Below are 112,586 nucleotides of genomic sequence, written 5' to 3'. Positions count from 1 at the left end.
CGGAGTAACGAAGGTCCGGGGCTGTGGCGCAGCTGGTAGCGCACCTGCATGGCATGCAGGGGGTCAGGGGTTCGAGTCCCCTCAGCTCCACCGGATAATCCGCCGGAATCGAAAGATTCCGGCGGATTTTTTTGTGTACGCCCAGCATGGGCATTGGTGTGAGAGGTGGGTCGGGAAACCCGACCCACCAACTCGATTGCGCCGGACACTCCATTTGCCGGATAGCGGTGGTCGGAATCCCTTGCGTCAGGCACATGCGCCCGCACGCATGCGAACTGTGCTTACATCCTGGGCTTGTTCGCGGATCCTGGCCTTGAAGGTTCGGATCCGCGAACAAGCCTATGACTTGCGGGCCGACGTTCCCGATTGGCGCAGCGCGCAGATTTCTATTAAGCTGATCAGGTTGCTTCGGGCGGTCGGAACCGCGGAGGAGCACAAGTTTGGGGCTGTGGCGCAGCTGGTAGCGCACCTGCATGGCATGCAGGGGGTCAGGGGTTCGAGTCCCCTCAGCTCCACCAAACAGGACCCAAGGTCCACAAAAAAGATGAGCCACCCGGTTGGGTGGCTCATCTTTTCTCTCCCAAACAGGAGCTCGGAGAAGTGGGTGCCTAGTAGTGAGCCCTTAGATCCAGTCACTCCGGCGCAGCGGCGGCCCGTCCCCGCCGGCACGCTGGACGAGGATCTGGTTGACGCCCGTGATCCCGGTTTCAAAGCCCAGGGCACTTGAGGCCATGTACAGCCGCCAGATACGCGCCCGGCCCAGGCTGGTGAGCCGGACGGCTTCGTCCCAGTTCTCTTCGAGCCTGCGCACCCACGCCCGCAGGGTCAGGGCGTAGTGCCGGCGCAGGGCCTCCACGTCCAGTACTTCGAACCTGCCGGATTCCAGCGCGCTGACCATCTCGCCCAGGCTGATCATCTCGCCGTCCGGAAACACGTAGCGCGGAATGAAGGAGTCCGGGTCCGGCTTGGTGGGGCCTGCGTTCCAGGAGATGGCGTGGTTGAGCAGCCGGCCGCCGGGACGGAGCAAGCCGTGCAGCACGTCGACATAAAAGGGTGTCTGTTCCCGGCCCACGTGTTCGGACATGCCGATGGAGCTGATGGCGTCGAACGGACCGTCGGCGATATCGCGGTAATCCTGGACCCGGATGTCGATGTTTTCGGTCAGGCCGGCGTCGGCCGCACGTTTGCGTGCCAGCATGGCCTGTTCCGTGGAGAGCGTCACCCCCACCACTGTGACGCCGTAATGCTGCGCAGCGTGCAACGCGAAGCTGCCCCAGCCGCAGCCTACGTCCAGGACCCGCATCCCGGGCTGCAGGCCAAGCTTCCGGCAGACGAGATCCACCTTGGCCTTCTGCGCGTCTTCCAGTCCGGCCGGAAGGCCGCGGCCGGCAGGGGTGCCGCCGCCGTCGGGTCCATCCGCCCACACCGCGCACGAGTAAACCATTGAGGGTCCCAGCACGAGGGCGTAAAAGTCGTTGCCGACGTCGTAATGGTGCGAGATGGCCGCGGCGTCGCGCTGCCGGGTGTGGAGCCGGCGCTTCCGCGTGACCTTGGCCTCCTCCGGCGGCGGAGCAGGGTTGGGACCCAGCGCGCCCAGCCGGACCGCCGTGCTGACCAGCGTGGCCAGTTCACGCGGAGTCAGGGGCCGGAAGGGGCCGGGCTCGGAAAACTTGCCCGCCGAGCTGAGCGCCGTGAAGGCTGCAAAGATGTCGCCGGGGGCATCGATGTCCCCGGCGACGTAGGCGCGGCTGAGCCCGAGCTGCCCCGGCGACCACAGGATCCGGCGCAGGGCGCGGCGTGACCTGAATTCGAGGACCGGGGCGTCGGGCGGCCCCGCCTCGGACCCGTCCCACGCCCGCAGTCTCAGCGGTATCTCCGTCGTCCCCAGGACGATGCCCAGTGCGTTCGCCAGCAGCGACGCTGCCCCTTTTTCTGTTTTCATGGTCCTCGCCTTTCGTCCGCCTAGGCCCAACAGTACGACGCCGGCGCGCACCTGTCAGCGCAGTGGCGCGATTATCATGGGGGAGTGAATGAGACGTTGCCACCGTGCCCCGAATGCTCCAGCGCCTACACCTACGAGATGGGTGCGCTACTGGTCTGCCCGGAATGCGGCCACGAGTGGTCCGCCCAGGTGGCGGAGGCCACGGCAGAGGCCGGGCCGAGGGTCATCAAGGATGCAGTGGGCAACATCCTCGCCGACGGCGACACGGTCACGGTGATCAAGGACCTGAAAATCAAGGGCAGCTCCGGTGTCATCAAGGTTGGCACCAAAGTCCGCGGGATCCGGCTGATGGACGGTGTGGGCGATCACGACATCGACTGCAAGGTGGACGGCGTGGGGCCGATGCAGCTCAAATCCTCCGTGGTGAAGAAGGTCTAGCCGGAACCGGTCAGGGGCATGGACTACGGAACCACCGACGTTGTGGTCATCGGCGCGGGTCAGGCGGGACTCTCCGCCGCCTACCACCTGCAGCGCCGAGGGGTTGAATACAGGGTCCTCGACGCCGAGGAAGGCCCGGGCGGCGCCTGGCGCCACCGCTGGAAAAGCCTGGTCATGGCGACGGTCAACGGCATCAGTGACCTTCCCGGCATCGCGAAGCCCGACGTGGATCCCACGGAACCCAGCTCGGAGTTCCTGAGCCGGTACTTCGCCGGCTACGAGCGGGACCTCGGAATTGAGGTCCTGCGCCCGGTCAAGGTCACCTCGGTCGCCAGGGAAGACGCCGATCCGGCGGGGCGCCTGCGGATCAGCACCGACAGCGGCGACTGGTCAGCGAAGGCGGTCATCAACGCAACCGGTACGTGGACCCGGCCGTTCTGGCCCATCTACTCGGGCCGGGCCACGTTCCGGGGCCGGCAACTGCACGTGGCCGATTACGTCTCCGCCGAGGAGTTCCGCGGCCTGCACGTCATCGTCGTGGGAGGCGGCATTTCCGCCGTCGGGCTGCTGGAGGAGGTCTCGCAGGTGACCAGCACCAGCTGGTTCACCCGGCGGAAACCCGACTGGCGTGACGCCGCGTTCGACGCCCAGGCCGGACACAACGCCGTCGCACTCGTGGAGGAGCGCGTGCGGCAGGGCCTGCCGCCGCAAAGCGTGGTGGCCGTGACCGGCCTCATCTGGACCCCGGCGCTGAGGGCGGCAGCACAACGGGGTGCGCTGGACCGTCGCCCCATGTTCACCGCGATAGAGCCCGACGGCGTCCGGCTCGCCGACGGGAGCCTGCTCCGTGCCGACGTCATTCTGTGGGCCACCGGATTCCGTGCCGAGCTCGAACACCTGGCGCCGCTGCATCTCCGGGGACCCGGCGGCGGCATCGCCATGGAAGGGACCCAGGTGGCAGCTGAACCGCGCGTCCATCTGGTGGGGTACGGGCCGTCGTCGTCCACCATCGGCGCCAACAGGGCGGGCCGGGCGGCCGTCACCGCCATCCTCAAACTGCCCGCGCTTGCACCAACCGCATCAACAACCAGTACATGACCAGACGGCAGGAACCAGTGGCACAGAACACTCTTGAGGACATCCTCGGCACGCTCCGGCGCCACCCGGATGTCGAAGCCCCGAACCTCCAGGCCTGGGACGCCACGGACCGGCTGCTGCTCGAAGCCGCCGCAGCGCGCACGGAACCGGGTACCCGGCTGGCAGTGATCGGCGACCGCTACGGTGCTCTCACCCTCGGTGCGCTGGGCACTCTGGGGGTCCGCCGCGTCCGTGTGCACGAGGATCTCATCACTGGGGAGCGCGCCCTGCGGAACAACGCTGCGGCTGTGGGGCTCGCAGCGGCGGATCCCGGAGCCATTGACGCCACCGGGTTCGAACAATTGCCGCTGGCGGAGGAGCTGCTGTCCGGCGCGGAGCTGGTGCTGCTTCAACTGCCGCGGACGCTGGCGGAGCTTGAAGAAATCGCAGCCGCCGTGGCGCGTTATGCCGCCCCTGACGTGGTGCTGCTCGCCGGCGGGCGGATCAAACACATGTCCCTGGGAATGAACGCGGTCCTGGAGCGCCACTTCGAGACGGTCCAGCCGCAGCTGGCACGGCAGAAGTCCCGGATCATCCTCGCCAGCGGCGCCCGGCAAACTGAGACGCACGAGTGGAGTCCCGCCGTCGAACGCCTTGCCGAGCTGGACCTGGACGTTGCTGCGCACGGTGCCGTCTTTGCTGGAGCGAAACTGGACATCGGGACCAGGTTTCTCCTGACCTTCCTGCCGGAGATGCCTGAAGCCGGGCACGCCATCGATCTGGGCTGTGGCACCGGCATCCTCGCCGCCATGTACGCCCGCCAGAACCCGGTCTCAAGGGTCACGGCCACGGACCGGTCCGCCGCCGCCGTCGCGTCCGCCCGGGCCACGGCGCAGGCCAACGGCCTCGAGGAACGGATTACCGCCCTCCAGGATGACGCCATGAGCACCCTCCCGGCCGGAAGCGCCGACCTGGTCCTCCTGAATCCGCCCTTCCACCTGGGCGCCAGTGTGCATGCCGGAGCGGGCATCAAACTGTTCGAGGCGGCAGCCAGGGTCCTGGCGCCGGGCGGTGAGCTATGGACGGTGTTCAACCGGCACCTGCAGTACCTCCCTGCGCTGGAGCGGCTGGTGGGTCCCACCACTGTGAGGGGCGGCAATCAAAAGTTCACGGTGGCGGTCAGCACCCGGCGGCCATAGGCGCGCCAGCACGGCAAGGTGGCGCCCCGGCCGCGGCGCGGCCCCACCTCCGGCTCTGGGCGTTGATCAGGAGGTAACGTACCATTCAGACATCATCATGAATACGCGGCCGAAAACCTAGGGGAGACCGTGCCAGAAATCCGCCAGTCCTCGGCGCCACGGCGCGGGACTAATCTTCCGCGCATGGGGGACTTCAACCTCACGGTCATCCTGGATGCCATCCGCCGGTCATCCGGGGGGCTCAGCCGCGTGGAGCTCGCCCAGATTGTGGGCCTTTCGCCGCAGACTATCTCCAACATCTCCCGCCGCCTGCTGGACCAGCACCTGATCGTCGAAGCCGGCAAAGAAGGCAGTGGCCCCGGCAAGCCGCGCACCATGCTTCGTCTCAACCCGGGCGGCATGTATGCCATCGGCGTCCACCTGGACCCCGCCGTCACCACGTTCGTGGTCCTCGATCTTGTGGGCGCCGTTGTACAGCATTCACGGATTAGAACACCCGGCGGGAATGATCCTGCCGCCGTTATGTCCACCATGGCCACCGAGATCGAGCAGCTCGTTGCCGAGTCCGGCGTGGACACCAGCCGGATCGCCGGCCTGGGCCTGGCCGCTCCGGGACCCATCGACCTGGACAACGGCACCGTGGTGGAGCCGCCGCTGCTGCCGGGCTGGGACCGCGTGGAGCTTCGGGACGCCCTGGCCAAGGCCACCGGCTATTCCGTCCTGGTGGATAAGGACGTCACCAGCGCCGCCGTCGCCGAGACATGGGCCGGCGGGCCCAGCGGCTCGGGCAGTTTCATTTTTATGTACATGGGCACCGGTATCGGCTGCGGCATCGTCCTCAACGATGAGGTGGTCCGTGGAACGTCAGGAAACGCCGGCGAGATCGGCCACATCGTGGTGGACCCCGATGGCCCGGTCTGCGACTGCGGACTGCGCGGCTGCGTGAAGTCCTCAGCCATCCCGCAGGTGCTCGTGGCGGAGGCCGTCGCCGCCGGCATCCTGAACGGGTCCGGAAAGCACACCAGCGGAGCCGAAGTGCAGCAGAGCTTCTCCCAGCTGTGCGACCTTGCCGATGCCGGCGACGCCAAGGCCCTGGCGATCATCGACAAGTCAGCCGTGCTGGTGGCCCGGGCCGTCTCCGTGGTCACCAACACGCTGGATGTGGAGCGGGTTGTGTTCGGCGGGCCCTTCTGGAGCCGGATCGCCGACCGCTACCTGGAGAAGATCCCGGCCCTGGTGGACGCCAACAGCGCGGCCCGCCTGATCCACACCATCGAGGTTGTCGGCACGGGAGTCGGTGAGGACGTGGGCGCCGTTGGAGCTGCCTGCCTGGTCCTGGAGCATACACTGGCGCCCCGGGCGCAGCGGCTTCTCCTGGAAGTCTGACCGGACGTCTTAACGGGGCCTCCTTGCCACTGGCCGGAGCCCCATCTAGCATGTGGATATCGCCGCGGCTGGGGCCCGCAGATACAGGGGACGGCAGCCATTGACTGAATGGAGCACCAATGCGCCGGGCCCTTAAAATCACTTCACTCATCGCTGCAGCGGGCTTCGTGCTGACGGCGTGTTCCCCCTCCGCCCCCGAAGCGGAGACCAAAACGCTGAAGGTGGTCTACCAAAAGACCGATTCCTTCACTGCCCTTGACACGCTCTTCCAGGCGGCCAAGCAGGAGTTTGAGGCCGCCAACCAGGGCGTGACGATTGCCCTGGAGCCCATCCAGGCGAACGACGACGACTACGGCACCAAGCTTGCCCTCGCTCTCCGTTCGCCCTCCACCGCCCCGGATGTCTTCTATGAGGACACCTTCAAGGTGCGTTCCGACGTTGACGCCGGGTACCTCCTGAAGCTGGACAGCCACCTTGAGGGGTGGAAGGACTGGGATACCTTCGACGCTGGCGCCAAAGCGGCCGGTCTGGGGGACGACGGCGGCACCTACGCGGTTCCGCTGGGCACCGACACCCGAGCTATCTGGTACAACAAAAAGGTGCTCGCCGCCGCGGGCGTCAGCGTCCCGTGGGAGCCCCGCACCTGGCAGGACATCCTGGACACCGCCCGGAAAATCAAGGCCAGTGACGCCTCCGTGGTGCCGTTCAACATGTACGCCGGCAAGGCCACCGGCGAAGGCACCGTGATGCAGAGCTTCTACGAGCTGTTCTACGGAACGGATTCCGAACTCTACGACGCCGACGCCAAAAAGTGGGTAGTCGGTTCCCCGGGGTTCACCGACTCGTTGGCGTTCCTCAAGACCCTCTACGACGAAAAACTGGCCGTCTCCCCGGCGGAGGCCCTCGACGCGAATGTGTGGAAGAAGGTCTTCGGCGAATGGCTGCCGCAGGGCAAGATGGGCGCAACCGTGGAAGGTTCGTATACGCCGTCGTTCTGGCAGAAGGGCGGCAGCTACGAGTGGGCCGAGTACGGGCAGGACATGGGCGTCACAGCGTTCCCGACCCAGAACGGCCAGGCACCCGGCGGCGTCAGCATGTCCGGCGGTTGGACCGTGGCGGTAGGAGCGGAGACCAAAAATCCTGACCTCGCGTTTGAGTTCCTCGCCACGGCACTGAACCAGAAGAACTCCCTGGCCTTTAACATCGCCAGCTCCCAGATCGCCGTGCGGAAGGACGTCGCCGCCGACGCCGGCTACCAGGCGGCCAACCCGTTTGTGAAGGACGTGTCCGAGCTTGTGGCCGTCACGCATTACCGTCCCGCAACTGCCGACTACCCCCGGATCTCCGCGGCCGTCCAGGAGGCCACGGAAGCCGTGATTACCGGGGCGAAATCCCCGGAGCAGGCAGCCGCCGACTATGACACGGCGGTGAAGGGCATCGTGGGTGAGGCCAAGACCGTCGCCAAGTAGCCTGTGGCAGTTTTCCTAACGCGTGACCAGACCGGCCACCGGCGGCGTCGCCCCGGACTCAGGCGCCAGGCACGGCTGCTCCCCGTACTGCCGGCAGTGGTTCTCCTGCTGGTGTTTTTGGCCGGTCCCGTGCTGTGGGCCTTCCACGCGTCATTCACTAATGCAGCCCTGACCGGCCGCAATGCCCGCAGTCCCGGTTGGATCGGGTTCGACAACTACGCCAGGCTCCTGTCGGACCCGATGCTGCCGCTCTCGCTGGGCCTGACTGTCCTGTTCGTGGGCGGGTCTGCCATCCTGGGCCAGAACCTGCTGGGGCTCACCCTCGCGGTGCTGATGCGGCGGGCGCGCCGAACGCTGGCCGCCGTCGTCGGTACGGCGGTGGTGGCCGCATGGGTGCTCCCCGAGATCGTGGCCGCCTTCGCCGCCTACGCGTATTTCAGCCGGGACGGGACCCTGAACCAGCTGCTGGGCGGGCTGGGGCTCGGGCAGACCGACTGGCTGTATTCGTTCCCGATGGTCGCCATCCTGCTTGCCAACATCTGGCGTGGCACGGCGTTCTCCATGCTGGTGTACCGCGCCGCGCTCAATGACATCCCCGGCGAGGTCACGGAGGCCGCGCTGATGGACGGTGCCGGCGGCTGGCAGCGGCTGGCCTTCATCACCATCCCCATGATCCGCGGCAGCATCGCCACCAACCTCATGCTCATCACCCTGCAGACGCTGGCGGTGTTCACCCTGATCTGGGTGATGACAGCGGGCGGCCCCGCCAACGCCAGCACCACGCTGCCTGTGCTGGCGTACCTGGAGGCCTTCAAGTTCGGCGACATCGGCTACGGCACCGCGGTGGCGTCAGTGCTGATCCTCATTGGCGTGGTGTTCGGTGCCGCCTACGTCCGGCTCCTGCGGGAGAGCAAACCATGACGACGACGGCGGGGACCTCCGCGCGGGGGAAGCTGCGGTCCGGGACGGGCGCAGTTTCCCGCGCCCAGCAGCGTGCCCGGATGCCGGCGGACGTGTCCCTGATCCTGATCGGTGCCTGCTTTGTCCTGCCGCTGCTCTGGCTGGTGTTTGCGTCCCTTGATGCCTCCGCCGGGCATGAGGCAAGGCTCCCGGGTCGGTTCTCCTTGGATAACTTTGCCGCCATCATGACACCGGGGCTGCTGTTCCAGCCGCTTTGGAACAGCATGGTGCTGTCCGCCGGCACAGCCGCCGTGAACCTCGTGGCAGCAGTCCTGGCTGCCTACCCGCTGTCCCGCTACCAGTCCAGGTTCAACAAGCCGTTTATGTACACCGTCCTGTTTGGAACCTGCCTTCCCATCACGGCGATCATGGTGCCGGTGTACGGGTTGTTTGTGCAGCTTCAACTGCTGGATTCGATGCCCGCCACGATCTTCTTTATGGCCACTACCACGTTGCCCATGGCCATCTGGATGACGAAGAGCTTTATGGACGCAGTCCCGGTGTCGTTGGAGGAAGCGGCCTGGGTGGACGGTGCGTCAGGATTAACGGCGCTGCGGACCATCGTCCTGCCCCTGATGCGGCAGGGGCTGGGCGTGGTGTTCATTTTTGTGTTCATCCAGGCCTGGGGGAACTTCTTCGTCCCGTTCGTCCTGCTCCTGTCCGAAGCCCGGCAACCAGCAGCGGTGTCGATCTTCAGCTTCTTCGGACAGCACGGCGCAGTGGCGTACGGCCAGCTGGCCGCCTTCTCCATCCTGTATTCGGTCCCGGTGCTGGCCCTGTACGTGATTGTGGCCAAGGGCGCAGGAAGCTCATTCGCGCTCTCGGGTGCGGTCAAGGGCTAGTGACGCGGGGCTAGCGATGCCGATCGGATCCCTCAGTCGATGTCCTCGACCACCACGCCGAAGGGGATGCTGTCATCGAGGTGGGCCTGGTGGCCGGTGGGACCCGCGTTGTAGGTAACCCGGACACCATGGGACTTGTCGGCAGCGGACTGCTGCAGGACAGGCTTGACGGCAAGGATGAACCGCTCGCTCTTGTCGGCGAGAAACTCTTTGTAACTGGCTGGAAGCTCACTCATGGCAAAAGAATAGACCTGCAGAGCCGCGATGGGGAGGGGTCCCCATTGCGGCCGGACCCGCAGGTGGCTTGGATAGGATGGCGGACGGAGTGCAGCCGCCGGCGGCACACCCGGGCTAACATCCGTAAACCACCAGCCATCAGGGGGAAATCCATTGCTTCAGACCAGTGCGCCCGCACGTATCGATCCGGCGGAACTGGCCCGTGCACAGCAGGTGGTGGCGAACATTTCCCGCAGCTTCGATGCCAAAGTGGTGGGCCAGGCACGGCTGCGTGAATCCCTGCTGGTGGGCCTGATGACCGGTGGGCACATCCTGCTGGAAAGCGTTCCGGGCCTGGCGAAGACCACCGCCGCGCAGACGGTGGCCGATGCGGTGAGCGCAGAGTTCCGCCGGATCCAGTGCACGCCGGACCTGCTGCCCAGCGATATCGTGGGCACGCAGATCTACGACGCCGCCAAGGGCACCTTCATCACGCAGCTGGGGCCGGTGCACGCCAACATCGTCCTGCTTGATGAGATCAACCGTTCCAGCGCCAAGACCCAAAGCGCCATGCTGGAGGCCATGCAGGAGCGGCAGACCTCCATCGGGGGAGAGGAGTACCGGCTGCCGTCCCCGTTTATGGTGCTGGCCACGCAGAACCCGATCGAGCAGGAAGGCACGTACCAGCTGCCGGAGGCTCAGATGGACCGCTTTATGCTCAAGGACGTGCTGGACTACCCCACGCCGGCCGAGGAAACGGAAATCATCCGCCGGATCGACGCAGGGGTCTTCACTGAGGCGCAGAAGCCTGCGGCCGCCGCCTCTTTGGACGCCGTCATTAGTGTGCAGGAGCTGGTGAAGCGGATCTATATCGACCCGGCCATCATCAACTACATTGTGGGCCTGGTGTTCGTCACCCGGAACGCCGGGCAGTACATCGACCAGCGGCTCGCCGGCTTCATCGAGTTCGGCGCCAGCCCGCGCGCCAGCATTGCCTTCAGCCAGGCCGCCCGGGCAGTGGCACTTCTCAACGGCAGGGACCACGTGATCCCGGAAGACGTGAAGTCCCTCGCCCACCGTGTGCTCCGGCACCGCCTCATCCTGGGGTTCGACGCCGTTGCCGAGCAGGTGCCGGTGGAGACGATCATCGACGCGGTCGTAGCCTCCGTCCAGACTCCCTGAGGCTGCGGTGACCAGCCTCCTGCAGCGCGTGAAGGCGAAGATGGCCATCTTCGCCCACCGGAAAGCCCGCGGCATGCTCGACGGCGAATACGGTTCCGTCTTCCGCGGCCGCAGCCTCGACTTTGATGACCTGCGCGCCTATATCCCCGGGGACGATGTCCGCGACATCGATTGGAAGGCTTCCGCCCGGTTCGGATCGCCGCTCATCAAGCGGTATGTCGCCGTGCGGCGCCAGACCGTCCTGCTTATTGCCGATACAGGACGGGGCATGGCTGCCGAGTCCCGCGACGGCGAAACCAAGAAGGACATCGCCGTGATGGCACTCGGCGTGGTGGGCTACCTGGCGCACCGGCACGGCGACGTAGTGGGCCTGGTCTGCGGCGACGGCAACGGGACACGCTCCATCCAGGCCAAAGCCGGTGAGCCGCATCTGGAACGGCTCCTGCGCGAGGTTGACTCGTCCACTTCCCTGGACTCTGGCCCCAGCAGGATCGAGGACCAGCTGGAGTACGTGGCCCGCAACGTCAAGGGCAGGTTCCTGCTGTTTGTGGTGTCCGACGAACATGCCGCCGGCGCCGACACCGAACAGCTGCTGCGCCGGCTGCGTGCCCAGCATGAGGTCCTTTGGCTCACCATCCGGGACGCTGACTTGGCCGGGGAAGGAAACACCGGCCAGGACGCCTTCAGCGTGGCAGACTCGTCGATGCTGCCAGCACACCTGGCAGCATCCCCGGCAATCGCGGCGGCCTATGCCAAGGCAACAGGGGAACGGGACGCGGCCCGGCAGGCCATGCTCCGCCGCGCCGGCATTACCCAAGGCCACGTGACCGGCAGCAGTGCGGTCATGACGGAACTCTTCGCCCTCCTGGAAAGGCACCGGCGTGCAGGCTGACCCGGGCATCTACGAACCCCTCCAGTACAGCCAGGCGTGGCTGTGGACCGGACTCGCCCTACTGGCAGCGGTCCTGGGCTGGTACGCGTTCGTTTTCCTGAGCACGCGCAAACCGAAGGTGACGGAGCAGGCGCCCCGGTTCACTCCGCCGTCGGACCTTGCGGGCCTCAAGGAGGCCTACCTGCAAAGGATCGACGCCGTCACGGCAGACGCCGCCGCCGGGCTGCTGACCGCACGGGAGTCCCACCAGGAACTTAGCCTGCTGGTCCGCCGGTTCGCCCGCGACGTCACCGGTATCGACGCCCCCAGGATGACCCTTGCGGAGCTGCACGGGCACCCACTGCCCCCAGTGGCCGAGGCCGTCCGCAAGATCTACCCGGGCGAGTTCGGCCTGGAACCCCTTCCGCCGGTCGCGCAATCGGCCGAGACTGCCCGCCAGGCGGTGCGGCAATGGAACTGATGTTCTGGTGGCTGATCCCGCCTGCGCTGGTCATCGCGGCCCTGGCCGGTTGGCGCGCCTTCCGCCCGGACCGACACGCAAACGCTCAACGGCGGCCGGTGGCCAATGCGGACCGCCTTACCGCGCTGCCCGAATACCAGGCGGCCCTCCGCCAGCACCGCCGATGGCTGGCCGTAGCCGCTCTCGCGGCCACAACCCTGCTGGTCTCCGCGGTGGCCGCGGCGGCGCGTCCGGTGGAACTGACTACCATCCAGCCGTTGCAGCGCAACCGGGACATCATGCTGTGCCTGGACACATCGGGCTCCATGAGCAGCGCCGACGCGGCTGTGGTGCAGGTGTTTGCCGAACTGGCGAAGGAGTTCGACGGCGAACGGATCGGCCTCACTGTCTTCGACAGCAGCGCCGTCCAGGTCTTCCCCCTCACCGACGACTACGGGTATGTACAGGAACAACTCCAGCTGGCCCAACGCGCGTTCGAGGGAAGCCCCGGGAGCGCGGGGTTCCTGGACGGCACCTGGAACGGCCGCGGATCGTCACTGATCGGCGACGGCCTGGCATCCTGCGTCAACGGGTTCCCGGACACCGGCGCCGCGGATGCACGCAGAGCGGAGACCGGCACACCTGACGCCGGTCAGCGGCGCTCGCGGTCCATCGTCCTGGCAACGGACAACTACCTGTCCGGCGATCCCATCTTCACCCTGGAACAGGCGGCCGCCCTGGCCAAGGAGCGCGATGTGCGCATTTACGCCCTGAACCCCGGCGACTTTGACTACGGAACCGGCCCAGGCCAGCCCGGAGCGAGGCTGCGCACAGCGGCCGAAGCCAGCGGTGGGGCGTACCACCAACTGGACAGCCCGGAGGCTGTGGCGGACATCGTCCGATCCGTGCAGGAAACCGAAGCCACGGCCATGAAGGGAGCACCCCGGGCGGTTGTCTCGGACCGGCCCGATCTGCCCCTCGCGCTGGCACTCCTGTCCGCCCTGGTTCTGGCGGGCGCATCGTGGAGGCTCCGGCCATGACTCTGCAACCGATCCTGCCCTGGTGGGTTATGGCCCCGCTCATCGCCGCGACCGTGCTGTTTCTGGTCTGGCGACTCGTCCACGCGGCGCGCCAGAGCTCGGCCGGTATGCGCCGCGACTGGCTGTTCAGGAGCGCCCTGGTGCTGCTGCTCCTGGCTGCGGCGCTCCGGCCGGGTGTCCCCGGCGGGAGTTCCCAAGCCGAGGCGGCGGATGTCAACGTTTTCTTCGTGGTGGACACCAGCAGCAGCATCGCTGCCGAAGACTACGGCGACGGCTCGCCCCGGCTGGACGGGGTGCGGCAGGACATCATGGCCATCGCAGGTGAACTGGCCGGAGCCCGCTTTTCGTTCCTGACGTTCGACAGCAACGCCATTGTCAGGATGCCCCTCACCACCGACACCACCGCCCTGGACACCAGCGTGTCCGTCCTGCGGCCCCAGGTCACCGCATTCTCCAAGGGCAGCAGCGTCACAGCCGCCGGAACCTTGCTGGCGGAGCGGCTGCGCGCCGCGCGGGACAGCCATCCCGAACGGCCGCGCCTGGTCTACTACCTGGGAGACGGTGAACAGACCAGCGCCAAGGCACCGGAAGCGATCAGGCTCGACGGCGGCCTGGTGGACGGGGGCGCGGTGCTCGGCTACGGCACGGCGGACGGCGGCCGGATGAAGGAAAACACGGGCCAGGGGTCGGGGCAGGACGCTGGCGCCGGCTACATCCAAGACCGGTCGTCCGGAACCGGCAAGGATGCTTTATCGGTCATCGACGAAGGCCGGCTGCGGGGCATTGCCGGTCAGCTGGGGATTCCGTATGTCCACCGTTCGGCCGGAGACCCGGTGGCGCCGATGATGCAGGCCGCTGATCCAGGGGAACTCCAACGGGTGCCGGCGGACGGCGTCGGGGGCGGGCGGACGGAGCTGTACTGGCTCCTCGCCGCCGGGGCGTTCCTGCTGGCACTCCGCGAAACCGTCCTGGTGCTGCGCCAGTGGCGGCAGCTCCGGCCCGGACCGGGAACTCGAACATGATGCGGCCAGCGCCCAAACCGGCACCGCAGGAACCGGCACCCCAGGAACCGGCACCGCCGGTGACCTCACGGGACCGGCGGGAGCGCCGCCGTCGGCTGTTGTGGTGGTCTATGCTGCCCGCACTCCTGGTCCTGTGCCTGTCCGCTAAGTTGCTCAGCGTGGGCATTCTCGCCGACACTGCTGCCCGGTCCTTCGCGGCCGGGGACTCCGGCGGCGTGGCGGATGCTGCGGGCGGACTGAGGACCGCCAATTTCATCGAACCGCACAAGGCGCCGTTCGCCGAGGGTGACGGCCTGTTCCTCGCCGGGGACTTCGCTGCCGCCCGCCAACGCTTCGAGGAAGCACTGTCCCTGGCGGGCACGGCCGACGAGTGCGTTGTCCGGGTCAACCTGGCCCTCACCATCGAACGCCTCGGTGACGCCGAGGCCAAAACAGAAGATCCGACGGCGGCGGCCCGGCTGTTCGCCGAAGGCGTTGCGGTAGTGGAGGCTGCTCCGGAGGGCTGCTTTGACGCCCGAGCAGCCAGTGCGGATTCAGGCACGGACGCCGATGCGGCGGAGAAACTGGAACAGGCGGCGGAGCGGCTGCAGCAAAAGGCCGATGCAGCGGCTGCGGACAACACCACCCCGCAACCGCCGGAAGAGCTTGGGCAGGACGAGCCTCCGGCGGATCCGGGCCGGCAGAGCCAGCTTGAGCAGCTCAGGGACAGCGCCAGGGAAGCCCAAAGCGAGCGGAATTCCGGGCAGGAGCGGGACGAGTACCTCCGGGACGATGGCTTCGGGCCGGGTGTTGACCGGCCCTGGTAACAGGCCAAGGCAGCGGCGGGTCTGCAGTATGCCCCATGAATTCGTTGACCAATATGGCGAAGAAAATTCTGCACCAATGCGAAACACGCCGTAAAGCTGCGTCTTAATTCGGCAGTGGACTTGAAGGGTGCCCCGCGGGCTCCTAGAGTTCTATACAAGTTACCGAGGTAACGTGTCAGCGATCCTCCGATTGTGGAGGGTGTGGGTGCCCCCATGTGGGCCTGACATTTGCTCACGGACAACTTCATTACAGGCGTAACAGTCGCGGCTGCGTCCCTGTGGAGTCTTCCGTGTTCCCAAACTCAAATTCATTCTCGGCTTCACCGTCACATTTGCTGACCGGTAGCCGGCAATGGCCCAAAGCCAAGGACGCAAATGTCACCGCCAAGCCTTATTGAAACGCATCCGAACCTCACCGAGACTGCCCCCGTGGCGCTCTCGTACGAGCTCTTCCCGCCCCGCTCGCCGGCCGCGGCCGAGTCGCTCTGGACCACCATCCGGGAACTGGAAACCACCGAGCCGGACTATGTCTCCGTCACTTACGGTGCCAGTGGCTCGAACCGGGACACCGCCGTCGAACTCATCAACAGGCTCCTCCTGGAAACCACGCTCCGGCCCCTCGCCCACCTCACCTGCGTGGGCAACACGCCGGAGGAACTGGCGGAGATTATCGGCGACCTCCTGGACACCGGCGTCCGGGGCATCCTGGCCCTCCGGGGCGACCAGCCGAAGGACGGTGCACCGCTCGCCGCAGGGTCACTGCGGTATGCGCAGGACCTGATCGAACTTATCCGGCGGGTTGAACAGCGGCGGTCGGCCCTGCTGTGTGCAGGCAAGATCGCCGTGGGCGTCGCCGCGTACCCCACCCGGCACCCGGAATCACCCAGTGAAGCCCACGACGTCGAGGTGCTGCTCGCCAAGCAGCGCTCCGGCGCCGACTTTGCCATCACCCAGGTCTTCTTCCATACCGAGCAATACGCGAACCTCGTCAGCCGCGCACGCCGGGCAGGGGTCACCATCCCCATCATCCCGGGCGTTATGCCGCTCACCAGCCTGCGCCGGGTCACACGGCTCGGGGAACTGACCGGCGTTGAACCGGCACCGGAACTCCTCGCCCGCCTGGCCGCCGCGGACAGCGACGGCGAACGACTCCGGATCGGTGTCCGGGCCACGGTGGACCTGGCCAACGCGGCCCTCGAGGCCGGAGCGCCGGGCATCCACATCTACACCTTCAACGAACACCAGAGCGCGCTGGAGGTGCTGGACAAACTGGCACTTCCGCGCCAGTCCCGTTCAGTTGGCCGCCGCAGCGCCGCTGTCCGTGCCGACGCCTCAGCCCAGCGCCAGCTCGCCAGCTGACCTTCCAACATCCGCCAGACCATTCACAGTTTCCACTAACACTCAAGGAATCTCCCATGACTGAACAGAACACCACCCCGTTCCCGGCCGCGTCACTCCTCGGCTACCCGCGCATCGGCCGCCGCCGCGAGCTCAAGAAGGCCATCGAAGCCTACTGGGCCGGCAAGATCGACGCTGATGCCCTGGACGCCGCCGCCAAGGGCATCCAGCTGACCATCGCCAAGCGCCTGCAGGAACTGGGCCTCACCGAAGCCGCCGCTGTTCCGGGCACGTTCTCCTACTACGACCAGGTCCTGGACGCCACCGCCCACCTCGGCGCTGTCCCGGCCCGCTTCGGCAAGCTCCTCAACGCCGAAGGCCAGCTCGACATCGACGGCTACTTCACCCTGGCCCGTGGCAACAAGGACCAGCAGCCGCTGGAAATGACCAAGTGGTTCGACACGAACTACCACTACCTCGTTCCGGAGATTGGCCCGGAGACCGAGTTCACCCTCGCCTCCAACCGCATCGTTGAGGAATTCGAGTTCGCCCTGGCCAACGGCATCGAGACCCGCCCGTACATCGTTGGCCCGGTCACCTACTTGCTGCTCTCCAAGGCTTCGGATGAAGCCCAGGCAGGCTTCGCTCCGCTGTCCCGCCTCGAAGACGTCCTGCCGGTCTACGTGCAGCTGCTCGATAAGCTCGCCGCCGCAGGCGCCAGCTGGATCCAGCTGGACGAGCCCGCCCTGGTTGTTGACCAGGACACCCCGGCCGCCGAAATCGAAGCAGCCGTTGCCCGCGCTTACGAAGTCCTCTCCGGTGCGGCCAACCGCCCGCAGATCCTCGTCTCCACCCCGTACGGCGCCCTCGATGGCCAGCTGGGCACACTTGCCGCCACCAACATCGACGCCCTGCACATCGACGCCTTCAAGGGCGCGGTCCCGTCCGCAGCGGCCCTGGCCGGCCTCGGCAACAAGACCCTGGTTGCCGGCGTCGTTGACGGCCACAACATCTGGCGCAACGACCTGGCCGTCGCCGCCGCCAAGCTGGACGAACTGAAGGCTGCCGCCGGCCGGATCGCCGTCAGCACCTCCACCTCCACCCAGCACGTCCCGCACGACGTCACCGAAGAAGGCCAGCTCTCCGAGGACCTGCGCAGCTGGCTCGCGTTCGCCGACCAGAAGGCCGTGGAAGTCAAGACCCTCGCGTCCTACCTGGCCGACCCGGCCTCCGCCAAGGCTGCCATCGACGAGGCATCCGCCGTCATCGCAGCCCGCGCCATCGCCGAAGGCGTCCGCCGCGACGACGTCAGGGCCCGCACCGAGGCCCTGACCGCAGCGGACTTCAGCCGCTCCGCCTACGCAGTACGGGAAGCCGCCCAGGAAGAGGCCCTGCACCTCCCGCCGCTGCCCACCACCACCATCGGCTCCTTCCCGCAGACGTCCGAGATCCGCTCGGCGCGAGCCCGCAACAACAAGGGTGACCTTACCAACGAGCAGTACGAGCAGCTCATGAAGGACGAGATCAAGCGCGTTGTTGAGCTGCAGGAAGAGCTCGGCTACGATGTCCTGGTGCATGGCGAGCCTGAGCGCAACGACATGGTCCAGTACTTCGCCGAGAACCTCGAAGGCTTCGACGTCACGGTCCATGGCTGGGTCCAGTCCTACGGCTCACGCTGCACCCGCCCGTCCATCCTCTGGGGCGACGTCACCCGCAGCGCCCCCATCACGGTGGCCTGGGCCGAGTACGCCCAGTCGCTGACCAGCAAGCCGATGAAGGGCATGCTCACGGGTCCGGTCACCATCCTGGCCTGGTCCTTCGTCCGCGATGACCAGCCACTGGGCGAGACCGCCAACCAGGTTGGCCTGGCCCTCCGCGACGAAATCGCGGACCTCGAGGCTGCCGGCATCAAGGTCATCCAGGTGGACGAGCCCGCGCTGCGCGAGCTCCTGCCGCTGCGCAAGGCAGACCACGCCACCTACCTGAAGTGGTCAGTGGATTCCTTCCGCCTGGCCACCGCCGGTGCGGCCGACGCCACGCAGATCCACACCCACCTCTGCTACTCGGAGTTCGGCGTGATCATCGACGCCATTGACGGCCTCGACGCAGACGTCACGTCCATCGAAGCGGCACGGTCGCGCATGGAGGTTGTCCACGACCTCGAGTCCCACGGCTTCGGCCGCGGCGTTGGTCCGGGCGTCTACGACATCCACTCGCCGCGTGTTCCGGGCGAAGCCGAGGTCACCGAACTCCTGGCCACCGCCGTCAAGCACGTCCCGTCCCGCCAGCTCTGGGTCAACCCGGACTGCGGCCTGAAGACCCGCGGCTACGCCGAGACCGAAGAGTCCCTGCGCAACCTGGTCAAGGCCACCAAGACGGTCCGCGCCGGCCTGCTGGAGTCCGCGAAGTAGCCCACCCGCATTAACGACGGCGGCCGGTCACCGAAAGGTGACCGGCCGCCGTCGTACTTTAACCATCGATTGCTGCGTAACTGCCCTTTTCAGGGCTCAATAGGGCCCTTGTGGAGCAATCGATTCAGGACTCCCAGAGGATTTCGTCGTCCACCACGCCGTCTTCGTCGGCGGCTACCACCAGGACCTCGTCCGTGAAGTGTGAGCCCAGGGTGAAGTCCATAACAAAGTAGCGCTCGGGCTGGCCGGGGAAAATGCCCACGTGGCCGAGTTTGAGGGCTTTGAGGAAGACGTCGTTGGTGAGCTGGCTGCGTTCCTCCACGCCGAAGACTTTCTGCAGGTGCTCGTCCTTGAGGGCGCTGCAGTGGAAGTGAAGGTATTCCTGGGGGCTGGTGCCTTCCTGCTCCAGTTCGTCGGCGATCATCTGCCTGACCTCATCCACCAGCTCGGGGAGGAACCGCAGCCGGTAGTCCACCTTGTGCATGGCCGCTTCGTCAAAGTGGTCGTGTGCGTTGATGTTCAGGTCGAGTTCCAGTACCTGGCCACCCAGCTCATGTTTGGCGGCGATGTTGTGATCCCTGCCGTGGTTGAGCTCGATTTCTCCAAAGTGCTGGCTCGCTACCCTGTTCATACCTTCAACATAGACCCCAAGTGCTGCGCTTTCCAGCATTCCGGGCTAATTGCCTGAGGACCCCGCAGCGGCCATCGTCTCGGCGAGCAGGTCCACAAACAGCTGCACCCGGGCGGTCTTCTTCTCGTTGATGAGCAGGGCAAACACGTTCCGGGCCAGCCGGATCTCGGGAACGTCCAGCACTACAACGCCGGCTGGCCGGTTCCGCAATGCGAGCTCGGGCACCAGCGCAGCGCCCAGTCCGGCGGCCGCCATTTCGAGGCTGGCATGGAAATCGTCGCTGTGGGCCACCACGCGCGGATGCAGGTTGCAGCTGGCAAAGAGCCGTTCGATCACCACGGCATCGGGGCTCCCGGGGTGGTGCATGATCCAGGGCAGCTCGGACAGATGGTCCGCCGCCACCTTGGCGTCCGTGCGGAATCCCCAGCCCGCGGGCAGCACCACACGGAAGTTGTCGTCGCCGATCCACTGCCGGTTGATGGTGTGCGGCCAGGCGAGCCCGGACTGGCCCACCTGGAAGACCAACGCCACATCGAGCTCTCCGCCGGTGCGTAGTCCCTGGATGGTCTGGGCCGGCTCGGCCACCGACACTTTGAGGTCGATCCCCAGGTCCTTCCACGCCGGATTCTTCAGGATGCGCGGGAGGACGTAGGTGGCCAGGCTGGGAAAGATTCCCAGCCGCAGTTCCTGGCTGGTGCTGCTGTGTGTTTTGGAGGCTGCCGCCATCAGGGCTTCGATGTCCGTCAGCACCTTCGCGGCGTGCCGGGTCATCACCACCGCCGCTTCCGTGGGGACCACGCTGCGGGCCGAGCGCTGGAACAGGACCACGCCCGTTTCCCGTTCCAGGGCGGACATCTGCTGCGAGACCGCCGACGCCGTGTACCCCAGGCGTGCCGCTGCGGCCGCGAAGGATCCCAGCCGGGTAACTTCGAGGAGAGTCTTCAGATGAACGGGATTTACCAACGCTGTCCTTCGGTCAGGGCCGCCTGGGTACCGCGTTGCGCCGGTTCTGGGAGGCCCGCTTCATTGTGGCACAAAGATTTACGGCAAACTCAGTCATCCACCGGCCCCACGGCGTCGAACTGCCCCTATAGAGTTTGCACCGAGCAAGCGCACATGCAGTCCGAGCAGGGGAGCAGAACAGTGTCTTTGGCAGGGAACTCGACCTTCAAGCCGCAGGGACGGCGCATCGCGGTCGTGGGCAGCGGAGTGGCCGGCCTGACGGCCGCTTATGTCCTGAACCGGCAAGACAACGTCACCCTTTTCGAGGCGGACAGCAGGCTGGGCGGCCATGCCCACACCCACAATGTCACGCAGCCCGATGGATCCGTCCTCGGCATCGACACCGGCTTCATCGTCCACAACGAGCGGACCTATCCCACCCTGCTGCGGTTGTTCGCCGAGCTGGGCGTGGAGACGCAGGACTCCGAAATGAGTATGTCCGTCCGCTGTGACGGCTGTGGCCTGGAATACGCCGGGGCCCGTGGGGGCGGTCGCGGGATCATCGCCCGCCCGTCCAGCCTGCTGCGCGGACGCTACCTGCTGATGCTGCTGGAGGTCATGCGGTTCTACCGCAGGGCCCGGGCGCTGATTGAGACGGCTCCCGCGTCCGACGCCGGCCCTGGTGCGGGCGGCGCGGAGCTCACCCTCGGTGAATTCCTGGCAAAGGAACGCTTCAGCCAGTACTTCATCTCCCATTTCATGACGCCGGTGGTCAGCGCAGTCTGGTCATGCGATCCCACCACTGCGCTGTCCTATCCGGCGCGCTACCTCTTCACGTTCCTGGGCCACCACGGAATGCTGGGCGTCAAGGGTTCGCCGCAGTGGCGGACCGTCACCGGCGGTTCGGGGAGGTACGTGGAGAAACTCGCCGCGACGCTCCCTGACATCCGGCTCGGCACCCCCGTCAGGGCCATCAGGCGCCACGCCCTGGGTGTCGAAGTGGACACCGATCAGGGAGTCGATGACTTCGAGGCCGTGGTCATTGCCACGCACCCGGCCCAGGCCCTGGGCTTCCTCGCGGACGCCACGCCGGCCGAAAAGGAAGCCCTCGGCCAGATGCCGTACTCCGTCAACCACACCGTTTTCCACCGCGACCCGGCCGTCCTGCCCGCCGCGGACAATGCCAGGGCGTCCTGGAACTACCGGCTCCCGGACTGCGAAGCCCGCCCGGATAAGGTGCTGGTCAGCTACGACCTCACCCGGCTGCAGCGCCTGGAGCCAGCCGATGGCCAGCCGTACCTGGTGAGCCTGGGGGAGTCCGAGCTCATCGCGGAGGCACGGGTCCTGGAACATTTGGTCTACGAACACCCCCAGTACACCCCCGAATCACTGCGGGCACAGCAGCGCATTGCGGCACTGAGCGATGACCGCATCGCCTACGCCGGCGCCTACCTGGGCTGGGGGTTCCATGAGGACGGCGCCCTGGCAGGTGTCCGTGCCGCCGCGAGCCTGGGACGCACCTGGGACGGGCCCTCGACTCAGGCGCCCGAGCCCGAACTGCTCCCAGCCTCGGAGCGCGCATGAGCTCAACCGCAGCCATCTACCGCACGTCCATTTCCCACGTGCGCCAGAGCCCGCTGAAGAATGCTTTCACCTACCGGAGCTACAGCTGGTTTGTGGACGTGGACCGGCTCCCCGTTCTGCCCCGGCTCATGCGGCCGCTGGCTGTCTTCCGGGCCGCCGACCACCTGGGCGATCCCGACGCCACCATCCGCAGCAACGTGGAACGGTTCCTGCGGACCCGGGGGATAGAGCCCGACGGCGGGACCATCCGGATGCTGACCAGCGCCCGGGTCTTCGGCCACGTCTTCAACCCGCTCACCCTCTTCTGGTGCTACCGGATGTCCGGGGAGCTGCAGTGTGTCATCGCCGAGGTCCACAACACCTACGGCGAACGCCACTGCTACCTCCTGGAAACGGATCCTTCCGGCCGGGCCAGCGTGCCCAAGGCCTTCTACGTGTCACCGTTCAATGACGTTGACGGGCACTACCGGATGAAGCTGCCCGCACCGGAGCAACGGCTGTCCGTCTCCATCGTCCTGGAGCGGGAAGGGCAGCGGCCGTTCGCCGCAACTATGGACGGGGAACGGCGCCCCGGCACCGTCAGGAACATCCTGGCAGCGGCCGTTGCCGTCCCGGCCGCGCCGCTGCTGGTATCGGCACTGATCCGGATCCAGGGCATCAAACTCTGGGCGCGACGCCTGCCAGTCATCAAGAAACCACATCACCCCTCACAGGAGGCAGTCCAATGACCATGACCGATGAAAACGGAACAGCCGCGACTGCGGAGGTCTCCGCCGCGAAGTCAGCCGCACGGCACCCGGTGACGGAAAGGACCGCTGCCGGGGTACCGGCGTCGCCGGCCACCATCGATCCGGAAGTGTGGCCCGGCGTTGCCCACGCGCCGTCGGGCACTAAGGCGCGGGTGGCGGGCAAGGCCGCCGGCCTGTTGTTCAAGGCGGCCGTACGTCGGCTGCCCCTGCGCATTGCCTACCCGGACGGTTCGGTGCTGGGCGCCGGCGGCCCGGACGCGCCGGTGATGACCATGCTCAGGCCGGCAGCGTTCGAAGTGCGGATCGGTGACAACGGCCTGATCGGGCTGGGCGAGTCTTTTATGGCGGGGGACTGGGAAGCGTCAGACCTCGCCGGTGTGCTGGAGGTCTTCGCCGCGTCCGTGGACACGCTGATCCCTGCGCCGCTGCAGAGGCTGCGGACCCTGTACCTGCCGCGGACGCCGCGGCAGGAACGCAATGAAGAGCACAACACCCGCAGCAACATCTCGCGGCACTACGACCTCTCCAACGAGCTCTTCTCCAACTTCCTGGACACCACCATGAGCTACTCCTCGGCGCTTTTCCCGCTGAGCGACGGTGCACTGGATTCGGTCCCGTGGGATGCCTTGGCGAAAGCCCAGCAAGCCAAGATCGACAGGCTGCTGGACAAGGCCGGCGTCGGATCCGGCACGCGGCTGCTGGAGATCGGCACCGGCTGGGGTGAGCTGGCCCTCCGGGCAGCAGCCCGGGGTGCCACTGTCTACAGCGTGACGCTCTCCAGCGAGCAGCGGGCGCTGGCGCAGGAAAGGATTGCGGCCGCCGGCTACGCAGACCGGGTGACCGTGGCGCTGCAGGACTACCGGGCAGTGGAGGGCGAATTCGACGCTGTTGTGTCAGTGGAAATGGTCGAGGCGGTTGGTTATGAGTACTGGCCCATCTACTTCCAGACCATCGACCGCGTGCTGGCCCCGGGTGGGAAGGTGGCCATCCAAGCCATCACCATGCCGCACGGCCGCATGCTGGCTACCCGCAACGCGTACACCTGGGTGCACAAGTACATTTTCCCCGGTGGCTTCCTTCCCTCAGTGCGGGCCATCGAAAGCGTGACCCAGCAGCACACCACACTCCGCGTGCGGGAACGGATGGGCCTGGGCGATCACTACGCCGCGACCCTGCGCCTCTGGGAGGGGCGGTTCATGGACCGCTCACTGGAGGTGGGCGGGCTGGGGTTCGACGCCGTGTTCCAGCGGATGTGGCTGTTCTACCTGTGCTATTCACGGGCGGGTTTCCAGTCCGGCTACCTGGACGTGCAGCAGATTGTGCTGGACCGCAGGGAGGCTCAGCTTTAATTTTCTGGTGGTCACACGCACGGTCACACGCCGGCGCTGGAAACTCCAGTTATGGAAACTAATTGGAACACCACAGCAGAACTGAATACCTTCATCACCCTCACAGCCGACCGTATCGTGGCTGAGGGCACCCAGAGGGATCGCCGGACCCTGGAGATGATGGCATCCGCGGTCCAGCCGTTTGCGCCGGGCGCGGCGGCCGCGCTCAATGACTGGGACGGTTCGGAGGTAGCCCGGCTGCGGGCATTTGGCATCGTTCACGGTGTGTTGGTGCGTGAGTTGGGTGCGCCCGCCCAGGCTGAACTCCTGGCGCAGCTCAATCCGGCACCCGCTCTGGTGCTGGCTGCCTGAGCGTTGCTACATTGTGCTTGTGCTGCGCCTTCGGTTGATCGGCAGATTGGGTCTTGAACGCGACGGCCAGCCGATTCCCGGGCCCAGAGGCCACAAGAGCTGGGCCGTATTGGGGAGGCTGGTCCGGTCATCGGGGCCGGTTTCCCGCCAGGTTCTCGTGGATGAGCTGTTTTCTGACGCCGACGATCCCATGGGGGCACTGCGGTGGACGCTGGCTGAACTGCGTCGGAAAACGGGCCTGGCCGAAGCTTTCCGGGGCAACCCTGTCTCGCACGGGCTCGGTCCGGATACAGCTGTGGACGTGGCCGAACTCTCGCGGGGCGTGCTGGAAACGGAGATTCCCGAAGGGCACTTCCTGGAAGGGATCGACGTCAAGGGATCGCCAGGGTTTGAGTCCTGGCTCCTGGTGGAGCGCCAGAGGGTGGACAGTGAGGTGCTCAGCGCCCTGAGGCAGGCCGCTCTTCGGGCGCTTTCTGCCCGGCAGTCCGCCCGGGCCGTGGAACTTTCCCGGGCCATGGTGGCACGGGCGCCCTTCGAAGAAGGGCCGCACATCCTGCTGGTCAAGGCGCTGGCCTCATCCGGTGATGTGGACGCTGCCCTCCGGCAGGCCGACGCCAGCGAAGCAATGTTCGCCGCCGAGCTCGGAACAAGGCCCACCGCGGCCCTCCGCGCGGCCGCACGGCCCGCCGTCGCGGCGCCGGTACCCGGTGTTTCAGCCCGCGCGTCCGCCCAGTCCCTGTGCGAGGCCGGGCTTGCCGCCCTGTCAGCCGGCGCTGCCGACGCCGGGATCGAATGCCTGCGCGGAGCGTCCGCCGCAGCCGAGTTATCCGGCGACAAGGAACTGCTGAGCCGCTGCCTGACCGAGCTCGGCGCGGCGCTCGTCCACTCAATTCGAGGCTACGACGACGAAGGCTCCATCATTCTTGCCGCCGCCGTAGACCTGGCGTCTGCCGCCGGCGCGGAGCCGGTAGCGGCAAAGGCGCTGTCGGAGCTGGCATATGTTGACATCCTCGCCGGACGGCGGGCCAGTGCCGCCGGATACCTGGAAACTGCCCGCGGGCTGGCAACCGGGGATCCGTCCCTCGACGCGGCGATCGCCGGGTTTGAAGCCATGAACCTCAGCGACTGGGGCAAGCTTGAAGCAGGTGCCGACCAGTTCGCTGCCGCCGTCGAGCTGAGCCGGAGTGCCGGTTCCGTCAGACGTGAAGCCTGGAACCTGGGACTGGGGGCACGAAGCCTGTTTCTCCTGGGCCGCGTGGACGAGGCCGGAGAATGGGCCCGGCAATCCTGCGAACTGGCCCGCCGCGAACGCTGGACGGCATTCCGGCCCTGGCCGGAAGCGTGGCTGGCCCATGCCCGTCTGTCCGATGGAGAACGGCCCGGGGTGGTCCGGGAGCAGGCGGAGGCAACCTTCGCGCTCGCACGCCAGCTGCAGGACCCCTGCTGGGAAGGCCTTGCTGCGAAGACCATCGGGCTCACGCATTTGCTGGAAGGCAACGCCGATACTGCACTGGAGTGGATGAAGAACGCGGGGATCCTCTGCAGCCGGGTCACTGATTCGTACGCCTGGGTACAGGTTGAGATCCTCCTGGCAGAGGCCAGCGCGGCGCTGGAGTCCGGGGACACGGTCCGTGCGGATGCCGTGGCGAGGCAGGCTGTGGCCGGAGCGGCCCGGGGAAGCATGGATGACCTGCTCGACCGCGCCATGGGCCTCTTGGCGTCGCTGCCCACGGTACGGAGCTAAGACTCCGGTTTGGCCTGTTCGAGCCACGCGCGACACGCCGCCAAACACGCGACACGCTGGGGGGTTAATTGTGGCTAAGTACTCCACAGGGTGTGGATTACGTCCGCAAAAATGGCGGGATTCCGGACATTTTGAGGGCGCTTGCCTGTGGATTAAAAGTGCATTAAATGACATACTTGTAATACATCATCTTGGGGTTCCGAAGAGCCGTCTGCACTACATGTAGTATCGACGTACTAGCTTGGGCGGGACAAAGACGAGCGAAGATTTCGATAAAAGGGGACAGGACCATGACCGTTACGGTTTACACCAAACCTGCGTGTGTGCAGTGCAACGCAACCTACCGTGCGCTGGACAAAAAGGGCATCACTTACCAGAGCGTTGACATCTCCCAGGACGCCGATGCCCTCGAGCGCCTGAAGGCGCTGGGCTACATGCAGGCACCTGTTGTAGTCACGGACCAGGACCACTGGTCAGGCTTCCGCCCGGACAAGATCGAGGAACTGGCGCTGTCTGCCGTTTCCTCCGTGGCCTAAGGCCCTTCATTTCCCGCCAGCCGGCAAAGTTTCGACAAACACATGAGGTGACTCCCGTGGCAGTACTGACAGCGGCCGGGACCCAACAAGTGGCCCGGTTGCAGCCTGTCACCACGCAGAGTCAGCTCATCTATTTTTCCTCCACTTCCGAGAACACCAGCCGCTTCGTCGCGAAACTCGGACGCGAGCGGGCACGGATCCCGCTCCATGCAAAGGATGCACCCCTTCTCGCCACCCGGCCATACGTGCTGGTAGTGCCGACCTATGGGGGCACCGGGGGAGAGGGCTCCGTGCCCAAGCAGGTGATCCGCTTTCTGAATGACCCGCAGAACAGGCAACTGATCCGCGGGGTTATCGGTGCAGGCAACACAAACTTCGGGGACAACTACTGCATGGCCGCGGACATCATTGCCGCCAAATGCAAGGTCCCCAGGCTTTACAGATTTGAACTTATGGGCACGCCAGAAGACGTTGCCCGCGTACACAATGGATTGGACACGTTTTGGACACGACTGTCGCAGAAACAGAAGTAACCAGGGCCGAAGGCCAGGGCACCGCCGCTGCCGAAAAGCGGAGTGCCGCCGTCGAAAAGCCCGAGATGCCGGCCGCCTATAAGGGGCTGGGCTATCACGAGCTCAACGCCATGCTGAACCTGTACGGCCCCAACGGAGAGATTCAGTTCGAGGCCGACCGCGAGGCTGCGCACCAGTACTTCCTGCAGCACGTGAACAACAACACCGTCTTTTTCCATGACCTGGAAGAGAAGCTCGACTACCTGGTGAAGAACCAGTACTACGAGCGCGAAACCCTTGACCAGTACACGATGAACTTCATCCGCGAGCTCTACAACCGCGCGTACAAGAAGAAGTTCCGTTTCGAAACCTTCCTGGGCGCGTTCAAGTTCTACACGTCCTACACGCTGAAGACGTTCGACGGCAATCGATTCCTGGAGCGCTACGAGGACCGCGTCTGCATGGTGGCCCTGCACCTGGCCCGCGGTGACGAGAAGCTCGCCCTGCAGATGGTGGACGAGATCATCGAAGGCCGCTTCCAGCCGGCCACGCCCACGTTCCTGAACGCCGGCAAGAAGCAGCGCGGCGAGCTGGTCTCCTGCTTCCTGCTCCGCATCGAAGACAACATGGAATCGATCGGCCGGTCCATCAACTCGGCGCTGCAGCTGTCCAAGCGCGGCGGCGGTGTGGCGTTCGCGCTGACCAACATCCGCGAAGTCGGCGCCCCGATCAAGCAGATCGAGAACCAGTCCTCCGGCGTTATCCCCGTGATGAAGCTCCTCGAGGACAGCTTCTCCTACGCCAACCAGCTCGGTGCCCGCCAGGGTGCCGGCGCCGTGTACCTGCATGCGCACCACCCGGACATCTACCGCTTCCTGGACACCAAGCGCGAGAACGCGGATGAGAAGATCCGCATCAAGACCCTCTCGCTGGGCGTTGTCATCCCGGACATCACGTTCGAGCTGGCCAAAAAGGACGAGGACATGTACCTGTTCTCCCCGTACGACGTCGAACGCGTCTACGGCATGCCGTTCTCCGACGTCTCGGTCACCGAGAAGTACTACGAGATGGTGGACGATTCCCGGATCAAGAAGACCAAGATCAAGGCGCGCGAGTTCTTCCAGACCCTCGCCGAGATCCAGTTCGAATCCGGCTACCCGTACATCATGTTCGAGGACACCGTGAACCGGGAAAACCCGATCGACGGCAAAATCATCATGTCCAACCTGTGCTCGGAGATTCTCCAGGTTTCGCAGCCCACCACGTACCACGATGACCTGTCCTACGATGAGACCGGCAAGGACATTTCCTGCAACCTGGGTTCGCTGAACATCGCCAAGGCGATGGACAGCCCGGACTTCGGCCTGACCATCGAGACGGCCATCCGGTCCCTCTCGGCGGTCTCGGACATGTCCAACATCACCTCGGTGCCCTCGATCGCCCGCGGCAACGACCAGTCCCACGCCATCGGCCTGGGCCAGATGAACCTGCACGGCTACCTGGCCCGCGAGCGGGTCCACTACGGTTCCGAAGAGGGCCTGGACTTTACCAATATCTACTTCTACTCGGTGGTGTACCACGCGGTCCGCGCCTCCAACCTGCTGTCCATCGAGACCGGACAGACCTTCGGCGGCTTCGAGAAGTCCAAGTACGCCTCGGGCGAGTTCTTCGACAAGTACACGGAGCAGGAGTGGGTGCCGCAGACCGAGAAGGTTGCGGAGCTGTTCAAGAACATCCACATCCCCACCCAGGATGACTGGCGGGAGCTGAAGGCCTCCGTTATGGAGCACGGCATCTACAACCAGAACCTGCAGGCCGTCCCGCCGACGGGCTCGATCTCCTACATCAACAACTCCACCTCCTCGATCCACCCGGTGGCGTCCAAGATCGAGATCCGCAAGGAAGGCAAGCTGGGCCGCGTGTACTACCCGGCGCCGTACCTGACGAACGACAACCTGGAGTACTACCAGGACGCGTACGAGCTCGGCTACGAGAAGGTCATCGACACCTACGCCGCCGCCACCCAGCACGTGGACCAGGGCCTGTCCCTGACGCTGTTCTTCAAGGACACTGCCACCACGCGCGATATCAACCGGGCCCAGATCTACGCCTGGAAGAAGGGCATCAAGACCATCTACTATATCCGTCTCCGCCAGCTCGCACTGGAGGGAACTGAGGTGGACAACTGCGTCAGCTGCATGCTTTAATCTTCAACTAAATCTGGACGGTACGACGGCGGGCGCCCGCCCGCCATCGTACGCTTAACTTCAAAGAATAACCCAACTTTTAGGGGATGACATGACCGAGAAGGTCAAGCTGCTTAGCCACGTCGAAGCGATCAACTGGAACCGCATCCAGGACGATAAGGACGTAGACGTCTGGAACCGTCTGGTCAACAACTTCTGGCTGCCGGAGAAGATCCCGCTGTCCAACGACGTCCAGTCGTGGGCCACGCTGACCCCCGACGAGCAGCAGCTCACCATGCGCGTGTTCACCGGCCTGACCCTGCTGGACACCATCCAGGGCACCGTCGGCGCCGTCTCGCTGATTCCGGACGCTATCACCCCGCACGAGGAAGCCGTCTACACGAACATCGCGTTCATGGAGTCTGTGCACGCCAAGAGCTACTCCTCGATCTTCTCCACGCTGGCCTCCACCAAGGAGATTGACGAGGCATTCCGCTGGTCTACTGAGAACGTGAACCTTCAGAAGAAGGCCCAGATCGTCATGGACTACTACCAGGGCGACGATCCGCTGAAGCGCAAGGTGGCCTCCACGCTGCTGGAGTCCTTCCTGTTCTACTCGGGCTTCTACTTGCCCATGTACTGGTCCTCACGGGCCAAGCTGACGAACACGGCCGACCTGATCCGCCTGATCATCCGCGACGAAGCCGTCCACGGCTACTACATCGGCTACAAGTTCCAGAAGGGCCTTGAGGGCCTCTCCGAGGAGCGCAAGCAGGAGATCAAGGACTACACGTTCGAACTGCTCTTCGAGCTGTACGAGAACGAGGTCCAGTACACTCACGACCTCTACGATTCCGTTGGCCTGGCCGAGGACGTCAAGAAGTTCCTGCACTACAACGCCAACAAAGCACTGATGAACCTGGGCTACGAGGCCATGTTCCCGGCTTCCGTCACCGACGTGAACCCGGCCATCCTCTCGGCCCTGTCCCCGAACGCCGACGAGAACCACGACTTCTTCTCCGGGTCCGGTTCGTCGTACGTCATCGGCAAAGCGGTGAACACAGAGGACGACGACTGGGACTTCTAGTCCACCCCCTGTTGGTTGTTGAGCCCATATGAGGAGGGTCCCCCACGCTGATACGTGCGGGACCCTTCGCGCTCTCCGGTCAGGCTAACGTTTGCTTGTTCGCGAGGCCCGCATCTGCGCCTCCGCGCTGACACCGCCATCGGCCGCCCCGCACCGGCGGCTCCCACGGGACCGGCGGTGGGGACACCCTTCACCGTGAAATGCATAACGGCAACGTCGCCAGAATCACGATCGTCTCCGCCGTGCGGACGGACACGGTGACCACGACTGCGTTTGCGTCAACGCCGAAGAACGGAACCTACCTGCTCCTGGACGTATTGTGGGAGACCTAGGCGGGGAAGGCTAGCTCGAATCCCTTCTACTTCTCAGCCAAAGATGAAAGCGGCCGCAAAGCTGACCTCAGCATGTTTGCCGACAACCAGCTGGGCTCCGGTGACGTCCTGCCGGGCGACCAGTCCGAGGGTGTGTCGCGTTCGACATGGCGCCCGGGGCGGCGACGTGATTGAATCACGGGCTGCTTTCCCTCATCGCCGCTTCGAACGCCGGCAAACTGCGTTCGATCATGTCCTCGTTGGCTGTCAGGGAGATCCGGAAGAAGCCTGGCGTCTCGAACAGCACGCCCGGCAACACGAAGACATCCCGGCGGGCAAGTGAGTTGGTGAACGCCTCATCGTCCGAAATGGGGGACGTGACATACAGGTAGAACGTGCCTTCCGGCCGCCGGACGCGGTACCCCATGCCGCCGAGCACATCGACGAGACGGTCCCGGCGCCGCTGCAACTGGCCGACGTCGATGGTGAACTTCTCCAGTTCGGGAAGCGCGTGCTGCAGCAGGGCGTTCGGATACACCCAGCCCATCGCCACCTGCAGGCCAGTGATAGCCGGTTCCATCTCATCCCGCTGCGGCATGGTGGGCGGCAACGCCAGGTAGCCGACGCGCTGGCCTGGGGAGAGATGGGTCTTGCCGTAGGAGTAGGCCAGAAGCGTGTGCGGGTAGAACTCCACAGGGCTGTGGAATCGCAAGCCGTCGAACACGATCCGGTTGTAGGCCTCGTCCGAGATTAGGTAGATCCGCCGTCTAAGCCTGGCCGAGGCCGCCTCCAGCAGTTCGGCCAGCCGGACCAGTAATTCGGGTGGATAAATCCGCCCCGTGGGATTGTTGGGCGAGTTGACGATCACGGCCCGGGTGCGTTCCGTGATGGCGGCCTCGATCGCATCGAGGTCCAGGTCGAACGTGGTTGTGTTGATTTTCACCTTCACCGGTACGAGCCCGGCTTCAAGGATCAGCGGCTCGTATAGGAACCAGGGCGGCAGGCTGTAAATGATCTCGTCGCCGGGATCTGCGACGGTCTTCAGCGCAAGGGCGATGGCGGCGAAGCCACCGGTGGTGAGGTAAATATCCTCCGTCCGGAAGGGCACATCCAGCAGCCTGTGAAGGGATTGAGCGGCTGCTTCCCGGGCGGCTTCGCCGTTGGTCTGGTAGGCGAACCACTGATCATTCTGAGGAGTCAGCGCGTCCCGCAGCGTATTGACGTAGCGGTCAGCCGGCATCTGGTGCGGATTGCCGAAGGTGAAGTCGCAGCCCGGCACCTGCCCGGTCCCGCGGGCACTGTACTCCCGGATGTAGGCGCTAACCCGCTGAAAGGAGGGGATCGACGCCAGCCGGGCGGCGCGATCAGATACCGCCGAGGTTGTCTGGGATGTGGCTGTCGGATCGTTCATGTCAGCGCTCCTGTGTAGGGCAGCCCGGTGGGGCGGCAGTCGGTTGGGCGGCGCGCTGCCAAGCCAGCGGAGGCCGTTGTAAGAGCCATTGTTGACTCGACGACGCATTGGAGTAAAGACTCCGCGATAATGGCCCGGGCAAGGGCGTGCCTCCGGTATCGGGTATTTACGTGGGTATAGGGTCGGGTGACAAATGTTGAGCCCGTGGGCTTTGCCTGGCCGGACCCCGCCGCCGTCTGCATCGATGTCGTCACCGTCCCGGACCCCGAGACAGTGAAGTACCGCGCGCACCTCGATCTGGCCACCACCTCTGCGGCCCATCACGCGGAGCTGGTCGCGCGGCTGTTGGAGCTCGGTGCGACGCTCGCGGATGTGGGCCAGGGTGATGTGCCGTGGACAGTCCTAGCCGACCCGGAGGGCAATGTGTTCTGTGTGCTGGAGCCGCGACCGATCTACCGGGACGCCGGGCCGATTGCCACGGTGGTGGTCAATTGCGCGGATCCGCGGGCCCTGGCCCGGTTCTGGGGCGAGGCCACGGACTGGACCGTGCACGAGGTGAACGACGACCATGCGAGGCTGCGTTCGGCCAAGGGCGTCGGGCCGTATCTGGAATTACTTCGCACGTCTGGCGTGGAGACGGTGTGGAACCGTGTCCATCTCGACGTGATGCCGTACCCGGGTGATGATCAAGCGGCAGAAGTGGCCAGGCTGCGGGCGCTGGGCGCCACGGGCGCCGACGTCCGCCAGGGCGATGTGCCATGGGTATGCCTCGCCGACACTGAGGGTAACGAGTTCTGCGTCCTCACCCCGGGCTGACGCCGGGTCACTGACAGCCAGATTCGAAGCGCTGTCCGTCTGGTCGAAGGCGGCGACCCAAGGGCTTACATGTACGCTTGGTGACCACAGGTGTACATTTGAAGAATGTCCACCATCAACATCACCGACGCGCGTTCCCATCTGCCGGAACTCGTCAGAGTGGCTGAATCGGAGCCGGTATTCATTGAGCGCCGGGGGCGAAGGGCAGCCGTTCTCGTGTCCCCGGAGCGCTACGAGCAGATGCTCGACGCCTTGGAAGAAGTCGAAGATATCGCAGCGTTCGACGAGGCGATGGCCGAAGAGGGCGAAAATATCCCCTGGGCCCAGGTGAAAGTCGATCTTGGCTGGGTATGACCAGCTATCGGATTGAGCTGCGCCCTGCGGCCCTTCGGGCCCTCAGACAGATCCATCCGAACGACCGCGATCGTATCCACGGCGCCATCGCACTCCTCGGGTCCGATCCGCGACCGCCCAAGGCCATCGCCTTGCGTGGACGTCCGGGATTTCGGGTCCGGGTTGGCGACTATCGGATCATTTATACAATCCAGGACGATGTGCTGCTGGTGGTTGTTGTCACCGTTGGTCATCGGCGCGATGTCTACAGCAGTAGGCTGTCGGCTATTCGCTAGTCCCGCTCGGCTGCCTCCGTCGCTGCGGCGGCTGCCAGGCGCCGCCTGCGGCAGCACCGCCGTCGGCCGCCCTTCACCGAACCGCAGGCGCCATTTCCGTCTGATGCGCGCACAATAATAAGGACAGGCCGGGCCTGGCCGGCCCTGGTTTCCGGAGTCGAGGACGGTCACCGTGAGAGCGATTCAGGCCAAGGCCACAGTGCTGCTGATGGCGGCGCTCCTTTTGGGCGGTTGCGGCTCCGGCGCCGGAAGTCCCGCGGCGTCCCCCGGGCCGGGGACAGCGACGACGGGAGCGGTCACCCCTGGAGCGCCAGTTATCACCATCAAGGACTTCGAGTATGGCGCGCCGCTGACCGTTGCGCCGGGCACAATTGTCACGGTCACCAACATGGATTCAGCGGGCCATACCGTCACCGCGGACCAGGGCCAGGCATTTGACGTGGATGTGCGGGGAAGCGGCGGGACGGCCACGTTCACAGCGCCGTCGGCACCCGGGTCCTACCCCTACTTTTGCACGTATCACCCCAATATGCGCGGGACGCTGATAGTCAAATGAACGTGGCACTGAGGGTACTGACAGCACTGGCTTTGTTCATCGATGCCGGGGTCCATATTTATCTGGCCCCCGGCTACCAGGCGGCCTCACCTGGCGGAATCGGACAAGGCAACTTGTTCTATCTCGAATCGGCGGCGGCGGTGCTGACGGCGCTGTGGGTTCTGTTCCGCGGCAGCAGAGCCTCCTTTGCCCTGGCCCTGGTGGTGGCCCTGAGCGCATTCGTGGCCGTGGTGTTGTACCGGTATGTGGATATCCCGGCCTTCGGACCCTTCCCTGCCATGTATGAGCCTGTGTGGTTTTTTGAGAAGTCGCTCAGCGCCGTGGCTGAAGGAGCCGGAGCGCTACTGGCCGCTGCGGGCCTGGTGCGTACCAAGCCCAAGGTACGGTCCGGCAGCGGATAGTGGGTCGTCAGGGCATCGGTGCGGGTGGGAGGTTTTTGGCGGCCGGCCCTTGGATGACGGTGCCGTCGGTGCTGAATCGCGAGCCGTGGCAGGGGCAGTCCCAGGTGGCGTCGGCGGTGTTGAAGCCGACGGTGCAGCCCAGATGGGTACAAGTGGCGGAGACGGCGTGGACCTGCCCGTCCGCGTCTTTGTAGACGGCCGTGCTCTCGCCGTTGACTGTCATGACTGTCCCCTCACCCGGCGACAGCTCCGTGTGGCCGGGCCGGCCGCGGAGTTTGCCGGCCAGGACAGTTGCCACGGTCTTGATGTTCTCCTTCATGAACCGTCGCGCGCTGGCTGCCGGGGTAATCCGGTTGCTGTTGAACACCGAGGCCCAGGGGTTCTCCCGGCCGCTGAGGGTGTCAGTGAGAATGAGAGCGGCGGCGGTTCCGTTGGACAGGCCCCATTTGCGCAGACCGGTGATCACGTACACGTGTTTGGCAGTGGGGGACATGAGACCGGCGTAGGGCAGCCCGTCGAGCGGGATGCCGTCCTGTGTTGACCAGCGGTAGGCGACCTTGTCCACGCCGAGGCGGTCGTGGGCGAAGGCTGCGAGTCTGTTGTACCGCTCGGCCGTGTCGCCGGGCTCCGATACGCGGTGGCCTTCGCCGCCGGTAAGCACGTAGCTTGTACCGTTGACGCTGGCGGTCAGAATGGACCGCATCGGTTCGTCGACGCTGATGAACGTGGCGTCCAGCGGTGGGGTGTCCACGCGTCCGGCGACAAGATAGGAACGGTGCGGATGACACCGCAGGTAGAAGAGGCCCTGGCCGCTGAACGGCACATTCGTGGCGACGATGATGTCGCGGGCCCGGACGGTGCCGTGTCCGGTATCGACGACGGCCGGGGAGCCGTCGTGGATTCGCTCCGCCCGGGTCTGCTCGAAGACGAAGCTGCCCTCACCATCGACCACGCGGGCCAGACCCTGAAGGTATTTCACGGCATGGATTTGCGCCTGCCCATCGAATCGGGCCGCACCCTTGACCGGGAAGGGCAGCGGCACCTCGGTGGTGAAGGCTGCGGGAAGGCCGAGCCGGGCCGCAAGGTTGGCTTCGCCGCGCACGAGGTCGAGCGCGTTATCGGTTTCGGCGTAGGTGTAGTTGGCGACGCGGCGGAAGTCACAGTCGATGGCTTCCTCGGCCACCAGCTGCGCGACGTGTTCGACTGCGGACTGGTTGGCCTGCCCGTACGTGCGGGCGGTTTCGTCGCCGTGTTTGCGTGCAAGGTCCGTGTAGGCAAGGCGGTGAAGGGAGGTGACCTTGCCGGTGGTGTGGCCGGTGACGCCGGTTCCGACGCGGGCGGCGTCGATGACCGCGACGGTCTGGCCGGTGCGTTTGAGCGCCAACGCGGCGGTCAGCCCGGCGATGCCCGCCCCGATAACCGCGACGTCCACCTCCAGATCCCCGCGCAGGACGGGATAATCGGTGGTTCCGGCGGTAGCGACCCAGAGGGAGACCGGTTCACCTTCGGGCCGTCCACTGTTCGATGCGTCATTCACTGCGTCACCTCAGGATCACCCGGTACTGCTCGGCTGTGTTAGGGCTGCGTCAGCAGCCGCCGACGCCGAGGGGACTCACGGCGACCGTCCCGAGGATTTCACGCCCCGGGGGACGGCCGCCGTCGTCGGTTTTCCACGAACCGTGGAGGCGCTACATAGGGCTTCCCTTCATCTTCTCCATGGCATCCCGGCCGAGCCAGAGGCCCAGGCCCACCATGCCAACGCCCAGAACCAGGTGCAGCCAATTGTCGGCGGTGTTGAACGGGACGAAGTTGGCGGCCGCGTTCATGTCGATGACCAGGCCGTAGATCCACAGCAGCAGGTACACAACGCCGCCGCCAAGGAAGAACCAGCGGGCCATCGAGTTTGTCCGGGCCATCGCAATGCCGGCCGCGCCAAACAGCAGATGGACGATGTTGTGCAGGATGGACACTTGGAAGACTCCAAGCAGCATGGCCCCGGACTCATGTCCGGCAAAGGTCATGGCGCCGTAATTGGTGGTGATTCCCGGGATAAACCCGAGGACTCCAACCAGCAGGAAAACGGCACCAGTGCCTATGGCGGTGTTGTGAAGCGTCAACCCCATCATGTGGTGTTGAGCGGGGTGTGAAGCGGTAGTCATTGGTCTCCCTTTCACGCAAACTGCCGGCTCTTCAGATGGAGAACCGGCCTGGCGGCAAGGAGTCGCAGGAATCCTGCCGACGCCCACATCGTACTCCGGAAAACCGTGTGTGGGCAGGGGAAACAGAGCCTGGGGGGCCTCGCCCAGGCGTTGACCGGGCGCGGCCATCTTTCCCAGAAGCCGCAGTCGCTGACATGCTTGTGTTGTGACCTTAGTCTCGACGCAGCCACCCCGTACCGCGCTCACTTGGAAGTTGGTGCCAGCGGTCCTGCTCTCGGCGTCCGGGGTGTTGCTATTCGGCGTCGAGAATGACCTCGTGGGCTACAGCGTGCTGGTTTTGAGCCTGGTCACGGCCGCACTGATCGACCGCGAATTCGTGCGGCACCTCGCGCTGATTGCGGCGGGAATGGTGATCATCAGCCTGGTTCCGCTGAACGCGGATTTGAGCATCCCGCACATGACCCTGATGGGTGGTGCCCTCGCGTTGGCCGTGCTGGTGCCGTGGCTGGTGTCGCGGTTCGTCTACCGCGAGAAGATCATCAAATTTCCGGTAAACACGGGCCGCAAATGGCCTTTGTCAGCGAAGCTGTACCTGATCGCTGTTGTAGCACTCGGCTACCTGATCCTGCCTGTGTACCTGATACGCACGGAGGTGTATCAGAACTGGCCGGACGCGTCCGACCCCACCATCTTCTGGCGCCTTTTTCTCGGCGTGAACGCTGTTGGAATTTGGGACGAGCTGTTCTTCATCTGCACCACCTTCACGCTCCTGCGGCGGCACTTCCCGGACTGGCTCGCCAACATCCTGCAGGCCGTGGTCTTCTCGTCTTTCCTGTGGGAGATCGGCTACATGGCCTGGGGACCGCTCCTGACGTTCCCGTTCGCGCTGCTGCAGGGATACACCTTCAAGCTGACCAAGTCGTTCACCTATGTTGTGACGGTGCACTTGGTCTTCGACTTCGTGCTGTTCCTCGCACTCGTGCACGCGCACAACCGCGACTGGCTGCCGATCTTCTGGTATTGAGGCCTGCTTGCGTGGATCAGAGCCAATTGTGAAAGCGGCACTTTCACCAGTTATCCGACGGCGGTCCCGCCGGAGCGGCTGTACCAGGAGCGGTCGTACCTGGTGAGCACAGTAAAGCCATGGTGGGACAGATCGAGTACGTTCACGACGCCGAGGCTACGTCCCGGCTATGAATGACATCCTCAGCCGAAGGGATGCTGGTCGTTGAGCGTGTCGGGGCCTATCCCGATGGACGTACTGGCTGACGCAGCACAGTCCTTAGCTTCCCCGAAGCCACTCACTTGGGGTCGTCCAGGTAGATCTCCTGGTGGTTCCCGTTTGGAACCAGGTTATGGGCGGGCAGGAACTTACTGTGCAGCCTGGCAAGGGTCGGCACCTCCCCGCTGTTCGGCCCCACGTGCATGATCTGGGCGCAGGCCTTCGTGAAAGCTTTCGCTCCGCAGGCTGGCCGGCGGTTCACCCATGCTTGCTTTCGCCTTATCGACGGCATCCTTCAAACATCGCCGCCGTCAGCCAGCCCGGTTCAAAGACGATCATCATCCGCCAGTTCAGTTTGTCTCGGTTTCCGTGGATGAAGTCCTGGATGTCGTCCGCCCACCACAAACCTTCCGGCGGTGCTTCCACGAAGGGCTTGCCCATTTGTTTTCTAGCGAAAGGCTTCATGGGGTCGATGGCTGCATACAACCACTTGATGGCGTCTGCGAACGCAGGACTGTCTGGCCCGCAGGTCTTCATCTTTCACATTGCCCTCGTTCGATGGTGTTGCACTCGGCTACTTGATTCGGACGGTATGTCTGATCCTGAAGCCTGCTCCAACAGGCTCAACGTCAGGGCATCCCGGCCAGGTGCGCGCACGCGTCCCACAAGCGCTTCCGGGCTTCGGGGTCCGATCCCATTCCGGGCGTCGGGAGCTCCTTGCGCTTGGCCCATAGCTTTCCTGAGACTCCCGCTGTTTCGCGTGACGTGGCGAGCCAGAGCGGTGTATCCGCCGCCTTTTCTGCCGGCGCTCCGAACGTGTTCGTGATCCAGCGGAATGGGCCCCCGACGTCCTGCAGCAGCGTCGTGTTCTTGACCAGTCCCGGATGGACGGCATTGGCGACCACGCCTGAGCCGCGCAGACGCTCAGCGAACTCCTGCGTGAGCAGTACCCGGGCCAGCATTGTGGGCGGCGTCGAGCGAAGGTAGCTGTACTTGCCGCTTGCAGTCTGGAGGTCGTCGAAGTTCAGCCTGGCATTGCCATACCGGGACGCGATGTTGACGATGCGGGAATTGCTGGGTGGTGCGGCTGCGCGGTGCGTGAGCGCGTCCAGCAGCAGGTTGGTCAGCAGGAAGTAGGCCAGCACATTAGTGGCGAAGGTCAGTTCGAGCCCATCGCGGGTTACCTGACGTTCCTTGCGGAACACGCCCGCTGCGTTGACCAGCACGTCGAGCCGGTCGTGGCGGGACCGGAAGTGCAAGGCCGGATGCCACAGCGCCTCCCAAGCCGCCGGCGGCGCCCGTCACCAGTGCCACGGTTCCGTCCATGGATGCCATCGTCTCGCCTCCTCACGCGTTGCCATCTTGTCGTAACGATGAGGCCGCCGTGGAGCCGGGGATTTCCGGCGCTATTCCTCGACTAGTCAAAATCACAACACACGCGAGCCGGATTGACCAGACAACTTGCTTACATCACCAGCCGCAGCGGCCTTTCGCCCAACCGCACCGTGATTTCCTGGCCCCAGGATGCGGTCAGGCGGTCTGATTCCATGCCGTCGCCGAAAACCACCAGCTGGTCGGATGCCACAGTGATCCGGAGTGTCTCGCCCGCGTCCAGCACCCCCTCCGTCAGGGAGGCTCCGGTGATGGGGGAGGGCCAGGCCTCGCGGACGAACCACGCGAGCTGGGCGTCCGCCGGCGCCGGCAGCGCGCGCCCTCCACGCTCCAGGGCGATGGAAGCGCACCAGCCGGTGGCCCCGGTGCCGGTGGAGACGATCAGCCCGGACGAGGACTGCCGTTCGGTCCGGCTGCCCGGGGTGGTGAGCTGGTACCGGGCCGACTGGTGCGAGGCATGCCCGACGAAGATTTCGTTGAGCGCCGAGAGTTCCTGCCCGTCATCGAGGCGCGCTGTCACGGTGGCGAGCTCCCGGCTGTTCAGCCGTTCCGGCCCGACCAGGGCAGCTTCCCGGAGCAGTTTTGCTGCCTCGTTGGGCGTGTGCCGGACCAGGACGCCGGGATTCGCTCCGGGCTCCGGATCGATCCCGATGACCGGCTGGCCGTTGAGGTACTTGGCCGCGTTGGCCACCAGCCCGTCCTGGCCCACCACGGCCACGATGTCCTCCGCTGTGAGCAGGAAGCGGCTGAGGTCCGTCCGCTCCACCTCGGCGTGACGCCATTCGGCCGGAACTACGGCCCGGACCGTCTCCAGCGCGACGGTGATCCTGTCATGTCGCCCCTGGACATCCTGGATGTTGCGTCCCCGCGTGCGGAGGAAGAGTTCGGCCTGTCCGCGCGTGGCGTGCCGGTCCAGCAGTTCCTGGAGCTCGGTCCGTCGGTGGACGATGACAAGGCGTGGATTTGCCATGCCGGGATCCTACTTCCCGGCGTTGCCGGTGGTGCCTGCAGCTATGCGGCCTGCATCAGCCAAGGCCGTGCCGCCCAATGGCTCCCGGAGCAGCCCGGCCAGCGCCCCGCTCAGCAGGTCCGGGGTGATGGTGAGGTTCCCGATGTTGGGCAGCGAACCGGCTGCCTCGCGGAGGGCCAAGCCCAGAAGGGTGGCCTGGTCCACGTCCTGGTAGACCTCCATGCTGGCGGCCTCGCGTGCGGCAGCAGCCTCGCCCAGCAGCCGGATCTGGTTCGCTTCGGCGTCGGCGCTGATGCCCTGCCGTTCGGCCGAAGCGTGCGCGTCGATCAGTCCCGCGGCCGCCTTTTCCTCGGCCGCACGCCGTGCGTTGGCGCCTTCCCGGGCCACCAAGTGTTCGCGGCGGGTGGCCAGTTCGATCTGGCTCGCCATTTCGTTCTCGGAAATGGTCCGTTCACGTTCGACGGCGACGGCCCGGCGTTCGTAGACGGCGCGGTCTGCTTCGGCCTGGAGCTGTTCGCGGACCGGCGTCTGGAGGGCTCTCTCGACGTCCGACTCCGGCCGGACGGCCAGGACCTGCACGCCAAGAATCTCGATGCCTGTGGACAGGAGCCGGGCGTCCGAGCGCAGCGCGTCGGTAAGGACCGTGCGGAGCTGGCTGACAGCGCGCTCCAGGGCCTCGGCCAATGTGGTGGTTGCGATCTGGTCAATGGCGTGGCTCTGGCATAGCTGGCCGATGATGGTGGCCACCTGGTCCCTGCCGGTCGCGGGACCTGCACCGGCCGGTTGGAGGCCGAAGTCGAGCCGGCTGGAGACGGCCACGGGGTCGATGAAGCGGTAGGTCACGTTTGCCTGGATGCTTACGTCCTGGTGGTCCCGGGTGATGGCGTGGAAGAGAGTGGGCAGTTCCTGGTCATCGACGGGAACCTCGCTGAGCACGGAGACCGCGGGGCGGTACCAGAACGCCTGGCCCACTCCTTCGTGGCGGACCGAGCCCTTCTGGAGGTGGACGACGTAGCCGGTGGGGCTGCCCAGGAAGTGGCTGATCCAGGGGTAGTTCTTGATGCTGGCCATGGGATTCTCCTCAACGGTTCTTGTCGTCACTTTGACGATAATCAAACGATAGGCGCCGCCGGAACTTATTGTCAATCTGACGATAATTTCCTAGGATGGGGTCATGCCTGAATCTCGCCCGAAGCACGCGCGCTTCCCGGTGACGGTCGACGTCGTCGCCCTCACCGTGGCCGACGACACCCTGAACGTCCTGCTCATCACCCGGCTCATTGACCCGTTCCGCGGAACACTCGCCCTCCCGGGCGGTTTTGTGCTGGCTGGCGAGGACCTGCCGTCTGCTGCGGCCCGCGAGCTTGCTGAAGAGACCGGCGTCGAGCACGTCCCCGGGTACCTGGAGCAGCTGGGGAGCTATGGCCCGAAGGGGCGCGATCCTCGCGGTGATGTGCTCACCGTGGCTCACTTGCTGCTCGCGCCCAACTTCCCGGTGCTGTCCGCCGGGAGCGACGCCGAACACGCCGGCTGGTATCCGGTCAGCCAGGTCCTGAGAGGCGAAATGCAGCTCGCCTTCGACCATGAGCGGATCCTTGCCGATGCCCTGGAGCGGGCGAAATCAAAGCTCGAATACTCGCCGTTGGCGGCGGCCTTTTGCAGTGAGGAATTTACCGTGGCACAGCTCCGTGCTGTTTATGAGGCCGTCTGGGATACCCGCCTCGACCCCAGGAACTTCCACCGGAAGGCCACGGGAACACCTGGTTTTCTGGAGAGCACCGGACGGATGACTGCGGGCGACGCCGGCCGCCCCGCGGCTCTCTTCAGGCTCGCCGAAACGGCCCGCCCCACAGCAGGCCAGCCCACGCATGCCGTGCTGAATCCGCCGCTCATGCGCCCGCGTGACTGACGCCCCCTACTGGCGGGGGAGCGTGGGATCCCGCCGTGGCCTGGGCTTCACCAGCCGGCCGACGGCACCAACCGCGGCGTTCCGGATTCCTGAGCCGGTATCCATCATGGCGAATTGGCCTGTCAGGCGCGAGGCCAGCACTAGCCGCTGAGTCCGCGCCCGGCGCTCCTTGTCGAACACCGCGAGACCCGTCTCGACAGAGGAAGCCTGCGCCACGGACCGCCCCAGCGAGGCACCATCAAGGATGGCTTCGCAGGCCCCGCGTCCAAGGAAGGGCGCCATTGCGTGGGCGGCGTCGCCCACCAGCGCTGTCTTTCCGGTGACGTACCGCGGCAACTTCGGCGTCTCGAAGAGTCCGTGATGCAGGACTGCCTTCTCTTCGATCCCGCCGATCAGCTCCCGCACGCCGCGGTGCCAAGGGCCGAAATGGTCCACTATGTGCGGCAGGTGTGGTCCGTCAAATGTCTGATCGGCGCGGATGCATGCATACCAGTTCGTCGCATCAGGACCCGCCGGTGTGATGCCAAACAGTGCGCCGGGAGCCCAGGTCTCGCCGAATTCGGCCACGGCGCCTTTGGCGGTTCCCCGCCATGCGACGGCTCCAAGGGAACGGGCGGGGAACCGGTCATCGAACATCCGCTGCCGGGTGCGGCTGAACGTGCCATCCGCACCTACCACCAGCTCCGCATCGTCCAGCTGTTCGGCCTCGATGACCTGCGTGTTGAAGCTGACGTCGATGTCCCGGGCAAGCGCAGCGAGCAGCGCGGGCCGGGAGACCAGGTTCAGGTCGGCGCCCCCGGGGGCTGTCAGCAACGTCCGCCCCGCCGGCGTCCACAGTCGGGTTCCTGCGTCGGCAGCAATGTGCGCCCAACCGTCAGTGCGGCGCGAGGCGTCAACACCAATATCGTCGAGGGCCTTCATGGCGGCCGGCCACATGCCCAGCATGGTGCCCGACGTCGGCAGGGCCGCAGCCTGCTCCAAAACTGTCACTGCCCAGCCGTGACGCTTCAGGGCCCGTGCCGTGCTCAGGCCGCCGATTCCCGCGCCGATGATGACCGCTGAATGTCCCACGCCTCAAGGCTACAGACTGCACCCAGCCGGTTCTTCCTCGCGTGCGGGGTGGGTAGGCTAGGCGACCGTTTGGCACTGTGCCTCGAGAACCGCAGTGGGCGTCATTATCGGCCATGAACGGTGCAGCTACGATGTTGCGCTCGCAGCGGAACCGTGGTGCAGTTCCGCTGCCGTCGCGTCAATATCCGTACCCGGGCCATCCCACCCGGGTCGCGCCATGTGCGCTAGAATTATGTACATGACAACACTCCCGGTGGCAGAAGCACGATCAAATTTCTCGCGCCTTGTGGAGCGGGCGTCCACGACGCACGAGCGGTTCGAGATTACCCGGAATGGACTGCGGGCGGCTGTGCTCCTGGGTGCCGATGACTACGATGCAATGTTGGAGACTGTGGCCATTCTCTCGGACGCCAGGCTTGTCAAAGAGATCGGCCAAGGTCTCCATGATCTCGAACGTGGTGACACCTTCAACGCCGAGCAGGTAAAGGCTGACATGCGGCCTGCAACCGGAACGGAATGAGCGCCGGTTATGACGTCCGGTTCTCGAAATCTGCACGGCGCGCACTGACGCATGGCCTGCCGGAAAAAGTGGCGGCGGCAGCGTTCGAGTTCATAACGGGTGCGCTCCGCGAGAACCCTCGCCGGCTAGGGAAGCAGCTGCAGGAGCCCCTGTATCCCCTCTACTCAGCCAGACGCGGCGAATACAGGGTCATCTACCGGATCATTGACGACGTCCTTCTGATCGAGGTGATATCAATTGCTCACCGTCGTGACGCCTACAGATGAGAAGCGCCCTGGCGTGGAATGACAAAACCGATATTCAACTATCAGGTACTCTTTGTCCATGTCATCAGAGACGCTGGCCAGCCACATCACCGCGCCCATCGAAACCTTCGCCGTGGATCCGGCCCGCGTGCGGATCCTTGTCGCCCATGCCCGGCATACCGCGGACGCCCAACTTGAACTGATTCACACGCCGCTCACCGGCGGCCCGCTCGCTTCCCTGCCGCTGTCTACTGAGGCTGACGTCGCGGAGGCCTACGCCCGGGCGGGGCAAGCCCAGGTCGAATGGGCCCGAACGTCGTTCAAGGATCGCCAGGGGATCATGGAGCGCTTCCATGACATCGTCCTTGACCACCAGGCCGAGATCCTCGACTTCATCCAGCTCGAGTCGGGCAAGTCCCGGGGCCACGCCTTCGAAGAGGTTGCCGACGTTGCCGTCACGGCACGCCATTACGGCCGCGCCGCCTCCGGCTACCTCAAGACCCGCCGCCGTTCCGGTGCCTACCCGGTGTTGTCCCAGGCGCGCGAGCTGCGCCATCCCAAGGGTGTGGTGGGCATCGTCTCGCCGTGGAACTACCCCTTCAGCCTCGCCGTCACCGACGCGATCGCCGCACTCGTGGCGGGCAACGCCGTCGTCCTGCGGCCAGACCGTCAGGCGAGTTTGTCGGCCCTCCTCGGCGTCGAGATGCTGCGTGATGCCGGGCTTCCTGAGGGCGTCCTCGAGGTGGTCCTTGGCGACCGCCGCATCGGCCAGGCCGTCCTGGACCGGGCCGACTACGCCTGCTTCACCGGCTCGACGCCCGTGGGCCGCAAGGTGGCCGAATCCCTTGCCGGCCGGCTCGTTGGCTACTCCCTCGAGCTCGGCGGGAAAAACGGTGTGTACATCGCCGACGACGCCGACCTCGACAAGGCCGTGACCGGAACCATCCGCACCTGCTTCGCATCGGCGGGACAGCTGTGCATGTCGGCAGAGCGGGTCATCGTGCACGAGAAGGTGGCGGACGCCTTCACCGCAAAGCTCATCGCCGCGGTGGAGGCCATGAAGGTCGGCACAGCGCTCGACTACGGCAATGACATGGGCTCGCTCGCTTCGGCTTCCCAGCTTGAGACAGTCTCGGCCCACGTTGAGGATGCGAGGAAGCACGGCGCCACCGTCCTCACCGGCGGCAGGCACCGCCCGGACCTCGGCCCATATGTGTACGAGCCCACCCTGCTGGCCGGTGTTGCCGAGTCGATGCTGTGCCGGAACGAGGAGACGTTCGGTCCCGTTGTGGCGATCTACCGCGTGGCGGACGATGCCGAGGCCATCCAGCTCATCAACGACACCGAGTTCGGCCTGCACGGCAACGTGTTCACGGGCAGTGTCCGCCACGGCCGGGAGCTTGCGGCCAGGATCCGAACGGGCACCGTGAGTATCAATGACTCCTACACCGTCGCCTGGGGCAGCACCGGCTCGCCCATGGGCGGCATGAAAGCCTCCGGGGTGGGCCGCCGCCACGGCTCCGAGGGCATCCTGCGCTTCACCGAGAGCCAGACTGTGACGGCCCAGCACCTGCTGCCGTTCGGGCCCGCGTTCGGAATGTCCGACGGCGACCACTCCAGAATGCTGACCTCCCTCCTGCGCGCGCTCAAGAGAGGGGGAAAGAAGTGAACGCCCGGGACGCCGGACCGGCCGTTGACCACGATGTCGTTGTCATCGGCTCCGGTTTCGGCGGCTCGGTCGCAGCGCTGCGCCTCGCCGAGAAGGGCTACGACGTGCACGTGCTTGAGGCTGGCCGCAGGTTCGAGGACGGAGACTTCGCCAAGACATCGTGGAACCTCCGCAAGTACCTCTGGGCCCCGAAATTCGGCTGCTTCGGCGTCCAGCGCATCCACAGGCTCCCGGACGCACTGATCCTGGCGGGCGCCGGCGTCGGCGGTGGCTCCCTCAACTATGCGAACACCCTTTACATCCCTCCGGCGCCGTTCTTTCAGGACAGGCAGTGGGGCCACATCACGGATTGGCAGGACGAGCTTGCGCCGCATTACCGGATGGGTCAGTCGATGCTGGGGGTGGTGACCAACCCGTGCGAGGGTCCGGTGGAGCAGCTGATGCGCGCCGCCGCGGACGAGCTCGGCGTTGGCCCCACGTTCAAGAAAGCGCCCACGGGCGTGTTTTTCGGCATGCCGGGTGTCCGCGTCCCGGACCCCTACTTCGGCGGCGCCGGGCCTGAGCGTACCGGCTGCACGGAGTGCGGTAACTGCATGGTGGGCTGCCGCGTGGGCGCGAAGAACACCCTGACGAAGAACTACCTGGGCCTGGCCGAAAAGATTGGCGTGCGCGTGACGCCGCTGCGCACCGTCGTCGAAGTGCGCCCGCTCACCGACGCCGAAGCGCCGGCGTACGAAATCGTCACCGAGTGCACGGGGTCCTGGACCAAACGGGGCAAGGGCCGGCAGGTCCTCACCGCCAGGCACGTGGTGTTTGCGGCCGGTACCTGGGGGACGCAGTCGCTTCTTCACGAGATGCGCGACGGCGGGCAGCTGCCCGGGCTCTCGGACAGCCTGGGGGTTCTCACCCGGACCAACTCTGAGGCGCTGCTCGGTGCCATGACGTCCCATCGCCCGCCGAAAGGCATGGACCTCACCAAGGGTGTCGCCATCACGGCCTCGTTCCACCCGGCCGAGGACACGCACATCGAAAACGTCCGCTACGGCAAGGGCTCCAATGCGATGGGGGCCCTCTCGACGCTGGCGGTGCCGGGTGATGGGCGGCTGCCACGCTGGGTGCGGTTCATCGGCGTCGCGCTCAAGAATCCGCTGGCGATCCCAAGCATCGAGCCGACCCCCTGGAAGTTCAGCGAGCGCACCATCATCGGCCTCGTGATGCAGACCCGGGACAACTCGCTGACGGTATCGGGCAAACGGCGGCTCTTCGGCGGCCGCAAGCTGACCTCCCGGCAGGGGCACGGCGAGCCAAACCCGACCTACATCGAGCCGGGCCACCGGGCGATGGGCGTCATCGCACGGCTCCTGCAGGAGCGCGGCGGGCGCAGGACCTACGCCGGAGCGACGTTGGGGGAAATCTTCGACGTCCCGCTCACCGCCCACTTCCTCGGCGGCGCCTGCATCAGCGACAGCCCGGAGAGCGGCGTCATTGACCCCTACCACCGGGTCTGGGGCTACCCTGGCATGCACATCGTGGACGGTGCAGCGATCTCGGCCAACCTCGGCGTTAACCCGTCGCTGTCCATCACGGCCCAGGCGGAACGCGCGTTCTCTCTCTGGCCCAACAAGGGAGAGGCGGACGCCCGTCCGGCGCCGGGCGAGGCCTATGTGCGCATGGAGCCGGTGGCTGCGCTGCGCCCGGCCGTCACGACCTTCACGCACCAGAGTGCGCGGGTCTGACAACCGTTTACGCCTGACCGTCCGACGGCGCCCTGCTCATTTCAGAGCGGGGCGCTTTCGCGCAGGCAGCGGTCCTCTGGGTCAATGGCGCCCATGATGCGTTTGCCGATGCTCCCCAGCTGGCGTGACTGTGCCTTCGTGAGGGGATCGAACACAAGCGCTCGGACTGCCTCCACGTGCCCCGGGGCGGTTTGGGTGATTTTCGTCCAGCCCTCGTCGGTGAGCGTGGCCAGCGTGATGCGTCCGTCGGAAGGATCCGTAGAGCGTTGCACCCAGCCCCGCTTTTCAAGCCGGCTCACCACCTGGGACAGCCGGGGGAGTCCGGACTCGGTAAAGCCCGCCAAATCACTCATCCGGCGTGTGCGGGCCGGAGCTTCAGACAGGCCGGCCAGGACCATGTACTCGAAGTGGCTCATCCCAGCGTCGTGCTGCAGTTGGGCGTCCAGGGCGGCGGGAAGCTTCATAATCACAGCGACCAGCGTCAGCCAGACGTCGCGTTCCTCGCCGTTCAGCCATCGCGGTTCCTCGGCACGTTCCATAGGGTGAGTCTACGCGCTTTACTTCATGAATGAAGTTTTATGTCGCTCAAATCACTTGCATCGTGAAGTAATGATCGGTAGCATTTACTTCAACATTCAAGTACTGCCAGACTTCCTGAGGAGCCCAGATGACCGTCATGTCCGAGACCGTCGCGCGGCCATTCGAACAACCGGCCACCGTGCGCAGCCAGGTCACCGTCCCACTTCGCTTCCCTGACGGCTTCGCGGCCACAGCCGAGATCATAACCTTCCATGGACTGGCCGACGGTAAGGAGCACCTGTTGCTCGCCCTCGGCGAATGGGAGCAGACGCTCCTGGACCAGGGGCCGGAAGGTACAGCGCCGTTGGTCCGGCTGCACAGTGAATGCCTCACGGGCGACGTGTTCGGGAGCGAGCGCTGCGACTGCGGACCCCAGCTGCGCGAGGCAGTCGAGGAGATTGCCGCCGTCGGGGGCTTCCTGCTGTACCTGCGGCAGGAGGGGCGCGGCATCGGCCTGTACTCCAAGCTCGACGCGTACGCCCTGCAGGACAACGGACTCGACACCTACGAAGCCAACGTGGCCCTGGGCCGCGGCGAGGACGAGCGGGACTACAGCGCCGCAGCCCAGATGCTCGGCGCGCTTGGCGCGGGCCGGATCCGCCTCCTCACCAACAACCCGGACAAAGTAGGGCAGCTGACGGACCTCGGCGTTGACGTCTCGGAGCAGGTCCCCACCGGAGTGCACCTCTCGGCGGCCAATCACCGCTACCTGGCCGCGAAACGCAGCCATACAGCGCACACCATCGAGCTTCCGGCCGAGATCCTGCCGGCGGATTTCCTTCCGGCCGTGATCATTCCTTCCCATGACGAGCTGCTGGCCCGGGTGGATGCCCTCATTCCCCGGCTGCGGGAGCGTGCCGCGGAAACCGAGGAGATCCGCCGCATTCCGGAAGCCACCATGGCTGAACTGAAGGTGGCGGGCGTGTTCCAGATGCTTGCGCCGAAGGCCGTGGGCGGCTTCGGCATGGGGCTGGAAACCTACGTGGAGGTGGTTCGCCGCCTTGCCCAGGGATGTGTCTCCACGGCCTGGAGCGTGGGGCACTTGGTGGAACACGTGTGGATGCTGGCCCGCTGGCCGCAGGAAGCCCAGGATGAAGTCTTCGCCAACGGGCCGGCCCCCTTGGCTGCCGCCACCGGTGCCCCTCCCGGTAAAGCAGAGAAGGTTCCCGGCGGTTACACCGTCTCGGGCCGATGGAGCTTCGCCTCCGGCATCATGCACTCCGAGTGGGCGCTCCTGGCCGTGCAGCACGGCGAGGTCCGCCTGCAGTGCCTGGTACCGGTGTCCGATCTTGACCTCCTGGACGTCTGGCACACGGCCGGCCTGCGGGGGACCGGGAGCAACGATCTCCGCGCGGAGAACCTCTTTGTCCCGGCGCACCGTGCCCTGGAATGGAATCTCCTGGCCGTCGCTGACAATCCCGGCAGTCGCATCCACCCGGATCCGAGCATCCACACCCCCATGGCCACGTTCCTGAACATGGTTGCCCCGGCCGCCGCTTTGGGGGCTGCTGAGCACGCCATCGAGGTGTTCCAAGACTTGATGATGGTGCGTAAGGTCAAGCAGACAACGCAGGCGCGGCAGGCGGATTCGCCGCTCGCGCAGGCCCGGTTCTCGCAGGCCTACGGGCAGGTGGCCACCGCGCGGCTGCACTGGCAGGAAGCTGTCCGGGTGGTGGCCGCCTCCTTCGATCGCCGGCCTGCGGCTTTCACCGATGAGGAGCGGGCGCGGTACCGGCTTTCGCTGGGTCTCAGCGGCGCGGCGTCGGCCGAGGCTGTCCGCCTCATCCTGACGGGATCCGGCGGGAGTGTGCACCGGCTGACGCACCCGCTCCAGCGGATCCAGCGCGATGTCAATGTACTGCTCAACCACGCCTCGCTGACCATGGATCCCATTCTGGAACAGGCAGGCCGCGGACTTCTCGACCTCGGGTTGTCCATCCCGGCCGAGCAGTTCTGACCGGGCGCATGGGACCCCTTGCAGGTCTGCCCGCTTCGGAGAAGGATATGAGCCTCACTCGAGGAGGCCAGCCATGGTCCAGCTTGGAAAGTTTGAGCGGTACCTGATCGAGGAATTCTTCGACGACTACCGCGCCGGCGCAATGACCCACCGCACCTTTACCCGCAGGGTCGCATTCATCACTGGAAGCATGGCGGCGGCATCGGGCGCGATGCTGCTCGTTGGATGCACACCCGAGGAAGTCCCACGCAGCACCGACCCCATGCCCACACCCACCCCGTCATCGACGGCGGGCACCGGCACCGCTTCTGCCGGTGCTGATCCGGGGGCCAAAAGTCCGCTCTCGGTCCCGGAGGGCGCCGGGGGGCTTACGACGGCGACCGTCCGGTTCGCTGCCGACGGAACCGATATCAGCGGTTACCTCGCCCGGCCCGACTCCGGGGCAGCCGGCCCGGCGGTGCTGGTCTGCCACGAGAACCGCGGGCTGACCCCTCACATCCAGGATGTTGCCCGGCGCTTTGCCAAGGCCGGGTATGCGGCGTTGGCCCTTGACCTGCTGAGCAGGGAGGGAGGCACCGCCAGCCTTGACTCGGACGCCGTGTCGGGTGCACTGACCCGAGCCGGGGCACAGAGCCATGTTGCTGACTTCGCCGCTGCCTTTGACTACCTTCAGGCCCAGGACTTCGTGGACTCCGGACGCATCGCCATGAACGGGTATTGTTTCGGCGGCGGCATCACCTGGCAGGCGGCAACCGAGCTGGCCGGACTGAAGGCCACCGCCGCGTTCTATGGGCCGGCGCCGGACCTGAACAAGGTGCCGGCCATCAAGGCGGCGGCGTTCGGCGTGTATGCAGAACGTGACCAGCGGATCACCGGTGCCATGCCGGCCCTCCGGGATGCCCTGGACGCCACCACCGTGACGCATCAGCTCACCGTTTACCCCGGCGTCGACCATGCCTTCCACAACGACACCGGCGAGCGCTACAACGAAACCCAGGCCACAGCTGCCTGGAACGACACCCTCACCTGGTTCGGACAGCACGTCTGAGGGGTGACGCCAGCACGGCTGATCTGAGTAGCGCTATCTGACGTTTTGAGGCTCCAGAACGACAGATAGCGCTACTCAGTTGGGAGGGCGGGGCACTCACCCGCGGCCGCGGGTAGTCTTGAAGGATGAGCACCGCAATCCCACTAACGCTCACCTTCGGCGGGCGTTTCGCCCGCGAACTCGAGGAGTTGGCGGTTCCCTGGCAGGCAGAGGAAGCGCCAGACCCGCAGCTGCTGGTCCTGAACGAGCCGTTGGCCAGCGAACTGGGCCTGGACCCGTCCTCGCTGCGGACGCCCGACGGGACGCGGTTGCTGATCGGCAACCAGATTCCTGAAGGTGCCACACCGGTGGCCCAGGCCTATGCGGGCCACCAGTTCGGCGGTTACTCGCCCCTGCTCGGCGACGGTCGGGCCCTCCTGCTGGGTGAGGTCACGGACATCCACGGGCAGCTTCGGGACATCCACCTCAAGGGCTCCGGCCGGACACCGTTCGCCCGCGCGGGTGACGGGCTCGCCGTCGTCGGTCCCATGCTGCGCGAGTACGTCGTCAGCGAAGCCATGCATGCCATGGGCATCCCCACCACGAGGTCCCTCGCCGTGGTGGCCACGGGCCGGCCCGTCCGCCGCGAAACCATGCTGCCCGGAGCCGTGCTCACCCGGGTGGCCAGCAGCCATCTGCGCGTCGGCAGCTTCCAGTTCGCCCGTGTCAACGGCGAGACGGACCTTCTGCGCCGTCTGGCCGATCATGCCATCAGCCGCCATTACCCGGACGTGGCGCTCGCCGAAAAGCCCTATCTCGCGTTCTTCGATGCGGTCATAGCCGCCCAGGCGTCCCTGGTGGCGCAATGGATGCTGGCGGGCTTCGTCCATGGCGTGATGAACACCGACAACATGACCATCTCCGGCGAGACCATCGACTATGGTCCGTGTGCGTTTATGGACGCCTTCAACCCCGGTTCGGTCTACAGCTCCATCGACGCTGACGGACGCTACGCCTACGCCAACCAGCCGGTCATTGCCGAATGGAACCTCACCCGGCTCGCCGAAGCACTCCTGCCCCTGCTCCATGAAGACCAGGACCAGGCCATTGCGCTCGCCGTTGAATCCCTCGGCGCCTTCCGCACGCTGTACAGCGCTGCTTGGTCAGCCGGCATGAAGTCCAAGCTGGGGCTGCGCGCGGACACGGACGACGACGTCGCGTCGCCGATCGTGGACGGTGTGCTGGCGCTGCTCCAGGAAGGCCAGGTGGATTACACCTCCTTCTTCCGGAGCCTCGGCTCGGCGGCCCGCGGCACCCCGGAAACTGCCCGGGCCATGTTTACGGACCCCGAAGCCTTCGACGCCTGGGCCGCGCGGTGGCTGGCACTGGGGCCGGACGCGGACCTGATGGACCGCGTCAACCCCGTCTACATCCCCAGGAACCACCTGGTTGAAGAGGCCCTTGACGCTGCTAGCGCAGGCGACCTGGACCCCTTCAACCGCCTGATGGACGTCCTGGCCGATCCGTACACGCAGCGCCCCGGGCTGGAACGCTACGCCGGCCCCGCCCCTGAAGACTTCGGGAGCTACCGGACCTTCTGCGGGACCTGAGCGAACACCAGGGATGGACGACGGCGGCGCGCGGCTGGGTGCCGCCCGCCGCCGTCGAGCATGGTCGGATCACGCTACGCGGACGAAGGACACTCCGGAGAGCCAGCTGATGGAGTGCACTTCGGTTTTGTAGCCGTCCACCCCGCCACTGACTACCTGGCCGTTGCCGGCGTAGACGCCCACATGGCCGGCCGTGATGACCAGATCCCCTGGTGCCGGTGTGCCCACCACTGAGCCGTACTGGTAGAACTGGCCGGGAGCCAGATCACCAACGCTCTTACCCACCGAGCGCAGCGCCTTCTCCACCATGGCGGTGCAGTCCTGCTGGACGCCAAGCTGGGAGTTGGCGGAAGCCAGGATGGCCGCGCCGAGCGAGCTGGCCGGAGCCTGGGCCGCCGGTGCGGACGTTGAGGCCAGCTGGATACCGGTGTTGGTGGGGGAGGCCGGGGCCGCCGCGACCTTCGCCGCGGGAGCCGGTGCGGTGTAGCCGGCACCGGGGATCCGGATCTGGTCGCCGGGGTAGATGACGCTGGTCAGTGAGAGTCCATTGGCGGCAAGGACGTCGTTGAGCGGGACGCCGTTGGTGGCGGAAATCTGGCCCAGCGTGTCGCCTGAAACGACCGTGTGGACGTTGGCCACGGCCGGTGCCGGAGCAGCAGCGGCCTGAACAGTGGCGGCCGGGGCCGCCACCGCTGCACTTGTTTGGGCCTGGGCGTTGGCAGTACCGGCATCACCAGGGCCGTGGACGCCGGCCTGCGCCGGGGCGCCGATGCTGAACAGCAGGCCTGATGCAGCAACAGCCACCAGCGCCGGCCGACCAAACGTCAGTGCGTGCGCTTTGGCCGTGGACGACAGGCCGACAGGGACGGTAGAGCGGGCAGGAACCACACGATGGCGTGCGGAAGCGGAATTCTTGGACACGGTTGATCGCCTCTCCCATGCCTGCGGGGTGAGCTGTCGGGTTCGGGTCGGAGTTACCCGGCCGGTGGCGCCGCCGCACGGGACGGGAGCGATACCGACTTAACCCCAAGGCTTCGAAAAGCCGTGGAAACGTGGTTCCCCCGTCCCTGCCAGCTGGAAAGCGACTGGATCCCGGTCAGCGGCAGGGCTCGGCATACTGGCGGGAATGGTCCGGCTTGAGCCGGGCTACCGCTTGACCATAACTTCTGCTCGGCAGCAATGTCACATTCCGGTAACGGAATGTAGGCGTGGAATCCACCCGCATTTCAGTGCGGTTTCCCGGCTCTCCGGTAACGATGTTGCAGGTCAACCCCCGTAATCCGTATATGCCCGGTAAGCTCACCAACTATGTCCCGGATTGTTCAAAAAATGCGGCTGCCCGCCCTCGCCGGCCTGCTGGCGGTCGCCCTGGCGGGGTCGGCTGCGATGCTTCCCTCGCATGCCGCCGACGACGCGCCGCCGGGAGGCTATCCCTCGTGGCAGGACGTGCAGAACGCCAAGCAAAGCGAGGCCGGCAAAGCGGCAGAGGTCACCAGGATCAATGGGCTGCTGGGCGGGCTCCAGACCGAAGCGGAGGCGCTGGGCGATGCGGCCGTGACGTCCGCCGCGGAGTATGCCCTTGCCGAAGCGGCGCTTCAGGCCGCCACTTCCACTGTGGATGCACTGACCGCCCAGACCGCACGCGCCGCGGCCGAACTGGGACAGTACAAGAAGGAAATCGGGTCTCTTGCGGCGCAGTCGTATAAGACCGGTGGCACAAACATGGGTTTCTTCGTTGCCCTCGACGCCGTGCAGAACAACAGCATCCAAGGCCTGAATATCGTCCAGATCGTCAGCGATAAGACTGCCGCCCTGGTGAACAAATCCGCAGCCGCCGAACGCATTTCCCGCGCCCTGGCCGATCAGGAGCAGGCAGCCAGGGCCGAGCGCGAGCGCCTGTCCGGCGAAGCCAGAACCAAGCTCGATGCCGCCCAATCCGCCCAGCAGGCCATGTCCCGGCAGATCGCGGAGCAGCAGGAGCACGGCCAGGAACTGACCGCGCAGTTGGCCTCCCTCAAGGGCACCACCGCTGCCGTGGAGGGTGAGTTCCGGCAGGGCCAGGTGGCGTTGGCTGCGTACGAAACGGCGCAGGCCGCCAAGCGGGCGGCGGCGCAGGAACAGGCACGCCAACAGGCGGAGGCGGCAGCCAAGGCAGCTGCCCTGGCCGCTGCGCAGAAACCGGCTCCGGCCCCGCCTGCCGTACCGGGAGTACCCGCCCCCGCTCCTGTCCCGAGCCCGACGCCGGCCCCGCCGCCCGTCGTCGTCGTGCCTTCCGTGCCGGGCGGCGCTGTCAACGACCCCGCCGGCGCCAAGAGCTACGCGGCCGGGCAGCTGGCGGCCTACGGCTGGGGCCAGGACCAGTTTCCGTGCCTGGCGTCGCTGTGGACCAAGGAGTCCAACTGGCTGACCACCGCGACCAACCCCTATTCGGGCGCATACGGGATCGCCCAGTCGCTGCCGGCCAGCAAGTATGCCAGCGCGGGCAGCGACTGGCTCACGAGCTACCGGACCCAGGTCAATTGGGGACTGTCGTATATAGCGGACCGCTACGGGTCACCGTGCGGTGCGTGGAACCATTCAGTGGCCAACAACTGGTACTGACCTGCCGGGGGGACGGCAGCCGGGTCACGTTCCTGGGGCTTTGGCGAATTCCGCGGCGCTGAGGAATTCAATGCCGACGAAGGCTTCTTCACCGTCCACCCAGGCGTCATGCCCCGGTGGAATGGTGTAGGAATCTCCGGCACTGATGTTGATCCGGTTGCCATCGGTGGTCTCGACATTGAGGGCTCCGGAAACGCAGAATCCCACATGGTTGTTCTGGCAGGACTCGGTCTGGACCACCGGCTTGATGCAGTCCGACCAGCGCCAGCCGGGATTGAACGTGAACCGGCCAACGGTGTAGTCACCCAGGTTGACGACGTCCACTTCCGTCTTCTCCGGCCGGCGCTTCTCATCCGGTGTGTTGTGGGACTTGACTGCCAACTCGGTGACGATGTTTGTAGGCATGGCACGCAGACTTTCTCTGTGGAGTTTGTGTCCATCAGCTGTCTGTCCCTTGCTGCCAGACGGCATCTGAGGCGCTTACGATTGCCAGCATCCTCCGACTGGCCGCGCTTGTCGAGACCCCCAAAACCACTAGGCTTTTCCCATGCCAGATTTTGAACGGTTCCGGGTCCTGCTGGAGGAAGAGCGCGCCCGGAAACTCGCGCTTCTTCCCGCCCTCCGCGCGGACATCTCTTCGGCCAATGCTGCGCGCCAGGATTCCAACGTGGATGACGAGCACGACCCCGAGGGATCCACCATTGCATTCGAGCTGTCGCAGGCATCGGCGCTCCTGCAGCAGAGCAGTTCGGGCCTCGAACAGGTGGACGCGGCCCTGGCGCGGATTGCGGCGGGCACTTACGGTACGTGCGACGTGTGCGGGGATCCCATCGCGGAGGGACGCCTCGAAGCACGCCCGTCAACGCCGTTCTGCATACTTCACGCCGCTGCCGGCCGGCTGGGACGGTAACTGCGCCGTGAACGAACGTGTGCAGGAGGCTGCCGGCTTCATCGACGCCACCCTGCAGAATGAGGGCGCCTGGTACCGGGCGGAAGACGTGGAGTCCCGGGTGGGCGGGGTACTTGGGTCCTACGGATCGTCGGTGGGAGCCGTACGCGGCACCGTCCGCGACGCTGGCACGAAGTTCAAGGACCTTGGCCACGATGAGGTGACCGCTTTGGCATCACTCCTCTGGGGCCGGCCCGGTCCCGGCAGGCGGCCGGTCTATGAGAGGCGGCTCGCCGCCGTTGTGTTGCTGCAGTCCCGGGTGGCCCTCCTCCGTCACTCTGACCTGACCCGGCTGGAGGGCTTCATCAGAACCGCGCAGACCGGAGAGCTGGTGGACCCCCTGATTGTCGACGTTGTGTTTCCGCTGCTTCAGGGGTTGGGTGGCAGCGACCGCCAGCGGGCCGACGTCGTCATCACGCGCTGGCACCAGGACCCCGACGACGCACTCCGCCGCGCTGCCCGTCTCATCGCGTCCCAGGGAACTGACCTGCCGTCCATTTCCGGGAGCCGCGACCGGTCACGTGGCTGACCCCTGTTCCCTGGTCCCCGTCAGTCGTACTCTGGGCCTTGGAGGTGATTGCCATGGAGGCAGCGCAGGGTGACAGGATCATCGTCCGGGGGAGGACCGTCGGGTCCTCAGACCGGCACGGGGTAATCGTTGAAGTCCGCGGTCAGGAAGGTCATCCGCCCTACCTGGTCCGCTTCGACGACGGACACGAAACCGTTATGTACCCCGGCGGTGATTTCGCCGTCGAACGCGGTCACGGGGCCCAAACAGGCTGACGCGCGGCCGACGCCTGAGCGTCAGGGCCGCCGGGCACCTGTCAGACTGGAGGAATGGATCACTCCTTGGCTGCCACGTCCCCTGATGCGAATCTCATGTTTCCGCCGCTCCGGACCGGTCCGCGGGATCCCGGTGACGCGTGGGTTGAGGGCGACCACGGCAAGTTCTGGGGCAGATTCGGTGCCGCCGGCGTCCTGGCCTATGACCCCGGCAAGGGCGTTCTCCTGCAGCACCGCGCGTTGTGGAGCCACAACGGGGGAACGTGGGGACTCCCCGGCGGAGCATTGCACCAGGGCGAGGACGCTGTCACCGGCGCACTCCGCGAGGCGCACGAGGAAGCCGCAGTGCCGGCCGCGGATGTCAGCGTCCTCTTCACGTCCGTACTGGACGTTGGCTACTGGTCCTACACCACCGTTGTTGTGCTGGTGACCGCGCCGTTTGACCCCGTGATCAGCGATCCGGAAAGTCTCGAACTCCAGTGGGTCCCGCTGGCTGAGGTGGACCTGAAGGAGCTCCATCCAGGCTTCGCGAAATCCTGGCCGGACCTGTTGCCGCGCATGCTGGAGCTTGCCGCGGTGGCCGGTCAGTAGAGCACCGGTTAGAGTTAATGATCATTCACCCAGAATCGTCGGAAGGGCCAACGTTGACCAAGGATCTGCCAGACCTGGCCGAAGGCTTTTTCTACTACCAGGCGCTGGGTGAGGGGCGATTCTGCTCCACCATCCACGCACAGGGGGCCTGGAACGAGCACGAACAGCATATGGCGCCGGCCTCTGGCCTGATGGCGGACAGCCTGGAGCGCCACGAGCCCCGCGCCGACATGCGGATGGCCCGGCTGAGCTACGAGATACTGGGCCTGATCCCTGGTGGCGGGTTCCACATCGAAACCGCCACCCTCCGTCCGGGCCGGACCATCGAGCTCCTGCAGGCAGAACTGGTTGAGAACGGCCGCGTGGCCATCCGCGCCACCGCGTGGCGGATGATCACCAGCGACACGGCCGCGGTTGCCGCGGTCGAGGACACCGCCATCCCGGCACCGGATGAATGCAAACCGCTCGACGGCCCTGCCATCTGGCCAGGCGGCTACATCCGGTCCCTGGAGATGCGCGTGGCCGAGGGCCACCGGCCCGGCGCGGGCATCGTCTGGCTCCGCACCCAGCACCCCCTGACGGATAAAGCCGACAGCGGCGACCTGGCCCGCCTGATGGGCCTCGTTGACACGGCCAACGGAATCGCGGCCAGGGTCCCGCCGGGCAAAGACAGCTATGCCTTCCCCAACCTGGACCTGCAGATCCACATGTACCGCAGGCCCGAGGGCGAATGGCTGGGCCTGGACAATGCCGTCTCCTTCGGAACTGACGGGATTGGGCTCACGTCCACTGTCCTGCACGATCTCCAGGGCCCGTTCGGCCGCGCTGAACAGATCCTGACGCTGCGCCGGAGTTAACCTCACAACAGGGACCCTCGGGGCGCCCGCATAGCCGGATGCTATTCCGGCTGCGGGGCCACCTCCACTGGGAGCCCGGCGGCAGCCCACTCCGGGTAGCCGCCTTCCAGGCGTGTGGCCGGGATCCCTTCCAGGCGGAGCATTTGTACGGCTTCGTTTGCGAACACGCAGTAAGGGCCCCGGCAATAGGCAACAACCTGGCGGTCATCGGGGAGATTTCTCAGTCTCGCCGCCAACTCCTTGAGCGGAACGGACACAGCTCCTGCGATATGCCCGGACTGGAACTCCGGTTCAGGCCGCACATCGAGGACAACGACGTCGCCGGCGGACATCCGCTCGCGGAGTTCAGCCTGCGTCAGGGTGTCCAGGGCGGAGCGGTCGCCAAGACAGGCCGTGGCGAGTTTATCGAGTTCCGCCACATGCTCCGCAGCCACGTGGCGGATGGCTGCCCAAAGTTCGGCTACTGATGATCCGCTAAGCCGGTAGTAGATCCGGGTTCCCTGGCGCCGGCTGCGCACCAGTCCTGACCGCTGTAGGTGCTGGAGGTGCTGTGAGGTGTTGGCTACACTCTGCCCGATCTCTTGAGCGAGTTCGTCCACCGGACGTTCGCCCTGGGCAAGGACGTCCACCAGCTCGGCGCGCCGGCCGCTGCCAAGCACCTTGGCCACCGATGAAAACGCGTCAAAGAGTGCGTCCTTGGCTTTCCTGCTGCTCACCGGAGCCTCCGCTCATCGAACCTATTCAAGTAAGTACTTGACAATCTATCCCGTCCAGGTGTGCAATTCAAATATTCAAGTGATTGCTTGATTATACCTGAGGGGACCCGCTCCGGATCCGCGCAAAAATCGGAAAGAGGCGAATGGGGATGGGCGATGTAGCCACCATCCGAAATGGAATTGACGTAGACCAGCTGGTGGGGACGATAGGGGCGATTCAATCGGATCCCGCTCTGGCGAGTTTCACCTTTAAGGCAACCACAACATGGCTTGATGGGACGCACAACACCGGCAACATTCTCGGGTTTACGCATGCAGGCGAGCCCGACACCGGCCGGACCGGCAGCTTCGTCCTCGAGGGCGATGAGCCGCCCGTGTTGCTCGGCAACAATGCCGGGCCCAACGCCGTCGAGCTCCTGCTGCAGGCGCTGGGCTTCTGCTACTCCGTGGGCTACGCGGCAAACGCGGCTGCCCAGGGCATTGAAATCCGCTCGCTGGAGTTCCAGGTGGAGGGCGACCTGGACGCCCGTCCTTTCCTGGGCCTGGACGGTCCGCGGCCGGGATTCACCGCGTTACGCGCAACGGCCCGGGTCTCCAGCCCGAATGCGACACTGGAGCAGCTGCAGGCGCTGTGCCGTTACGTTCAGGACACTTCGCCTGTCCGCGACTGCCTGACCAATCCGGTCCCCGTGCACACCACGCTCGAAATCGCCTGACGGAGGGCCGGGCCATGGATGCGGGAACGGTTGAAGTAGACCGCCGCGAACTCGAGGAAAAGGTCAAGCAGGTCTACCGCGCGGTGGCCCTGAACCCCACCGGCAGCTACCACTTCAAAATGGGACGCGGGCTTGCCGAGCAGCTGGGCTACCCGCCCCAGCTCCTGGACACCATTCCTGCTGGCGCCCTCGAATCGTTTGCCGGCGTTGGATACTTCTTCGACCTGGCGGATCTTATTCCCGGTGAGAAGGTCCTTGACCTCGGTTCCGGTTCCGGGACCGACGTCTTTTACGCCGCCGCCATGGTTGGCACCACGGGGCGCGTCGTTGGCCTTGATATGACTGAAGAGCAGCTGGACAAGGCTGAACGCCTGCGGAACCCCGGCGGCTATCCGCATGTCACCTTTACCAAGGGCCACATCGAAGGCCTTCCGTTTGCGGACGGCAGTTTTGACTGCGTCATCTCCAATGGCGTCATAAACCTGTCCCCGGACAAGCCGTCGGTATTTCGGGAAGCGGCCCGTGTGCTGCGGCCTGGGGGGCGTCTTGCAATTGCCGACATTGTCACCGCCGTACCGCTCACCGCGAAAATTGTCTGCAACACCGACCTCTGGGCCGCCTGCATTGGAGGTGCTGCCCAAACGGACAGCTACCAGGAGACGATCGCTGGCGCCGGCTTCACCATCGAGAGCAGCAGGGCAAACAGCTACGAATTTGTCTCCGACAGGGCACAGGCAGCGACGGCCAAATATGGGGTTTCCAGCCATTCATTCCTGGCGAGAAAGGGTGAATCGGACCCAGTGCCCGGATGACCCCATGATGTTTGGGTGCCTTTCGCGGCCCTGCGTCGCCGCGGAGGCATCGCGCCTGATGCCTTCGCCCGGTTGTCATTTTCCTCTAAGTCGTCTGCACAACGGCAGCTGTGTTTTCGGGGTTGTGCAGGCGAGTGTGAACACTGGTTTTTCCCTACTTCTCTGCACAAGAAGGAGGTAGCGGGGTGGACGCCGAATCGGTGCGCATCGCTGAGTCGGGCACGTTGACGATGCCGGACTGGCGCAACGCACACCCCCGCGATCCGGGGATCCTCGAGGCCCAGCGCCGTGAACGCGCCAGCGTCCGCAGCGAAAAGGGCCACCGTTGGGGGCGCCACCACTCCGCGAGGGCGGCATGACCAACACCCCGAACGTTTCAGGTCACCGCACTAGGGCGTGTCTCCCAATAGGGCGCTCCAGATGACGACGGTGTGCAGGACCGCGGCTGAGCGGTAGGTGAGGGCGAGTTTGTCATAGCGGGTGGCCAGGGACCTCCATTGCTTGAGGGTGTTGAAGCTGCGCTCGACGACGTTGCGGCGCTTGTACGCTTCCTTGTCGTAGGTGACGGGCCGTCCGCCGGCGGAACCCTTGCGTTTGCGGTTGGCCTTCTGGTCCTCCTTTTCCGGGATGACGCATTGGATGCCGCGGTCGCGCAGGTACTTGCGGATCGCCTTGGAGGACTAGGCCTTGTCGGCCATGGCCCGTTCCGGGCGGGTGCGGGCCCGGCCGGGCCCGTCCCTGTCGACCTTCAGGGCGTCCATAAGGTTCTCGAACATGAGCGAGTCCCCGCCCTGCCCGGGCCCCAGAAGCAGGACGAGGGGGCGCATGTTCCCATCCACCAGGGCATGGATTTTCGCGGGTCAGCCCGCCGCGGGTCAGCCCGCCGCGGGAGCGGCCGATCGCATGGTCCTCAGGCTCGTCGAGCAGATTCTTGTAATTCGACCGGTCCCCCTGTGTGGCGGGGCAGGTTGGTGCCGTGCTGGTGGGCACGGTTCACCGTGGAATCCGCCGACACCTCCCAATTGATCAGCCCGGCCGAATCGGCACGGGTCAACAACGCCGCCAGCACCTTGTCCCAGATGCCGTTGGCGGCGTTGCGTCGGTGGTGCTTCCACACGGTCTTCCACGACCCAAAATGTGCCGGCAGGTCACGCCACGGGATTCCGGCCCGGTACCGGCAGATGATTCCCTCGGTCATCGACCGATGGTCCTTGAACGGGCGGCCAGGCTTCCCTGAAGAGTCAGGCATCAACGGGGCAATGTGCTCCCCCTGGGCATCGGACAACAAGGCATAACGGGAACTCACGCATCAATCCTGCCAAAACGGCATGACTGTGACAGCTTTAGGAATACCGGGCCCTCATTGAAGGATTTGATGAGGTTGTGGCCAGCTACACGGCGGAGGCACTGCCCATTGAGGAACTCCCCTCCGGCCCGCCCTCTGCCGGCTTCAGCGCTGTTCAGCCTCCGAAGTGCCACGCATCGAGCACAACACGGCCACGCGGCGATTCCAGCGTCGCGGTGAGCGGTGCGTTCTGCACAGCGTCGATCGGGCTCGTGTGAACGGCCGAAAGCTTCAGCACGTCGACCGCCTGGGTCGGAACGCCGCGCAGCACCAGGCCCTGCAGCGCCACATCAGTGAGGTGCATGTGGGCACACGGATGTTGCCCCTCCCATTCGATCAAGCTGGGCAGCGCGCCTGCGCATTCAGCGCGGCCGTCGTCGCGGACTGTGATTCGCCACTTCAACAGTCCGTGAGGCGTGTCGCGCTGCGCTGCCAGCAACTCGCCAGGGTTGAGGGCGAAGTTGGCAAGGTCCCGGCGCAGCATCTCGATCTTGCGCGTGCGCGCCACAGCGTGCACCAGCCGAGGGGATTCGCGGACAGCCTCGCGCACCCCGGGGTGGTCCAAGCCGAACCAGCGCGGCCTCCCCGGCGCCGGCGCGTCGGGATCGATCGCGATGACCTCGAGGTAGCAGTCGGGGAAGCTCTCGCTGCTGATGGCAATCACTCGGTTGTGAGTACCCATCAACGGGTGCTTGCCACCACCGGAGGGCTGGACGCCGAACGTTGCCGCGCACCAGGCCGCGCCCTGTTCCAGCGAATCGGCGGCGATGACCAGGTGATCGATAACGGCGTTCACAACTCAACCGTACCGCTCGGGGCGTTCGACAGATCGGCCCGGTGTCCCTGCCGGCGACTCGCCAACAGGGCCCGGTACTCCTAAAGCTGTCCCCAAGGGACAAGTAACTGGTGAGTAACTAGCTCTGATTGGTCTGGAGGGAGCATTTGGTTGTCTGGCAACCCAACCATTGGGAGACACGCCCTAGCCGCGGGCGAAGCCGGCGTGAACGTCACGGACAGTGACGGATCCGGCGCCGAGGAGCTGTGCCTTCGCTCGAAGTTGCGCCACCAGGTCCTCGGTTGGGCGGCCGAATATTTCGATTGTTCTTAGCTTGATGAGTGGTGCAACTGGCGGGAACTTGGGGCCCGCCACCTTCATATGGAGCTCCAACGAGGCCGCGTCAGGATGAAAATGGAGGACGCTCATGATGGATCCGTCCTCTGAGAAACAGACGCAGTAGGAGATGATCTGCGGCTCATTTTGCTCAACGAACGCGACGATTTCTGCCATGGCTGCCTTGAGCTCCTCAAGTTTTCCGGCACGGACCTCGGAGGTATCAAGGTAAGCGATGGGATCACCCATGTCATCTCTCCTGTTGAAGGCCCCGGCTGAACGTCTGGACCTGACCCACTACACACAATTGTCCTCTCGATCCTCGACGGAAGCACGGCGGTTTTATGGCCGCCAGAATCACGGCCAGCACATTACTCAGATCATCACCCGAGGAATCATGTCAAGATGCCCGCCTGGGTTGTTTCGAGGAATCATTTAGTTTTGCCCGGATGGTTGGCTGCCTGTCAGGGGCTCGCTTTGCGGTGCTCAGGGTCAGGAGCTCCGCGGAGAGGGCCTGGATTTGTCGTTGGATGGCGGCCGGGTTCAGGGGCTTGTTTTCGCGTTTCAGGCGGGCCTTCGTATCCATGCTGACGGTGCCGGAGTCGGCCAGGATGCGCTGGAACGGGGTAGCGGGTGAGTCGTAGGTCTTGCTGGTCTTCGCGCCGCTCCGGACTTTCGTGAGGAGTTTTTGCTGTGGCCCGAAATGGTTGGTCAGGAGCCGCTGGAGCGCCCAGATCCGGTTGAGCAGTTCCAGCTCACCAGCCGTGTCGTAGCGGTGGTAGCCGACGGTCTGGCGGACGATGTGCCAGTTCTTCTGTTCGACGTGGGCACCGTCGTTCTTGTTCCCGGACCGGGAGCGGGTGAAGGTGAGATTTTCCTGTTCGCACCAGCGGAACAGCTCCCAGTTGATGAACTCCGAGCCGTTGTCCGAGTCGAGGCCCAGGACGGGAAACGGAAACGCGGCGGTAGCGTCTTTGATGGCAGCGAAAACCCATTTCTGCGCCTTGTTGATCACCGAGCGGGTTTCCGTCCAGCCGGTCGCGATGTCAGTGATATCAAGGGTGAAGCAGAACTCGCACTGGCTGTTGCCGCCCTCGTGGCCGACCAGATCGATCTCGACGAACCCGGGCACCGCATCGTCCCACTCGGCCCAGGTCCGGATCGGAATCGAGTCCTTCAGCAGTGTTCCGGGCTTGGTATGGGACCGGCCGCGGGGCTCAAGTTTCGCCTGGTCTGCCTTGAGCCGGCGGTCGATGGTGTCCGGGGCGATCCTCAGCAGTTGCGCGGCGGTCTCGGTATCAATGCGGAGCTCCTTGAACCGCCGCAGGCGCGGCACCAGGTCCGGGAGCGCAGCCGCCAGGAGCCGCCCGCACAGGGTCCCCTGGACCGCCCAGCAGAACCGCAGCGCCTCGATCACCGGCTCCCCGTAGAGCGGCGCCCGGGCAGCCCGGGGCCGGACGGGCTTGAGCACCAGCGCGTGCCGGAGCGACTTGCGGGTGTGGTCCCGGTGCCATCCGGTCGTTGCACACAGCTCATCCAGAATCTGCTTCTTCACCGCCCGGCCCGCCCGGGCATACCGCGTGGCGATGACCTTCGTGACAGCCCTGCGTTCACTCATCGAAAGCTCCATGGCTCACAATGCCGAAGCGGCGGACACCGCCCCGACGGACACGCCGCTGCGCGGGCATTCTCAAATGATTCTTCGATTGCAGCTACGCGGGCATCTTTGATGAGTCAACGCGGGGTCTCGACGCTGACCGTTGGGCGCCGCACTATGAATTGGACGCGGCAGAGCGGGGTCCAAACTTGGGGGAATTGCGTGGCGACGCTCGCTGGAACTTGTGACGTAGACGAAGGCCCGGTCCAAGAGGAATGAAGTGTGTACCGGATCTGTTGTGATCTGTCGGGGGATTTTATCCGGCAGGGGCGGCTGGTTTGATGTTGATGTTGTGGCGGAAGACGTTCTCGGGGTCGCATTCGGTTTTGATCCGGGCCAGGCGGGCGAGTTTGTCGGCTCCGTAGCTGGCGCGGAGACTGGTGGCGTCGTAGTCGTTCGTGACGTTGAGGTAGCCGCCGGCGCCTTGTGCGGCCGGTTGCAGTGCGTCCCAGAACGCCCGGGCCCAGGCATGGTCGGCGGTGAGTGACTGCTTATCGGGTGCGGCGGCGAGGATGAAGACCGAGTATCGGGGTGTGCGTTCTCCGCCGAAGGCGGTGTCATGTTCTCCGGTTTCCGTGTATGCCTCATCGAGCAGGTAGATCAGGATCTTGGTCAGCGGAGAGGTTCTGCGTGCCGCGTGGTCGGTGATGATCTGGATGGCGTTGTCGGTGAGCTCGGTCAGGTAGGTGGTCTTTTCGTAGTGGAACCGGCCCCATGCAGTGGACTCGTCGAGCAGTTGCTGGAGCTTGACGTAGGGCATCGGGCCGATCGTCTCGAACAGCGGCGGGATGGCGCCGCGGATCCGTTCGACCACAGCGGCATGTTGACTGGTCGGCCCGAAACCGGTCAGGAGCAGCGCGTACCCGGGCCGGAACCTGTACTGCTCGGGCACGAAGGGGGCTGGTGGCGCGTTGAGCTCGCCGAGCACGACGTTCAGGTCCCGGGGAAGGATGGAGACGAGATCCCTGGCCAAGCGAAGCACCTCCGGACCCTGCTCAGAAGGCCAGAAAAAGAGCCCGAAGTCCACGGTCGGGCCGGCTTCGTGGAGTTTGAACTCGAATTCGGTGACGACCCCGAAATTCCCTCCTCCGCCGCGGAGCGCCCAGAAAAGGTCGGGGTGCTCGTTCGCTGAGGCCTGCACGATGCGCCAGTCGGCGAGCACCACTTCGGCCGAGACCAGACTGTCGATTGTCAGTCCTGCGCGCCGGGTCAGCCATCCCATGCCCCCGCCGAGGGTGAGACCCCCCACTCCCGTATGCGAGACCAGTCCAACGGGTACGGCAAGGCCGTGTTCCTGGCAGGCTGCATCGAGGTCGGAGTGCAACGCACCGCCGCCGACACGAACGCGCCGGGCGGCCGGGTCCACGCGCACGCCGCGCATCGGGCTGAGATCGATGACCATCCCGCCGTCCACGCTCGAAGCACCGGAAACACTATGGGCGCCGCCGCGGACTGCGATTTCCAGACCCTCAGCCCTGGCCCACCCCAAAGCTGTGACAACCTCGCCTGGGGTGGAACATCGGACGATCACGGCCGGTCTTCGATCGATGTCGGCGTTCCACACCTTGCGTGCCTCGTCAAAAAGAGGATCATCGGGCCTGATGACCGCACCCGCCGACGGGGGTTGAAGATGGTCCGAGCCGGTGCTTGCTACGTCTGTCATGACTAACCTGGCTTCCGCTATCGCGGCAAGGGAATCGTGACGCGCGACCCCTGTTAATGCACAGAACTATAGTCAGGCCTGTGCAATTGTCAACGGGCCGCGTTGACTCATAGAAAACCTCCGCGTAGCGGCGTGGCTCAACCTGGTGGCAGCGGATGCAGGTCATGCCCGTTTTCATGGAGCTCACGATGGTCCAGCGGCAGGCTGTGACAAAGAAGAAAGCCCTCGCTTACAAGAGCGCGGATCGTGCAGGGAAGACCCGGATCCTGACCGAGCTGGTCGAGCTGACCGGTTGGCACCGCGACTACGCCCGGGCGGCCCTGCGTCAGGCCCTTGTCCTGAAAGTCGTCAGGCCTCGGCCGGGCAGGACGCCGGTCTACGGCCCTGACCTGCTGCCACCGTTGATCACGTGCTGGGCGGTGCTGCGCGCCCCTGCCGGCAGGATCCTTGCCCCGATGCTGCCGGTCCTGGTGCCGCTGCTGCGCCGGGACAAGGAACTTCAGATCACCGATGCGCAGGCTGCTCTGCTGGTGCGCATGAGCGCGGCGACCATCGACCGTAAACTCGCCGGCGAACGGGGGAAACTGTTCCCGCGCGGCCGGTCCCACACCAAGCCCGGCACGCTCTTGAGATCCCAGATCCCGGTCCGGACCTGGGCCGAGTGGGACGACGCCGTCCCGGGGTTCGTGGAGATCGATCTGGTCGGCCACGAGGGCGGCAACAGCTTCGGGGAATTCTGCTTCACCCTGACAGTTACCGACATTTCCACCGGATGGACGGTGAACCGGTCCGTGCGGAAGAAAACCAGCGGGCGACCCGCCACGGGACCATGCGTAAACGCCCGATCATCCGGATGAACGCCGCATTCAAACAGCTCAAGCCCGCCGCACTCTCACGCCAGATCCTGGCGCTGACCGGTCAGCTGGAAACACTCTCCCGGGCAAAACAACCCGCCGCCGTCAAGCCCGTCAACAGGGCCTGGAACAACTGAAAACCCGGAGGTTTTTCAATGAGGCAACGAAGCCCTCAGGCGGAGGTTTTCAGATGAGGCAACGAATCACCCTTCCCGGAGGTATTGCAATGAGGCAACAGGCGGGCGGACGGCACGCGGCAGGCGACCACGCCCGCCGAGATAAGACCGACAAATGGTGAGGTGGTCATCACCCACGACAGCTTCAGCGTCGGCATCCGTAACGTCAATCAGCTGGCCGTAGACTCTGCGAGCCGAGTCCGCAAGGAGGCCCTAATCCTCGGCCCCCTCGTGCCAAATAACGTCGCGAAAATCCTGCCAATAAGCCCTGAGGGTCACACCTGTGACTGTTAGTTCAGAATGGCGGTGTTCTCACAGTTCGAAATGGCGGTTCAGCTGATCCCGATAAATAGGGCTGGTCGTGACGTTTCACTCCAGCAACCCATCTTGGGAACAGGTTTAGTACGGGGACGACGGTGAATTGCAAACTCCCCCCGCGTAGCCATTCATCTTGGGCGATCGGTTTGGTTGTATCTCTGCTTCTGAAGGTACGCCTGATGGACTTCCTGACCCGGCTGTTTCGGTGCAGGCTACTTTGGGATCTCAGTCAGCCTCGGAGCTATCTCAGTTACGCTGTGTGGGAGAGCCGGGAGGCCGATCGACCAGTTCAAAAGCACGGGCGGATTTCTCGGCCATGATCGCGCGGATGAAAGAACATCTGGATGACAGGCAGATCTGCACACTGGAAGTGGTTCTGGGGCAAGAACTGACAGACATGGGGCTGGATTCCTAACGACTGCGGCCAGGTGTGGCCCGCTCCTGGCTCGAGCTCCGGTGTCTGCGGGCTGATCCGAACAACGGTCAGTGCTGGCTTGTTGATTTGACGGAATGCGGCTGACGGCGCCACTCTAACCACGCTCAGTCACTGTTGATTTATGGAAGACGCTCGTGCGTCATTGCCCGTGCATCCGGACGGTGCCGCGAGGAGATGAACACAGCAATTGGGTCTCATCCGGCGTGACCTTGTGCTTATGCGCCGTCGGGTCCTTACTGGTGGGAGGAAGCTACCATCCGGTAGAGCTTGTCGCGCGGCAGCATGTGTTCCGGCCACACAGGTCCCCTCCATATGTTGCAGAATGAACCGGCAAGCGGGTTCCAGCCAGGGATTATTGGAGGAAATCGATGTTCGCTAGAGTCAGCACCTATAAAACCGGCCCGGAGACCACCGCAGACGCACCCACGGAAGACATCGTCAAGAGGGTGCTTGAAATCCCCGGATGCCGGGGGATCTATTACTTGAACGGGAAGGAAACTGACAAGGCCCTCTCCATTACGCTGTGGGATACCGAGGAAGCTCTGGCTGCGAGCCGAGAGGCGGCAAACAAAATCCGGACAGAGACCAGCGAAGCGCAAAAAACGCAGATCCTTGAAGTGGAGGAATTCGAAGTCACTACCAGCAGTCTCAAGGACTGAGCCTCCGCCGATCGCCGGACCCTTCCGTCAGCTGCGGGGTGGCAGGGCCGGGTGTTTGCCAGAGAGGTCCGGGTCGGCCGGGACTTCCGCCACGTTCACCGCCCGGGATGCAACCGCATTCGCGCTGTACCGGCTTCGCGCGCACCTCGCCTTTATGACTCTGCGGGAGCGGTGTTGCCTCTTTCGGCCAGGTTCCCGATGTTCAGACGGCTCGGCCCCGTGAAAAAGGCCGCGCGTGATGTTGCCAACTTGTCTGTTAACCCACACGATTGGGTGTATGAGTAGCGATCCGGAGGCGGTGGCGCAGCGGTGGATTGCATCCCTGTCGGCGCGTGACCTGGAAGCGGCCGTGGATTGCTTTGACGCGGCGTATGTCGACGAAGCGCCGGCACGCCGCGGGGAATCCGTGCAGGGGCAGGACTCCGTCCGTCGAAATTTCAGCATGCTTCTTAGCGACCTGCCTGATCTCACTGCCAACATATCCCGGACTGTGGCGGACGGCGATGATGTTTGGATGGAGTGGAGCATGCGTGGAACACGCCGGGACGGCACGCTCCTGGAGTTCGTGGGGGTCAACATCTTTCAGGTCAAAGACGGCAGATTCCGCTCGGGACGGATCTATACGGAAATTGTGCGCGACGCCGGTGGGATTGATGCGCAGATCAACCGTATGACCAAGGGGAATAGCTAAGACCCCGATCGCGCTCCGGACCTGACCTACTCGAGGTCCTTTCCATGGCAGCTGGGGCGGCCGGCAGCATTCGCGGAGATCCTCCAACGGGTTTTGTCCACAACGGTCACGCTACCGAAGGCGAAGCCGCCGCCTCAACGTCCCCTGGGCCATGCTCCGCGACGGCACCCTTACACTCCCTTAACGGCGCCGGCACCACGCCTGGCTGCCTGACAAGCCGACTCCGAGCTTGAAATCGGTCTGACCCGACCCAAACTCTTCATAGCTTAGTCCGCCAGGCATAGGGCGCGGCGGACAGATGCATAGCTTAAGGGCGGCGTCAGCAGGTTCGCCAGTTGCCAGATCCTTGGACTTGTCTGTACGGGTTTTCGTTTCCGGGTCCGCCTCGAGCATTGCGTAAACAGGAGCTCCTGCAGCCTTAAATGCAGCAATATCATCCTCAGTGGCCGTAATCAAAATGAACCAAGTTGGAGCGGCTTACCCTTACCGCGATTGGAAGTTCGCGTGAAATGGAAGGGCGTTGACGCGCAACTCTCTCTCTCTCTCTCTCTCTACGCAGGCGTCATGAGCGAGAGACTGCGTGGGCGAATTCCTTGAGCCCGACAACCTCACCGATTGTGGGCAGAATCTGTGTGAGCGCGAAGGCATGCATCTCGTCGGTGATGCTCTCGCAGCAGTCCCCCAGCACCACGACGCGGTAGCCCCGGTCCGAGGCGTCTCGGGCCGTCCCCTCGGCGGCGAAATTCGTGATGATGCCGGCGATCACAACTGTCGAGACGTCGTGTAGCCGCAGCAACCGGTCGAGGTCCGTCCCGGCGAACCCGCTCACCGCGCGCTTGCGGACGATCAGTTCGCTGGAGGCGGGCATAAGCGGCTGGAAGAACTCGATCCCCCAACTGCCCTCGGTTGATCGCCCGGCCGCCTTAGCGTCCGCTTGCCAGGGCGCGTGTGGGTTGATGTCGGGGTGGCCTTCACGCCAAGCGTTCTGGACGTGAACGACGCGGACCCCCGCTTTCCGCGCGGCTGCAAGAGCCTCGGCCGTGCGCCTCAACGCGGGCGCGACACGCTCGACCAAACCGGGATCGACCGACGCCCAGTACCCGTCGGGGTGGACGTTGTAGTTCTGATAGTCCAGGAGGACGAGCGCGGTCCGACCAAGATCGAACTCAAGGGTTCCGTCGGGCGGCTGGGTCACATCCCAATATTGCCCGACGCTCACTGCTCGCGCCAGCCCCCGCGATGACTCATCAAAGCTGCCCGCGTAGCTGCATACGAAGAATCATTTGGTAATGCCCGCGTAGCAGTGCGTCTGTGGGGCCGCTGGTTGCCGTCCTGGCACGCTGAGCCATGGAGCTTTCAACGAGTGAACGTAGGGCTGTCACGAAGACCATCGCCACTCGGGATGCCCGTTCGGATCGGGCTGCTAAGAGAATCATTTTGGACGAGGTGTGTGCCGTGACAGCCATGACCGGATGGCACCGCGATTCACGCCAGAAAGGCGCTGCGCCTCGCCCTGGCCCTGCGGGTGGTCAAGCCGCGGAGCGCCGGGCAAATGACAACACCGGTCGTGGATTGGCCCGCTACTCGACTTCCGTCTCCCTTTTGTAGCCGTGCACCGCATTTTTCAGCGTGGGGAAAAAATGGTCAGCAGTGAACCGTGCGCTCGCCCCGAACCGGATCAGGCGGTCCTTGACCGGTCCCTTCATTTCAGCGAACACCAAGCTGATGCCGTCCTGCGCCAGTTCATCGTCGAGCTGGACAAGTTCGTCCAGCGCTGTCGTGTCCAGCCCGGTGATCGGCTCGGCCGCCACAATGACCCACTTCACCGGCCAGGGTGCAGCGTCCACCAGGCTGTGGATGTGATCGGCGAAAACTTCCCCGTTGGCGAAAAACAGCGGTGCATCGAAGCGGGCAATCACCAGGCCCTCCACCCGGCGGCCTTCGGGATGCCGGTCCAGGTCGTGGAAGCCCGGAACGTCCGCCAGGCTCGCCAGCTCGGTGCGGTACGGATCCCAGGCGCGCTGGACAAAGGCCAGGAGGGACAGTCCGATCGCAACAGCAATGCCCTGCAGGACCCCTACAAAGGCGACGCCGAGGAACGTGACCACCAGGAGGAGGGCCTCCATTCGGCTCATCCTGACCAGGCGCACCAGCGTCCTCACATCAACCAGCGAAGACGCCGCCACGATCACCACGGCGGCGAGCGTGGCGGTGGGAAGGAAGGCCGTCACCCCCGGTGCAAAGACCATAAAAAGGACCACGAGCAGGGCTGCCACCACACCGCTGAGCTGTGTCTTCGCCCCGGCGTCGAGCACAATCGGGGTGCGGGAGGAACTTCCGGACACCGGAAAGCCGCCCAGGACCCCGGTTGCCAGGTTGGCGATGCCCAATGCCCCCATTTCCTCATTGCCGTTGACCCTCACTCTGCGGCGCGCCGCGAGGCTCTTGGACAAGGTGGAGGTATCCGCGAAAGCGATCAGCGCGATGCCTGCGGCGGGGCCCACGAGCGCCAGGACGTCGTCCACGCCAATGCGGCCCAGCGCCGGGGCCGGGAGGCCCTGCGGCAGGGCGCCGACCATGGGCAGCTGTCCGGTCAGGCCCATTAAGGCCACCGCGGCGACGGAACCGGCCACAGCGAACAGGACGCCGGGCACCTTCCAAGGAAGAAAGCGGCCGGCAACAATGACGGCAAGGCTGCCTGCGCCCACAGCCAGGGCGGCGGGATTGATGGCGCCGCTTACGACAGCGCCGGCCAGGGATAAGAGGCGTTCGAAGACGCCATCGGCGGGGACATCGATCCCCAGCAGCCGCGGGAGTTGGCTGACCGTGATTGCCAGTGCGATGCCGTTCAGGTATCCAACGCGAATGGGCCGGGACAGCAATCCCGTCACAAAGCCCAGCTTGAAGAGCCGGCCCGTGATCAGGAAGAGGCCAATCAGGATGGCCAGCACTCCGGCCATGGCCACCGCCTGCTCCGGATCCCGCCCGGCTAGCGGAAGAATGGCGGCCGCGATCATGGGTGCCAGCGCTGAATCAGGCCCCACAATGACAACCCGGGATGGCCCGAACAGGGCGTAGAAGATCATCGGCACCACGGAGGCATACAGCCCGTTCACTGCAGGCAGCCCGCTGGCCTCGGCGTACGCCATCCCTGCCGGCACCAGGGCTGCGCTCAAGGCCGCCCCGGCCACCAGGTCCGCCTTCAGCCAGGACCGTTTGTAGCCACGCGCAACACCAACGCCCGGTAGCGCCTTGTTGATCCAGTCGTGCCGCACTCGGGCCTCCAAATTGGTGAAATCAGGACGCGGGGGGCTCCTGGAACGGCGTCGAGTCCTGGCCGTATTCGGCGGTCACCAGGATGGGGAGGTGGTCGGAGGCGCCGCGGGGCAAGGTTTCCACGTTCTCGATGTTCAGGCCCAGGGACGTGGCAAAGTCGAAGTGTCCCTTGAATACTTTGTAGCGTGTGTAGGTCCTGCGGTCACTGAGCGAGAGTTCGTAGCCGGTGTTCTTCATGTGTTCGTTGAGGTTCTTCGTGAAGAAGGGGTAGTTGAAGTCACCCACCATCAGGGTCATAAGGCCGGTGCCCATACCCAGGAGTTCCGCGTGGGCCGCGTGGATCTGGTTGCGCCGCAGCGAGTTGGTGGCGGTTAGCGGAGCGGCGTGGAACGAGGCGATAACCAGTTCGTGATCGGTCTCGTTGTCCCGCACGCGCGTGCCGATGAGGCGCTCATGGGCGGGCGCCAGGACCATGTCGTGCAGGGACTTCTTCAGCGCGAAAGTCTTGGTGCCGTGGGCCGTGAAGCGGTCAGGCCGGTAGTAGATGGCCAGCCCCAGGCGGTTGCCCTTGGTGGAGTCGGCGAGCTGCAGCGGACCCAGCGTGTCCGGTAGGTCCGAGGTGTCACACTCCTGGAGGCACAGGGCATCGACGCCGAAATTCTGGGCAAGATCAACCAGTTCCCCACTGGCCTGGTGCTTGCGGAGGTTGTAGCTAATGACGCGTATCAGTGGATTACCTCTTCTGAGGAGTAGCGGGTGGACCCAGTTCCTGAGTTTAGCCACCCAATGGGGGACGGTGCAGTAATACTCCGTTGGATGTCAGGTGGAGCGGAACACCAGCCAGCCGGCGAGGGTGGACAGTCCCGTCAGGGCGGCACCCCACAGGATGTCCACAACAATGAGCTGCAGCGGCCACGTCTTGAGCGTGGCGGCATTCGTCAGGTCATACGTCGCGTAGGCAAAGGCGCCCAGGGCGGCCCCATAGCCGACGGCGGTCAGCCAGCTGCCGCCGTCGAGCGCCGGCCGCAGCGCAAAGTAGACAATCCCCGCTATGTACATGACATAGAAAGCCACGGCGTAACCTAAGTGTGGCTTGTCTGCGAGCAGGTCACCAATGTGGCTGCGGTAGAACGGGTTCATGAGCTTGAGCCAGACGGCGTCGATGACCGCGAACGCAGCCGCGACGACAAGGAATTGCAATATGACCATAAGGGAGCTTAGCAACATGCAGGACGCCGAAGCCGGACTCCGGACGCTCACCGTGGTGAGGCAGGATCATACCCTCGGCGCCGCACGCGACCTGGAATTCGGCCTCGAACTGCTGACCCAGGCGAAGACCGGCAGGATCGGCCCCACGCTCCGGCTGTACCGGCCCGCGCCCACTGTTGCCTTCGGTCAGCGGGATACCCGCCTGCCCGGCTTCGACGCGGCCGCCCAGGCGTGCCGGGAGCACGGATTTGAACCCTTGGTGCGGAAGGCCGGCGGCCGGGCCGCCGCTTACCACGAGGGCACGCTGGTGGTGGACCATGTGATGCCCCACGCCGATGCCATTGCCGGCTCCAAGGCCCGCTTCGGTTTCTTTGGTGAGCTGCTGGCGCAGTCCCTTCGGGACATCGGTGTCCAGGCAGCAGTTGGCGAAATTCCGGGGGAGTACTGCCCCGGGGAGTACAGCGTTCACGGTACCCACCCGGCAGACCCGGCGCGCCGGATCAAACTCGTCGGCACAGCGCAGCGCGTGGTGAGCGGCGGGTGGCTGTTCAGTTCCGTGATCGTGGTGGAAAATTCCGCCCCCATCCGCAGCGTCCTGACGGACAGCTATGCGGCCCTGGGCCTGGACTGGGACCCGGCCACCGCCGGTGCGGCCAACGATCTGGTGCCCGGTCTGACGGTCCAGGATGTCGAGGACGCCGTTGTTGCCGCATACGCGGGCCACGCCTCCCTCCGGCATGCCGACTTTGGCAGCTATGCCGGTTTGGATACTCGGGAGGCGTAGCCCGCGCTTGCCGGGCCGGGGTCCTTAGTGGCCCCGGGCGATCCACTCGTCCAGGTGCGGGGCTTCGTCTCCGATGGTGGTGCTGTCGCCGTGGCCGGTCCGGACCACCGTTTCCGCCGGGAGCGGCAGCAGCCACGTCCGGATCGACTCGATGATGGTGGGGAAGTCGCTGTAGGACCTGCCCGTGGCGCCGGGGCCGCCCTTGAACAGGGTGTCGCCGCTGAAGAGCGAGCCCTCGCCGTCGGGCCCGTCAGCGAGACGGAAGGACACCGAGCCCGGCGAGTGCCCGGGGGTGTGCAGGGCCGTCAGGCTGGCCCCCGCCACCTCAATGACGGCGCCGTGCTTGATGGCGACATCGGGTTCCACATCCGGGTAGACGCTGCGCCACAGCATCCAGTCGTCCTGGTGGAGGTGGATCGGGGCCTGGACGAGGTCCCAGAAGTCACCTACTGAACGGATGTGGTCGTCGTGGCCGTGGGTCAGCAGGATCGCCTTGAGCTTCCGGCCACCCACGGCGGCGGCAACGGCCTTGGCGTCGTGCGCGGGGTCGATCACCACGCATTCCGCATCGTTGCCCACGATCCAGACGTTGTTGTCCACATCCCAGGTGCCGCCGTCGAGCGAGAATGTTCCGGAGGTGACGAGTCGCTCGATCCGGACGCTCACAGTTCCACCACCGAACGCAGCACCGAACCGGAGTGCATCTTCTCGAACGCTTCCTCCACCTGGTCGATGGTGATCCGCTCGGTCACGAAGGCATCCAGATCCAGCTTGCCCTGCTTGTAGAGGCTGATCAGCATGGGGAAGTCCCGGGACGGCAGGCAGTCACCGTACCAGGAGGACTTCAGCGATCCGCCGCGGCCGAAAACGTCCAGGAGCGGCAGTTCAAGGGTCATCTCCGGCGTCGGGACGCCCACCAGCACCACGGTGCCGGCGAGGTCGCGCGCGTAGAACGCCTGCTTGTACGTTTCGGGACGGCCGACGGCGTCAATCACCACGTCAGCGCCGAAGCCGCCGGTGAGTTCCCGGATTTTCTCCACGGGGTCGGTTGCGGAGGAGTCCACGGTGTGCGTGGCGCCGAGGCCCTTGGCACGGTCCAGCTTTTTCGCGTCGATGTCGACGGCGATGATGGTGGTTGCGCCGGCGAGCGCGGCGCCGGCGATGGCGGCCACGCCCACACCGCCGCAGCCGATGACGGCGACGGTGTCACCGCGTTTGACGCCGCCGGTGTTGATGGCGGCGCCCAGGCCGGCCATAACGCCGCAGCCGAGCAGGCCGATAGCGGCAGCGTCGGCGTCGGGATCCACCTTGGTGCACTGGCCGGCAGCCACGAGGGTCTTTTCGATGAATGCGCCGATGCCCAGGGCGGCGGACAGTTCGGTGCCGTCCTCGAGCGTCATTTTCTGGGTGGCGTTGTGGGTGTTGAAGCAGTACTGCGCCTGGCCGCGGTTGCACGCGCGGCAGTTGCCGCAGACGGCCCGCCAGTTGAGCACCACGCGGTCGCCCGGGGTTATGTCCGTGACGTCGGGGCCGACGGCGCTGACCACTCCGGTGGCCTCGTGGCCCAGGAGGAACGGGAAGTCATCGCTGATGCCGCCCAGTTTGTAGTGCAGGTCGGTGTGGCAGACGCCGCTGGTGATGATGTCCACCAGGGCCTCGCCCGGGCCCGGTTCCGGGACCAGGATGGTCTCCAGAGTGACGGGGGCCCCTTTGGAGCGGGCTACGACACCTTTGACTTTATGGACCACGAAAGGCTCCCTCAATGCAGATAGACAGAACGGGACCAACACGGATGTTGGTCCCGTTCTGTCTACCACATGAGCTGCCGTGGTCAGGCTGCGAGGCGGCTTTTTACCTCGGCAGCGGAGGGGTTGGTGGCGGCGGTGCCGTCCGGGAAGAGCACGGTGGGGACGGTGCGGTTGCCGCCGTTGAGCTTCTCCACGAGGTCGGCTGTGCCCTCCACTTCTTCGATGTTGATTTCCGTGTAGCCGATGCCCTGGGCGTCCAGCTGCTTCTTCAGCCGGTTGCAGTAGCCGCACCAGGTGGTGGAAAACATGGTGATGGTGCCGTTCTCGGGGGTAAAGTCCACGGAGCTCTCCTGAAATCGTTGAGGGGGTTTCGTTCCCGTCAACGGTAACCCGCGGCGGGCTATTCCCTGAGCCGGGCCGGCGGATGCGGTGCCGGATGACAGTACATAACGCTGATGGCATGCTGGAGCCATGTGTGGACGCTATGTGATGGCACGGGCCGTGGGCGATTTGCTGGCCGACTTTGATGCCCAGCTGGAGGAGGAAGTGCACCTTCCCCCGTCCTGGAACGTGGCGCCGACCGACAATGTGCCGATCGTCCTTGAACGGCTGCTCGACGACGGCCCTGTGCGGCAGCTGCATGTGGCCCGCTGGGGCCTGGTGCCGTCCTGGGCGAAGGATCCGGGTATCGGCCCCAAGATGATCAACGCGCGGAGCGAGACTGTGCTGGAGAAGCCGGCTTTCCGCAAAGCCGTGAAGTCGCGGCGTTGCGCCGTCCCGGCGGACGGGTACTACGAATGGAAGCAGGGCACCGGCAAAGCCAAGCAGCCCTACTACGTCCATCCAGGCAAAGGCAGCGGGCTGGTGTTCGCGGGCCTGTATGAGTGGTGGAAGGATCCGTCCAAGGCCGAGGGCGATCCCGGACGGTGGATGCTCTCCACGTCCATCCTGACGGCAGACACCCCGCCGCCCGGTGCTGAGTCCACAATTTTCGGCAAGCTCACCGCCCTGCACGACCGCGTGCCGCTGCCCATGGACCGGGCAACAACTGCGTCGTGGCTTGATCCGCAGATTGATGACGCCGCCTTCCTCGTGGACCTGGTCCGGGCCCACGTGAAGGAAGTCGCGGCCGACTGGCACGTGGATTCGGTCGGCACCGAGGTGGGCAACGTACGCAACAACTCCCCGGAACTCATCCGGCCGGTGGAAGCCTTGTTCTAAATGGGCACTCGGGGCGACATGCCCCTAAACGGTGACCTTGCCGGCGTCGTCCACTGTCCAGGTGGGGTTATAGGCAATCTCCCAGCGGAAGCCGTCCGGATCGGCGAAATAGCCGCTGTACCCGCCCCAGGGCTGGGTGACGGGCGCGGCGACGATAGTGGCCCCGGCCGATGCCGCCTCCGCCATGACCCGGTCCACCGCCTCAGTGCTGGGCAGGTTGTGGCTGAGCGTGATGCAGGGGACCGGGCCGGGGGCACCTACCCCCGCCTCGGCGTGCATCTGCGCGGCGTCCCACAGGGAAAGGATGAGGCCGTGGTTGACCTGGATGAACACCACATCGCCGGGAAACTCGCGGTGGACAGGCCAGCCGAGACCTTCCGCGTAGAACCGGCGGGAGGCGTCAACACTGCGAACGCCTAGTGAGATGAAGTCGACTCTGGGCTGCATGCTTCGATACTGTCAGAAGATGGCAACAATTCAAGGAAACGATAGGGACGCTTTGGCCGACAAAGAACAGCTCGCTGCCGTTCGGATTGCGGTCGACGAAGTTGACGAGCAGATTGTCACGCTCATTGCGCGGCGCGAACGCCTGATCCGGATCGCCGGAACCCTGAAGGGGGACGACGCTGAAGTCCGCGCCCCCGGCCGGGTCGAACGGGTGATCGAGCATGTCCGGGCCGCCGCGGAAAAGAAGGACATTGATCCGGACATTGTGGAATCAACCTACCGGGCCATGATCTCGGGGTTCATTGAACTCGAAATGAAAGTCCACAAAGAAAGCAGCTGATGCCGCCCGGGTGCTGTCCGGACATGGTTCCGGCAGCACCTGCCCCGTGCTTACTAGAGCGCTTCCTCGACGGCGACGCCCGACTGGAACTCCCGGCCGTCAGCCTCGCTGAAAGCCGACATGATGTGGCCCTTGCCCAGGCCGTGGACGGCCGCGATGGGGAAATTCCCCGTGATGGTGTTGCCGGAATGCGTCACGCCGGCAAGATCATAGTTTTCCTCGGCACTCTGGTCGTGGCTGAACGAGTAGAAGGCGATGGCCTCCCCGTTCATGAACTCAATCCCCAGCCGTCTTTGTGATGAGTAGTCAGGGCTGGCCGCCACAAGTCCCACCACGTACGCACCTGCCCCCGGGATGTTGCCGTCGATATCAAAGGTTGCCACGAGTGTTGCGTCCTGGGCCTTGATGCTTACGTTCTTGAGGAGTGCGCTTTGGGAGCTCATGGCACCATCCTGCCCCCCTGCTGCCCGTCCGTCCACCCCTGTCTAGGTTTTGTCGGAGCGTCGTCGTAGACTGGATTTATTCGAACATGTATTCGAATACCTTGCTTTTGCATCAGCATTTTGCATCAGCTCCGTTCAGTTCCGGGAGGCGCCCATGGGTATGTTCAGCGAGTCCGTGGACGTCGTCTGCACCCCCGCTGGCCAGCCGCTGAAACTCCAGTGGGCCGGGCGCCACTACACGGTGTGCGCCGAGCCTGTCCGGTGGTATGAACGCCGGCAGTGGTGGGCCGAGGTACGCCGTGCGCCCCTGGGCAGCGGGCCGGGACTGGTGGACCACGAAATCTGGCGCGTCCAAGTGCGGGCGGACCCGCGGAGTGCCGCCCCCCGGGATACGGGGGAGCCGCTCACCCTGGACCTGAGCAGGCATGTCGGCAGCGGCCGCTGGAGGCTCCTGCGGATCCACGACGCACTCCGGCCCCAAACAGCATGAGCTTCTCCCACCTTCACGTTTCCACGGCCTTCAGCGCACACTATGGCGTGGCCTGGCCCGACGAACTGGCCCAGGTTGCCGCCGCGGACGGCGCAACCGCGCTCGCCTGCACGGACCGGGACGGCCTCTACGGCACCATCAAACACCTCAAAGCCTGCATGGAAGCCGGCATCGACCCCATCGTGGGAGTGGACCTTGCGGTTTTCGACGACGACGGCGACCACCGCACCCAGCTCGCTGGCAGGGTGGTGGTGCTCGCCCGCGGCCACAACAACGGGGCGGGCTACCGCGCCCTGTGCCGGCTGGTGTCCGATGCCCATGCCCGCACCTCCGGCAAAGCCGGGGGAGCGGTGCCGGTGGCGGTCACCCGCGCCGAACTCGCCTCCCGCACGCTCGACCCCAAAACCCTGAAACCGGTCCTGACAGTCCTGATCGGCCCGGATTCCGACGTCGGACGGGCCATGAGCGGCCGGCGCTACCTCCGTCCGCGCACCCTTTTCAAACGCTGGCTGGACGCCATGCCCCCCAGAACCCTGGTGGCGGAAGTCGTCTCCCAGCTCACTGCCCCCGGAGCGCCCCTGAGCACCGCCCACGCAGTCCGAATGCTTAAACTCGCGGAAGAACACCACGTGCCGGCCGTGCTCACCAACGCGGTCCGCTACTGCGCAGAGGACGGGGCCGCCACAGCTGACGTACTCGACTCCGCCCGGACGCTGAAGTCCCTCCCCGAACTCGCGGCCGAACCGCTGCTCCAGCCCAACGGGCAGGCCTGGCTCAAATCATCGACGCAGATGCTCCAGCTCGGCAAGGAAATCATCCGCGCCGCAGGGTATGGCGCAGCAGACCTCAAACAGCTGATGGCACAGACCGAGGCGCTCGCCGACTTCTGCCGGATTGACCCGGTGACTGACATGGGATGGAAGCAGCCGGTGGTCCCCGAGGCCTCGGTCATTGGCATCAGCCAGGACCCGCACGTTGAACTGGCACAGCGCTGCGAGGCCGGGATCAGCAGGCGGTTCCCCGGAATATCAGGCTCAGCCCACAAGGACATGCGCTCGCGGCTGGAGCACGAGTTGGGGATCATCAGGAACCTCGGGTTTTCCTCCTATTTCCTCACGGTCGCGGAGGTCTCCCGGATGATCATGGACATGGGGGTCAGGGCAGCCGCCCGCGGTTCCGGTGCTTCCAGCCTGGTCAACTACCTGATTGATGTCAGCCAGGTGGACCCCCTGCAACATGACCTGATCTTCGAACGCTTCCTGTCCCGGGACCGGGCCACCTTGCCGGACATCGACATCGACGTCGAAAGCGCCGAACGGCACAACGTGTATCGGCGGATCTTTGACCGCTTTGGTTCCGAGCGCGTCACGCTGATGAGCATGCAGAACGGGTACCGCGCCCGCGGTGCCGTCCGCGACGCCGGGATGGCCCTGGGGATGGACGATGACGACGTCGGTGAGATCGCCAAGCAGCTGTGGCGTTTTTCGGCCCGGAAATTCCGTGAGGCACTGGTTGAGAAACCTGAGCTGCGGGAGTTCGCCGGCCGGGTGGAACAACGGGACTTCGCCGAAAACCAGCAGCTTGACCTGCTGGTGGACCTCACGGAACGGCTGGACCGGCTGCCCCGCCATATCTCCATGCATCCCTGCGGGGTGATCCTGGGCGATTCCACGCTGCTTGACCGAACCCCTGTGCAGCCCAGCGGACTGGGGCTGCCCATGAGCCAGTTCGATAAACACGACATGGATCCCATGGGCATGCTCAAGCTTGATGTCCTGGGGGTCAGGATGCAGAGCGCCATGGCGTTTGCCGTCCGGGAAGTCATCCGGATCCATCCTTCCAAAGCGGAAGTGGTGGCGGCAGGGGCCCACCCTGCAGGTCCTGACGGGACCGGGCCGGACTACATCGCCGAGAACGGCCACATCGACCTCAACGCCGTGCCGCTGGATGATGAACCAACCTACGAACTGATCCGCAGCACCCACACCCTGGGCTGCTTCCAGATCGAGTCGCCCGGCCAGCGTGAACTGATCGGCAAGCTGGCGCCGCGTGAGTTCAATGACCTCATCATCGACATTTCGCTGTTCCGGCCGGGCCCCATGAAATCGGACATGGTGCGGCCTTTCCTGGAGCACAGGCACGGCTTCGCACCGGAGGTCTACCCGCACCCTGACCTGAAACCCGTGCTGCAGGAAACGCATGGGGTCACTGTTTTCCATGAACAGATCCTGAAAACCTTCCACGTGATGACCGGCTGCGGCCTGGCGCGCGCAGATGAGTTCCGCCGGGCGCTCGGCAACGAGGTCCACGAGCTGAAAGTGGAAGAGTTCTTCCGCAAGGAGGCCCGGATCAAGGGGTACACCCCGGAAGTGGTGGACAAGGTCTGGGGGACCCTGAAAGCCTTTGGCAGCTTCGGCTTCTGCAAGGCGCACGGCGCGGCATTTGCCGTTCCCACCTACCAGTCCGCCTGGCTCAAGACGCACCACCCCGAAGCTTTCCTGGCCGGGCTGTGGGAACACGATCCCGGCATGTACCCCAAACGGCTGCTGGTGGCAGAAGCCCGCAGGCTGGGCATCCCCATCCTGCCGCTGGACATCAACCGCAGCCAGGCCGAGTACCGGGTGGAACGGGTGGCGGACGGGCCGGACGCCGGCAAGCTGGCGATCAGGCTGAGCCTTAACGGCATCTATGGCCTGTCCGGGACCGAGCTCAAGCGGATTGTCGCCGGCCAGCCCTACGACTCCCTGGCTGACCTCCGTGCCCGGTCCAGGCTGAGCAAGCCAAGCATCAAAAGGCTCGCCCAGCTGGGTGCCTTTGACTCCCTGCACCGTGAATCGGGAGGCGCCGCCAACCGCGCAGACCTCGTCCAGCACCTGCAACAGCTCCAGGCCGCGGGCGGTACCCGGAAGGGCATCGACATCATGGACGGGCAGCTGTCCCTGCCGCTGGGGGATGTGGAGCTGCGGAACGTCAAGCCCGGGCTTCCCGCGCCCACCCTGGTGGAAAACGTCCGGGCAGAACTGGACCTGATGGCCATAGATGTCAGCGGGCACCTGATGGACAGCCACCGGCCCATGCTGGACCGGCTGGGGGTCACCACTGCAGACAAACTGTTGAGCCTGCGCAACAACACCGAGGTGCTGGTGGCCGGGGTGCGCATCGCCACCCAGACACCGCCCATGCGCGGCGGCCGGCGGGTGGTTTTCATCAGCATCGACGACGGCACCGGCTGCGTCGATTCCGTGTTCTTCCATGAAGCCCAGGAACAGGCGGGGCTGCTGCTGTTCGGAACCAGGCTGCTGCTGATCCGGGGCACCACCCGTCGGACAGGTCCCCGCGGAATCAGCCTGAGCGCCAGCATGGCCTGGGACCTGAGCCGGGTGGAATCCCTGCCGTTCGCGGCGGATCGGATGGAGAGCACCGATGTGCCGCATCCTTTGGACGGGATCAGCCGAAGCCTGGCGATTACCGGAATGGGCGGCTGAGCGGCCGCGGGTCCCGTTGGTCGGCCTCCCGGGAAACCGATAGCATTGACGATGGCTGGCTGTGGTCCCCGTACGCCGCAAGCTATGAAGCCTAAAACTTTGAATAGGAGACACCCGTGTCAGATGCCCAGCAGATCACCCTCATCGTCGATGGCGAAGAGACCAAGGTGACTACCGGGACAACCGGTGCGGAACTCTTCTTTGAGCGCCGCGATGTTGTTGTTGCCCGCGTCAACGGCGAGCTGAAGGACCTGGACCAGGAGCTGCCCGAGGGCGCCGAGATCGAGGGCGTCACCATCGATTCCCCGGATGGCCTGGACGTCCTCCGCCACTCCACCGCCCACGTCATGGCCCAGGCCGTGCAGCAGCTGCGCCCGGACGCCAAGCTGGGCATCGGCCCGTACATCACCGACGGCTTCTACTTCGACTTCGACGTCGCAGAACCGTTCACCCCCGAGGACCTCAAGACCCTCGAGAAGATGATGCTCAAGATCGTCAACCAGAACCAGAAGTTCGTCCGCCGCGTGGTCAGCGAGGACGAGGCCCGCGAGGCCATGAAGAACGAGCCCTACAAGCTCGAGCTCCTGGGCAAGAAGAACAACGCCGCCGAAGCCGGCGAGGGCGTCAACGTCGAGGTCGGCGCCGGCGACATCACCATCTACGACAACGTCGAGCGCAAAGAGGGCACCACGGTCTGGTGCGACCTCTGCCGCGGCCCGCACCTGCCCAACACCAAGCTGATCTCCAACGCCTTCGCCCTGACCCGGTCCTCCTCCGCGTACTGGCTGGGCAACCAGAAGAACCAGCAGCTGCAGCGTATCTACGGCACCGCCTGGCCAACCAAAGACGCGCTGAAGGCCTACCAGGAGCGCATCGCCGAGGCTGAGCGGCGCGACCACCGCAAGCTCGGCGTCGAGCTTGACCTGTTCTCCTTCCCCGACGAGCTGGGCTCCGGCCTGCCGGTGTTCCACCCCAAGGGCGGCATCATCCGCAAGGAGATGGAGGACTACTCCCGCCAGCGCCACGTCGATGCCGGCTACGAGTTCGTCTACACGCCCCACATCACCAAGGGCCACCTCTACGAAGTCTCCGGCCACCTGGACTGGTACAAGGAGGGCATGTTCCCGGCCATGCACGTGGATGCCGAACTCAACGAGGACGGCACCGTGCGCAAGCCCGGCCAGGACTACTACCTGAAGCCGATGAACTGCCCCATGCACAACCTGATCTTCCGCTCGCGTGGACGGTCCTACCGGGAACTTCCCCTGCGTCTCTTCGAATTCGGTTCGGTGTACCGGTACGAAAAGTCCGGCGTGGTACACGGCCTGACCCGGGTCCGTGGCATGACACAGGACGACGCCCACATCTACTGCACCCGCGAGCAGATGAAGGACGAACTCACCAAGACCCTGAAGTTCGTGCTCGACCTGCTGAAGGACTACGGCCTGAACGACTTCTACCTGGAGCTGTCCACCAAGGACCCGGAGAAGTACGTCGGCGAGGACGCAGCCTGGGAAGAAGCCACCCGGACCCTCGCCGAGGTGGCTGAGGAATCCGGCCTGGAACTGGTCGCTGATCCGGGCGGCGCGGCCTTCTACGGTCCGAAGATCTCCGTCCAGGCCAAGGACGCACTCGGGCGCACCTGGCAGATGTCCACCATCCAGCTGGACTTCAACCTCCCGGAACGCTTCGAGCTGGAATTCCAGGCAGCCGACGGCACCCGCCAGCGTCCCGTGATGATCCACCGCGCGCTCTTCGGTTCCATCGAGCGGTTCATGGGTGTGCTCACCGAGCATTACGCCGGCGCGTTCCCCGCGTGGCTTTCCCCCGTCCAGGTGGTCGGCATCCCGGTGGCCGAAACGTTCAACGAGTACATGTTCGACGTCGTTGACCAGCTTAAGGCAGCGGGCATCCGCGCCGAGGTGGACACGTCGTCGGACAGGTTCCCCAAGAAGATCCGCACCGCCAGCAAGGACAAGATCCCGTTCGTCCTGATCGCCGGCGGCGACGACGCCGAGGCCGGCGCGGTGTCCTTCCGCTTCCGTGACGGGAGCCAGGACAACGGCGTGCCGGTGGCCGAGGCCGTCAAGCGGATCACAGAAGCCGTCCGTAACCGGACCAGCTAGCGGAAACGGAAACAACACGGTGCAGGAGAACACAGGCGCAGGATATCCAGGGGATGCCGGCGTGACAGATGACTTTGAGCTCGCGGGCGTGCCGGATGCTTTCCAGCGCCTGTGGACTCCGCACCGGATGGCCTACATCAAGGGCGGCCAGCACCAGTTCAAGGGCGAGTTCGACTGCCCCTTCTGCGTGGGCCCGGGCCGGACTGACGAGGAAGCCCTGATCGTCTACCGGGGGAAGACCTGTTACGTGGTCCTCAACCTGTTTCCCTACAATCCGGGGCACCTCCTGGTTTGCCCGTACCGGCATGTCCCGGACTACACGGACCTCACGGTGGAGGAGACCGCGGAATTCGCGGAGATCACCCAAACGGCCATGCGGGTCCTGCGCAAGGTGGCGAACCCGGGCGGGTTCAACCTCGGCATGAACCAGGGCGTAGTGGGCGGGGCAGGAATCGCCGCGCACCTGCACCAGCACATCGTTCCGCGCTGGGGCGGGGACGGTAACTTCTTCCCCATCATTGCCCAGACCAAGGCCATTACGCAGACCCTGGATGAAGTCCGCCAGCAGGTTGCAGAGGCCTGGCCCGGGGAGACGGATGCTGAATAGGCATGCGCGCGGGTTTTTCACCGCGCTGTTCACTCCGCTTGCGCGTTGGCTCCTGAAAATCGGTGTTTCCCCTGATGCCGTGACGGTCATCGGAACCGCCGGCGTGGTGGTCGGGGCGTTGGTCTTCTACCCCCTCGGCCAGCTCTGGTGGGGGACCCTGTTCATCACCGCCTTCATCTTCTCCGACGTGCTCGACGGCATTATGGCCCGGCTGCGCGACACCGGCGGCCGCTGGGGAAACTTCCTGGACTCCACCTTGGACAGGATCGCTGACGGCGCCCTGTTCGCGGGGGTGGCCATCTGGTTCTTCACCGGGGGCGCGGAGTACGCCATCGCCGTCGCAGCCATGCTGTGCCTCGTTTTGGGCATGGTGGTCTCCTATGCGCGGTCCAAGGCCGAATCCCTCGGCTTCACGGCGAATGTGGGCATCGCCGAGCGCGCCGAGAGACTGGTTTCGGTGCTGGTGGTCACCGGATTCACCGGTCTGGGCTTGCCCCCGGTGGTTCTTCTGGTGACGCTTGGACTCCTGGCCCTGGCCAGCCTCATCACCATCATCCAGCGCGTAGCCACCGTCCACCGCCAGGCCTTTGCGGAGTCCGCGGCTTCGGATTAAGCCTGATTAAGCCCGCCGCCTGCCGTGGGACTAGTATTGTGACTGCCCGGTCAATGGATCCGGCAACCCGGTGCGTGTACTTTCGGCTTCTTGCCGCCCTCACGCCCGGCGAAGATCATCTATCTACCCATAGGGGTTTTTGTGTCTACACCTGATGTAAGCAGCGAAGCCGGTTCGTCCGCGAACAGCGTCACGGGCAGCAACCGCGTCAAGCGCGGCATGGCTGAGATGCTCAAGGGCGGCGTCATCATGGACGTCGTCAATGTTGAACAGGCCCGCATCGCCGAAGACGCCGGTGCCGTTGCAGTGATGGCGCTGGAACGCGTTCCGGCCGATATCCGTGCCCAGGGCGGCGTGTCCCGCATGTCGGATCCGGACATGATCGACAAGATCATCGAAGCCGTCTCCGTCCCGGTCATGGCCAAGGCACGGATCGGCCACTTCGTGGAGGCCCAGGTCCTGCAGTCGTTGGGCGTGGACTACATTGACGAGTCCGAGGTCCTGACCCCGGCCGACTACGTCCACCACATCGACAAGTGGAACTTCAAGGTTCCCTTCGTCTGTGGCGCCACCAACCTTGGTGAGGCGCTGCGCCGCATCAACGAAGGCGCGGCCATGATCCGCTCCAAGGGCGAGGCCGGTACCGGTGACGTTTCCAACGCGACCGGGCACATGCGCCAGATCCGCGCCGAGATCGCCAAGCTTTCGGCCCTGGCCGAGGACGAGCTCTACGTCGCGGCCAAGGAACTGCAGGCCCCGTACGAACTGGTCAAGGAAGTTGCCGCCGCCGGCAAGCTCCCCGTGGTGCTGTTCACCGCGGGCGGCATTGCCACCCCGGCCGACGCTGCGATGATGATGCAGCTCGGCGCTGACGGTGTGTTCGTCGGTTCCGGTATCTTCAAGTCCGGCAACCCGGCCCAGCGCGCCGCTGCTGTGGTCAAGGCCACCACGTTCTTCGATGACCCCGACGTGATCGCCAAGGCCTCCCGCGGCCTCGGCGAAGCCATGGTGGGCATCAACGTGGACGAAATCCCGCAGCCGCACCGCCTCTCCGAGCGCGGCTGGTAACACCTCTAAAGCAGGACGACGCCGGCCCGTCACCTTTTCAGGTGGCGGGCCGGCGTCGTCGGTGGTTGAGCCTGTCAGTAACCCCATCGATTGCTCCGTAACGGCCCTTATGAGGCCTCAAAACGGCGTCTACGGAGCAATCGATGAGGGGTCAGACGAGGCCGCGGCGTTTCAGCAGGGGCTCCAGCCGGGCGTCGCGGCCGCGGAGCGCGCGGAAGGATTCCAGCGGGTCCCGGCTGTTGCCGCGGGAGAGCAGCTCCTGGCGGAAGCGTTCGCCGTTGGCGCGCGTTAGACCGCCGTTCTCGGTGAACCAGTCCACGGTTTCGGCATCCAGCACCTCACTCCAGATGTACGAGTAATAACCGGCCGCATAGCCGGCTCCCGCGAAGATGTGCTGGAAATAGCCGGTGCGGTATCGCGGCGGGATCAGGGCATGAGCCACGCCCGCGGCTGCTAGGGACTTCGCCTCGAACGCCAGGACGTCGTCGGGGATTCCGGTTTCGTCCAGCACATGCCAGGCCAGATCCAGCAGCGCAGCGCCGAGGTATTCCGTGGTCCCGAAGCCTTCGCCCCAGAGCCGTGAGTCGTTCAGCTTGTCCACAACCTGCTGCGGAAGCGGTTCGCCGGTGGCGTGGTGCCGGGCATAATTTGCCAGCACCTCCGGCCACAGGATCCACATCTCGTTGACCTGCGACGGGTATTCCACAAAGTCGCGGGGGACGGCAGTCCCGGCGAACCGCGGATACGTCACGTTCGACAACAAGCCGTGGAGTGCGTGTCCGAACTCGTGGAACGTGGTGCGCAGCTCGTCCAGCGTCAGGAGCGTGGGTTCGCCTGCCGGCGGCTTGGAGATATTGAGGTTGTTGATCACCACCGGTCGGGTGCCGAGCAGGTCCGACTGGTCCACCAGCGAGTTCATCCAGGCCCCGCCCCGCTTGGATTCGCGGGTGTAGTAGTCTCCCAGGAACAACCCCAGCCCGCTGCCGTCCTGGTCCCGGACCTCCCAGACGCGGACGTCCGGGTGGTACCCTGCGAGGTCCTTCCGTTCGTGGAAGGTGATGCCGTAGAGGGATGTGGCGGCGAAGAAGACGCCGTCCCGGAGAACGCGGTCCAGCTCGAAATAGGGGCGGAGTGCCTGCTCGTCCACGGCATACTTTTCCCGCCGCACCTTGGCTGAGTAAAACGCCCAGTCCCAGGCCTCCAGCGGATGCCCTGCCGCCTCGGTCAGGGCCGCAGCCTCGGCGTCGGCATTACGGACCGCGGCGGGGGCCAGCCTTTTCAACATGGACTGGACCGCCTCAAAGTCGTGGGCCGTTTGGCGGTCCGCCACGAGTTCGGCATAGTTGGCGAAACCCAAAAGGGCTGCCTTTTCAGCGCGCAGGCGGGCCGTCGACCTGACCAGTTCCAGGACGTCGAGGCCACCGCCGTCACTGCCCCGGCCGATCGAGGCCTCAAACAGCCGACGGCGGACGTCCCGAGTTTCCAGGGCAGCCAGGGCGGGCTGGTCGCTGGGCTGGATGAGCGTCAATAGGAATTTTCCGTGGTGGCCAACGGCGCGGGCCGCCTCAGCGGCGCTGGCGACATCGTCTGCCGGCAAGCCGGCCAGCTCGTCTGCTGTGTCCAGCAGCAATGCGGCCGATTTCATGGCCTCCTTCACGCGCTGGCCAAACTCCGTGCCCAGTTTGGACAGCTCCGCGTTGATTTCCTTCAGCCGTTCCTGGCCCGGCTTCTCGAGCTGGATCCCGGACTGGCGGAACTCCTTCACGTACTCCTCCACGATCCGGACGGACTCAGGGTCAAGCCCGGAGGTGTCAATCGCCGCGAACCTGTCGAACAGTGCGCGATTGAGGTAGATCTCGTCCTGATGGGCCGAAATGCGGGGTGAGAGTTCAGTTTCCAGGTCACGGATTTCGTCAGTTGCGTCGGCGGAGGCAACGGTGAGGAAGGAGTCCGCCGCCCGGTGGAGCAGTTGGCCGGACTTCTCCACGGCCAGGGCCGTATTCTCGAAGTCCGCCGGCACCGGGTTGTCCACGATCGCCTGGATTTCCACCAGATGTTCCGCCAGGCCAGCGTCGATGGCATCGGCGTAATCGGATGGTTTCATCCGGGCAAAAGGCGGCAGCCCATAGGGCAGGGCGCTGGCGCTGAGGAGGGGATTCGTCATCACGCTAACCTTTCATAGTGCCGCTTGCTTCTCAACGCGCGGCTTTGCGGAATTTGCGCGCCGGCCAGATCTACAATGACGCCTATGGGGAAAAGGTTGGGCGCTGCTTCGGTGCGCGCTGTTGCTGCTCTTTCCGCTGCTGCGGTGTCCGCCGGCATCCTGGCCGCGGCGCTGCTGGCAGGATGCGGCCTGGTCGCCGAACAGGCCGTTCCTTCCTCCGGTGCAGCTGCGAGTACCGGCGCCGGGACAAGGCAGCCAAGCCCGACGGCTACCCCCACCCCGACGCCCACTCCCACGCCCGGCGCCGGGCCGGCGTGTCCCACGCTGCGGTGCACGTCCGTCCTCGTGACCGGCGACATGCTGGTCCACACCCAGCTCTGGCAACAGGCCCGCGACGATGCCGCCGCAGCAGGCAAACCAGGGCTGGACTTCACCCCGCTCCTCGAAGGCCAACGAACGTACATCCAGGCCAGCGACCTGGCCATCTGCCACCAGGAAACGCCCGTGGCCGGGCCCGATGGCCCGTTCTCCGCGTACCCGTCGTTCAACGTCCCGCCGCAGATCATCACGGCCGCTAAGGCGGTGGGGTACCAGGCCTGTACCACCGCGAGCAACCACACGATCGACCGGAGCACGGACGGCGTACTGCGTACCCTGGACGCCCTGGATGCGGCGGGGCTGAAGCACACCGGTTCCTACCGCACCGAGACCGAGTCGCAGGGAATCCTGATCCTGCAGACCAACGCCGCCAAGATTGCCATCATCCAGGGAACCTACGGGCTCAACGGCCAATACCCTGAATACGACTGGCAGGTGGACATGCTGGATGCGCCCACCATGATCGCCAAAGCCGTGAAGGCACGGGCCCTGGGTGCAGACATCGTGCTCGGTGCTATGCATGCCGGCGACGAGTACGCGAGCCAGGCGAACGCCCAGCAGCAGGACGTAGCGCATGCCTTGGTGGACAGCGGCCAGTTCACCATGATTTACGGCCACCACACGCACTCGGTGCTGCCCATCGAAAACTACAAGGGAACCTGGATCGTCTACGGTCTGGGCAACGGGGTCACGGAACTATCGCCTTGGTATGTAGTGAACAATGAGGGCCTGCTGGTGCGGGCTCAGTTCAGCCAGGACGCTGCCGGCAAGTGGATGGCGTCGGACCTGGCCTGGGCCCCCTCGGTGATTGTCCGCGATCCGTACCGCTGGTGCTCGGTGGCAACCGATGCGCCGCAGGGCGTCTGTTCAACTCCCGAGGCCGACGCCGCTACCAGGGTGAGGACCGCCACGGTGGTGGACTCGATGGGCGCGGCTGCTGCGGGCGCGCACGAACTGCTGATCTCCAAGGATCCCTGAGACAGTTCGACGGGGAAATCGTCAGCGCAGCGCTACTCAGCGCGGCCGGCGCGCAGCGTGCTCCCGGGCCAGCACTGCGTAGCTGTCGTCCGGTGCGCCGGCTGTGAAGGTGCCGTATTTACGCTCGGCGGCGGTCGTGATGAGGAAGTCTGCGATGGCGGGGTTCTTGGGTAGGAGCGAACCGTGCAGGTAGCTGGCCACCACATTCTTGTAGCGTGCGCCCTCGTGACCGTCGCTGCTGTTGTTGCCGGTACCTTTCGCGGTGGTCCCCAACGGCCGGACGCCCGTACCCAGCGTGGTCTGCCCGCTGTGGTTCTCGTATCCCAGCACCTCGCCGAACTCTTCGGTGGCCACCCTGACGTTGCCGATCAGGCGCTCGTCCGTGCCGTGTGTCTCCACGTCCAGGACGCCGATGCCCGGTATGACCGAGCCTAAACGGGTCTTGAAGAAGCGCCCGAACAGCTGGTACAGCCCGCAGATCACCAGCATCGGTACGCCGTCCTCGGCCAGCTTCGTGAGGACGCCGGCCTGCGACTGCAGGTCGTCTTTGATGACCAGCTGTCCGCTGTCCTGGCCGCCGCCGCCGACAATCAGGTCCACATCGGCGGGAAATTCGTCGCCGACGTTGTACTCGAGCAGCTCCGGGGTGTAGCCGTGCCAGCTGATCCGCTGCTTGAGCACCAGGGCGTTGCCCCAGTCGCCGTAGATGTTCATGTCCCGCGGGTAGAGCTGCAGGACCCGGATGGTCCCCTTGGAATTCTGTTCGACGCCGTCCGGCCCGATGCCGGTTGATTCAGCGGTCATGAGACCACCTCCACTGTGGTGATTTTGGACAGCTCGCGGCGGATGGCCAGCATGGCTGTGTAGGTGCAGAAGATCCGCTTCGGTTTGCCGCTTGCGTCCCGAATGAACGCGGCGAGGGCGGGCGCGATCTCCGGCTGGACGCCGCCGATCCGGACGTCGTCATACTGCAGCCGCAGCGCCATGTCGTAGGCCCGGGACCCGGTCAGCTGGTCCACGCCGCCGCTGCGGAGCGAATCGAATTCCACGTCCCAGAGCCAGGACATGTCCCGGCCGTCGGCATAGTTGTCGTTGATGGCGATCATGGTGGCGTAACCGCCCGCCGGGAAGGACTTCAGTCCCAGCCGGAAACCGCTGGGGTTCTTCACCAGGACCAGGTCCAGCGGCTGGCCGCCCACCGTGAGGCTCTCGCCGCGGCCGAACGCCGGCTCCACCTGGGACAGCGCGGTGAGCAGGGTGGCGTGGTCTGCGGTGGCCGCACCGCCGCCGCATATGCTGCGGGCCAAGGTCAGCGCCGCAGCCGCGTTAAAGATGTTGTAGACGCCGCGGAGCTTCATCCCGGTGGTGACCGTGGCGCCGTCGTACTCAAAATCGGCGGTGTCCGGCCCCACTTTGCGGAGTACGACGTCGGCCGCTGGCTTGTGGGGGAGCGCTGCGGGGGCGGGGCTGCCGGGCGCTGCCCGCATGTCGTCGTCGTTGGGGAAGGTGCTAAGGAGGGAATCGTCCAGGCCGAAGTACTCGACGTCCTTGCCGGTGAGGGTTTCTGCGATCCGGGAGACCCGGGGATCTTCCCTGTTGAGGACTACTGTTCCGGTGGTTTTGTCGGCGATATGCTGCAGCAGTTGGGCCGTTTTGTCGATCTCGCCGAACCGGTCCAATTGGTCGCGCAGGACGTTGAGCAGGAGGCTGTACCGGGGCGGAACACGGTTCACAAAATGCGTAGCGTGGGCTTCGTCGAGCTCCAGGACGGCGACGTCGGCGGCGAGCCTGCCGCGCCAGTCCACCTCGCCCAGCAGGGCGGCCGCCACGCCGCGGGTGAAGTTGCTTCCCGTGCGATTGGTGAAGACCTTCAGGCCCTGGCTTTCCAGGAGTTCCACCACCATCTTTGTGGTGGTGGTTTTGCCGTTGGTTCCGCTCACCACGGCAACGCCGTGGGGGAGCGTGGCGAGCGTCCGCTGCATAAAGCCGGGATCGATTTTCTCGACCACGAGCCCGGGCAGCGCGGACCCTCCACCCCTGAGCCGGGAAACCCGGCGGACCAGCTTGCCGAGCGGAACACTGATGTAAAGCATGCTCTGTAATATATCCCAGCAAGGGCATAGAACCCTTCCCGGGAAGCGCTTCCGGCGCCGCCCCGGGACCCGCGCACATTATGCTGATTGGATGACAAACCCCCTTTCGGCTGCTTCTGCACGCGTGGGCTCGGGCCTGCGGATCGGCGTCCTGGCACTTCAGGGCGACTTCCGCGAACACCTCCGGGCCGTGGAAGCCGCCGGTGCCGCCGGCATCGGAATCCGCCGGCCCTCCGAACTGGACGGCCTGGACGGCCTCATCATTCCCGGCGGCGAATCCACGGCCATCGACAAACTGGCCCGCGCCTTTGAGCTGGCCGTTCCGTTGAGGGACCGGATCCGCGACGGACTGCCGGTCTACGGTTCCTGCGCCGGGATGATCCTCCTCGCCGACGAGATCGCCGACCCGGCCACAGACCTGGCCGGCAACCCGCAGCAGACCTTCGGCGGCCTGGACATCACAGTGCGGCGCAACGCCTTCGGCCGCCAGCGCGAGTCATTCGAAACGGACCTGGATTTCAAGGGTCTTGGCTTCAGCGCCACGGAATCCGGCGTTGCCCCAGTCCACGCAGTGTTCATCCGAGGCCCTTGGGTGGAACGCGTCGGCGCCGGCGTGGAGATCCTGGCCCAGGTGGAGCCCGCAGACCCTGAGCACGCGTCCCACGCGGCGAGTCTGCCGGGGACAGCTAGAATTGTTGCAGTGCGTTCCGGCCACCTGCTGGCCACCTCCTTCCACCCGGAAGTGACTGGGGAGAAACGCGTACATGAACTTTTTATCCGCATGATCAGAGGAGACGCGTAAAGCATGTCAGGACACTCCAAATGGGCAACGACCAAGCACAAGAAGGCCATCCTCGATAGCCGCCGCGCAAAATCGTTCGCCAAGCTGATCAAGAACATCGAAGTCGCTGCGCGTATGGGCGGACCGGACCTCGCCGGCAACCCCGGCCTGGAACTCGCCGTCACCAAGGCCAAGAAGACCTCCGTTCCGGCCGACAACATCGACCGCGCCATCAAGCGTGGTGCCGGCCTCACCGGCGAAGTGGTTGACTACACCGAGATCATGTACGAATGCCGCGGCCCGCAGGGTTCGGCGCTGCTGATCGAGTGCCTCACGGACAACAAGAACCGCGCCGCCTCCGAGGTCCGCCTGGCCATCTCCCGCAACGGCGGCACCATCGCCGATCCCGGTTCGGTCAGCTACCTGTTCAGCCGTAAGGGCGTCGTCTCGCTGCCGAAGAACGGCCTGAGCGAGGACGACGTACTGATGGCCGTCCTCGACGCCGGAGCCGAGGAAGTCAAGGACAACGGCGACAGCTTTGAGATCCACTCCGAGCCGACCGACCTCCAGGCCATCCGCGATGCCCTCAAGGAAGCCGGAATCGAGTACGAGACCGACGAGGCCGAGTTTGTGCCGTCCATGCAGGTTCCGCTGGACCTCGACGCCGCGAAGAAGTTCATGAAGCTCGTGGACACCCTGGAAGAGCTCGACGACGTCCAGAACGTCTACAGCAACGCCGACCTCAGCGACGAAGTCCAGGCCGCCCTGGAAGCTGAGTGACCTTCCGCTTTGTGGCCTAGGGCGGATGTCCCAGGGTGACCTTGCGCGTATTGGGCGTTGACCCGGGCCTCACCCGGTGCGGCATCGGCGTGGTCGACGTCGAACGGAACCGGCGGGCCACGATGGTGGCCGTCGGGGTGGTGGGCACCTCTCCCGAGGAGACCCTGGACCAACGCCTGCTGGTGATTGCCTTGGCCATCGACGAGTGGCTGGACCGCTACGAGCCGCACGTGCTCGCCGTCGAACGCGTTTTTTCCCAGCTCAACGTCAGCACGGTGATGGGGGTGGCGCAGGCCTCCGGTGTGGTGATTGCCGCGGCGGCCCGGCGCGGGATCCCGGTGGCACTGCACACGCCGTCGGAGGTGAAAGCAGCCGTGACCGGCAGCGGCACCTCCAACAAGGAAGCCGTGACCAAACTCGTCACAAAAATCCTCCGGCTGGACGCGCCGCCGCGGCCGGCGGACGCTGCAGATGCCCTTGCCCTGGCCATCACCCACGCCTGGCGGGCGGGCAGCGGCGCCGCCGTGGCCACCACCGGCCCCGGCAGCCTCTCGCTGACTCCGGCCCAGCGCGCCTGGGCCGACGCCGAGGCGAAAGCGCGCCGCGGGCGCTGAATGTCCGGGGCGCTTGCTAGGGTATTCGTAGATATGTTCGGATAGCCGGTCCTGTTCCCAGGAGCCCGGCAGTACACCAGGAGCCCGGCTTTGATCAGTTTCCTTCGCGGAACCGTTGCGCACGTTGGCCTTTCCACTGCCGTAATCGACCTCAACGGGGCGGGCATGAGCGTCAACGCCACGCCGCAGACCCTCAGCCGCCTCCGCACCGGCGAGGAAGGTAAGCTCTTCACCTCGCTGATCGTGCGCGAGGATTCACTCACCCTGTACGGCTTTGCCTCCGACGACGAACGCGAAGTTTTTGACGTCCTGCTAAGTGTCAGCGGCGTGGGCCCGCGGCTCGCACTGGCGGTGCTCGCCGTGCACGAGCCTGAAGCGATCCGGGTTGCTGCCCACACAGGTGACAGCAAAACGTTTACGACGGTGCCAGGCATCGGCCCCAAGGTGGCCGGACGGATCGTGCTGGAACTGGCTGGCAAGCTGGTGCCGCGCGGCACGGCAGGTGCCGCCGGTGCGTCCACGCCGGCCGAAGCAGCCTGGAAGCCCCAAGTGGTGGCGGCCATGACCAGCCTCGGCTGGTCGGAAAAGGACGCGGCTGCCAGCATTGAGAAGGCCCTTGCGGACGATCCCGAGGTTGAATTCCGTGGCAATGTGGCCGAAATCCTGCGGACCACGCTGCGCTGGCTGGGCCAGGACGGCGCGCGGGCCGGCAACCGCGTAGGCAGCCGTGGCTGAGCCTTCGGTGGTGGCGGCTGGGGAGGAACCAGAGGAACGGGTGATCGAAGCCGCCCTCCGGCCGAAGAACCTGGATGACTTCGTGGGCCAGCACCGGGTCCGCCGGCAACTCTCGCTGGTCCTGCAGGCCTCCCGGATGCGGGGACGCAGCGCGGACCACGTGCTGTTCTCCGGCCCTCCAGGCCTGGGCAAAACCACCCTTGCCATGATCGTGGCTGCTGAAATGAACGCGCCACTGCGGATCAGCAGCGGTCCGGCCATCCAGCACGCCGGGGACCTCGCCGCCATCCTCTCCTCGCTTTCCGAAGGGGAGGTCCTGTTCCTGGACGAGATCCACCGGATGTCACGGCCGGCAGAGGAAATGCTTTACATGGCCATGGAAGATTTCCGTGTGGACATTGTGGTGGGCAAGGGCGCCGGGGCCACCGCCATTCCGTTGGAACTCCCGCCCTTCACCCTGGTGGGTGCCACCACGCGCGCCGGTCTGCTGCCCGGACCGCTCCGGGACAGGTTCGGGTTCACCGGGCATTTGGAGTTCTACAGCGTGGCCGAGCTCGAACTGGTGCTCAGGCGCTCCGCCGGCCTGCTGGACCTCAAGGTCAACTCTGCGGGCTTCAGCGAAATTGCCGGCCGGTCCCGCGGTACGCCGCGTATTGCCAACCGCCTGCTCCGCCGGGTCCGGGACTGGGCACTCGTGCATGGGATTGAGCAGATTGATGCCCGCGCCGCTTCCGCTGCCCTGGACATGTATGAAGTGGACAAGCGAGGCCTGGACCGGCTGGACCGGGCAGTCCTGGAGGCACTCATTACGAAGTTCGGCGGGGGACCCGTGGGACTTTCTACCCTGGCCATTGCGGTGGGGGAGGAGACCGAGACCGTGGAAACGGTGGCGGAACCGTTCCTGGTGCGCGAAGGCCTGCTGGGCAGGACGCCCAGGGGACGCATCGCCATGGCTCCGGCCTGGACCCACTTGGGCTTCGCCGTACCGGCCGGAGTTTTCGGGCAGGAGCCGCTTGATCTGTTCGAACCGGACCCGGAAAGCGCCGCGTCCACGCCTGAATGGGCACCGAACGGTCAATAGCACTGTCGTCCCAGCTTTTCCCTTTAGACTGGTATGACACCCGGCACGTTCGGGTCTGTGTTCCCGCGGCGGCTCCGAGGAGCCGTTGCCCGCCCGGCACAATTTTTCTGCAACGGGGAACGACGCGGACGCTGCCAAACACCCGATACGCCAGTACAGAACGGAATCTTCCCTGTGGATCCAATGAACATCGTCTTGTTCGCAATGCTCGGAATCTTTATCTTCATGATGTTCCGCCGCAACAAGAAGACCAAGGAGCAGCAGGCAACGCTGCAGTCCCAGTTCGAGCCTGGTGTCGAGGTCATGACGAGCTTCGGACTCTTTGGCCGGATTGTCTCCATGGACGACGCCGAGAACAAGGTTGTCCTGGAACTCTCGCCCGGGAACCTGGCCACCGTCCACCGCCAGGCAGTGACCAAGATCGTGGAGCCTGTCGAAGCCGAGACTCCGGCCGTTCCGGATGACGCCTCCTCCCTGACCACTGAAGAAGCGGGCACCCCGACGGCATCCGCCGAAACCCCGGACGAGACCCTGAAGCGCCTCAACGACGAGGGCAAGAAGGACAACTAGTCCTCGCCGCACGGCAGCCCGCGTTACAACACCTCTACGGCTGGGGACAACCGCCGGTGGGACTGATAGCTCCCGCCGGTGGTTCCTCCGTAAATAAGAGAAAGATCGACAATGGCACGAACTGGCCCTAACAACTCAGGTCTGAGGGTACTGGTGTGGCTCGGCGTAGTCCTAGCCGTGCTGACCGCCGTCCTGGCCGGCGGCACCCTTGCCGGACAGGCAAGCTGGGCACCCAAGCTGGCACTGGACCTCGAGGGTGGCACCCAGATGATCCTGGCGCCTAAGGTTGAGGGCGGTTCGGACATCAATGAAGAGCAGCTCAACCAGGCCGTAGCCATCATCCGCCAGCGTGTGGATGGTTCAGGTGTTGCCGAAGCGGAAATCAGCACGCAGTCCGGCCGCAACGTAGTGGTCAGCCTGCCGGGTACACCCACGAAGGAAACCCGGGACCTGATCCAGGCCTCCGCGGACATGAACTTCCGTCCGGTATTGCTGAACGGAGACGGCGCGCCCGTCCCCACGGAATCCCTCACCCCCGAAGACCAGCTTCCGAAGCCCACGGCAGAACCCGCCAACGGCAGCGATATCAACTGGATCACCGCGGACATCTACCGGCAGTTCGAAACCATGGACTGCAACAATCCTGCGCCGGAGAGCCCGGAAGCCTCGGATCCCGCCAAACCCCTTGTTACCTGCGAACCGGCAACTGAGACCACGCCGGCCATCAAGTACATCCTGGGTCCGGTGGAGGTCAAGGGCGGCAACATTGTCACGTCCTCCTTCCAGCTCCAGCAGGGTGCGCAGGGCGCTGTGACCAACGACTGGGCCGTTAACATCCAGTTCGACGACGAAGGCACCGCCAAGTTCAAGACAGTCACCGAACGCCTGAACCAGTTCTACGTGGCAGCCGGCGGCGAGACCGGCAACGACCCGAAGGCGCAGTTCGCCATCGTTCTGGACGACCAGGTCATTTCCGCGCCGCGCTCCTTGGCAGTCATCACCGACGGACGTCCCCAGATCACCGGCGGCTTCACCGAACAGACCGCCAAGGTCCTTTCCGACCAGCTCCGCTTCGGCGCGCTCCCCATCAGCTTCGAGATCCAGAGCGACCAGCAGATCTCTGCCACCTTGGGTGGCGAACAGCTGCGCATGGGCCTCCTTGCAGGCATCATCGGCTTGCTCCTAGTGGTGGTCTACTCACTCTTCCAGTACCGAGCCTTGGGCCTGGTAACCATTGCATCGCTGGTGGTGGCCGGCGCCCTCACCTATCTGGCCATTGCCCTCCTGGGCTGGACTGAAAACTACCGGCTTTCCCTGGCCGGCGTGGCTGGCATCATCGTTGCCATTGGCCAGACCGCTGACTCGTTCATCGTCTACTTTGAACGCATCCGAGATGAACTCCGTGAAGGCCGTGGATTGGTCTCCGCCGTGGAGAACGGCTGGAAGCGGGCCAAGCGCACGGTCCTTGCCTCCAAGGCCGTGAACCTGCTGGCCGCCCTGGTGCTGTACTTTGTGGCTGTCGGCAACGTCCGCGGGTTCGCTTTCACGCTGGGTCTGACGGCCATTGCCGACCTCATCGTGGTCTTTATGTTCACGCACCCGACGCTGCAGCTCCTGGCGCGCACCAAGTTCTTCGGGGAGGGCCACCCGTTCTCCGGCCTGGACCCCAAACGTCTGGGTGTTGTGCCCCTGTACCGCGGCGCCGGGCGCCTGCGGACGCCGGAGGCCAAGCCTTCCGTGGTCCGCGCCAAGAACACCGGCGCGGTCGCCGAGGCTGAACGACGCATGACCATCGCAGAACGCCGCCTCGCGGAAAAGCAGGAGCAGCTCAGCGGCTCCTCCAAGAGCGCAGCCAAGGAGAACAAGTAATGTCCAGTAGCTTCGCCAATTTCGGCAACGAGCTCTACACCGGGAAGCGCTCCTACAACTTCGTCGGGGCCAAGAAACTGTGGTTCCTCATCGCGGCGGTGGCGGTGGCGCTGTCCATCCTCCTTCCGGTTGCCAAGGGCGGCTTCAACCTTGGCATCGAATTCCGCGGCGGTTCAGAGTTCACCGTCTCCAACGTGCAAAGCACCGACTCGGCCCTGGGTGAAAAGGTTGTCGAAGACGTTGTGGCCGGCAGCGTTCCCCGTGTGGCCAATGTCGCCGGTACCACCATGCGGATCCAGACGGACAAGCTCACGGACGACGAGACCCTCAGGATCAAGGAAGGCCTCACCTCGGCCTACGGCGTCACCGACAACGAGGTGACATCAACCTTTATCGGACCCACCTGGGGCGCGGATGTCACCAAGCAGGCCCTGATCGGCCTCCTCGTCTTTGTGGCCCTGGCCGCTGTGCTAATGGCGCTGTACTTCCGGACCTGGAAGATGTCGCTGTCCGCGATGGCTGGAATGCTGGTGACGATGTTCATCACCGCCGGCGTGTATGCGCTCAGCGACTTCGAGGTAACGCCCTCAGCCATCATCGGGTTCCTGACGGTGCTCAGCTACTCCTTGTATGACACGGTGGTGGTCTTCGACAAGATCCGTGAGAACACCGCTGACCTCGATGCGTCCACGCGCCGCACTTTCGGTGAGGAAGTCAACCTCGCCGTCAACCAGACCCTGGTGCGTTCCATCAACACCATGATGGTGGCCATACTCCCGGTCGGTGCCATCCTATTCATCGGGGCCGGCCTGCTGGGGGCCGGCACGCTGCGCGACCTGTCGCTGGCACTGTTCGTCGGAATTCTGATCGGTACGGCGGCCACCATATTCATCGCTGCGCCGATGTATGCCTGGCTGCGCCAGAACGAACCTGACCTGCTGAAGCAGGCGAAACGTGTTGAACACCGCAGGTCCGCGAACAACTCCCGGACCGAAGAATCGGCTGAGCCCGCAGGGGCCTGACCTTTCGCACCAAAGCGGGCCGGGCGCCGTCGGAATACCGACGTCGCCCGGCCCGTTTCGCATTTAGGCGCCGGTTACATAAGTGAACTGGCGGGGGAATAGACTGGGGTAATTAACCAGTCGTGAGGGGTGCTTCATTGGAAGAACGTTCGGCGTCGGTGCCAACGGCAGGCGGGGATAACAGTCCGGGACACGGAGTTCAGACCGGACTGACCGCTTCCGCGCGCCCGGCGCCGGTTGTTCCCGTGGACAATTCGGGCGCCCGCCCAACATTTCCCGGCCGCCGCGAACGTACCCGCTCCCGCCTGGCCCGGCTGACCGGCCGCGGCACGGCAACCTATTCGCCCATTCTTGAGCCGCTGCTGCGTACTGTCCGTGCGAACAACCCCAAAGAAGATTTTGATCTCATCCAGCGCGCCTTCGAGGTGGCTGAGCAGAGCCACCGCGGGCAGAAGCGGAAGAGCGGTGATCCCTACATCACCCACCCCGTGGCCGTAGCCACCATCCTCGCTGAGCTGGGCCTCAGCGGAGCCACCCTCGCCGCGGCGCTGCTGCACGACACGGTCGAGGACACCCCTTACACGCTGGCGGACCTCAAAAGGGACTTCGGTCCAGAGGTTGCCATGCTGGTGGACGGCGTCACCAAGCTGGACAAAGTCAGCTTCGGTGAAGCCGCGCAGTCAGAGACCGTCCGCAAGATGGTTGTAGCCATGGCCAAGGACATCCGGGTCCTTATGATCAAGCTCGCGGACAGGCTCCACAACGCCCGTACCTGGCGGTTTGTCTCCGCGGAGTCGTCGGCCCGAAAAGCCCGCGAAACCCTGGAAATATTCGCGCCCCTGGCCCACCGCCTGGGCATGAACACCATCAAATGGGAGTTGGAGGACCTGTCCTTCGCGGCCCTCTATCCAAAGGTCTATGAGGAAATCGTCCGGATGGTGGGCGACCGCACCCCGGAACGGGAGAAAAGCCTCGGCGTCATCCGGGACCAGATCACCGACGACCTACGTACCGCCCGGATCAAGGCCACCATTACCGGCAGGCCGAAGCACTATTACTCGATCTATCAGAAGATGATCGTCCGGGACAAGGATTTCGACGACATCAACGACCTCATGGGCGTCCGTGTACTCGTCGATTCGGTCCGGGACTGTTACGCCGCCCTGGGCACCATGCATTCGCGCTGGAACCCGCTGCCGGGGCGTTTCAAAGACTACATCGCCATGCCCAAGTTCAATATGTACCAGTCACTGCACACCACGGTGATCGGACCCGGCGGCAAGCCCGTGGAGATCCAGATCAGGACCCACGAAATGCACCGCCGTGCTGAGTACGGCGTGGCCGCACACTGGAAGTACAAGGATCAGCCCAACCGAACGGCTGTGGGGCCGGGCAGCCCCCGCGACGGCGACATGGGCTGGCTGAGGTCCCTGGTTGACTGGCAGCAGGAAACGTCCGATCCCGGAGAGTTCCTGGACTCGCTGCGGTTTGAGATCAACGCCCGCGAAGTCTTTGTCTTTACCCCCAAGGGTGAAGTCATGGCACTGCCCGCCGGATCGACTCCGGTGGATTTTGCCTACTCCGTCCACACCGAAGTGGGACATCGCACCATCGGCGCACGGGTCAACGGCAAGCTCGTGCCCTTGAACAGCGAGCTGAACCACGGTGACTGGGTTGAGATCTTTACCTCCAAGGCCGAAGGTGCCGGGCCCAGCCAGGACTGGCAGCATTTCGTCAAGAGTGCCCGAGCCCGGAATAAAATCCGTCAGTGGTTCAGCAAGGAACGGCGCGAAGAAGCAATTGACCGCGGCAAGGAACTGCTGACACGGGCGATGCGCAAACAGAACCTGCCCCTGCAGCGCTTGATGACGCACGAGGCCCTCGCGGCGGTAGCCGCAGAGTTCAAGTACCTTGACATCTCGGGCCTCTACGCCGGCGTAGGGGACGGTCATACGTCAGCGCAGTCGGTCATGGAGAAACTCGTTGAAAGCCTGGGCGGCAACGAGAGCACTGACGACGACATCACTGAAGTCAGCATCCCCACGCAGGTGGCCAAAACCAAGTTCTCCGATTCCGGCGTGGTGGTGCGCGGCGTTGGCGATGTCTGGGTGAAGCTCGCGCGCTGTTGCACGCCCGTTCCGCCGGATCCGATTCTCGGCTTTGTCACCCGCGGCTCCGGTGTTTCGGTGCACCGTACGGACTGCACCAACATTTCGGATCTCCGGGACCAGCCCGACAGGATTGTCGAGGTGGACTGGGCACCCACCCAGTCAAGTGTTTTCCTGGTGGAGATCCAGGTTGAGGCGCTTGACCGGAAGTCCCTGCTCTCGGACGTCACGCGCGTCCTGTCCGAGAACCACGTCAACATTCTGGCGGCCAGCGTGAACACCTCCACCGACAGGGTGGCCATCTCCAGGTTCGCCTTCGAGATGGGCGACCCCAAGTACCTCAGCCACGTCCTCAGTGCCGTGCGGCGCATCGACGGCGTGTTCGATGTCTACCGGACCACCGGCAACAAGCGCCGGAGCTAACAGGGCCAGCTTTTCCAGTGCGGCCCGTTTGTGCGGGAGACGCGGGCTGGCCTCGATGGCCAGGATCAGCAGGCGCAGCCGCACGTCCCGCTCCGGGCGGGCCAGCAACCTCGCCAGCGCTGGCAAGGCCCGGTGGGCGTCGACGTGCAGGGCGATGTCGACGGCAGTGCGCAGGGGACTGGACACCATCAGCCCGCCCATGCTGACAACGTCGAACGGACCAAGCCGGACTTCATGGAGCGTGCAGCCCCGGGTGTTGCGGAGGCTCGAAATCCGCCGCTTCGCATCCACAAGCAACGCCAGCCGGTCCGGTTCAGCCGCACAGCCGTAGATCCACGCCGCCGTCATCCGCCCGGCCACCACTCGCTGCCTGACCGCTGCCGGAACCGCGTTGGCCACCGTCCTGGCCCGCACCTGGGGTGACGCGGGAGCGTCTGGCAGCGTAAACCCGTGCTGGTGGAACTGCGCCAGGACGCCGTCAGCTGCCAACGACTGGAGTTCGGGCCACGCGAAAGGCTTCCCCGGCGAATACAGGTCCGGGTATTGGGGTGGTGAGGAGGTGGCCATCCCTCCATCCTGCCGCGTCTTCCCTTAACGCGCACAGGCCCGGTTCCGGCTATGTGGATAACCGGGACCGGGCCCATGCGTCCTGCGACGGGCGCCTGACGACAAGCGTCCTACAGACTACTGACTAGGAAAGCTCGCTGGCCGAGCGCTGGATCTGGTCCAACCAGGCTTGCCTCGCCTCGAGGGCTTCGCGGGCCCCCTTGATCTTGCGCTGGTCGCCGGCTTTCTCGGCCTTGGCGAGATCGTCCTGCAGACCGGAAATGGCTGCTTCCAGCTGCGACAGGGCGCTGTTGGTGCGGGCCTTCGTCTCGGGGTTGGAGCGCTGCCATTTTTCCTCTTCGGCGTTGCGGACAGCGTCCTCCACCTTGCGGAGTCCCGCTTCGATGCGTCCCATGTCGGCGCGTGGGACCTTGCCGGCCTCTTCCCAGCGGTCGCGGACAGACTGGAGCGCCTTCTTGGCCGCGGCCAGGTCCTTGACCGGCAGGATGGTGTTCGCTTCGACGAGGAGCGCTTCCTTCACCGTGAGGTTGGCGGCGTATTCCTGGTCGATCTCCTCGTTGGCTGCCTGCCGGTGTGTGAAGAACACATCCTGGGCGGCACGGAAACGGGCCCAGAGGGCGTCGTCGTCCTTGCGGCTGGCGCGCGGTGAGGCCTTCCATTCATCCATGAGCCGGCGGTATTCGCCTGCGGCGAAGCCCCAGTCAGTGGATGAGGACAGGGCCTCGGCTTCTGCGATGAGCTTCTCCTTGGCCGATTTTGCGGCCGAGTTGGTGCTGTCCAGCTGGGAGAAGTAGGCGCGGCGGTGACGGTCGAAGACGGTGCGGGCGGCACGGAACCGCTTCCACAAGGCGTCCTCGTTGCTGCGCCCAAGCCGGATGCCGCCCTTCTGGGCTGTCTTCCAGCTTTCAAAAAGGTCGTTCATCCGGGCGCTGGAGGTCTTCCATTGGATCTGTGCGGGATCCTGCCCCGAGATCTCTTCGGCTTCGGCCACGATGGCCTCGCGGGCCGCGAGCTCGGCGGAGCGAACGGCGTCGTGTTCCGCCTTCTCTGCCTTTTCGAGTTCGGCGATCTGCACTGAAACAGCGTCCAGCCGTGCTTCGGTGGAACGGAGGTCTCCCACCATGTTCCGCTCTGCGAGCTGCTCGCGCAGGTGTGTGACGGTCTTCTGCATATCGGTGCTGGGCGCCTTGGAGCTGATGCGCTGTTCCAGGAGCAGGACCTGCGCAACAATGTCGTCATGCTTCCGTGCGAAGTAGGCAAGGGCTTCGTCATTGCTGACGCCGGGGTACTGGCCCACCGCGTGCTCATCGCCGTCGATCGTCAGGAATACGTGGCCGTCACCCTCGACACGGCCCCACTTAGCGGCTTCCGCCAGCGAGGTCGCGGAGGCGACGGGTGCCGGTGCTGCCGCAGGTGCGGCCGCTGCCGGTTTGGGCCGGGCGGCGAAGGCTGCCGGTGACGGGGCGGGTCGAGCTGCCGGAGCAGGCACGGGTGCCGGAGCCGGGGCTTCTTCAGCGGGAGCCTGAACAGCCGCGCTCTCATCACCGGCCGCGCTCTCTTCCACCGGGTCCGCTGTGGCCTCGGCAGCTTCGGTCTGGACGGCCACGCCCTCTGGATCCACGCCTTCTGGATCCACGTCCGCTTCAGCCACGGTTTCGTCAACCGTGTCCTGTTCGGCGGTTGCCTGGACAGCGTCTGCCTGGTCAGCCGCGGGGGCCGTTACCTCGGTCAGGTCTGCTGCTGTTTCGTCGGATTTCTGACTGTCTGTCACCGCTAAAAGTCTTTCGCTTGGAGGGAAATACTCACGTACTGCACCGCGGCCGTAATGGCCTGGCTTCCTACTTCAGAGAAACCGAGTCTATCGTGACTGGTTGCACAGGTGCGCCGTCTGATGCGCTGGAGCCGGGGGTGATTCCCGCGGCGGCGATGGCGGTCACTGCTTCCATTCCGGAGGTCACCTTGCCCACCACCGTATAGCCCCCGGCGGAGTCGGCGGGAATCACTGTGTCTTTGTAGACCACAAAGAACTGCTTGCCGTTACCGTAGGCGTTGTCGCCGGACCGGGCTATGGCAATCGTGCCCGCAGGGTAGGTGTTGTCTGCCGGGGTGTTTTCGAGGGGTCCCCAAGTGTAGTCGGGGTCGGCGGCAGCGGAGGCGCCGCCGCACTGCAGCAGCCCGAAGGTTTCTCCCGTGGTCAGCCGGTGGCACGCGCTGCCGTTGTAGAAGCCCTCGTCCGTCAGTGCTTTGAAGACCGCGGCAGCCTGGGGTGCCTTGGTACCGTCGATTTCGACGCCGAGCACGTTCCCGTTCAGTGCCAGTTCACCAGTGAACACCTTCCCGGGGGCAGTGTCCGGGGCCGGGATGTTCGCGCCGTTCGTGGCGGGCGCGGAAGGCGTGGGGGAGTCGCTTGGGCTGGTCAGGCCAGCCTCCGCGGCGGCGAATTCCTGTTCAGTGGGATTGCCGGCAAAGACAGTGAACTGAAGCACGACGGCGAGCAGGACGGCGGCGGTTCCGGCGCAGGCAGCGATGAGGTTGTCGCGCTTGCGGCGTTTCTCCTGGTCCCGCCGCAGCTCGCGCTTTGCCTCCATCTGCTGGATGCGCCGTTTGGCTTCGCGGGCGCTGCGTGAACTGGCCGCCAATGGTCCTCCTTGTATCGGGCCGCGTCCGGAAGGAACTGAATCCGGAGGCGGTTGTCTGCCGGCAGCGTTGCGGTGCCGGCCGCCGTATTAGAGATGCCGGCGGATGACGCATAAACTGACTGCCGCACATAGTTTATGCATGAGTTGCCAGACTGCCGCCGTTCCCCGCCCGTTTCGGGCGGAATGCCGGGCAAAGTCCCAGGCACCCTTCATCAAGAGGAGAACATCCACCATGGCACGCACAGCCTCCCTGTCCGGATTCCCCGAGTGGCTTCCCGAGGAGCGGCTGGTGGAGCTGCACGTGCTGGACACCCTGCGCAAGGTTTTTGAGCTGCACGGATTCGCGTCCATCGAAACCCGTGCCGTGGAAACCGTGGGCCAGCTGCTGCGCAAGGGTGAGATTGATAAGGAGGTCTACGGCCTCAGCCGCCTTCAGGACGACGACGCCGACACCTCCGACGCGGGCAAGGCCGGCAAAGCTGACCCCAACGCCCTCGCTCTCCACTTCGACCTCACGGTGCCTTTTGCGCGGTACGTCGTTGAGAACGCCGGGTACCTGGCGTTCCCGTTCCGGCGCTACCAGATCCAGAAAGTCTGGCGCGGGGAGCGCCCGCAGGAAGGCCGGGCCCGCGAATTCACCCAGGCAGACATCGATGTGGTGGGCGACGGCGAGCTGCCGTTCCGCTATGACGTGGAGATTGCCCTGGTCATTGCCGAAGCCTTGAGCGCACTGCCGATTCCGGACTTCCGCCTCCGGATCAACAACCGCAAGCTTGCCGAGGGCTTCTACCGCGGCATCGGCCTGGATGACACCGCCGGCGTGCTCCGCAGCATCGATAAGCTGGAAAAGATCGGCGCAGCCAAGGTCGCAGAGCTGCTCAAGACCGAACTGGGTGCTACTGATGACCAGGCGCAGGCCGCGCTGAAGCTGGCAGGAATCCGTACCGAGGACACCTCGTTTGTGGCCCAGGTCCGAGCGCTCGGCGTGACGAACGACCTCCTTGAGGAGGGCCTGAATGAGCTGGAACAGGTGATCGAAGCGGCCGTGCAGCGCGCGCCGGGCAAGGTTGTTGCCGATCTCAGCATCGCCCGCGGCCTGGATTACTACACCGGCACGGTGGTGGAGACGGTCCTGGTGGGCCACGAACAGCTCGGTTCCATCTGCTCCGGCGGCCGCTACGACGCGTTGGCGAGCAAGGGCAACCGCAAGTTCCCCGGCGTCGGCCTCTCCATCGGTGTGACGCGGCTGGTGTCGCGCATCCTGAGCCAGGACCTGGCCAAGGCCTCCCGTTCGGTGCCCACCGCCGTGCTGGTGGCGCTCACCACTGACGAGAACTGGGGTGCCGCGCAGGATGTTGCCGCCCAGCTCCGCAGCCGGGGCATCGCCACCGAAGTCGCTGCCAAGGCCGAGAAGTTCGGGAAGCAGATCAAATTCGCGGACCGCCGCGGGATCCCGTTCGTCTGGTTCACCGACGACGACGGCAAGCACCAGGTCAAGGACATCCGGTCCGGCGAGCAGGCCGACGCCGATCCCGCAACCTGGACTCCGCCGTCGGAAGACCTTAACGTCCAGGTCACAACAGTCCAGGTGCCGACGGCAGCCGGCCAGCAGCCCTGACACTGACGGCGATGGAGCCCAGCGGCAGCCTGAACGGGGCACTTCGACACGGACTCACCGCACTCTAGGTCTGGTTCCCTGGGTTGGTGCCCCAAAGTGCCCCACGACGGCGTGGCTTGCGCCTGAATGGCCAGCTAGCGGCGCAGCCGAAGCACCACGAACCGTCCGGCCGCTCCGGCGGCCAGCACAGCGGCCATCCCCGACACCGAGGCGGGCGGCAGTGTGAAGGCCAGCAGCAGGCAACTGGTGAAGCCAGCCACATTGAGCCACCTCGGGCCGTGGGTGGGGTGCTCCTCCAGGGTGTACGCAGCGGCGTTCGTCACCGCGTAGTAGATGAGCACACCGAAGCTGGAGAACCCCACCACCGTCATCACGTCAGTGGCCAGGATCAGGAAAATCACGACGGCGGCCACCGCCAGTTCCGCCACGAACGGCACCGTGTGCTTGCCGCCCACCCGGGCCAGAGGCGCCGGCAGATCGCGTTCCCGCGCCATGGCCAAGGTGGTACGGCCCACTCCGGTGATGAGTGCCAGCAACGCGCCAAGGCACGCTGCTGCCGCGCCGGCCTGGACCACTGGCGCGCCGGCTGCGAGCTGAGAATTAGCCACGGCTTCCAGCAGCGGGGCCGCAGTGGCGGCCAGCCGGCCTTCGGCCAAGTGGTTTTGGAGCAGCAGCGCCAACGCCAGGTAGATGACGAAGGCGCCGGCGAGGGCAGCCAGGATCGCACGCGGAATGGTCTTGGCCGGGTCCTTGACTTCCTCACCGAGGGTGGCGATGCGCGCATAGCCTGCGAAGGCGAAGAACATCAGGCCGGCGGCCGGCAGCACCCCCTCGATTCCCCCCGAACCGCCAGCAAGGGACGAGCCAGCGGACGTCCCGCCGGACGGATGCGGCCCCACGATCGCGGCAACGGCAACAAACACCAGGGTGGCCAGGACAACGACCAGCAAGATCCTGGTCAGGAACGCTGTGCGGGTAATCCCGAACAGGTTCACAGCGGTCAACGCAACCACCGCAGCGATGGCAACCGGCACGGCGTAGCCCGGTGCCACGTAGTGGCCGAACGTCAGCGCCATCGCGGCGCAGGAGGCCGTCTTGCCGCTGACAAATCCCCAGCCAGCCAGGAAACCAGGCCATTCCCCCAACCGCTTCCGGCCGTACACGTACGTTCCACCGCTGGCCGGATACCGTGCAGCCAACTCTGCGGAGGCTGCCGCGTTGCAGTAGGCCACGGCACCCGCGATCAGGACAGACAGGACCAGGAAATTTCCGGCCAGGCCCGCGGCCGGGGCGAAGACCACAAAAACGCCGGCCCCCAGCATGGAGCCAAGGCCGATGGACGTGGCGTCAAACACGCCAAGCCTGCGTTGAAGCTGCTGGTGCTCGGACATGGGGGAGGCGGGCCTTTCCAGCGGGTAAACTCAGACGGGATTGTTCCCGGAACGATCCTATGCAGTTTTATCTTTTGTTTTCCTGCTGTCGTCTTCAGAAAGGCGTGCTGTGCTGCGCACACATGACCTCGGATCCCTTCGCTCCGAGCACATTGGACAAACCGTAACCCTGGCCGGCTGGGTGGGCCGCCGTCGTGACCACGGTGGTGTTGCATTCGTGGATCTGCGCGATGCGTCCGGCGTGGCCCAGGTTGTGGTCCGTGAGGAAGAGGTCTTCCACGGTCTGCGCAACGAGTACGTCCTGCAGATCACCGGCACCGTCTCCAAGCGCCCCCAGGGCAACGAAAACCCCGCCCTGGCCACCGGCGCCATTGAGGTCATGGCGGACAAGGTGGTTATCCTCAACACTTCAGATCCGCTGCCGTTCCAGATCGACGAGCACGTGGAGGTCGGTGAGGAAGCCCGCCTGAAGCACCGCTACCTCGACCTGCGCCGCCCCGGCCCCGCCCGCAACCTCCGGCTGCGCTCAGAAGCCAACCGGATTGCCCGTGAACTGCTCCACCAGGACGGCTTTGTCGAGATTGAGACCCCCACGCTGACGCGTTCGACGCCGGAAGGCGCCCGCGACTTCGTGGTCCCCGCCCGCCTGGCGCCGGGTTCCTGGTATGCGCTGCCGCAGTCCCCGCAGCTTTTCAAGCAGCTCCTGCAGGTGGGCGGTTTCGAGAAGTACTACCAGATCGCGCGCTGCTACCGCGACGAGGACTTCCGCGCCGACCGCCAGCCCGAGTTCACCCAGCTGGACATCGAAGCCAGCTTTGTGGACCAGGACGACATCATTGCCCTGGGCGAAAACATCGTCAAGGCGCTGTGGAAGCTGATCGACGTCGAGATCCCGACGCCCATCCAGCGCATCACCTACGCAGACGCGATGGCGCGCTATGGCTCGGACAAGCCCGATCTCCGTTTCGGCGTGGAGCTGACGGAACTCACCGAATTCTTCAAGGACACCGGCTTCGGCGTCTTCAAGGCCCCGTATGTCGGCGCCGTGGTGATGCCCGGCGGCGCTTCCCAGCCGCGACGCACCCTGGACGGCTGGCAGGAATTCGCCAAGCAGCGCGGCCACAAGGGCCTGGCCTACGTCCTCTTCAAGGAAGACGGCGAACTGGCCGGCCCGGTTGCCAAGAACCTGAACGAAACCGAGCGTGCAGGCCTCGCCGACGCCGTGGGCGCCAAGCCAGGCGACTGCATCTTCTTCGCCGCCGGTGAGAAGTCAGCTGCCCGCGCCCTCCTGGGTGCTGCCCGCGTGGAGATCGGCCACCGCACCGGCCTGATCGATCCCAGCGCCTGGGCCTTCTGCTGGGTGGTTGACGCCCCCATGTTCGAACCGGCCGCCGCAGCGGTGGCGTCCGGCGATGTGGCTGTTGGCGCCGGAAAGTGGACGGCCGTCCACCACGCCTTCACCTCGCCCAAGCCCGAGTTCATGGACACGTTCGACAAGGACCCGGAATCGGCCCTGTCCTACGCTTACGACATTGTCTGCAACGGCAACGAAATCGGCGGCGGCTCCATCCGAATCCACGAGCGTGACGTCCAGGAACGGGTGTTTGAACTGATGGGGCTGGACAAGGCAGACGCCCAGACCAAGTTCGGCTTCCTGCTGGAAGGCTTCAAGTTCGGGGCACCTCCGCACGGCGGCATAGCGTTCGGCTGGGACCGTGTGGTGGCACTGCTGGCGGGCGTTGAGTCCATCCGCGACGTCATTGCCTTCCCGAAGACGGGCAACGGTTACGACCCCCTGACGCAGGCTCCCGCACCGATCACGGCGCAGCAGCGCAAGGAAGCCGGCGTGGACTTCAAGCCCCAAACGAAACCGGAAGAGCCCAAAAAGGCCGAGTAATCCAAGCACCGCAGTCGAGAGGCTCCCCGGGAAACCGGGGGGCCTTTCGCATCGGAAGGGTGGTATGCCATGACAGCTCCAGGACCTGCTCCAGCCCTGCCCGGGCTCGAGTCGCTGATGGACGCTGCCTGGCCGGCCCCGGACCGAGAGGAATCCGACGGCTGGGTGCTTCGCGCGGCCTCCGGCGTGACTCAGCGCGCCAATTCGGTCTGGCCGCGCGAGCCGGAGGGCGACATCCACCGGCAACTCGAGGGTCTGCGTGCGGCGCGGCTCTGGTACCGCGGCCGGCGCCTGCCGCTGATTTTCCAGGTCTTCGATGATCCCCGCTCCACCGGACTGAATCTCGTCCTCGACGGGGAAGGCTTCACCCGGCAGTCCGAAACACTGGTGATGTGCCGGAGCAACGGCGCCGAGGCGGCGGGCCCACCTGCGGCGGCTCTGCTCGGCGTCGAGATCTTCACGGATCCCAGCGATGAGTGGCTGGAGCTGTGGTGGAGTGTGGATGGCCGCGGCGGCCCGGCCGATCGGGATACCGCACGCAGCATCCTGGCAGGCTGCCCGTCGCTCTATGCCCTGGTGAGGTCCGACGACGGCGTTCCCGCCGCCGTCGGCCGGCTCGCTGTCCCTCCCACCGGGGAGGCAGGAGGCAGTTGGGGCGGGCTGTACAGCATGGCCACCCGCCCGGGCGCCCGGCGACGCGGCCATGCCCTGCGGATCATGCAGGCACTCCTGCATGAAGGCCACGCGCGCAACCTGGCCGGCTACTGGCTGCTGGTCACCGCAGCGAACTCCGGAGCCCAGCAGCTCTACGCCAAGGCGGGATTCCAGGAAACCGGCCGCTACCTTTACCGGCAGGAACGGCCGAAGCGGCACCTGACCGGCTGTTGACGCCAGAAACGCGGCCGGCTGCAAGGCGGGCCCGTCCGCGGCAGGGGCTCCGCAAGGGCTCAGGCACATCATGGCTCGGGTACATCGATGCTTATCCCAAAGGGTTCGCGCCCGTCAGCCGGCCCGGTGGCGCCCGCGATCATCAACTTTTCGCGTGCGATCCCGATGGCGTAAATACTGAGATCCTCCTGTTCGAGTTCTGTGTGGTCAACAGGCCGGGCCGAGAATTGCCTGCCGTCGCCGCTGACCATAAGAACGGGAGTGTGATGGCGTGGCCGCCCTTGGGTTGCCAGCAGCACAAACCCTTCGCCGTTGACAGCCAGCCGGGGAAAGGCCACCTCCTGATCGGACGACGGCGCATCCAGGTCAGTTCCGTGCTCCCAGGTCAGTCCGTTGTCGCCGCTGGAGTAGGTCGAATAGCGAACGGGCTTCCCGGCGGAGCTCTGTTGCACCAGGGACACCGTCCGTGATGGCCCCGCAGTGAGTGACACAACACGGGCATCCGCATAGCCGTCGGCACGGGGGAGCAGCACCGGCGTCCAGGTCCGGGCGTCGGGGGATGACCACACCGCTGCGGTACTTAGCCTCGATCCACCGATCCGCCTGGGCGGATGAGCTGAATTCGGTTTCGGCTCGTTGTGCGGGCGAAGGGCGTGCTGGGGTGCCGGGCCTCGCTGC

At 65.2% G+C, this 112,586-nt stretch carries 111 protein-coding genes, 2 tRNA genes, 2 pseudogenes and 1 riboswitch; of the genes and pseudogenes, 76 read left to right on the top strand and 39 right to left on the bottom strand.

Features of this window, described 5'->3' with window-relative positions:
• The first annotated feature begins 17 nt into the window (after nucleotides 1-17).
• Nucleotides 18-90 (top strand) — tRNA-Ala (locus tag NG696_RS17910).
• Between the two features lie 352 nt (nucleotides 91-442).
• Nucleotides 443-518: transfer RNA gene (locus NG696_RS17905), tRNA-Ala, on the top strand.
• A 104-nt stretch (nucleotides 519-622) separates the two neighbouring features.
• Here the strand turns inward: NG696_RS17905 and NG696_RS17900 are convergent.
• Entirely contained in the window at nucleotides 623-1,942 is a 1,320-nt protein-coding gene (locus tag NG696_RS17900) for an SAM-dependent methyltransferase (RefSeq protein WP_252565679.1), read from the bottom strand.
• An 84-nt stretch (nucleotides 1,943-2,026) separates the two neighbouring features.
• On the opposite strand from NG696_RS17900, the gene NG696_RS17895 reads away from it, so the two are divergent.
• From NG696_RS17895 to NG696_RS17865, 7 genes are all read left to right on the top strand, one after another.
• Nucleotides 2,027-2,380, top strand: coding sequence for a zinc ribbon domain-containing protein YjdM (locus tag NG696_RS17895; protein WP_252565676.1), 354 nt, complete (start codon nucleotides 2,027-2,029; stop codon nucleotides 2,378-2,380).
• Nucleotides 2,381-2,398: 18 nt separating this feature from the next.
• On the top strand, nucleotides 2,399-3,478 hold the full coding sequence (locus NG696_RS17890; RefSeq protein ID WP_252565674.1) for an FAD-dependent oxidoreductase: 1,080 nt from the start codon (nucleotides 2,399-2,401) through the stop codon (nucleotides 3,476-3,478).
• Nucleotides 3,479-3,495: 17 nt separating this feature from the next.
• Nucleotides 3,496-4,656: a class I SAM-dependent methyltransferase gene (locus NG696_RS17885; protein ID WP_252565671.1), complete on the top strand. Its 1,161-nt coding sequence runs from the start codon at nucleotides 3,496-3,498 to the stop codon at nucleotides 4,654-4,656.
• Between the two features lie 183 nt (nucleotides 4,657-4,839).
• Nucleotides 4,840-6,042: an ROK family transcriptional regulator gene (locus NG696_RS17880; RefSeq protein ID WP_252565668.1), complete on the top strand. Its 1,203-nt coding sequence runs from the start codon at nucleotides 4,840-4,842 to the stop codon at nucleotides 6,040-6,042.
• 119 nt (nucleotides 6,043-6,161) lie between these two features.
• Nucleotides 6,162-7,511 carry an extracellular solute-binding protein gene (locus NG696_RS17875; RefSeq protein ID WP_252565665.1) on the top strand — a complete coding sequence of 450 codons (1,350 nt, stop codon included), beginning with the start codon at nucleotides 6,162-6,164 and terminating at the stop codon, nucleotides 7,509-7,511.
• Between the two features lie 3 nt (nucleotides 7,512-7,514).
• Nucleotides 7,515-8,432, top strand: coding sequence for a carbohydrate ABC transporter permease (locus NG696_RS17870; RefSeq protein ID WP_252565662.1), 918 nt, complete (start codon nucleotides 7,515-7,517; stop codon nucleotides 8,430-8,432).
• Entirely contained in the window at nucleotides 8,429-9,313 is an 885-nt protein-coding gene (locus NG696_RS17865) for a carbohydrate ABC transporter permease (RefSeq protein ID WP_252565659.1), read from the top strand. The genes NG696_RS17870 and NG696_RS17865 overlap by 4 nt, the downstream gene beginning before the upstream one ends.
• 32 nt (nucleotides 9,314-9,345) lie before the next feature.
• On the opposite strand, the gene NG696_RS17860 is transcribed toward NG696_RS17865, so the two are convergent.
• Nucleotides 9,346-9,549: a hypothetical protein gene (locus tag NG696_RS17860; protein WP_056341538.1), complete on the bottom strand. Its 204-nt coding sequence runs from the start codon at nucleotides 9,547-9,549 to the stop codon at nucleotides 9,346-9,348.
• A 154-nt stretch (nucleotides 9,550-9,703) separates the two neighbouring features.
• Here NG696_RS17860 and NG696_RS17855 point away from each other — a divergent pair, with 154 nt between their 5' ends.
• From NG696_RS17855 to metE, 8 genes are all read left to right on the top strand, one after another.
• On the top strand, nucleotides 9,704-10,711 hold the full coding sequence (locus NG696_RS17855; RefSeq protein ID WP_252565656.1) for an AAA family ATPase: 1,008 nt from the start codon (nucleotides 9,704-9,706) through the stop codon (nucleotides 10,709-10,711).
• A gap of 7 nt (nucleotides 10,712-10,718) precedes the next feature.
• Nucleotides 10,719-11,603 (top strand): DUF58 domain-containing protein, encoded by an 885-nt coding sequence (locus tag NG696_RS17850; protein ID WP_252565653.1) that lies wholly within the window; start codon nucleotides 10,719-10,721, stop codon nucleotides 11,601-11,603.
• The gene (locus NG696_RS17845) at nucleotides 11,593-12,063 is read left to right on the top strand and encodes a hypothetical protein (RefSeq protein ID WP_252565650.1); all 471 of its coding nucleotides are present in this window, start codon (nucleotides 11,593-11,595) and stop codon (nucleotides 12,061-12,063) included. Before NG696_RS17850 ends, NG696_RS17845 begins: the two co-directional genes overlap by 11 nt.
• Nucleotides 12,054-13,082 (top strand): vWA domain-containing protein, encoded by a 1,029-nt coding sequence (locus NG696_RS17840; RefSeq protein WP_252565647.1) that lies wholly within the window; start codon nucleotides 12,054-12,056, stop codon nucleotides 13,080-13,082. Before NG696_RS17845 ends, NG696_RS17840 begins: the two co-directional genes overlap by 10 nt.
• Nucleotides 13,079-14,104 carry a VWA domain-containing protein gene (locus NG696_RS17835; protein WP_252565644.1) on the top strand — a complete coding sequence of 342 codons (1,026 nt, stop codon included), beginning with the start codon at nucleotides 13,079-13,081 and terminating at the stop codon, nucleotides 14,102-14,104. Before NG696_RS17840 ends, NG696_RS17835 begins: the two co-directional genes overlap by 4 nt.
• Nucleotides 14,101-14,910, top strand: coding sequence for a hypothetical protein (locus NG696_RS17830; protein WP_308291985.1), 810 nt, complete (start codon nucleotides 14,101-14,103; stop codon nucleotides 14,908-14,910). The genes NG696_RS17835 and NG696_RS17830 overlap by 4 nt, the downstream gene beginning before the upstream one ends.
• A 375-nt stretch (nucleotides 14,911-15,285) precedes the next feature.
• Nucleotides 15,286-16,269 carry a methylenetetrahydrofolate reductase gene (locus NG696_RS17825; RefSeq protein ID WP_252576293.1) on the top strand — a complete coding sequence of 328 codons (984 nt, stop codon included), beginning with the start codon at nucleotides 15,286-15,288 and terminating at the stop codon, nucleotides 16,267-16,269.
• Between the two features lie 56 nt (nucleotides 16,270-16,325).
• Nucleotides 16,326-18,659 (top strand): 5-methyltetrahydropteroyltriglutamate--homocysteine S-methyltransferase, encoded by a 2,334-nt coding sequence (gene metE, locus NG696_RS17820; RefSeq protein ID WP_252576292.1) that lies wholly within the window; start codon nucleotides 16,326-16,328, stop codon nucleotides 18,657-18,659.
• Nucleotides 18,660-18,783: 124 nt separating this feature from the next.
• Here the strand turns inward: metE and NG696_RS17815 are convergent, their stop codons facing one another.
• Together NG696_RS17815 and NG696_RS17810 are read right to left on the bottom strand one after the other, a co-directional pair.
• Nucleotides 18,784-19,290, bottom strand: coding sequence for a DUF2004 domain-containing protein (locus tag NG696_RS17815; RefSeq protein WP_104060889.1), 507 nt, complete (start codon nucleotides 19,288-19,290; stop codon nucleotides 18,784-18,786).
• A gap of 45 nt (nucleotides 19,291-19,335) precedes the next feature.
• Nucleotides 19,336-20,253, bottom strand: coding sequence for a LysR family transcriptional regulator (locus NG696_RS17810; RefSeq protein WP_252565636.1), 918 nt, complete (start codon nucleotides 20,251-20,253; stop codon nucleotides 19,336-19,338).
• A 180-nt stretch (nucleotides 20,254-20,433) separates the two neighbouring features.
• Here NG696_RS17810 and NG696_RS17805 point away from each other — a divergent pair, with 180 nt between their 5' ends.
• From NG696_RS17805 to NG696_RS20845, 10 genes are all read left to right on the top strand, one after another.
• Nucleotides 20,434-21,816, top strand: a complete 1,383-nt coding sequence (locus NG696_RS17805) for an NAD(P)/FAD-dependent oxidoreductase (protein ID WP_252576291.1) — start codon at nucleotides 20,434-20,436, stop codon at nucleotides 21,814-21,816.
• Nucleotides 21,813-22,544, top strand: coding sequence for a DUF1365 domain-containing protein (locus NG696_RS17800; RefSeq protein WP_252565631.1), 732 nt, complete (start codon nucleotides 21,813-21,815; stop codon nucleotides 22,542-22,544). The genes NG696_RS17805 and NG696_RS17800 overlap by 4 nt, the downstream gene beginning before the upstream one ends.
• Nucleotides 22,541-23,914 (top strand): class I SAM-dependent methyltransferase, encoded by a 1,374-nt coding sequence (locus NG696_RS17795; RefSeq protein WP_252565628.1) that lies wholly within the window; start codon nucleotides 22,541-22,543, stop codon nucleotides 23,912-23,914. The genes NG696_RS17800 and NG696_RS17795 overlap by 4 nt, the downstream gene beginning before the upstream one ends.
• 51 nt (nucleotides 23,915-23,965) lie before the next feature.
• Nucleotides 23,966-24,265, top strand: a complete 300-nt coding sequence (locus NG696_RS17790; RefSeq protein ID WP_252565625.1) for a hypothetical protein — start codon at nucleotides 23,966-23,968, stop codon at nucleotides 24,263-24,265.
• Between the two features lie 157 nt (nucleotides 24,266-24,422).
• On the top strand, nucleotides 24,423-26,009 hold the full coding sequence (locus tag NG696_RS17785; RefSeq protein WP_252565622.1) for an AfsR/SARP family transcriptional regulator: 1,587 nt from the start codon (nucleotides 24,423-24,425) through the stop codon (nucleotides 26,007-26,009).
• A gap of 290 nt (nucleotides 26,010-26,299) precedes the next feature.
• A complete protein-coding gene (nrdH, locus tag NG696_RS17780; protein WP_009356333.1) occupies nucleotides 26,300-26,545 on the top strand; it encodes a glutaredoxin-like protein NrdH in 246 nt (81 codons plus the stop codon).
• A 56-nt stretch (nucleotides 26,546-26,601) separates the two neighbouring features.
• Nucleotides 26,602-27,078 (top strand): class Ib ribonucleoside-diphosphate reductase assembly flavoprotein NrdI, encoded by a 477-nt coding sequence (gene nrdI / locus NG696_RS17775; RefSeq protein ID WP_252565619.1) that lies wholly within the window; start codon nucleotides 26,602-26,604, stop codon nucleotides 27,076-27,078.
• Nucleotides 27,079-27,143: 65 nt separating this feature from the next.
• Nucleotides 27,144-29,264: a class 1b ribonucleoside-diphosphate reductase subunit alpha gene (gene nrdE, locus NG696_RS17770; RefSeq protein WP_252566131.1), complete on the top strand. Its 2,121-nt coding sequence runs from the start codon at nucleotides 27,144-27,146 to the stop codon at nucleotides 29,262-29,264.
• 91 nt (nucleotides 29,265-29,355) lie between these two features.
• The gene (gene nrdF, locus NG696_RS17765; protein WP_024368367.1) at nucleotides 29,356-30,330 is read left to right on the top strand and encodes a class 1b ribonucleoside-diphosphate reductase subunit beta; all 975 of its coding nucleotides are present in this window, start codon (nucleotides 29,356-29,358) and stop codon (nucleotides 30,328-30,330) included.
• A gap of 200 nt (nucleotides 30,331-30,530) precedes the next feature.
• Nucleotides 30,531-30,662 carry a hypothetical protein gene (locus NG696_RS20845; RefSeq protein ID WP_256472332.1) on the top strand — a complete coding sequence of 44 codons (132 nt, stop codon included), beginning with the start codon at nucleotides 30,531-30,533 and terminating at the stop codon, nucleotides 30,660-30,662.
• Between the two features lie 175 nt (nucleotides 30,663-30,837).
• On the opposite strand, the gene NG696_RS17760 is transcribed toward NG696_RS20845, so the two are convergent.
• Nucleotides 30,838-32,052 (bottom strand): aminotransferase class I/II-fold pyridoxal phosphate-dependent enzyme, encoded by a 1,215-nt coding sequence (locus NG696_RS17760; protein WP_252565617.1) that lies wholly within the window; start codon nucleotides 32,050-32,052, stop codon nucleotides 30,838-30,840.
• Nucleotides 32,053-32,238: 186 nt separating this feature from the next.
• On the opposite strand from NG696_RS17760, the gene NG696_RS21025 reads away from it, so the two are divergent.
• The 5 genes from NG696_RS21025 (at nucleotide 32,239) to NG696_RS17735 (ending at nucleotide 34,454) form a co-directional block, all read left to right on the top strand.
• Entirely contained in the window at nucleotides 32,239-32,868 is a 630-nt protein-coding gene (locus tag NG696_RS21025; RefSeq protein WP_252576290.1) for a VOC family protein, read from the top strand.
• A gap of 105 nt (nucleotides 32,869-32,973) precedes the next feature.
• Nucleotides 32,974-33,222 carry a type II toxin-antitoxin system Phd/YefM family antitoxin gene (locus tag NG696_RS17750; protein WP_252565613.1) on the top strand — a complete coding sequence of 83 codons (249 nt, stop codon included), beginning with the start codon at nucleotides 32,974-32,976 and terminating at the stop codon, nucleotides 33,220-33,222.
• Nucleotides 33,219-33,497 (top strand): type II toxin-antitoxin system RelE family toxin, encoded by a 279-nt coding sequence (locus NG696_RS17745; protein ID WP_252565611.1) that lies wholly within the window; start codon nucleotides 33,219-33,221, stop codon nucleotides 33,495-33,497. The genes NG696_RS17750 and NG696_RS17745 overlap by 4 nt, the downstream gene beginning before the upstream one ends.
• Nucleotides 33,498-33,669: 172 nt before the next feature.
• Nucleotides 33,670-34,053, top strand: coding sequence for a cupredoxin domain-containing protein (locus NG696_RS21020; RefSeq protein ID WP_252565609.1), 384 nt, complete (start codon nucleotides 33,670-33,672; stop codon nucleotides 34,051-34,053).
• Nucleotides 34,050-34,454: a hypothetical protein gene (locus tag NG696_RS17735; protein ID WP_252565607.1), complete on the top strand. Its 405-nt coding sequence runs from the start codon at nucleotides 34,050-34,052 to the stop codon at nucleotides 34,452-34,454. Before NG696_RS21020 ends, NG696_RS17735 begins: the two co-directional genes overlap by 4 nt.
• A gap of 7 nt (nucleotides 34,455-34,461) precedes the next feature.
• Here the strand turns inward: NG696_RS17735 and NG696_RS17730 are convergent, their stop codons facing one another.
• Entirely contained in the window at nucleotides 34,462-35,991 is a 1,530-nt protein-coding gene (locus tag NG696_RS17730; RefSeq protein WP_252565605.1) for an FAD-dependent oxidoreductase, read from the bottom strand.
• A gap of 151 nt (nucleotides 35,992-36,142) precedes the next feature.
• Nucleotides 36,143-36,613 (bottom strand): DUF4383 domain-containing protein, encoded by a 471-nt coding sequence (locus tag NG696_RS17725; protein ID WP_252565602.1) that lies wholly within the window; start codon nucleotides 36,611-36,613, stop codon nucleotides 36,143-36,145.
• A gap of 205 nt (nucleotides 36,614-36,818) precedes the next feature.
• On the opposite strand from NG696_RS17725, the gene NG696_RS17720 reads away from it, so the two are divergent.
• Nucleotides 36,819-37,637, top strand: coding sequence for a CPBP family intramembrane glutamic endopeptidase (locus NG696_RS17720; RefSeq protein ID WP_252576289.1), 819 nt, complete (start codon nucleotides 36,819-36,821; stop codon nucleotides 37,635-37,637).
• Nucleotides 37,638-37,914: 277 nt separating this feature from the next.
• On the opposite strand, the gene NG696_RS17715 is transcribed toward NG696_RS17720, so the two are convergent.
• The 5 genes from NG696_RS17715 to NG696_RS17695 form a co-directional block, all read right to left on the bottom strand.
• Nucleotides 37,915-38,097 (bottom strand): GyrI-like domain-containing protein, encoded by a 183-nt coding sequence (locus NG696_RS17715; RefSeq protein ID WP_252576288.1) that lies wholly within the window; start codon nucleotides 38,095-38,097, stop codon nucleotides 37,915-37,917.
• 17 nt (nucleotides 38,098-38,114) lie between these two features.
• Nucleotides 38,115-38,276 carry a hypothetical protein gene (locus NG696_RS17710; RefSeq protein ID WP_252565599.1) on the bottom strand — a complete coding sequence of 54 codons (162 nt, stop codon included), beginning with the start codon at nucleotides 38,274-38,276 and terminating at the stop codon, nucleotides 38,115-38,117.
• Nucleotides 38,277-38,464: 188 nt separating this feature from the next.
• Nucleotides 38,465-39,094 carry an SDR family NAD(P)-dependent oxidoreductase gene (locus NG696_RS17705; protein WP_252563395.1) on the bottom strand — a complete coding sequence of 210 codons (630 nt, stop codon included), beginning with the start codon at nucleotides 39,092-39,094 and terminating at the stop codon, nucleotides 38,465-38,467.
• A 206-nt stretch (nucleotides 39,095-39,300) separates the two neighbouring features.
• On the bottom strand, nucleotides 39,301-40,197 hold the full coding sequence (locus NG696_RS17700) for a diacylglycerol kinase catalytic domain-containing protein (protein WP_252576287.1): 897 nt from the start codon (nucleotides 40,195-40,197) through the stop codon (nucleotides 39,301-39,303).
• A gap of 9 nt (nucleotides 40,198-40,206) precedes the next feature.
• Nucleotides 40,207-41,268 (bottom strand): SPFH domain-containing protein, encoded by a 1,062-nt coding sequence (locus NG696_RS17695; protein WP_252576286.1) that lies wholly within the window; start codon nucleotides 41,266-41,268, stop codon nucleotides 40,207-40,209.
• 103 nt (nucleotides 41,269-41,371) lie between these two features.
• On the opposite strand from NG696_RS17695, the gene NG696_RS17690 reads away from it, so the two are divergent.
• Nucleotides 41,372-42,106, top strand: coding sequence for an NUDIX hydrolase (locus tag NG696_RS17690; protein ID WP_252576285.1), 735 nt, complete (start codon nucleotides 41,372-41,374; stop codon nucleotides 42,104-42,106).
• A gap of 6 nt (nucleotides 42,107-42,112) precedes the next feature.
• Here the strand turns inward: NG696_RS17690 and NG696_RS21015 are convergent, their stop codons facing one another.
• Complete coding sequence (locus tag NG696_RS21015) at nucleotides 42,113-43,177, bottom strand: FAD-dependent oxidoreductase (protein WP_252576284.1); 1,065 nt, start codon at nucleotides 43,175-43,177, stop codon at nucleotides 42,113-42,115.
• Between the two features lie 238 nt (nucleotides 43,178-43,415).
• On the opposite strand from NG696_RS21015, the gene NG696_RS17680 reads away from it, so the two are divergent.
• From NG696_RS17680 to NG696_RS17665, 4 genes are read left to right on the top strand one after another with little or no spacing between them, the layout of a single operon-like run.
• Entirely contained in the window at nucleotides 43,416-43,697 is a 282-nt protein-coding gene (locus NG696_RS17680; RefSeq protein ID WP_252563408.1) for a type II toxin-antitoxin system Phd/YefM family antitoxin, read from the top strand.
• The gene (locus tag NG696_RS17675; protein ID WP_252563411.1) at nucleotides 43,694-43,963 is read left to right on the top strand and encodes a type II toxin-antitoxin system RelE family toxin; all 270 of its coding nucleotides are present in this window, start codon (nucleotides 43,694-43,696) and stop codon (nucleotides 43,961-43,963) included. Before NG696_RS17680 ends, NG696_RS17675 begins: the two co-directional genes overlap by 4 nt.
• 58 nt (nucleotides 43,964-44,021) lie before the next feature.
• Nucleotides 44,022-45,611, top strand: coding sequence for a succinic semialdehyde dehydrogenase (locus tag NG696_RS17670; RefSeq protein ID WP_252576283.1), 1,590 nt, complete (start codon nucleotides 44,022-44,024; stop codon nucleotides 45,609-45,611).
• On the top strand, nucleotides 45,608-47,347 hold the full coding sequence (locus tag NG696_RS17665; protein ID WP_252576282.1) for a GMC oxidoreductase: 1,740 nt from the start codon (nucleotides 45,608-45,610) through the stop codon (nucleotides 47,345-47,347). Before NG696_RS17670 ends, NG696_RS17665 begins: the two co-directional genes overlap by 4 nt.
• Before the next feature lie 41 nt (nucleotides 47,348-47,388).
• Here the strand turns inward: NG696_RS17665 and NG696_RS17660 are convergent, their stop codons facing one another.
• Nucleotides 47,389-47,886: a MarR family winged helix-turn-helix transcriptional regulator gene (locus NG696_RS17660; protein WP_252576281.1), complete on the bottom strand. Its 498-nt coding sequence runs from the start codon at nucleotides 47,884-47,886 to the stop codon at nucleotides 47,389-47,391.
• 128 nt (nucleotides 47,887-48,014) lie between these two features.
• On the opposite strand from NG696_RS17660, the gene ribA reads away from it, so the two are divergent.
• From ribA to NG696_RS17640, 3 genes are all read left to right on the top strand, one after another.
• The gene (ribA, locus tag NG696_RS17650; protein ID WP_305884621.1) at nucleotides 48,015-49,883 is read left to right on the top strand and encodes a GTP cyclohydrolase II RibA; all 1,869 of its coding nucleotides are present in this window, start codon (nucleotides 48,015-48,017) and stop codon (nucleotides 49,881-49,883) included.
• A 73-nt stretch (nucleotides 49,884-49,956) separates the two neighbouring features.
• Nucleotides 49,957-50,931: a dienelactone hydrolase family protein gene (locus NG696_RS17645; protein ID WP_252576280.1), complete on the top strand. Its 975-nt coding sequence runs from the start codon at nucleotides 49,957-49,959 to the stop codon at nucleotides 50,929-50,931.
• 125 nt (nucleotides 50,932-51,056) lie between these two features.
• Nucleotides 51,057-52,520, top strand: coding sequence for a protein adenylyltransferase SelO (locus NG696_RS17640; RefSeq protein ID WP_252576279.1), 1,464 nt, complete (start codon nucleotides 51,057-51,059; stop codon nucleotides 52,518-52,520).
• 69 nt (nucleotides 52,521-52,589) lie between these two features.
• On the opposite strand, the gene NG696_RS17635 is transcribed toward NG696_RS17640, so the two are convergent.
• The gene (locus tag NG696_RS17635; protein ID WP_252563429.1) at nucleotides 52,590-53,441 is read right to left on the bottom strand and encodes a C40 family peptidase; all 852 of its coding nucleotides are present in this window, start codon (nucleotides 53,439-53,441) and stop codon (nucleotides 52,590-52,592) included.
• 3 nt (nucleotides 53,442-53,444) lie between these two features.
• Nucleotides 53,445-53,614, bottom strand: a riboswitch (cyclic di-AMP (ydaO/yuaA leader).
• Nucleotides 53,615-53,828: 214 nt separating this feature from the next.
• Here NG696_RS17635 and NG696_RS17630 point away from each other — a divergent pair.
• Nucleotides 53,829-55,121, top strand: coding sequence for an aggregation-promoting factor C-terminal-like domain-containing protein (locus NG696_RS17630; RefSeq protein ID WP_252576278.1), 1,293 nt, complete (start codon nucleotides 53,829-53,831; stop codon nucleotides 55,119-55,121).
• Nucleotides 55,122-55,145: 24 nt separating this feature from the next.
• Here NG696_RS17630 and NG696_RS17625 read toward each other — a convergent pair whose 3' ends face one another.
• Nucleotides 55,146-55,526: a cupin domain-containing protein gene (locus NG696_RS17625; RefSeq protein WP_252563435.1), complete on the bottom strand. Its 381-nt coding sequence runs from the start codon at nucleotides 55,524-55,526 to the stop codon at nucleotides 55,146-55,148.
• 142 nt (nucleotides 55,527-55,668) lie between these two features.
• Here NG696_RS17625 and NG696_RS17620 point away from each other — a divergent pair, with 142 nt between their 5' ends.
• The 5 genes from NG696_RS17620 to NG696_RS17600 are packed head-to-tail and all read left to right on the top strand — an operon-like array spanning nucleotide 55,669 to nucleotide 58,301.
• Nucleotides 55,669-56,031 carry a TraR/DksA family transcriptional regulator gene (locus NG696_RS17620; RefSeq protein WP_252563438.1) on the top strand — a complete coding sequence of 121 codons (363 nt, stop codon included), beginning with the start codon at nucleotides 55,669-55,671 and terminating at the stop codon, nucleotides 56,029-56,031.
• A gap of 7 nt (nucleotides 56,032-56,038) precedes the next feature.
• On the top strand, nucleotides 56,039-56,599 hold the full coding sequence (locus NG696_RS17615; protein WP_252576277.1) for a DNA alkylation repair protein: 561 nt from the start codon (nucleotides 56,039-56,041) through the stop codon (nucleotides 56,597-56,599).
• Nucleotides 56,600-56,652: 53 nt separating this feature from the next.
• A complete protein-coding gene (locus NG696_RS17610; protein ID WP_252563444.1) occupies nucleotides 56,653-56,853 on the top strand; it encodes a DUF1918 domain-containing protein in 201 nt (66 codons plus the stop codon).
• 54 nt (nucleotides 56,854-56,907) lie between these two features.
• Entirely contained in the window at nucleotides 56,908-57,444 is a 537-nt protein-coding gene (locus NG696_RS17605; protein WP_252563447.1) for an NUDIX domain-containing protein, read from the top strand.
• 53 nt (nucleotides 57,445-57,497) lie between these two features.
• Nucleotides 57,498-58,301: a thioesterase family protein gene (locus tag NG696_RS17600; RefSeq protein WP_252563460.1), complete on the top strand. Its 804-nt coding sequence runs from the start codon at nucleotides 57,498-57,500 to the stop codon at nucleotides 58,299-58,301.
• 41 nt (nucleotides 58,302-58,342) lie between these two features.
• On the opposite strand, the gene NG696_RS21010 is transcribed toward NG696_RS17600, so the two are convergent.
• Nucleotides 58,343-59,017: an ArsR/SmtB family transcription factor gene (locus NG696_RS21010; protein WP_252563462.1), complete on the bottom strand. Its 675-nt coding sequence runs from the start codon at nucleotides 59,015-59,017 to the stop codon at nucleotides 58,343-58,345.
• 149 nt (nucleotides 59,018-59,166) lie between these two features.
• Between NG696_RS21010 and NG696_RS17590 the strand changes: the two genes are divergently transcribed.
• The 3 genes from NG696_RS17590 (at nucleotide 59,167) to NG696_RS17580 (ending at nucleotide 60,904) form a co-directional block, all read left to right on the top strand.
• The gene (locus NG696_RS17590) at nucleotides 59,167-59,733 is read left to right on the top strand and encodes an OsmC family protein (RefSeq protein WP_252563465.1); all 567 of its coding nucleotides are present in this window, start codon (nucleotides 59,167-59,169) and stop codon (nucleotides 59,731-59,733) included.
• A 14-nt stretch (nucleotides 59,734-59,747) separates the two neighbouring features.
• Nucleotides 59,748-60,545 (top strand): methyltransferase domain-containing protein, encoded by a 798-nt coding sequence (locus tag NG696_RS17585; RefSeq protein ID WP_252563468.1) that lies wholly within the window; start codon nucleotides 59,748-59,750, stop codon nucleotides 60,543-60,545.
• A 185-nt stretch (nucleotides 60,546-60,730) separates the two neighbouring features.
• Nucleotides 60,731-60,904, top strand: coding sequence for a hypothetical protein (locus NG696_RS17580; RefSeq protein WP_252563471.1), 174 nt, complete (start codon nucleotides 60,731-60,733; stop codon nucleotides 60,902-60,904).
• A 30-nt stretch (nucleotides 60,905-60,934) separates the two neighbouring features.
• Here NG696_RS17580 and NG696_RS17575 read toward each other — a convergent pair.
• From NG696_RS17575 to NG696_RS17555, 5 genes and pseudogenes are all read right to left on the bottom strand, one after another.
• Nucleotides 60,935-61,794: pseudogene (locus NG696_RS17575) on the bottom strand (IS5 family transposase).
• A 211-nt stretch (nucleotides 61,795-62,005) separates the two neighbouring features.
• Nucleotides 62,006-62,686, bottom strand: coding sequence for a VOC family protein (locus tag NG696_RS17570; protein WP_252563474.1), 681 nt, complete (start codon nucleotides 62,684-62,686; stop codon nucleotides 62,006-62,008).
• A gap of 183 nt (nucleotides 62,687-62,869) precedes the next feature.
• The gene (locus NG696_RS17565; RefSeq protein ID WP_252563476.1) at nucleotides 62,870-63,250 is read right to left on the bottom strand and encodes a hypothetical protein; all 381 of its coding nucleotides are present in this window, start codon (nucleotides 63,248-63,250) and stop codon (nucleotides 62,870-62,872) included.
• 151 nt (nucleotides 63,251-63,401) lie between these two features.
• Nucleotides 63,402-64,619: an integrase catalytic domain-containing protein gene (locus NG696_RS17560; protein WP_252576276.1), complete on the bottom strand. Its 1,218-nt coding sequence runs from the start codon at nucleotides 64,617-64,619 to the stop codon at nucleotides 63,402-63,404.
• Between the two features lie 295 nt (nucleotides 64,620-64,914).
• On the bottom strand, nucleotides 64,915-66,321 hold the full coding sequence (locus tag NG696_RS17555) for an FAD-binding oxidoreductase (protein ID WP_252576275.1): 1,407 nt from the start codon (nucleotides 66,319-66,321) through the stop codon (nucleotides 64,915-64,917).
• Nucleotides 66,322-66,485: 164 nt separating this feature from the next.
• Between NG696_RS17555 and NG696_RS17550 the strand changes: the two genes are divergently transcribed.
• From NG696_RS17550 to NG696_RS17535, 4 genes are all read left to right on the top strand, one after another.
• On the top strand, nucleotides 66,486-67,178 hold the full coding sequence (locus NG696_RS17550; RefSeq protein ID WP_252563483.1) for a hypothetical protein: 693 nt from the start codon (nucleotides 66,486-66,488) through the stop codon (nucleotides 67,176-67,178).
• Nucleotides 67,175-67,312, top strand: coding sequence for a hypothetical protein (locus NG696_RS17545; protein ID WP_252563486.1), 138 nt, complete (start codon nucleotides 67,175-67,177; stop codon nucleotides 67,310-67,312). The genes NG696_RS17550 and NG696_RS17545 overlap by 4 nt, the downstream gene beginning before the upstream one ends.
• Nucleotides 67,313-68,473: 1,161 nt before the next feature.
• Entirely contained in the window at nucleotides 68,474-68,764 is a 291-nt protein-coding gene (locus tag NG696_RS17540) for a hypothetical protein (protein WP_252563488.1), read from the top strand.
• Between the two features lie 277 nt (nucleotides 68,765-69,041).
• Nucleotides 69,042-69,455, top strand: a complete 414-nt coding sequence (locus NG696_RS17535; protein ID WP_252563491.1) for a nuclear transport factor 2 family protein — start codon at nucleotides 69,042-69,044, stop codon at nucleotides 69,453-69,455.
• A gap of 562 nt (nucleotides 69,456-70,017) precedes the next feature.
• Here NG696_RS17535 and NG696_RS17530 read toward each other — a convergent pair.
• From NG696_RS17530 to NG696_RS17515, 4 genes are all read right to left on the bottom strand, one after another.
• Complete coding sequence (locus tag NG696_RS17530; RefSeq protein ID WP_252563494.1) at nucleotides 70,018-70,650, bottom strand: cysteine hydrolase family protein; 633 nt, start codon at nucleotides 70,648-70,650, stop codon at nucleotides 70,018-70,020.
• A gap of 385 nt (nucleotides 70,651-71,035) precedes the next feature.
• The gene (locus tag NG696_RS17525; protein ID WP_252563495.1) at nucleotides 71,036-72,730 is read right to left on the bottom strand and encodes a SulP family inorganic anion transporter; all 1,695 of its coding nucleotides are present in this window, start codon (nucleotides 72,728-72,730) and stop codon (nucleotides 71,036-71,038) included.
• A gap of 22 nt (nucleotides 72,731-72,752) precedes the next feature.
• The gene (locus tag NG696_RS17520) at nucleotides 72,753-73,457 is read right to left on the bottom strand and encodes an endonuclease/exonuclease/phosphatase family protein (protein WP_104060881.1); all 705 of its coding nucleotides are present in this window, start codon (nucleotides 73,455-73,457) and stop codon (nucleotides 72,753-72,755) included.
• 93 nt (nucleotides 73,458-73,550) lie between these two features.
• Nucleotides 73,551-73,940 carry a DUF2177 family protein gene (locus NG696_RS17515; protein ID WP_252563498.1) on the bottom strand — a complete coding sequence of 130 codons (390 nt, stop codon included), beginning with the start codon at nucleotides 73,938-73,940 and terminating at the stop codon, nucleotides 73,551-73,553.
• Nucleotides 73,941-73,956: 16 nt separating this feature from the next.
• Here NG696_RS17515 and NG696_RS17510 point away from each other — a divergent pair, with 16 nt between their 5' ends.
• Nucleotides 73,957-74,724, top strand: a complete 768-nt coding sequence (locus NG696_RS17510; protein WP_252563580.1) for a lipoate--protein ligase family protein — start codon at nucleotides 73,957-73,959, stop codon at nucleotides 74,722-74,724.
• 24 nt (nucleotides 74,725-74,748) lie between these two features.
• On the opposite strand, the gene NG696_RS17505 is transcribed toward NG696_RS17510, so the two are convergent.
• The 3 genes from NG696_RS17505 to NG696_RS17495 all read right to left on the bottom strand — a co-directional run bounded on the left by NG696_RS17505 (nucleotide 74,749) and on the right by NG696_RS17495 (nucleotide 76,813).
• On the bottom strand, nucleotides 74,749-75,390 hold the full coding sequence (locus NG696_RS17505; RefSeq protein ID WP_252563500.1) for an MBL fold metallo-hydrolase: 642 nt from the start codon (nucleotides 75,388-75,390) through the stop codon (nucleotides 74,749-74,751).
• Entirely contained in the window at nucleotides 75,387-76,472 is a 1,086-nt protein-coding gene (locus NG696_RS17500) for an S-(hydroxymethyl)mycothiol dehydrogenase (protein WP_252563502.1), read from the bottom strand. Before NG696_RS17500 ends, NG696_RS17505 begins: the two co-directional genes overlap by 4 nt.
• Nucleotides 76,473-76,555: 83 nt before the next feature.
• Entirely contained in the window at nucleotides 76,556-76,813 is a 258-nt protein-coding gene (locus NG696_RS17495) for a mycoredoxin (protein ID WP_056340387.1), read from the bottom strand.
• A gap of 148 nt (nucleotides 76,814-76,961) precedes the next feature.
• On the opposite strand from NG696_RS17495, the gene NG696_RS17490 reads away from it, so the two are divergent.
• Entirely contained in the window at nucleotides 76,962-77,693 is a 732-nt protein-coding gene (locus NG696_RS17490) for an SOS response-associated peptidase (RefSeq protein ID WP_252563505.1), read from the top strand.
• 24 nt (nucleotides 77,694-77,717) lie between these two features.
• Here the strand turns inward: NG696_RS17490 and NG696_RS17485 are convergent, their stop codons facing one another.
• Complete coding sequence (locus tag NG696_RS17485) at nucleotides 77,718-78,140, bottom strand: VOC family protein (RefSeq protein ID WP_252563507.1); 423 nt, start codon at nucleotides 78,138-78,140, stop codon at nucleotides 77,718-77,720.
• A gap of 19 nt (nucleotides 78,141-78,159) precedes the next feature.
• On the opposite strand from NG696_RS17485, the gene NG696_RS17480 reads away from it, so the two are divergent.
• A complete protein-coding gene (locus NG696_RS17480) occupies nucleotides 78,160-78,480 on the top strand; it encodes a chorismate mutase (RefSeq protein ID WP_104060765.1) in 321 nt (106 codons plus the stop codon).
• A gap of 53 nt (nucleotides 78,481-78,533) precedes the next feature.
• Here NG696_RS17480 and NG696_RS17475 read toward each other — a convergent pair whose 3' ends face one another.
• Entirely contained in the window at nucleotides 78,534-78,923 is a 390-nt protein-coding gene (locus NG696_RS17475; protein WP_252563509.1) for a hypothetical protein, read from the bottom strand.
• 154 nt (nucleotides 78,924-79,077) lie between these two features.
• Here NG696_RS17475 and NG696_RS17470 point away from each other — a divergent pair, with 154 nt between their 5' ends.
• The 6 genes from NG696_RS17470 to pdxS all read left to right on the top strand — a co-directional run bounded on the left by NG696_RS17470 (nucleotide 79,078) and on the right by pdxS (nucleotide 87,312).
• On the top strand, nucleotides 79,078-79,413 hold the full coding sequence (locus NG696_RS17470) for a DUF6504 family protein (protein ID WP_252563512.1): 336 nt from the start codon (nucleotides 79,078-79,080) through the stop codon (nucleotides 79,411-79,413).
• Nucleotides 79,410-82,898: a DNA polymerase III subunit alpha gene (locus NG696_RS17465; protein ID WP_252576274.1), complete on the top strand. Its 3,489-nt coding sequence runs from the start codon at nucleotides 79,410-79,412 to the stop codon at nucleotides 82,896-82,898. The genes NG696_RS17470 and NG696_RS17465 overlap by 4 nt, the downstream gene beginning before the upstream one ends.
• 116 nt (nucleotides 82,899-83,014) lie before the next feature.
• Nucleotides 83,015-85,024, top strand: a complete 2,010-nt coding sequence (gene thrS, locus NG696_RS17460; protein WP_252576273.1) for a threonine--tRNA ligase — start codon at nucleotides 83,015-83,017, stop codon at nucleotides 85,022-85,024.
• 19 nt (nucleotides 85,025-85,043) lie between these two features.
• Nucleotides 85,044-85,631: an HIT family protein gene (locus NG696_RS17455; protein WP_252576272.1), complete on the top strand. Its 588-nt coding sequence runs from the start codon at nucleotides 85,044-85,046 to the stop codon at nucleotides 85,629-85,631.
• Complete coding sequence (pgsA, locus tag NG696_RS17450; RefSeq protein WP_252576271.1) at nucleotides 85,621-86,244, top strand: phosphatidylinositol phosphate synthase; 624 nt, start codon at nucleotides 85,621-85,623, stop codon at nucleotides 86,242-86,244. The genes NG696_RS17455 and pgsA overlap by 11 nt, the downstream gene beginning before the upstream one ends.
• 141 nt (nucleotides 86,245-86,385) lie before the next feature.
• Nucleotides 86,386-87,312: a pyridoxal 5'-phosphate synthase lyase subunit PdxS gene (gene pdxS, locus NG696_RS17445; protein WP_308291984.1), complete on the top strand. Its 927-nt coding sequence runs from the start codon at nucleotides 86,386-86,388 to the stop codon at nucleotides 87,310-87,312.
• A 151-nt stretch (nucleotides 87,313-87,463) separates the two neighbouring features.
• Here pdxS and NG696_RS17440 read toward each other — a convergent pair whose 3' ends face one another.
• Entirely contained in the window at nucleotides 87,464-89,476 is a 2,013-nt protein-coding gene (locus NG696_RS17440) for a M3 family metallopeptidase (RefSeq protein WP_252576270.1), read from the bottom strand.
• An 84-nt stretch (nucleotides 89,477-89,560) separates the two neighbouring features.
• Between NG696_RS17440 and NG696_RS17435 the strand changes: the two genes are divergently transcribed.
• Nucleotides 89,561-90,832 (top strand): CapA family protein, encoded by a 1,272-nt coding sequence (locus NG696_RS17435; RefSeq protein ID WP_252576269.1) that lies wholly within the window; start codon nucleotides 89,561-89,563, stop codon nucleotides 90,830-90,832.
• Between the two features lie 36 nt (nucleotides 90,833-90,868).
• Here the strand turns inward: NG696_RS17435 and NG696_RS17430 are convergent, their stop codons facing one another.
• Nucleotides 90,869-91,636: a type 1 glutamine amidotransferase gene (locus tag NG696_RS17430; RefSeq protein WP_252563527.1), complete on the bottom strand. Its 768-nt coding sequence runs from the start codon at nucleotides 91,634-91,636 to the stop codon at nucleotides 90,869-90,871.
• A complete protein-coding gene (locus tag NG696_RS17425; protein WP_252563530.1) occupies nucleotides 91,633-92,925 on the bottom strand; it encodes a Mur ligase family protein in 1,293 nt (430 codons plus the stop codon). The genes NG696_RS17430 and NG696_RS17425 overlap by 4 nt, the downstream gene beginning before the upstream one ends.
• A 91-nt stretch (nucleotides 92,926-93,016) precedes the next feature.
• Here NG696_RS17425 and pdxT point away from each other — a divergent pair, with 91 nt between their 5' ends.
• The 9 genes from pdxT to NG696_RS17380 all read left to right on the top strand — a co-directional run bounded on the left by pdxT (nucleotide 93,017) and on the right by NG696_RS17380 (nucleotide 102,908).
• Entirely contained in the window at nucleotides 93,017-93,727 is a 711-nt protein-coding gene (gene pdxT / locus NG696_RS17420; protein WP_252576268.1) for a pyridoxal 5'-phosphate synthase glutaminase subunit PdxT, read from the top strand.
• A 3-nt stretch (nucleotides 93,728-93,730) separates the two neighbouring features.
• The gene (locus NG696_RS17415; RefSeq protein ID WP_252576267.1) at nucleotides 93,731-94,486 is read left to right on the top strand and encodes a YebC/PmpR family DNA-binding transcriptional regulator; all 756 of its coding nucleotides are present in this window, start codon (nucleotides 93,731-93,733) and stop codon (nucleotides 94,484-94,486) included.
• Between the two features lie 35 nt (nucleotides 94,487-94,521).
• Nucleotides 94,522-95,100 carry a crossover junction endodeoxyribonuclease RuvC gene (ruvC, locus tag NG696_RS17410; RefSeq protein WP_185260676.1) on the top strand — a complete coding sequence of 193 codons (579 nt, stop codon included), beginning with the start codon at nucleotides 94,522-94,524 and terminating at the stop codon, nucleotides 95,098-95,100.
• 90 nt (nucleotides 95,101-95,190) lie between these two features.
• On the top strand, nucleotides 95,191-95,835 hold the full coding sequence (gene ruvA, locus NG696_RS17405) for a Holliday junction branch migration protein RuvA (protein WP_252563539.1): 645 nt from the start codon (nucleotides 95,191-95,193) through the stop codon (nucleotides 95,833-95,835).
• Entirely contained in the window at nucleotides 95,828-96,916 is a 1,089-nt protein-coding gene (ruvB, locus tag NG696_RS17400; protein WP_252563542.1) for a Holliday junction branch migration DNA helicase RuvB, read from the top strand. Before ruvA ends, ruvB begins: the two co-directional genes overlap by 8 nt.
• Nucleotides 96,917-97,099: 183 nt before the next feature.
• Nucleotides 97,100-97,486 (top strand): preprotein translocase subunit YajC, encoded by a 387-nt coding sequence (gene yajC, locus NG696_RS17395; RefSeq protein WP_252563545.1) that lies wholly within the window; start codon nucleotides 97,100-97,102, stop codon nucleotides 97,484-97,486.
• Nucleotides 97,487-97,597: 111 nt separating this feature from the next.
• The gene (gene secD / locus NG696_RS17390) at nucleotides 97,598-99,355 is read left to right on the top strand and encodes a protein translocase subunit SecD (RefSeq protein ID WP_252563548.1); all 1,758 of its coding nucleotides are present in this window, start codon (nucleotides 97,598-97,600) and stop codon (nucleotides 99,353-99,355) included.
• Nucleotides 99,355-100,377, top strand: a complete 1,023-nt coding sequence (secF, locus tag NG696_RS17385; RefSeq protein ID WP_252563551.1) for a protein translocase subunit SecF — start codon at nucleotides 99,355-99,357, stop codon at nucleotides 100,375-100,377. Before secD ends, secF begins: the two co-directional genes overlap by 1 nt.
• Before the next feature lie 137 nt (nucleotides 100,378-100,514).
• Nucleotides 100,515-102,908 (top strand): RelA/SpoT family protein, encoded by a 2,394-nt coding sequence (locus tag NG696_RS17380; RefSeq protein ID WP_305884414.1) that lies wholly within the window; start codon nucleotides 100,515-100,517, stop codon nucleotides 102,906-102,908.
• Between the two features lie 108 nt (nucleotides 102,909-103,016).
• On the opposite strand, the pseudogene NG696_RS21220 reads toward NG696_RS17380, so the two are convergent.
• From NG696_RS21220 to NG696_RS17365, 3 genes and pseudogenes are all read right to left on the bottom strand, one after another.
• Nucleotides 103,017-103,256, bottom strand: a pseudogene (locus NG696_RS21220) (type IV toxin-antitoxin system AbiEi family antitoxin); the annotation flags it as partial.
• 343 nt (nucleotides 103,257-103,599) lie between these two features.
• Nucleotides 103,600-105,246: a DUF349 domain-containing protein gene (locus NG696_RS17370; RefSeq protein WP_252576266.1), complete on the bottom strand. Its 1,647-nt coding sequence runs from the start codon at nucleotides 105,244-105,246 to the stop codon at nucleotides 103,600-103,602.
• Nucleotides 105,247-105,313: 67 nt separating this feature from the next.
• The gene (locus NG696_RS17365; RefSeq protein WP_252576265.1) at nucleotides 105,314-106,114 is read right to left on the bottom strand and encodes a peptidylprolyl isomerase; all 801 of its coding nucleotides are present in this window, start codon (nucleotides 106,112-106,114) and stop codon (nucleotides 105,314-105,316) included.
• A 232-nt stretch (nucleotides 106,115-106,346) separates the two neighbouring features.
• Here NG696_RS17365 and hisS point away from each other — a divergent pair, with 232 nt between their 5' ends.
• Nucleotides 106,347-107,732, top strand: coding sequence for a histidine--tRNA ligase (gene hisS / locus NG696_RS17360; RefSeq protein WP_252576264.1), 1,386 nt, complete (start codon nucleotides 106,347-106,349; stop codon nucleotides 107,730-107,732).
• A gap of 134 nt (nucleotides 107,733-107,866) precedes the next feature.
• Here hisS and NG696_RS17355 read toward each other — a convergent pair whose 3' ends face one another.
• Nucleotides 107,867-109,123 (bottom strand): APC family permease, encoded by a 1,257-nt coding sequence (locus tag NG696_RS17355; protein ID WP_252563565.1) that lies wholly within the window; start codon nucleotides 109,121-109,123, stop codon nucleotides 107,867-107,869.
• A 109-nt stretch (nucleotides 109,124-109,232) separates the two neighbouring features.
• Here NG696_RS17355 and aspS point away from each other — a divergent pair, with 109 nt between their 5' ends.
• Both aspS and NG696_RS17345 read left to right on the top strand, forming a co-directional pair.
• Entirely contained in the window at nucleotides 109,233-111,020 is a 1,788-nt protein-coding gene (gene aspS, locus NG696_RS17350) for an aspartate--tRNA ligase (RefSeq protein WP_252563568.1), read from the top strand.
• A 69-nt stretch (nucleotides 111,021-111,089) separates the two neighbouring features.
• A complete protein-coding gene (locus tag NG696_RS17345) occupies nucleotides 111,090-111,908 on the top strand; it encodes a GNAT family N-acetyltransferase (RefSeq protein ID WP_252563571.1) in 819 nt (272 codons plus the stop codon).
• A 68-nt stretch (nucleotides 111,909-111,976) separates the two neighbouring features.
• Here the strand turns inward: NG696_RS17345 and NG696_RS17340 are convergent.
• Nucleotides 111,977-112,586 (bottom strand): hypothetical protein (locus NG696_RS17340; RefSeq protein ID WP_252576263.1); only part of this gene is annotated, 610 nt, incomplete at its 5' end.

Origin of the sequence: Pseudarthrobacter cellobiosi (genome assembly GCF_023913755.1) — a bacterium.
In the GTDB taxonomy this organism is placed as follows: domain Bacteria; phylum Actinomycetota; class Actinomycetes; order Actinomycetales; family Micrococcaceae; genus Arthrobacter; species Arthrobacter cellobiosi.
Note: the sequence above shows the minus strand (reverse complement) of the source record. Positions and strands in the feature narration are given on the sequence as shown.

Coding starts and splice junctions, on each gene's coding strand:
- NG696_RS17540 (WP_252563488.1), top strand. CDS start 68,474: ATGTTCGCTAGAGTCAGCACCTATAAAACCGGCCCGGAGACCACCGCA.
- NG696_RS17725 (WP_252565602.1), bottom strand. CDS start 36,613: ATGACTACCGCTTCACACCCCGCTCAACACCACATGATGGGGTTGACG.
- secF (WP_252563551.1), top strand. CDS start 99,355: ATGTCCAGTAGCTTCGCCAATTTCGGCAACGAGCTCTACACCGGGAAG.
- NG696_RS17630 (WP_252576278.1), top strand. CDS start 53,829: ATGTCCCGGATTGTTCAAAAAATGCGGCTGCCCGCCCTCGCCGGCCTG.
- NG696_RS17710 (WP_252565599.1), bottom strand. CDS start 38,276: ATGGGCAAGCCCTTCGTGGAAGCACCGCCGGAAGGTTTGTGGTGGGCG.
- NG696_RS17585 (WP_252563468.1), top strand. CDS start 59,748: ATGGATGCGGGAACGGTTGAAGTAGACCGCCGCGAACTCGAGGAAAAG.
- NG696_RS17605 (WP_252563447.1), top strand. CDS start 56,908: ATGGATCACTCCTTGGCTGCCACGTCCCCTGATGCGAATCTCATGTTT.
- NG696_RS17860 (WP_056341538.1), bottom strand. CDS start 9,549: ATGAGTGAGCTTCCAGCCAGTTACAAAGAGTTTCTCGCCGACAAGAGC.
- pgsA (WP_252576271.1), top strand. CDS start 85,621: ATGCTGAATAGGCATGCGCGCGGGTTTTTCACCGCGCTGTTCACTCCG.
- ribA (WP_305884621.1), top strand. CDS start 48,015: ATGACCGTCATGTCCGAGACCGTCGCGCGGCCATTCGAACAACCGGCC.
- NG696_RS17880 (WP_252565668.1), top strand. CDS start 4,840: ATGGGGGACTTCAACCTCACGGTCATCCTGGATGCCATCCGCCGGTCA.
- NG696_RS17610 (WP_252563444.1), top strand. CDS start 56,653: ATGGAGGCAGCGCAGGGTGACAGGATCATCGTCCGGGGGAGGACCGTC.
- secD (WP_252563548.1), top strand. CDS start 97,598: ATGGCACGAACTGGCCCTAACAACTCAGGTCTGAGGGTACTGGTGTGG.
- NG696_RS17545 (WP_252563486.1), top strand. CDS start 67,175: ATGAACGCCGCATTCAAACAGCTCAAGCCCGCCGCACTCTCACGCCAG.
- NG696_RS17645 (WP_252576280.1), top strand. CDS start 49,957: ATGGTCCAGCTTGGAAAGTTTGAGCGGTACCTGATCGAGGAATTCTTC.
- NG696_RS17695 (WP_252576286.1), bottom strand. CDS start 41,268: ATGGCCAGCATCAAGAACTACCCCTGGATCAGCCACTTCCTGGGCAGC.
- NG696_RS17625 (WP_252563435.1), bottom strand. CDS start 55,526: ATGCCTACAAACATCGTCACCGAGTTGGCAGTCAAGTCCCACAACACA.
- NG696_RS17675 (WP_252563411.1), top strand. CDS start 43,694: ATGAGCGCCGGTTATGACGTCCGGTTCTCGAAATCTGCACGGCGCGCA.
- hisS (WP_252576264.1), top strand. CDS start 106,347: ATGGCACGCACAGCCTCCCTGTCCGGATTCCCCGAGTGGCTTCCCGAG.
- nrdE (WP_252566131.1), top strand. CDS start 27,144: ATGCCGGCCGCCTATAAGGGGCTGGGCTATCACGAGCTCAACGCCATG.
- NG696_RS17560 (WP_252576276.1), bottom strand. CDS start 64,619: ATGAGTGAACGCAGGGCTGTCACGAAGGTCATCGCCACGCGGTATGCC.
- NG696_RS17640 (WP_252576279.1), top strand. CDS start 51,057: ATGAGCACCGCAATCCCACTAACGCTCACCTTCGGCGGGCGTTTCGCC.
- NG696_RS17620 (WP_252563438.1), top strand. CDS start 55,669: ATGCCAGATTTTGAACGGTTCCGGGTCCTGCTGGAGGAAGAGCGCGCC.
- NG696_RS17510 (WP_252563580.1), top strand. CDS start 73,957: ATGCAGGACGCCGAAGCCGGACTCCGGACGCTCACCGTGGTGAGGCAG.
- NG696_RS17430 (WP_252563527.1), bottom strand. CDS start 91,636: ATGACCGCTGAATCAACCGGCATCGGGCCGGACGGCGTCGAACAGAAT.
- NG696_RS17890 (WP_252565674.1), top strand. CDS start 2,399: ATGGACTACGGAACCACCGACGTTGTGGTCATCGGCGCGGGTCAGGCG.
- NG696_RS17660 (WP_252576281.1), bottom strand. CDS start 47,886: ATGGAACGTGCCGAGGAACCGCGATGGCTGAACGGCGAGGAACGCGAC.
- NG696_RS17470 (WP_252563512.1), top strand. CDS start 79,078: ATGGGTATGTTCAGCGAGTCCGTGGACGTCGTCTGCACCCCCGCTGGC.
- NG696_RS17475 (WP_252563509.1), bottom strand. CDS start 78,923: ATGAGCTCCCAAAGCGCACTCCTCAAGAACGTAAGCATCAAGGCCCAG.
- NG696_RS17750 (WP_252565613.1), top strand. CDS start 32,974: ATGTCCACCATCAACATCACCGACGCGCGTTCCCATCTGCCGGAACTC.
- NG696_RS20845 (WP_256472332.1), top strand. CDS start 30,531: ATGCATAACGGCAACGTCGCCAGAATCACGATCGTCTCCGCCGTGCGG.
- NG696_RS17480 (WP_104060765.1), top strand. CDS start 78,160: ATGGCAACAATTCAAGGAAACGATAGGGACGCTTTGGCCGACAAAGAA.
- NG696_RS17690 (WP_252576285.1), top strand. CDS start 41,372: ATGCCTGAATCTCGCCCGAAGCACGCGCGCTTCCCGGTGACGGTCGAC.
- NG696_RS17550 (WP_252563483.1), top strand. CDS start 66,486: ATGCCCGTTTTCATGGAGCTCACGATGGTCCAGCGGCAGGCTGTGACA.
- NG696_RS17760 (WP_252565617.1), bottom strand. CDS start 32,052: ATGAACGATCCGACAGCCACATCCCAGACAACCTCGGCGGTATCTGAT.
- NG696_RS17435 (WP_252576269.1), top strand. CDS start 89,561: ATGGGGAAAAGGTTGGGCGCTGCTTCGGTGCGCGCTGTTGCTGCTCTT.
- nrdF (WP_024368367.1), top strand. CDS start 29,356: ATGACCGAGAAGGTCAAGCTGCTTAGCCACGTCGAAGCGATCAACTGG.
- NG696_RS17700 (WP_252576287.1), bottom strand. CDS start 40,197: ATGGCAAATCCACGCCTTGTCATCGTCCACCGACGGACCGAGCTCCAG.
- NG696_RS17865 (WP_252565659.1), top strand. CDS start 8,429: ATGACGACGACGGCGGGGACCTCCGCGCGGGGGAAGCTGCGGTCCGGG.
- NG696_RS17485 (WP_252563507.1), bottom strand. CDS start 78,140: ATGCAGCCCAGAGTCGACTTCATCTCACTAGGCGTTCGCAGTGTTGAC.
- NG696_RS17875 (WP_252565665.1), top strand. CDS start 6,162: ATGCGCCGGGCCCTTAAAATCACTTCACTCATCGCTGCAGCGGGCTTC.
- NG696_RS17355 (WP_252563565.1), bottom strand. CDS start 109,123: ATGTCCGAGCACCAGCAGCTTCAACGCAGGCTTGGCGTGTTTGACGCC.
- NG696_RS17745 (WP_252565611.1), top strand. CDS start 33,219: ATGACCAGCTATCGGATTGAGCTGCGCCCTGCGGCCCTTCGGGCCCTC.
- NG696_RS17680 (WP_252563408.1), top strand. CDS start 43,416: ATGACAACACTCCCGGTGGCAGAAGCACGATCAAATTTCTCGCGCCTT.
- NG696_RS17425 (WP_252563530.1), bottom strand. CDS start 92,925: ATGCTTTACATCAGTGTTCCGCTCGGCAAGCTGGTCCGCCGGGTTTCC.
- yajC (WP_252563545.1), top strand. CDS start 97,100: ATGAACATCGTCTTGTTCGCAATGCTCGGAATCTTTATCTTCATGATG.
- NG696_RS17440 (WP_252576270.1), bottom strand. CDS start 89,476: ATGACGAATCCCCTCCTCAGCGCCAGCGCCCTGCCCTATGGGCTGCCG.
- NG696_RS17735 (WP_252565607.1), top strand. CDS start 34,050: ATGAACGTGGCACTGAGGGTACTGACAGCACTGGCTTTGTTCATCGAT.
- NG696_RS17590 (WP_252563465.1), top strand. CDS start 59,167: ATGGGCGATGTAGCCACCATCCGAAATGGAATTGACGTAGACCAGCTG.
- NG696_RS17535 (WP_252563491.1), top strand. CDS start 69,042: ATGAGTAGCGATCCGGAGGCGGTGGCGCAGCGGTGGATTGCATCCCTG.
- NG696_RS17835 (WP_252565644.1), top strand. CDS start 13,079: ATGACTCTGCAACCGATCCTGCCCTGGTGGGTTATGGCCCCGCTCATC.
- NG696_RS17490 (WP_252563505.1), top strand. CDS start 76,962: ATGGCACGGGCCGTGGGCGATTTGCTGGCCGACTTTGATGCCCAGCTG.
- NG696_RS17815 (WP_104060889.1), bottom strand. CDS start 19,290: ATGAACAGGGTAGCGAGCCAGCACTTTGGAGAAATCGAGCTCAACCAC.
- NG696_RS17795 (WP_252565628.1), top strand. CDS start 22,541: ATGACCATGACCGATGAAAACGGAACAGCCGCGACTGCGGAGGTCTCC.
- NG696_RS17900 (WP_252565679.1), bottom strand. CDS start 1,942: ATGAAAACAGAAAAAGGGGCAGCGTCGCTGCTGGCGAACGCACTGGGC.
- nrdH (WP_009356333.1), top strand. CDS start 26,300: ATGACCGTTACGGTTTACACCAAACCTGCGTGTGTGCAGTGCAACGCA.
- NG696_RS17670 (WP_252576283.1), top strand. CDS start 44,022: ATGTCATCAGAGACGCTGGCCAGCCACATCACCGCGCCCATCGAAACC.
- NG696_RS17515 (WP_252563498.1), bottom strand. CDS start 73,940: ATGGTCATATTGCAATTCCTTGTCGTCGCGGCTGCGTTCGCGGTCATC.
- metE (WP_252576292.1), top strand. CDS start 16,326: ATGACTGAACAGAACACCACCCCGTTCCCGGCCGCGTCACTCCTCGGC.
- NG696_RS17555 (WP_252576275.1), bottom strand. CDS start 66,321: ATGACAGACGTAGCAAGCACCGGCTCGGACCATCTTCAACCCCCGTCG.
- NG696_RS17800 (WP_252565631.1), top strand. CDS start 21,813: ATGAGCTCAACCGCAGCCATCTACCGCACGTCCATTTCCCACGTGCGC.
- NG696_RS17565 (WP_252563476.1), bottom strand. CDS start 63,250: ATGGGTGATCCCATCGCTTACCTTGATACCTCCGAGGTCCGTGCCGGA.
- NG696_RS17790 (WP_252565625.1), top strand. CDS start 23,966: ATGGAAACTAATTGGAACACCACAGCAGAACTGAATACCTTCATCACC.
- pdxT (WP_252576268.1), top strand. CDS start 93,017: ATGACAAACCCCCTTTCGGCTGCTTCTGCACGCGTGGGCTCGGGCCTG.
- NG696_RS17825 (WP_252576293.1), top strand. CDS start 15,286: ATGTCACCGCCAAGCCTTATTGAAACGCATCCGAACCTCACCGAGACT.
- NG696_RS17840 (WP_252565647.1), top strand. CDS start 12,054: ATGGAACTGATGTTCTGGTGGCTGATCCCGCCTGCGCTGGTCATCGCG.
- NG696_RS17830 (WP_308291985.1), top strand. CDS start 14,101: ATGATGCGGCCAGCGCCCAAACCGGCACCGCAGGAACCGGCACCCCAG.
- NG696_RS17345 (WP_252563571.1), top strand. CDS start 111,090: ATGACAGCTCCAGGACCTGCTCCAGCCCTGCCCGGGCTCGAGTCGCTG.
- NG696_RS17465 (WP_252576274.1), top strand. CDS start 79,410: ATGAGCTTCTCCCACCTTCACGTTTCCACGGCCTTCAGCGCACACTAT.
- NG696_RS17415 (WP_252576267.1), top strand. CDS start 93,731: ATGTCAGGACACTCCAAATGGGCAACGACCAAGCACAAGAAGGCCATC.